Origin of the sequence: Chryseobacterium sp. WLY505, assembly GCF_030846215.1 — a bacterium.
GTDB lineage: Bacteria > Bacteroidota > Bacteroidia > Flavobacteriales > Weeksellaceae > Chryseobacterium.
Genome location: NZ_JAVCWI010000005.1, coordinates 230687 through 341841, shown reverse-complemented (window position 1 = coordinate 341841; position 111155 = coordinate 230687). Strand labels below are relative to the sequence as shown.

Sequence of the window (111155 nt, the reverse complement as noted above, 5' to 3'; positions counted from 1 at the left end):
CTTTCTTTGCGATGGTAGCGTTAAAAATCTCACTCATTTCAGCGTACACAGATTGTACCTATTGTTTTAACGCAATGTTCGCAAAGTTATTTATAAATAACTTTTATTTCCGATCGCAAGGACACTTCGCTCAGCAAAGGCTGATTGCGTGTACTTTGCTTAGTGAAACGCCCTTGCGAACCAAAATGTTTTCAGGATGGTAATATTTCTTTGCGATCGTAGCGTTTAAAAAAATGATCTCACCAATATTTATATCTTATAGATGCTGTATATGAGATATTTCGATAAAATATCATACATCAATCCAACATTAATTTTAAAATGAGTAATTTTGTAAAACTTTTTTTCAATGTACAAATCGCTCATTCGTCCAATCCTTTTCAAATTTGATCCTGAAGAAGTTCATCATTTTACATTTTCAATGCTTAAAAATTTTGGATTTCTTACCAAACTGTTTTTACCAAAACCTATTGAAGACAAACGTCTGGAAAGAGAAGTCTTTGGATTGAAATTTAAAAATCCTGTAGGACTGGCTGCCGGTTTCGATAAAAATGCAGTGTTATTTAACGAATTGGGAGATCTTGGTTTCGGATTTGTAGAAATCGGAACGGTAACGCCAAGAGCTCAGGCTGGAAATCCTAAGAAAAGATTATTTCGTCTTATTGAAGATGGCGGAATCATCAACAGAATGGGATTCAACAATGACGGTCTTCAAGCGGCTATTGAAAAACTGAAATCCAACAAAGGAAAAATAATTATCGGTGGAAACATCGGAAAAAATACAGATACAAGCCCGGAAAATTATACTCAGGATTACTTAGACTGCTTTGAAGGTCTTCATCCTCATGTAGATTACTTTGTTCTGAATGTAAGCTGCCCGAATGTTGGAAGCCACGCCAAGCTGGAAGACGTAGACTATCTGAGAGAGCTGATTACAGAAGTGAAAAAAATAAACCAGTCAAAATCTGTACAGAAGCCTATATTACTGAAAATTGCACCGGATCTGAATAACAATCAATTGGATGAAATCATTGAACTGATTGCAGAAACAAAGATTGATGGTATTGTAGTGTCCAATACTTCTGTGAACAGAGAAGGTTTGAAAACCTCTCCGGAAGTTTTAGAACAGATCGGAAATGGTGGATTAAGCGGAAAACCTATCCGTGAGAGAAGTACCAAAATGATCAAATACCTTGCTGATAAAAGCAACAGAGCATTTCCAATTATTGGAGTAGGAGGAATCCACTCTGCTAAAGATGCGATGGAGAAGCTGGATGCAGGAGCTACGCTGGTTCAGCTGTATACAGGATTTATTTATGAAGGTCCGGAACTGATCAACGAAATCAACAAGGAACTTCTGAAAAGAGCAAGCAGATTACCGAGATAAAAATAGAAAGAGAGTTTTGATGACTCTCTTTTTTATTTTGACTTTACTACAGATGCATTTTTTAAATCTACGGTAACTGTATGGGCGGGAGTGCTTTCGGATTTGGCTATTTTATATTGAATCGTTTGCCTGTCTTTGGATCTTGTTTTGGAGACATCGTAGATATTTTCCCAGCAGCTTTCAATCAGGAATTCCTCATAGTTTTTATAGTTCCAGTCTTTGGTGAAATAAAGGACTCTGTAGCCTTTTTCTCCGTCGCTTGCGCCACATTGCCCACAGGCATTAAAATTTGATATTTGCTCAAAATAAAGCAGAACCCTGTTTCCATTTTCTCCTGAAGAATAGGAAATCAGTTCATTTCCACCTGCTTTATTAATGAAATCGTAGGTGTTGATCTTTTTATTATTCGGTAAAAACAGATAATTGTTGAGACGGTAGATCATCGCATTGCCAGTAAATAACTTTGCAGGCTGCATTTTTTTATCCAGATAAAAATGTCCGGGAATTGGATTATTTTTAAGAGTTGATTGATCAAATATAATAGTCTCCTTTGGTGTTAATTTTTGAGCTATTTCATCAGTCTTTTCTACTTTCTGAAGAGAAGTGATCTGTTCTTTCAAAAGTTTCGAATTCTGCTTTTGTTTCGCTCCAAAGTTATACAGCGACAGACTTCCATAATAGTCATATATTCCGGTAAGCGGGATTTTCTTTTTGTATTTGTCATAATAGTACCATCCATCCACATAATGCTGATACTGATCACAGTCTACAATACCTGAATAGTTGAGTTCCATGGTAATAGGTACTCCGTTGATCTCTCCGGTAAAAGTCTGGGAAGAATCAGTTACTTTCTTTAATTCAACTTTCTGACTGAGAAAAAATGTGAGGAAAAAGAAAAAGAAGACACTGAAAATTTTTTTCATGGTTGAGTTATCGTGGATTTTAGTTTTTTTAAATGAAGAAGTGTGCGATGGTGTAGATGATCAGACCTACCAGCCCGCCGACCAGCGTTCCGTTCACCCGGATAAACTGCAGGTCTTTTCCTACTTCCAGTTCCAGCTTTTCACTGAGTTCTTTTCCCTGCCAGTTTCCAACGGTAGTACTGATGAGGTTTCCGAATTGATGAGTGTTTTTCAGGATGTACTTATAAGCCGTCACCCGAACCCAATGATCAATTTTATTCTGAAGGTTTTCATCGGTTTTTAAATTCTGGGCAAACTCATTCAGATTTTTAGTAAGATAGTTTTTCAACGCTGAATTTTCCTCCTGAAGTTCCTTCATCAGCGTTTTTTTGATGGAAACCCAGATGTCATTGGAATATTCGTCCAGTTTGTCATTTTTCAGAAGCCCGTTTTTAATGGTTATAAACTCTTCATCCCACTTTGGATCTTCTTTCAGGTCAACAGAGAATTCATGAATTTTCTGGGTAATTAATCCTCTTACTTCGTGTTGGGGATCTTCTTCTATTTCCTTGAAAAAATCAGAAAGTCCGTCAGCAATTTTATCAGCAATTTTAGTATCTACAAAAGATGGAATGAATGAATAACTGCCTTTTTTTACCCGTTCCTGAATCATTTCATCGTTTTCAATGATGTATTCTTTGATCTGTTTTGAAAGATTGGTGATAATTCTCTGATGGTCATTTTTTTCCAGAATATAACCGATTCCGTTTCCCACCACTTTATTAAGCTTAATATCATCTGTCATTTCAGAAACCTTTTTGCTGATAAACTGGCTTACCGTAGAATCATCAAGCTTATTAAGAATATCAAGAACAATATCGGAAAGATTTTTAATCAAAATCTCCTGGCTTTTTTCCTTTCCCAGCCATTCTCCGACAAAATTGGAAACTTTAAGCTTTTGGATGTAAGGACGTATATTCTGAGGAGAAAGGAAGTTACCCACTACAAAATTTCCAAGGTTATCTCCAAGTCTCTGTTTACTGTTCTCAATCAGGTTGGTATGGGGAATAGGAAGCCCGAGAGGATGACGGAACAATGCCGTTACCGCAAACCAGTCCGCAAGCGCACCCACCATTGCCGCTTCAGCAAAAGCCCGTACATAGCCAATCCAATGAGAGTGATTAGACTTCTGTAAAATAGTGGTAACAATGAAAATAACTGCCATCAGGACAAATAATCCGGTGGCAAATGCTTTATATTTTCTGAGTTGTTTTCTTTTTGCTTCGTCATTCATATTCTCAAATTTACTAAATTTGGTTATGAAACCATTCGTGGTTAAAGAATTAAAATTTACGATGAAATTTTTAATTTCAGTAGCCTTATTAATTATTCTGCAGGCATGTACGCAGAAATACGAACCTATTAAAACCCTTCCTATGGAAAATACAGAAGCAAAAAACAATCCATACTATTCCAGAACAGATACTACAAAACTCAATGTTTCCAATGAAGAATGGAAAAAATTCCTTGCTCCGGACCTCTACGCCATTGCCAGAGAAGCAGCTACAGAAAGAGCTTTTACAGGAAAATATAATGAATTTGATGAGGTAGGTGAGTATTACTGTGCCGTGTGTGGAAATCATCTGTTCCGTTCCACCTCAAAATTTTCCAGCAGCTGTGGATGGCCAAGTTTTTTTGAAGCAGATAAAGAAGGCGTGTACTATGTAAGAGATCAGTCGTATGGAATGGATAGAGTAGAAGTACTGTGCAAAAGATGCGATTCCCATCTGGGACACGTTTTTGATGATGGTCCAAAGCCTACAGGATTGAGATATTGTATGAATTCTGTAAGCCTGGAATTTGTTCCGGATTCTCAAAAATAAATGCTTTAATTCACAAAATCAGGACGTTAAAGTTTCTTAAATAGCGTTAAACTTTTTAGAGTTATAACCCTTTGGTAATTATGTTTTTATAATTTTGCCCCACTAATTTGGATTTATATAGTATTGAATGAAAGGAATTTATAGTGTATTAGGCCTTGTTTACATGGTAACGACTTCATTCTACATTTCCCCAAAAGTAGCGGCGAAAAGTGAGAATGTAACAACAAAGAAAACTGAAAAAGTAGCTGAAACGAAATCTGAGAAAAGCACAACAGCTGTGTCTGCATCAGAAGCACTGTACCAATCTATTGCCTTTGACCCGGAACATGAACTGAACTATGAAGTGTTCTCAAAAGCATTAACTGGTTATGAAAATTTAAAAAAAGCAGGATTGCTTACCCAAGACTCGCATTTATTGACTATCTGCGATTTTTCTATGTCTTCTAACACCAAAAGACTTTGGATCATTGACCTTGAAGACAAAAAAGTTCTGTTCAACTCATTAGTAGCACACGGAAAAAATACAGGTGAAGAATTTGCGACGAATTTTTCTAATAAGGAAAGTTCGCTGCAGAGCAGCCTTGGATTTTATATCACGGATGCAACCTATCAGGGTGATAACGGATACTCTCTGAAATTATTGGGAATGGATAAGGGCTTTAATGATGCTGCATACAGAAGAGCAATTGTAATGCATGGTGCGGATTATGTAAGTGATGCATTTGCTGCGATGCACAAAAGAATTGGAAGAAGCTGGGGATGCCCTGCCGTCCCAAGAGAACTGACGCAGTCTATAATCAATACGATTAAAGGGAAAAACTGTCTGTTCATTTATTATCCCGATCAGAATTATCTTTCTTCCTCAGAATGGTTGAAAGCATAAAATTAAAGCAGTCATTTTTTGACTGCTTTTTAATTTTTGGAGGGGAATTCTACAATAAATACACTTCCTTTTGACACTTCAGAATCTATGGTCAGTTTTCCTTCGTGTATTTCTACAATTCTTTTTACAATGGAAAGACCTATTCCGTTTCCTTTTTCGAAACTTTTATTGGAACCGCGGTAAAAAAGATCAAAAATTCTTGAAAGATCTTTCTCTGAAATACCGATGCCATGATCAACAAAACGGATTTTTATATGTTCTGTTTTAGTTTCTATCTCAATATGACAGCTTTTGTCTGCCGAATATTTACAGGCATTCTCTATTAAGTTCGAAAAAGCAACCTGCAGCAGGTAAGGATTACCATAAAAATCATAATTGTTTTCATCATCATCTGAGGCATTGCTCATATAATTGATCCCGATTTTGAAGCCGGCATTTTTCTGCAGCAATGCAAGCTTGGCTTCTGCTAAAATCTCATCCAGACGTAGATTGGTAAAACTGATCTGTGATACATCATAGCTGGCTCTGGCAAAATCTAACAAGGCAGATGACAACTCCGAAGCGTCATTGGCATCCTGCAGAGCATTGTCAATAGAAAGCTTATAGTCCTCCAAGGTAACGTTAAGTTCCTTGGCAAGCTCAAGTTCTGCAATTAAGGTAGAAAGAGGAGTCCGGAATTCATGAGAAATAGTGGTCACGAATTGCTTATGATTGTTGAAGGATTTTTCAAGCCTGTTGAAGGTAGAATTAAAAGTTTCCGTGAGTTCATAAATCTCATCTTTTGCCTTGGGAATATCCAGCCGTTTATTAAGGTTGTGCTCTGAAATATCACGGATCTGGAGAATGATATCCTTTAAAGGCTTAAGCGTATAATAGGAAAAAAGAAATCCTATAATAAAAATGATAACAATGGAGCTGATGTAGATGATGATAATATCTTTTTTAAACTCAGAAATATGGGCTTTTCCCGTAACATCAACTGCGCTTCCGATGATATAATATTTTTCTCCGTTGGAGGAGAGTTGAATGGCAATATACTGACGATCACCCCGCTGCCAGAATATTCTGTTTTTATCGGATCTGATCATTTTATCCAGATATTTTTCATTGCTTTTGAGAGGAGGAAGATCTGTGAAGGTAAGCTCTTTTTTGCTGTTATAAACGCTGATGTCTGCTTCATTCAGAAGTTTTTGGTTACGCTGGTGGAGTTCACGGATTTTTTCATCACTGATTCTGGCATCAAATATAAATTCTGAACGCCAGATCACTTTGTATCCCAGCCGGTCATTGAATTCATCTTCTCTGTTTTTTTCAGAAACAAAATAAAGAACGTAAGCAAACAAAAATAAGATGCCTGCCGTAAGGATGGAATAAATGAGTGCTGTTCGGGTTGCTATTTTCATAATTGTGAAGCAAAAATAAATCCTACTCCGGGTTTGGTGTGAATCAGTTTATGATCAAAATTTTTATCAATCTTTTTCCGTAAATAAGCAATATAGACATCAATATAATTGGTTCCGGTGTCGAAATGATTCCCCCATACATTTTCGGCAATTTCTTCACGGGTAAGAATTCTTTCGGCATTGCTTACCAGAAATACCAGGAGTTTAAATTCTTTGGGAGTAAGTTCTATTTCCGCTCCGTTTCTGAAAACTCTGTTGAATTTCTTATCGATCTTCAGGTCATGATATTCGAGTTCGGTCAGATAAGCTTCTTTATTTTTATTTGATCTCCTCTGCAGAATAGCTTTGATTCTCACATAGAGCTCCCTAATCTCAAAAGGTTTCACCATATAGTCATCTGCTCCGGCGTCAAATCCTTCAATTTTTTCATCAATCGTTCCAAGAGCGGTAAGCATGATGATGGGAAGGTCAGGATATTGCTGTTTGATCAGTTTGCACAGATCAATACCGCTCATTTTCGGGAGCATAATATCCGTAATGGCCAGATCAAATGTTATTTTATTCAGCAGGACAATCGCATCTTCTGCATCTTCCGAAATATAAACCTGATATTGCTGGCTCTCCAGCCCCCTTTTCAAAAGGCTTGAAACGCGTGAATTATCTTCTACAATTAAAATTTTCATAAAGAAATACGATGAATAGGGGTGTTGGTTTTCAAACGTTTTTTTGATTTTAAAAGCCTGACTTTCATTTATTCCCAAAGCACTGTACAAAGGTATTTTATATTTTTCTTTTATCAGAAAACATTCCCCCTTTTAATAGTTTTCTATAAGGTTTCTAATAGATTTCTAATACCTGTCGGCCTTTTAGCAATCTAATTTTGTCCCGTTGAAATCAACAAAAGATAAGAATAGAAAAATATGAAGACTACCTCTTTCAAAACAGCAATTGCGTTGTTTTCCTTATTAGGACTTATGGGGAAATTAGAAGCCCAGAAAAAAAATGATTTTAATAATCCCGGATTGACTCATTATTTCAATGAAGATCACTCAAGATATATTTCCTTTAGCGGATATGCAGAATTGTGGGCCAGATATACCCAGCTTAACCCTGGAAGCCTTGTCAATAACGAAGCAAAATCGGATCTGTCTGACCTTTCACTTCGAAGAGTTCGTGTAAAAATGACTTATAAGCCTACAGAAAAGCTGATGTTTGTATTGCAGGGAGGAACTACCAACGTGAATGTCAATGCAAAAGGAAGTAATTATTTTGACCTTCTGGATGCCTACGCTGAATATGCTTTTAATGATAAAATTGCTTTTGGTGCAGGACGTTCTACATGGCGCGGACTCTCAAGATTTACTACAGGACCTTTGAATACGCTGTTATACGACCTTCCAGCTTACGCAACCTCCAATGCGGGAACAACAGATTATACCGTAAGGGAATTGAGTGCCTATATTAAAGGACAGCTCGGAAGATTTGATTACCGTCTGGTAGTGGCTGATCCTTATACCATGGCAACTTCTGATCCGAAACTGAATGTCGCTTCCTTTAGTAAAAACTCCCCCGGAAAAGACTTCTCAGGATATTTCAGATATGCTTTTTTGGACAAGGAAAATATTTCCACTCCCTTTAATGCAGGAACTTATGTAGGGAAGAAGAATGTACTGAGTCTGGGAGCGGGGTTTGATTATATTCACAATGCATTATGGCATCTGGATTCCGGTAAGAATACAGTGAATGATGATATGAAAAGCTTTGCAGTAGATTTATTTTATGATGCACCACTGAATAAAGAAAAAGGAACGTCAATAAGCGCTTATGGGATGGCGATGCATAACGACTACGGACCCAATTATATCCGGTATGTAGGTACCAATAATCCTGCAACTTCTGTAGATGTTACACAAGCGAGTCTGAATGGAGCAGGAAATGCAATGCCTGTTATCGGAACCGGAAATACCTATTATGTACAACTGGGAGGAACCCTGCCTTATCTGGACAAAGAAAAGAAAAGTCTTCAGCTTCAGCCTGCCGTAGGAATGCAGTTGTCAGATCTGAAAGGACTTCATGATAATGCTGTGATCTATGATGCAGGAATATCTCTGCTGATGAACGGAATGTCTTCCCGTTTAACCTTTGACGCTCAGAACAGACCTGTTTATACCAATGACCCTTCAAACAATGCCGTAGTTTCAGACCGGAAATGGCAGTTTGTCCTTAAATACAGAATAGATTTTAATTAAAATAAATAACAATGGAAAGAAGAAAATTTTTATTCCGCTCAGTCCAGGCTTCTGCTTTGCTGCTGATCTCAGGAAATATGTTTGCGTCTGCTTTACCCATGTTTAATCCTAAAAAAAAGAAAAAAGTGTACTTCCATTATTTGTTGTTCTGGCTTAGAAAAGACCTTTCCGGGCCTGAGGTAAAAGAATTTGAAAATTTTTTTGAAGGCCTTAAAAAGCTTCCTTATCAGAAGAATCTCCGTTACGGAAAACCGGCAGCTTCCAGCCCGAGAAGTGTTTTAGATAGCACATTTACTTATAATGCTTGTATGGAGTTCGATAGCCTGGAAGAACTTGAAGCCTATGGAAAACTTCCTGAGCATCTTGCTTTGGTTCAGAAATATAAACCATTCTTTGAAAGAATGCTGGTTTATGATACTGTTTATAATTAAAAATAAAAAATTAAATTTATAATGAAAAATATCATTAAGGGCTTAAGCCTTGTTTTAGTAGTAAGTACTGTAGGATTTATGAATGCACAACACAAAAACCATAAAAATGTAAGTGTCACTTCGGAGACCTCCACTGAGTTTATTCCTGCTATAAGACTAATCAACAATCCTGACGGATCATGTACTTTTGAGAAAGGGAAAATCCCCACTCTTAAACATATGAATACCACAACATTCTGGATGAGCAATAAAACGGAGGAATGGGAAAAAAATGCACATCCGGCTCCCAGAAGACAATATGTGATTACCATCAAGGGCAATATAAGATTTAAAGTAACAGATGGTTCTACTTTTATGATTAAACCGGGAGTGGTTCTTCTTGCAGAAGACCTTAAAGGAACTGGTCATAGCTGGGATATGGTGAAAAGCAAAGAATGGGAGAGACTCTATATTCCGATTGCTGAAAATGCCGAGGATTTTTTTATTCCTGATGCTCAATAGTTACAAGTCAATCTCTTTATAAGGAGTATATAATTCGTTATGTTTGAAGCAGTCAGTTTTGACTGCTTTTTTCTTTTGAAGAATTATTGTAGAAATTCTTTAATAATAGTTCTTGCTTCTTCAATGCTATTGCTGATTCGGGCAATTATTTTTCCGTTTTCATCGATGATGAAATGAAGAGGATAGCTTGTAGCATTCACTTTTTTTTGGAAGTCTTTGTTTACATCAAAAAAGTTCATCCAATCCGCATTATTTTTCTTTAAAATATTCCTGGCAACCTCCATTCTATTGGGTTTTTGCTCGTCTGTAATTGTAATGAAGTTTACATTTTGACCTTTATATTCATGATACAGATTCACAATTTCAGGCATACCTTTTATGCAAGGGGCACAAGTTGTTGACCAATAATCAATAAAGGTTAATTTATATTTCTTAAAGTCTTCGGAAGTCAGTTTATTCTGCTTGTCAAAATAGATATCAGGTATTTTCTGTCCAATGGAGGTAGATTGTTCTGCTTTTAAACGAGATTCAACACCTTTGTATAATTTGTTTTGCTTAAATTTTGCAGAAAATAAATTCAGGTTTTCCAAATAAGCAGGATGGTAATCGTTAAGAGTATAATCATTCACAATTTCCCATAATGCAACATACGAATTGGGATTTTTCCTGATGTATTCTCCTAAAAATTCCTGTTTTTTGTCTATATTGATCAAGCTATCACCTTGATAGGGATTTTTTGATTTTATATAAAACGGTTCCAATGATTTTTGTAAAATCTTATATTCTCTGTTGGTAGGGGAGTCTATATTAAGTTCTACATTATTAAAGTCTTTGGGTAAATCAATTTTATATTTTCCTCCTTCTAAGAAAAATACTTTTGTACTATAACCCGCTTTACCGTTCTTTCCCATATAACCAAAAGCTACTGGTTGGGGGTATTCTATAAAACCATGGACAATATTTTTCTTTTGAATTTTAAAATAATAAATGGAATGAGCCATCCTGAGCTTTTTTCCAAAATCAGAAATATTGTTGTTCGTCTGTATTTTAAAAGTATAAAGGTCTCCAAATCCTTTTCTCGTCGAAGGAGCTCCCAGCATAAGGCTGTCATTAATGTATGAATCTGAACGGAGGTCAATTTCAAAATTATTCTGAGAATAAATACAATTTGAAATGAGCATCAATAGTGCATAGAAAAGTTTCTTCATAAAATATTTTGTAGGGGAACTAACTTACAAAAACTTTCATACATAAAAAATCCCTGTGCTTTAAAAACACAGGGACTGTCAATATTTTTATTAAAGATCTTCCGGTATTTCTCCTCTTGGTTAAGGAAGAATCTGTTTTAAAGATTAAGAAAATTTCTTAAAAACAACAGTTGCATTATGTCCTCCGAATCCAAAGGCATTACTCAACGCAAAATTGATGTTTTTTTCTTTCGCCTCTCCGAAAACAATATTGATATCCTGAGGAATATTTGCATCAATAGAATGAAGATTGATGGTCGGAGGAATAATTCCGTTTTGAATAGCCTTGATTGAAAGAATGGCTTCCACCGCTCCGGCAGCCCCCAATAAGTGCCCGGTCATGGATTTTGTGGCACTGATATCAAGATTTTTGCTTCCTTTGAATGCTTTATTAATGGCTGTTAATTCAACCATATCTCCTAATGGCGTTGAAGTAGCATGAGGGTTAATATAATCAATATCTTCCATATTGGCTCCTGCTTCTTTCACGGCAAGTTGCATTGCTTTGATGGCTCCAGCTCCTTCAGGATGTGGTGCTGTCATGTGGTATGCATCTGCCGTCATGGCAGCTCCTGCCAATTCTGCATAGATTTTTGCTCCTCTGGCAACAGCGTGTTCATATTCTTCAAGTACCAGAGCTCCTGCGCCTTCTCCCATTACAAATCCGTCTCTGTCTGCATCATAAGGACGACTGGCAGTCGCAAAATCATCATTTCTTGTAGACATGGCTTTCATAATAGAGAATCCTCCGATGGAAGCCGGAGTAATAGCTGCTTCGGAACCACCGCTGATGATTACTTTGGCTTTTCCAAGGCGGATATAGTTGAAGGCATCCATCAATGCTGTATTTCCTGTAGCACACGCAGAAACCGTTGTATAATTGATTCCCTGAAGCCCATATTTCATGGAAATCATTCCCGAAGCCATATTGGCAATAAACTTCGGTACAAAGAACGGATTGAAACGGGGCGTTCCGTCTCCGGCAGCGAAATCCATTACTTCTTTTTCAAAAGTCCACATTCCGCCCTGTCCGGTTCCCCAGATCACTCCTGTATCAAAAGGATCCATTTTTTCAAGTTCCAGGCCGGAATCCTGAATGGCTTCTGATGAGGCATACATGGCATATTGTGTAAACAAATCACTTCTCTTGATTTCGTTATGATTCAGATATACTTTAGGATCAAAGCCTTTTACCTCACAGGCAAAATGAACTTTAAACTTTTCCGTATCGAAATGGGTAATGAGTCCAGCTCCGCTAACTCCTTTAATACTGTTTTGCCAAAAATCTTCAACATTATTTCCTAAAGGTGTCACAGCACCTAATCCTGTAATGACAACTCTCTTCATATGTAGTTACTATTTTTAAATAGATTAGACTTTCATGAGATAAACCTTGTTTATCCATGTTTCATTTTAATTACTTCTTTTATCAGCTAATTTTTCCACTGCAATATTATCAATTTTCTTTCTCTGCAGACGAATATTCCATCATATTATTTATTGCATAATAAAAGAATCTGCTCTTTTGAATGTATTTTAAGCTATGATATTATCTTTCTAAAATCATGGTTACTCCTTGTCCACGGGCTGCGCAAATGGATATAAATCCTTTTCCACTTCCTTTTTCATGGAGAAGTTTTGCCAGGGTTGCGATAATTCTTCCGCCTGTTGCTGCAAAAGGATGGGCGGCGGCAAGGCTTCCTCCTTTTACATTCAGTTTACTTCTGTCTATTTTTCCGAGAGCTTTTTCCAATCCGAATTTTTGCGCGAGTTCTTCATTTTCCCAGATTTTTATGGTTGCTAAAACTTGTGCGGCAAATGCTTCGTGAATTTCGTAATAATCAAAATCAGATAAATTCATGCCTGCTTTTTTAAGCATTCTCTCTGCTGCAAAAACAGGGGCAAGAAGTAAATCCTGTCTATTTTCCACATATTCTATTCCCGCGAGTTCAGAAAAACTGATATAGGCTAAAACAGGAAGGTTATTGGCTTTTGCCCATTCTTCACTGGCCAGCAAAACTGAGGAAGCACCATCCGTAAAAGGAGTTGAATTTCCTGCCGTTAAAGTTCCGTTCTGTTTATCAAAAGCGGGTTTCAGTTGTGAGAGTTTTTCAATACTGCTATCGCGTCTTAAGTTATTATCTTTATCTAAACCAAAGGCCGGAGTAATCATATCATCAAAAAATCCTTCATCATAAGCTTTTGCCATATTCTGGTGGCTTTTTAAAGCGAGTTCATCCTGTTCTTCTCTGGAAATCTTGTAATATTTGGCGGTAATTTCTGTATGTTCACCCATAACCAGACCGGTTTTAGGTTCCTGTCCTTTATATGGAATCGGCATCCAGTCTTTCAGTTTCGGGCTTAGCAGTTGTTTTATTTTTCCAAACGCTGATTTTTCTTTATTCGCTTGTAGAAGTGCTTTTCTTAATCTTGGCGAAGATTCAAATGGAATGTTGCTCATCGCTTCCACACCGCAGGCAATGCCGCAATCTATCTGGCCCAGGGCAATTTTATTTCCGATATAAATCGCAGCTTCAATTCCTGTATCACATGCCTGTTGAAGATCACAAGCAGGTGTTGCAGGGTCAAGAGTGGTATTCATCACGGTTTCCCTGATGAGGTTGCTTTCAGAAATGTGTTTTATGACTGCACCTCCGGCAACTTCTCCGAGTCGTTTTCCTTTCAAATGATAACGATCTATTAATCCGTTGAGAGAAGCAAGAAGAAGATCCTGATTACCCTGCTCTGAATAAGCAGTATTCATTCTGGCAAAAGGAATTCTGTTGTATCCTACAATAGCCACTTTTTTTGTTTCCATATGGTATTATTTATGATGGAAGAATATTGAGTTCATGATCAATCATATGACTGACTTTATCTAAAGCGTGGTTTAGAAAACTTTGGTCACCCATTGTTTTTGAGAGCAGAATTCCGCCCTCAATAAGCATAATGAATAGGGAAGCATATTGCCCGGCATTGACTTTTTTATCAATTTTCCCTTTACTTTGTCCTTCTGCAATGACATTTGATATTTTGGTCATCCATTGTTCAAAAGATCTTTTAACCTGAGTTTTTAAAGCCGGAAAAGAGTCATCAGCTTCTGTTGCAGCATTCATCAATGGACAGCCGCCGTTTGCAAAAACAAACTTCCAGTTTTTTCGGTAAAAATCTACAAAAGCATGAAGCTTATCCACCGAAGTTGGATACTCATCACCAAAAGAGCGGCTAAGTGTCTTGCTCAATAATCCGGAATTGTATTTGTAAACTTCAATTGCTACTTCATCTTTGTTTTCAAAATTTCCATAGATGCTGCCTTTTGTAAGACCAGTTGCCAGGGTAATGTCGGACAGCGATGTGGAGATATAACCCTTGGTATTAAAAAGGGTTGCTGTTTTCTCGATAATATGCTGTTTCGTTTTTTCTGCCTTCGACATTATAAATGTTTAAATATGATGCAAATATACAAAAATATACCATTCGGTATATTTATTTGAAAGATTAACTTTTTCAGATATTAGGGTTTTAAGTTTTGGCTAAAGCCAATGGAATTATTTTTAAACAAGAAAACGGGCTAAAGCCCGTTCCTATTGATGTTGATATGCATGCTTTGATTCTTAGCTTTCCAAAGTAGCATTCAATGTAATTTCAAAGTTGAATGCTGCGCTTACAGGGCATCCTTCTTCTGCAATTTTCGCAAATTTCTGGAACTCTTCTTCTGAGATTCCCGGAACTTTAGCGGTAAGAGTCAGTTCAGATTTTGTAATCTTTCCGATATTGGGATCAAGGGTAATTACAGAAGTTGTTTTTAATTCTTCAGGGTTGTAACCTGCCTGAGATAATTCTGCATCCAGTTTCATCGTGAAGCATCCTGCATGGGCTGCTGCCAGTAATTCTTCAGGGTTGGTACCTACACCATCCGCAAAACGGCTGTTGAAAGAATATTGAGTCTGGTTTAGCGTTGTACTCTGTGTTGTTAAATGTCCTTTTCCTTCTTTAATAGTACCGTTCCAAACGGCTGTTGCGTTACGTCTCATAATGTTTGTTTTTGTATTTAGTAATGTTGTTTGATTTTGATGTTACAAAGGTATGTCTGCGGTGGGGAGTATTCAATAGATAAAATGACTTAAATATTGTACTTTTTTCCCGTAGAGTAATTTTTTTTGAAATTAGCAGGTGTACTGCCAGTTTTGTTGGTGAAAAGTCGGTTAAAATAAGCCGGATCTTCATAGCCGAGATCGTAGGCAATTTCTTTCACAGGCTTATCTGTATAAAAAAGTAACCTTTTTGCTTCTAATAAGATTCTGTTGATGATAAACTGATTGGGAGAGTCCAGATTTAAGTTTTTAAATTTATGAGTTAAAGTTTTCGGAGCTATATGAAGCAGCTCAGCATATTCTGCTACATTATGCTTCTCTCTGAAATGAATTTCCAGATGTCTGCTGAAATCCCGGAAAATATCAAGTTCACTGCCTGGTATTCTGAGTGTATCATTATCCAGATTTTGCTTCTTCCACTTGCGGGTAGCCCGGATAATGATCTGTTTTACATAGGTTCTGATCATTTCCTCTGCAGAAGAATCTTTCCATTCAAGCTCATCCTGAATATTCCGGAACAAACTTTTTATAAGAGAGGTTTCTGAATTATCAAGCTCTACAAAAGGAATCTCAAATACATTATGAAAAAGGAGACCGTCACAAGCCACTTCCTTATCATGGATCTGAATACAGTAAAAATCCCGGTTGTAGAAAAGAAGAATAGATTCATCTTTGCCTTTTTGGAGGGTCAAATGTTGGTTGGTGAGGAAGAAAAGTGAAGGTTTTTTGGTTTTGTAATGAGTAAAGTCTACCGTAAGTTCGTATCCTGAAGGAATAAAAAATACTTTAATGTCTGTACTGAACCGATTTCCATTGAAATTCTCCAGATTTTCTTCTGAAAATACTTCCAGTCCGAGTCTTTTATAGTGATCTTCAAAAATAAGCTGTTGCGGCATCCTTTAACTTTAGTTTAAAGATACAAAAAAGCATGATTTGAGCTGTATTAAATTATTGAACCTATGATTTCTTATGTTTGATATATAAAATTGAAATAAAATAAATTCAAAATATGTTTTTACATTGATATTATTTTATCATTTTTACAAAGATTTGTATTGTGACCTAATAGTATTAACCTTTTTTCATAACAGCCTGTATGAGCGAATTAGAAAATATTCTGAGAGAAATAACTCCACTATCTCCTGAGGATAGTTTTCTCGTGTTTGACAGGATTAAAGCTTCATTCGACTTTCCGTACCACTATCATCCTGAAATTGAAATCAATTTTATTTATAAAGGGAAAGGCTACCGAAGAATGATCGGAGACCATACCGGAGAGATCGGAAATATAGAACTGGTGCTGGTAGGACCCAATTTACCACATTGCTGGGCGAATTACAGATGTAAGAACAGAAAGACCCATGAAATCACTATACAATTCAATCAGGATTTCTTTCAACAGTCACTGATGGAGAAAAATATTCTTAAACCTATCAATAATCTGATGAAAGACTCCATCAGAGGAATTCTTTTTTCTACAGAAACGGCCGAGAAACTAAAAGATTCGTTTCTCAATCTTTCCAAGATGAACAGTTTTGAATCTTTTATAGAAATTATGAAAATTCTGAATGAACTGGCTGTTGCAGAAAATAAAATACTTTTGTCATCTTATAGTATTGAGCTTGAATCTTTTGCTGACAATGATAAAATGAAGGTTGTTCATGATTTTGTTCATAAAAATTTTGAGAACAAAATAACGCTGGATAATGTAGCATCATTGGTGAATATGAGCAATGTGACGTTTAACAGGTTTATCAAAAAAAGAACGGGGAAAACTTTTGTTAATTATCTTAATGAGATCAGAATCAGTTATGCTGCGCGCTGGTTGATGGAAAAGAATCTTACGGTCTTTGAAATTGCTTTTGAAGCCGGATTTAATAATATTGCCAATTTCAACAAGGTATTTAAGTCTATCAAAAAGACAACTCCAACCGAATTTAAAGAGCAGTTTAAAGGTGTTAAAAAGATTGAATAATACGTATTAAAAATTTACATTTTTCTGTTTTATATCTTATCTGGCGTCCTGTAATTCCGTCCGGAAATCTACTTTTATTTTGTCAAAATACCTGAATAAATCCCCTTTTTTTAATTGTTTGGGAAGTGTTGTATTTTGTTGATATTTAAGGTGTTAATTGCTTTTAAATTTGATTGCTGAAAAAATAATATCGTTTTATGATAAAATAGTATTATATCAGACTGGCAACAAAATTTAGATTTGTGAATGTGAATTAAATCTTAACAAAACTTTAAATTATTTAATACATAAACGGCAAAATTTTGCTGAAAAAACAATAATTTTTTTTGTATTAAAAAATAAAGTAATGTCACTGATTCTCAATTAAATCTAACGAATCTATACCTTATGAGAAAAGCAGTTATACCCGTTCTGTTCGTTTTTTCACTTACTGCGAATGCACAGGAGAAAAAAGCGGCCGACACTACGAAGACAACCAGTATTGAGGAGGTCGTGGTCACCTCTTTGGGGATAAAAAGGCAGGCCCGCTCTTTGACGTATTCCAGTCAGCAGATTGGTGGAGATGAGCTTACAGAAGTGAAAACTCCCAATCTATTAAATTCGATCAATGGAAAAGTTTCCAACGTACAGATCAACAGAACCAATGGTGTAGGTAGCTCCGTAAGGGTGGTCATGAGAGGAGATAAGTCTGTCAACAGTGCACAGCCACTGTATGTGATTGATGGTATTCCTATTATCAACGGAACAGGAAAATCTGCAGATATCGGACAGTATTCCAATATGCCGGATCCGGGAGATGTACTGAGCTCCATCAATCCTGATGATATTGAAAGCATCAACTTCCTGAAAGGAGCTTCTGCTTCTGCATTGTATGGTTCTGCCGGAGGTAACGGGGCTATCCTGATTACGACTAAAAAAGGACGTGCAGGGAAAAGCTCAATTACTTACAGCTCCAGTCTTACAGTTGACAGAGCATACAGTCTTCCCAAACTGCAGCACAGTTATCTGTCTTATGACCCTTCTGTATCGGGATCACAGCCGGGACAGTCAACAGAAAGCTGGGGAGCAAAAGGAGCTTCCAAGGATTACCTTAAAGATTTTCTGCAGACAGGAACTACATGGGTAAACAGTCTTTCATTCCAGTCAGGAAATGAAAAATCAACAAGCTATTTCTCTATCGGGAACACCACCAACAAAGGAGTGGTTCCTATGTCATATTTTGATCAGTACAATGTATCTTTCAGAAATTCAAGTAAGTTTCTGGATGATAAATTAACACTAGATGCCAATTTCATCGGATCATTACAGGAAAGTAAGAACAGACAGACTCCCGGAGCGTCTTTTTCTCCCTTGACAAGTTTGTATTGGCTGCCAAGAGGAGTAGATTTTGATCAGTATGGTCCTGATAATTACACTTATTTAAATAAAGAAAGGTTTTTACCCGCTCAAAACTGGTGGGAAGTAAATCCGGATGGAAGTTTTAAAGGAAACCCGCCAACACAGAACCCTTATTGGATTTTAAACCGTAATCCTGTTACTGTAAGCAATAAAAATACCTATGGAGCACTTTCATTGTCTTACCAGATCAATCCCTGGTTAACGGCAAGAGTGAGAGGGAATTATAGCTGGAATATTTCAGACAGTCAGCGTGATATTGCTGCTTTTTCAGCACCTACTTTGCTGGCTGTTAATGAAGGGATTAATGGAAGAATCCTTAAAAATACATATGAAAACTCTTCTACATACGGGGACGTATTGCTTATCGGTAGTCCTAAAATAAGTGAATCTTTCTCTTTAGATTTTACGTTAGGAGGAAGTATCAATACCACCAGAAATAAAATAGGACAGATTGATAATGCTTATCTGACAAACCCCAACCTTTTCACTGTGAGTAATCTTGAATGGGGTAAAAAAAGATCCCCTGGTGATGGATATCACAATATTTATACCAATATGAAGAAGCAGGTGCAATCTGTCTTTGCCAGTGCTACAGTAGGTTATAAAAACATGTTTTATGTAGACATGACTTTTAGAAATGACTGGGATTCCAGTTTGGCCTTAACCGGAAGAACAGGATTTGACTATGAATCTGTTGGAGCCAATGCTGTATTATCTTCTGTTTTCAAACTGCCGGAAGCCATTAGTTTCTGGAAAGTAAGAGGATCGTATGCAACGGTAGGATTAGGGTTGCCTACCAATATTTCCAATGCAATGATTGAATATAATAAAGGATATACCTTTGGGGTAGACGCCGGAACACTTGTGTTTCCAAAGAGTTCATTCATTACTGATCCTAAGTATAAAGACCTGTTTCCGAAACCTGAATTTAATAAAACTTTTGAAGTTGGAACAGAGCTAAGGATGTTTAGTAACAAATTAAGTTTTGATATTACTTACTACAACTCCAATACGAGTAATCAATTGTTAGAAACAAAAATAGATTCTTATTTCGGAGGGATAGCTCCCGGATCATATTATATTAATGCAGGGAAAATCCGAAATACAGGTTTTGAATCTTCATTATCCTATAAGGTATTCAGTTCAGAAAAATTTGGATGGACAACTACATTAAATGCTTCTGCCAACAAAAACAAAATTGTTGAATTGTTTCCACCAAGTTTACCTATATCAGAAAACCAACTTTTCTCATTAACAGGAGGAGGTGAATATACAAAACTGAAATTAGGAGGATCTTTTGGTGATCTTTACGGAATCAAGTTCAAAAGAGATGATCAGGGACGTATTTTAGTGAATGAGAAAGGAATCCCATTAGCAGAAGGTACTCCTTCTTATCTGGGTAATCCGAACCCTAAGTTTATCATGGGATTCAATAACTCCTTTAATATTGGTAAGCTGGGAATCTCTTTCCTTATTGATGGTAAATTCGGAGGTAAAGTATTGTCTCTTACTGAAAAAGCAAACGATATCTATGGAGTTAGTCAGTCTACAGCGGATGCAAGAGATGCAGGAGGGGTATCTATTCCAAATGCAGTATATGCACCGGGAACACCAAATGCGGGACAGGCTTATACTGGTTTAACCAATGCAAAAGATTATTATAAAGCAGTAGGAACAACAGAAGGGTTTGGAAAAGGTATTGATGAAGCTTATCTGTACAGTGCTACAACAATACGTTTACGCCAGGCTTCCATTTCATATACTTTCGATATTCAATCTAAATATATGAGAAATGCAACGGTAAGCTTAGTAGGAACCAACTTATTTTTCTTTTATAAAAAAGCACCGTTTGATCCTGAACAGGTATCAGGAAATACACCTGGTGGAGTTGGGGTAGATTCATTCGGATTACCGGTTACCCGATCTATTGGATTATCATTAAAAGCTAACTTCTAACTTTTACAATTAAGAAAATGAAAATCAATCATATTAAAATATTGGCATTCGGAGCTGTACTATTGTTCTCAGCTTCAGGATGTACTAATGACTTTGAACAGTATAATCAGGAAAAGGCAGGAGGTCCTGAAAATTTTTACGCTGATTTTATTGCGGTTGTTGATCCGATGAAATCTATGCAAAGAGGATTACAGTCTGATTATCAGCTATATCCTAACCTTAGTGCAGATATGTACAGTGGAATGTTCAGTACAGCAACACCATTTAATGGAGGAGTAAATAATCTTACCTATTCAATGATGGATGGATGGAATAATAGAATTATTGCCAGACAGCAGGATATTTTCAATTACTCCCTTATCATTGATAATACGGCTAAGGAAATCTATAAAGGAGTAGATTTTACAGGAACATTTGCTGTTAAAAAAATTCTGAAAGTCATTACAGCCGCAAGAGTTTCAGACAACCACGGTCCTGTAGTTTACAGCAAATATGAAAAGCCAAACCCTAACGGAGTTACGGATTTTGATTCTCAACAGGAAGCCTACAACTATTTTATTGCTGATCTTACTGCAGCCATTACAGATCTACAGAAAGTAATTGCCATGTCAGCGACACAGAATGTAGAAGATAAATCGGCATTGAAGAAAGCAGATTTAGTATATGGCGGAAATATGGCGCAATGGGCAAAATTTGCCAATTCACTAAAGCTGAGACTGGCTATGAGAATGAGCTACGCTGATCCTGCAAAATCTAAGCAATATGCAGAAGAAGCATTGGCTTCACCTGCAGGATTGATTACTGACAATGCAGATAATGCATTGATCAGTGTAGGACAGTCAGAATTGAGTTTCATCATTTACTCATGGGGAGACTGTTTAATTGGAGCACCTTTGATGGCTTATATGAACGGATATAATGACCCAAGACTTCCGGCATATGCTATTCCGGCATCTGATCCGGGTTTACAAGGAAAATATATAGGAATACGCCAGGGAATTGATTTATTAAACGGTAAGTCAACGTATGGAGGATTTTCGCAGCCACAGGCAAAATCTGCCAGCGGAGATTATTTTTCTGGTACAGATGGTAAAATGAAATTATTCACTGCTGCAGAAACATGGTTCCTTAGAGCTGAAGCTGCTTTGAGAGGCTATGCAGGAGCGGGTGATATTCAAACCAATTATACAACCGGAGTTCAGCAGTCTTTCGGAGAATGGGGGAAAAGTGCGAATGTTGCTGCTTATCTTGCCGATAATACTTCTACTGAAGCACCTTATCTTGATCCGAAAAATGCAGACAATAACGTACTTGTTGGAAACCCTCAGTTAAGTACTATCACGATTGCATGGAATAACGGGGATACCAACGAAAGAAAATTAGAAAGAATTATTACCCAAAAATGGCTTTCTCTTTATCCAAACGGACCAGAAGCATGGGCTGAGCAGAGAAGAACAGGATATCCGGTTCTTTTCAAGGTAAGAAAAAATGATAGTGGCGGAGCCATCAGTACAGAAGCAATGATCAGAAGAATTCCTTTCACTATTGATACTAAAACGTCATTATATAATTACCAGCAGGCTGCACAGATGCTTAACGGTCCAGATACCGGAGGTACTAAGCTATGGTGGGATAAGAAATAAAAAATATTCAGAATCACTCATTAATAAAGAGACATCTCAAGATCAGATTTTATTTGATACATTCATTAAGGCAGGAGAATAGAATAGAATCTCCAAAAAATTTATAGTTTCGTTTTTAGCCTGAATGAATGTTTGAGATGTTCTCTTTTATTTAGAATCTTATTTTTAAATATGGGAAAAAACAACTCCGGAACCCGTCGGATTCAGCCAATTCTCTGGATTTCCACATTATATTTTGCAATGGGAGTACCCTTTGTAACCATTAATGCGGTTTCAGGAATCATGTATAAAGATATGGGGGTTTCGGACTCGCAGATCACTTTCTGGACTGCCCTTATCATGTTCTCCTGGACATTAAAACCTCTTTGGAGCCCGTTTCTGGAGATTTATAAAACCAAAAAATTCTTCGTTGTTTTTACTCAGTTTGCCATAGGAATTCTGTTTGCATTAGTAGCCTTAAGTCTGCCAATGCATGATTTTTTCAAATACAGTATTGCCCTTTTTGCCGTAGTGGCATTTTGTGGAGCTACTCATGATGTGGTAGCAGACGGAACGTATATTGGCTTTTTAACCAATAAAGAGCAGGCAAAATATATTGGTTGGCAGGGCGCTTTTTACAATCTTGCCAAGATCATCAGCAGTGGAGCACTTGTTTATTTTGCAGGTGTTTTAGAAAAGACAAAAGGCGTTACGCATGCCTGGATGATCATTATGGTGATCTATGCATTACTGTTTTTTGCCCTCGCAATTTATCATTATTTCATTCTGCCGAAAGAAAATAAAGAAGAACAGAAAGATGAAAAGACTGCCGGAAATGTTCGTCAGGAACTATGGGAAGTCATTACCTCTTTCTTCACCAAAAAGAAAATTCTGTGGTGTATTCTCTTCATTATTCTGTACCGTTTTGCAGAAGGATTTGCCATCAAAATTGCGCCTTTATTTTTTAAAGCTCCAAGAACATCAGGAGGATTAGGATTATCTACATCAGATATCGGACTTATTTACGGAACATACGGTTCTGCAGCATTCATCTTAGGATCCGTACTGGCAGGGTACTTTATCTCAGCCCGTGGACTGAAAAAATCTTTGATATGGCTGTGTTGTGCATTTAATATTCCATTTGTGGTCTATGCATTACTGGCTTATTATCAGCCTGCAGATCTTTTGCCTGTAGGAATTGCCGTAGTAGTGGAATATTTCGGCTACGGATTTGGCTTTGTAGGGTTAATGCTCTACATGATGCAGCAGATTGCACCTGGAAAACACAAAACGGCCCATTACGCATTTGCAACAGGAATCATGAATCTTGGCGTAATGATACCCGGAATGTTCAGTGGAATGATCAGTGACTGGATCGGGTACAAACTGTTCTTTATCTGGGTATTGATCGCTACCGTTCCTGCATTCCTTGTTACCCTGTTTGTTCCTTTCCCTTATTCAGAAAATCAGAGAGAAGAATCTATAAATAAATAATGGTACTAAACCTAACAGGTTTTTAAAACCTGTTAGGTTTAAAATAACATTAAGAATGTTTACCAAATACTAAAACAATTAAAATAAAAAGTAAAAAATACTTTATGACAACTCAATCAGTAATGATCCCTTGGCAGGATCGCCCGGAAGGTTGCAATGATATCATGTGGAGGTTTTCCGAGAACCCGATCATTAACAGATACGCGATACCAACATCCAACAGTATATTCAACAGTGCCGTGATTCCTTTTGAGGATGGATTTGCCGGAGTCTTCCGTTGCGACAACAAGGCCGTACAGATGAATATTTTTGCTGGTTTCAGTAAAGATGGAATCAATTGGGACATCAATCATGACCCTATTGAAATGCAGGCAGGAAATACGGATATGATTGAATCCGATTATAAATATGATCCACGCGTAACCTTCATAGAAGACCGCTATTGGATCACTTGGTGCAACGGATACAATGGTCCTACCATCGGAATTGGATATACTTTTGATTTTAAAGAATTTTTTCAGTGTGAAAATGCCTTTCTTCCATTCAACAGAAACGGAGTTTTGTTTCCTGAAAAAATCAATGGTAAATATGCGATGCTGAGCCGTCCAAGTGATAACGGACATACGCCTTTCGGTGATATTTATATCAGTTACAGCCCTGATATGAAATACTGGGGGGAACACCGTTGTGTGATGAAAGTGACACCTTTCGAAGACAGTGCATGGCAGTGCACAAAAATCGGAGGTGGGCCGGTTCCTATCAAAACAGAAGAAGGATGGCTGCTTTTCTATCATGGAGTAATCAATACCTGCAGAGGATTCAGATATTCAATGGGAGCAGCTTTGCTTGATCTTGAAGATCCCACAAAAGTATTGTACAGAACGAAACCTTATCTGCTGGCACCGGCAGAATTGTATGAACTGACAGGAGATGTACCGAATGTGGTTTTCCCTTGTGCAGCATTGACTGAAGGAGACAAAGTAACAGTATATTACGGTGCTGCTGATACCGTAGTTGCAATTGCCTTTGGATATATTTCAGAAATCATTGATTTTATGAAAAAGAATTCAATTTAATACAGTAATATAAAGTTTAGGAAAATAGGTTAATCATCTTAATTTTCCCTTTTACTGGGAATTTTATAATGGTTTTCCTATTTTTAAACCAACTTTTAAACAAAAAAATCTCCGATACCTCTCTTATCATGAAAAAAGAACTGTTAATCTGCTTTTTTACCACCCTGATTTCTGTAGCCAATGCCCAGCAAAATAAAAACGATATATTATCCTGGGTAGATCCTTTTATAGGAACTGGAGGACATGGACATACCTTTCCGGGGGCAACCACGCCATTCGGGATGATACAGCTGAGCCCGGATCAGAATACGAAAAGCGGCGACTGGGACTGGTGTTCCGGATACCACTACAGCAGTAAAACGATCATGGGATTCAGTCATAACCACCTGAGTGGAACAGGATGGGCAGATCTTGGAGATATTCTGGTAATGCCTACTGTAGGGCAGGTGAAAATGGTTCCGGGATCTGAAGAAAATCCTGAGACAGGCTACCGTTCAAAATTTACACATGATAAAGAAGTTGCGTCTCCGGGATATTATTCCGTAATGCTGGACAGCTATGGAATTAAAGCAGAACTTACTGCTTCCCCAAGAGTCGGATTTCATAAATATACTTTCCCGAAAAGTAGTGAAGCCAATATCATTATTGATCCTACTAATAAAATCTTCGGAAACATCTACCATACTTTAGTAAGTGTGGAAGGCAATAATAAAATCAAAGGGTACTGCTACAGCAATGGCTGGGGAGGTAAACGATTTGCTTATTTCGTAATGGAATTTTCCAAACCGTTTAAGTCTTACGGCGTTTATGCTGACGGAAAAATCAAAAATGATGAAAAAATTGCCCTTGCCAAAGATGCTAAAGCTTTTGTAAGATTTTCAACAGAAGATCAGGAAAGCATTGAAGTAAAAGTTTCTTTATCTCCGGTAAGTACAGAAAATGCACTGGAAAATTTTGATACAGAAGCAACAAATGTTGACTTTGCCAAAGCAAAAGAAACTGCTCAAAAGACCTGGAGAGATCTGATCGGAAGATTCCAGGTAACAGGAGGAACCGATAGCCAGAGAAAAATTTTCTATACCGGAGTTTACCATACATTCATTGCACCCAATTTATACATGGACGTGAATGGAGACTATGTTGCAGCACAGGAAAACATGAATACCAAATGGTTTACCAACTACAGTACTTATTCTTACTGGGACGGATTCAGAGCGACACATCCATTACTGACTATTATGGATCAGAAACATACAAAAGAATTTGCCAATTCTCTGATCAGCAGATATACGGATCGTAAAGATCACATGCCAATCTGGGAGCTTTGCGGATATGATAATTTTTGTATGCTGGGTTATCACAGTGCTTCGGTAATCTGGGATGCCATTTCAAAAGGAGTTCCGGGTATTGATGCCGAAAAAGCATTTGCTGCTATGAAAGATGCTTCTTTAACGGACAAAATGAGCAGCAGCGATGGTGGCGGAGGTCTTAATGATTATATCAAATTAGGCTACACTCCATCAGAAAACGGAGCTTCTGTTTCTGCAACACTGGAATATTCATACGATGACTGGTGTATTCAACAGCTTGCTGAAAAATTAGGCAAAAAAGAAGAATCAGAAGTGTATAAAAAACGTTCTATGAACTTCCTGAATACCTTCAATAAAGAAAATAACCACTTCTGGCCAAGACAAAAAGATGGAAAATTCTTAGCAGATTTCACCCTTAACGACTGGAAAAAGCTACAGCCACACTGGGTTTCTGGAAATATCTGGGCGTATGATTTCTTTGTTCCGCATCAGATTGATGAAATGATGAATCTGTATGGCGGCAAAAAAGGATTTGAAGAAAAATTGGATAAAACCTTTACAGAAGCACTTCATATGGAAGGGGAGCAGCATGTGGATATCTCAGGATTCATCGGATCTTTAGGATTCGGGGATGAGCCGGGGCATCATGTTCCATACCTGTACAATTACGCAGGAAGTCCTTATAAGACTCAGAAAATGGTAAAATATATCCGTGACAATATGTATGCGGCAAAACCTGATGGAATTGTTAACAATGAAGACTGCGGTCAAATGTCAGCATGGTATATCTTCTCATCATTAGGATTCTATCCTGTAACACCGGGGAAACCTGTTTATGCCATCGGAGCACCACAATTCCCGAAAGCTTCTTTAAAGCTTGAGAATGGGAAAACATTCACCGTGATTGCAGACAAAATATCTGACAAGAATATCTATGTACAGAAAATGTTCCTGAACGGAAAAGAATACAAAAGCTGGGAACTGAACCACAACGATATCATGAACGGTGGCGAATTGAGATTCGTAATGGGAAGTAAACCTGTAAAATAAGACTCATAAAAATAAACGAAACAAAGTATCAATGGAAAGGAGAAATTTTATTAAAACAAGTGCACTGGCAGGAGCCGGATTGCTGTTTACTCAAAATGTTTTTGCTAAGAATTTAGTACTGGATGACTTTCCTGTTGTCCGTGTTCCTAAAGATAAAAGACATTTTACCAGCGAATCCGTAGAAAGTGCTATTGCAGTGTTTAAAAAGAAAGTAAAAAACAAAGAGCTGAGCTGGCTTTTTGAAAATTGTTTCCCGAATACATTAGATACTACTGTTTACTATACGGAAACCGGCGGAACACCGGATACCTATGTGATCACTGGGGATATTGATGCCATGTGGCTTCGTGACAGTTCCGCACAGGTTTTCCCTTATCTGCAGTTCTCTAAAAAAGATGAAAAACTGCATAAGCTGATCTCAGGAGTAATCCACAAACAGACTACTTTCATCCTTAAAGATCCTTATGCGAATGCTTTCTACAATGATGATCAGAAGATCAGTAAATGGAAAGAGTATGACCACACCGATATGAAGCCGGGAACGCATGAAAGAAAATGGGAAATCGACTCGCTTTGCTATCCTATCCGTCTGGCCTATCACTTCTGGAAAACAACAGGAGATACAAAACCTTTTGATGCCAACTGGCTGAAGGGAATTAAACTTACCCTGCAGACTTTCACAGAACAACAGAGAAAACATGATCTTGGACCTTACAAATTTGAACGTACCACAGCTTGGGCTACAGATGGAGTTCCTATGGGAGGATATGGTTATCCAACGAAACCTGTGGGATTGATCAGCTCTATGTTCCGTCCAAGTGATGATGCTACGATTTACGGATTCCTCATCCCTTCCAACTTATTTGCGGTGGTAAGCTTACGTCAGGCTGCAGAAATGGTTTCCCAAATTAAAAATGAAAAAACGTTGGCTCAACAACTGAACAGCCTTGCTGATGAGGTAGATGCAGCCATCAAAAAATACGGAATTTACAATCATCCTGAATTTGGAAAAATCTATGCTTTTGAAGTAAATGGCTTCGGAAGCTACAACCTGATGGATGATGCGAACTGTCCAAGCTTGCTAGGATTGCCTTATCTGGATGCGGTGAAAGCTGATGACCCTGTATATTTGAATACAAGAAAATTTGTGTGGTCTGAAAACAACCCATTCTTCTTCAAAGGTAAGCTGGCAGAAGGAATAGGAGGTCCGCATATCGGACTTGACATGATCTGGCCAATGAGTATCATAATGAAGGCACTCACTACCAAAGAAAAAAGTGAGATCAGATGGTGTATAGATACCTTACAGAAAACGCACGGAGGAACAGGCTTTATGCATGAATCCTTCCATAAAGACGACTCCAAAAAGTTCACCAGAGAATGGTTTGCATGGGCCAATACCCTGTTTGGCGAATTGTTATGGAAAACCTTTAATGAAAACCCTGAGCTACTGACATAGCCCACCCTTTTATATCGCTTATTCATCTGAGATTCCTTCCCGAAAAAGAAGGTGTCAGGGGAATGCTATATAAAATTCACACACCAAAAACACCTTAAAAAAATTATACAATGAAAAAAAAATCCATCTTTACCGCACTGATTGGCATGATGCTTCAGTCTGGTTCTCTGATTAACGCGCAGCAGCTTAGTCCTACCGGAATTTGCTATGTGGAAGTGAATAACAACAACCTCCTGAATGCAGGAGCGTACAAACTGCAGACATCAAACAGCTACCTGTTTAATGTGGTGAATATTTTTGCGGCTAATATTAATTATGATACCAGCCGTGGAAGAGCTTATCTGTATTCCAATAACAATGTTACCAAGGTTCTTACCAATGCAGATACTTACATAAAGCCACTTCAGCAAAAAGGAATGAAAGTAGTGCTGACTATTTTGGGAAATCACCAGGGAGCTGGAATCTGTAATTTTCCTACCCGTGAAGCTGCAAAAGACTTTGCATTACAGTTGGCCAATACAGTGAATACCTACGGTCTTGATGGAATTGATTTTGATGATGAATACTCAGAATACGGAAACAACGGAACAGGGCAGCCCAATGACAGTTCCTTTGTAATGCTTGTTCAGGAGCTCAGAGCCTTATTACCGAATAAAATTATTTCGTTCTATTATTATGGCCCTGCCGCTTCAAGACTTTCCTGGAATGGCGCCAGAGTAGGAGATAACGTCAACTACAGCTGGAATGCCATGTACGGAACATTCTCTGCTCCCAATGTACCACCTCTTACCAAAGCACAAATTTCTCCTGCAGCCGTTTGGATGGGAAATACGTCTAACTCTACAACCACCAGTCTGGCCACCCAAACTAAAAATGGAGGTTACGGAGTATTCATGTGGTATGATTTACATGGAACGAATGAAACGGCACAGCTTTCAGCGGGAACTCAGACCTTATACGGGGAACCAACAGTTTTAAGCGGTACTTTACAATCCTGGACACAGGGAACCAATTGTGATGCCCCTATCGGATTATACACAAGTAACCTTACAGGAACAAGCGCAAAACTGAACTGGTCAGCCGTTGGAACCAATACCTACGATGTTGATTATAAGCCAGCTTCTTCAACAACATGGACGAGTGCAGTATCTGCAACAAGTTCTACTTCTGTAACTATTTCCGGATTAACAGCCAATACTGAATACGATTGGAGAATCAGAACCAACTGCAGCGTGAAAAGTGCCTATATGTTTGCACCAAGATTTACAAGTACTTCAGGAACAACGCCTACGGGTTCTTATGCATTGTCTTTAGATGGAAGCACTGAATCAGGAGCAGCTGGAAGTATGAATCTAAGCGGTTCCGCACTATCTTTTGAAGGATGGATCAAACCTTCGTCATTCAAATCAGCGTCTCCATATATTTCTTCTATCATGGGAACAGAGGTAAGTGACAGCAATTCTGCATTCTTAAGATTAGGAGATGCCGGTCTGGCGAATAATAAACTTCAGTTTGTAGTAAGCATTAATAACGTACAGCAAAAACTGGCTTCTGCAACGGCGTTGAATGCCAATACATGGTATCACGTGGCAGCTACTTACGATGGATCCAATATGAAAATTTACATCAACGGTACTCTGGATGCAACGAAAGCACAAACCGGAAGTGTGAATTCAACAGGTGCATTCAACGTGGGATATTTATACAACACATCAAGAAACTTCAATGGGAAAATAGATGAGGTAAGAGTATGGAAGCGTGCATTGAGTCAGACAGAAATCAGTCAGAATATGTGTAATGTATCTGTTCCGGCAACTTCACTGGCTGCTTATTGGAAGTTTAACGAAGGAAGTGGTTCTACAGTTCAGGATACTTCCGGAAACGGAGTGAGTTTAACGTTGACAGGCGTAGACTCTTCTAATTGGGGAACAGATCTGCCATGTGCAACGGGAAGTTCACTATTGGCAAGAAATGCTTCGAGCCAAAAGGCAATAAGTGAAGGACAGGTAAATATTAAAACTCAAATAAAACTATATCCTAATCCGGTAAGCAAATCTTCATCATTGACAGTTTCTGTTCCCGATGAATACAGCAAAGGGAAATTGACGGTTTATGATTTTAACGGAAGAATCGTAGACACAAAATCACTGAACTCAGGGGATAATCAATATGAATTGAGCAGAATTCAAGCAGGAAATTATATCGTTCAGTTTGAATCTCATGATGGAAGCTTAAAACAATCTGAAAAACTAATTGTAAAATAACAAACCCAGTCATTGGGCTTCGGCCCAATGATTTTTTCTACTACAAAATTGATATACTATGAGAAAAAAATCCTTTTTTATTCCCTTAATGGCTCTGATGCTTCAGTCAGCTCCGTTGCTCAAAGCACAGCAGCTTGATCCTTTGGGAGTCTGCTATGTGGAAGTGAACAACAACAATATGCTGAATGCAGGTTCCTATACTTTGCAGAATACCAACAGACAGCTTTTTGATGTAGCCATTATTTTTGCAGCGAATATCAACTATGATGTTTCCAAAAACCGTGCTTATATCTCAAACAATAACAACGTTACTAAAGTTCTGAACGATGTTAATACCTACGTGAAACCTTTACAGCAAAAGGGAATAAAAGTATTGCTTGACCTTTTAGGAAATCATCAGGGAGCAGGAATTTCTAATTTTCCTAACCGTGAGGCAGCTAAAGATTTTGCTCTACAGGTTGCTCATACCGTTTACACTTACGGTCTGGATGGAGTAGACCTTGATGACGAATATGCAGGATACGGAAATAACGGAACGGGACAGCCTAATAACAGTTCTTTTGTAATGCTTTTACAGGAGCTGAAAGCGGCAATGCCGGATAAACTGATTACATTTTACTACTATGGTCCGGCTACAAGCAGACAAACGTATAATGGAGATTTAGCAGGAAATTATATCAATTATACATGGAATGCTATGTACAGTACTTACAATGCACCTGTTGTTCCTCCTCTTGATAAATCCAAAATCTCTGCAGCGGCAACCTGGATACAAAACTCGAATCCAAGCTCAACTTCTGCCACTACACTGGCAAGCTTAGCGACCAGCACAAAAAATGATCAATATGGCGTGTTTATGTGGTACGATCTGCCGGGAACCAATGTTGCCAGCTATCTGAGTACTGGATCCAATATTCTTTATAATGAAAATACACTTTTAAGCGGTCAACTATATTCATGGTCGCAGGGACAGGCCTGTGATCCGCCATTGGGACTTGATATTTCCAATGTGACAGGAACTTCAGCGCAACTGAACTGGACTTCCAATGCGTCCCAGTCTTATAATATTGATTACAAACCCGCTAATTCAACGGTATGGACGAACGTTGCCAACAATTATTCAGGAAATAATATTGTCATCAACAACCTTACCCTGAACACCAATTATGATTGGAGAATCCAGTCTAACTGCTCACCGACATTAACAAGTACTTATATTTTTGCACCAAGGTTTAACTCCGGAAGTGGCTGCACTACGCCATCAGGATTGACTTCCGGAAGTTTCCTTGGTAATACGGCCCAGCTATCATGGGATGCCGGAAATGCAACTTCATATACCCTGCAGTATAAAACTGCTGCTGCTACAACCTGGACTGAAATCCAGAATGTTAGCACCAATTCTTATTCATTACAAAATCTTAGCCCTAATACCGCCTATGTATGGAAGGTACAAGCCTCATGTGCAGGAGGAACTACAAGTACCTATTCAGGAGAAGGGTCATTCAACAGTGGTTTCGCTCCGGTTACAAGCCCGGGTGCAAGATCTCTTGCTTTCAACGGAAGCACGCATTATCTTAATGCAGGACAATTTAACCTGAGTGGAAACGCGGTGACCTTTGAAGGCTGGGTAAAAGTAAATGCTTTCAAAACAGCTTTCCCTTACATTTCATCAGTGTTAGGAGTGGAAGTAGGGGATAATAATTCGGCGATGCTTCGTTTCGGAGACGGAAACCTCGCGAATAATAAGCTTCAATTCATTTTGAGCTTTGGTTCATCACAGGTGAAATTGAATACCAATACAGCATTCAACACCAATACATGGTATCATATAGCAGCTACTTATGATGGAACAGCCATGAAAATTTATGTGAATGGTAACCTTGATGCTACTTTTGCAGTAACGGGTAACTTTACAGCAAACGGAATTCTTTATCTGGGAAGAAATTATGACAATTCCCGTACAATCAATGGTTTCCTTGATGAATTCAGAGTTTGGAAAAAAGCGTTAACACCACAGGAAATTTTAAGTAACAGCTGTAATGTTCCTGCCAATTCCACAGGTCTTGAAGCCAACTGGAAAATGGATGAAGGGAGTGGAATGGGAGCTTTGGATGCTACAGCCAACACTCATTTTGCAACCCTGATCAATATGACAGATGCGAACTGGAGAACAGATGTTGCCTGTGCTTCATCTCTTGCCGTGAAAGATATAGAATCCGTAAAAGAGAACAGTGCAGTCTATCCAAATCCTGTGAAACGAGGAAATGACATTCATTTTGCCATTAGCGACAATTCGGCAACTGAAGTGGCATTGTATGATGTTTCAGGAAAATTGTTCAAAAAACAGAATATTAATCAAAATAATAACGCAGTCAATACGCAGGATTTAATCAGTGGTACTTATATTTACAAAATTACATCTGCGAACAGTAAAGTACTATCAACCGGTAAAATTATTGTGAAGTAAAAGTAAGATAATGAAATAGTTATCATAACGAATAAAAATAGAGTCTGAAATACAAAGCAGACAGACAGAGGTGTACTTCTGTTTGTCTGTTTTTTCAGTCGCAGGGATGTCTTGAATTTAAAATAAAAAATAATGCAGAATATAGTAGGAATCGATATTGGAGGGTCGCATATCACGCTGGCTCAGGTAGATCCGGAAAAACGTGAAATCATTTCATCAACCTATGTAAGAGAACATGTAGATGCTTTCGAAAACAAAGAAGTTATTTTCAGTGCATGGGTTTCCGCCATTGAAAAAGCGGCTCATGATCTGGTAAAAGAAGATCTTTTAATTGGTGTTGCAATGCCGGGACCTTTCGATTATGACAACGGAATATCACTGATGCAGCAGGGAAAATTTATTGATATCTATCAGGTCAATATTAAAGAAGAGCTGGCAAAAAGGCTGGACATTTCTCAGGAGCAGATTCATTTTGTAAATGATGCGGCTGCATTTATGGAAGGTGAAGTATATGGAGGCTGTGCCCAGGGATTCAACAGAATATTTGGGGTCACTCTTGGCACAGGATTGGGAACTACTTTCTTCAATGGAGAATTTGCTAGTGATGAAGACTTATGGGATTCGCCCTTCAGAGATTCCATCAGTGAAGACTATCTGGCGACTCGCTGGTTTGTAAATCGCTATAAAGAACTTACAGGGGAAGAAATTTCAGGAACTAAAGATCTTCTGGACAAACCTGCAGAAATACAGACCCGAATGTTTGATGAGTATGCAGACTCTTTTTCTGAGTTTATTGTCAGATATGTAGATTCTTACAAACCGGAAGTTTTAGTTATAGGAGGAAATATTGCCAAAGCTTATCCTCATTTTGAACAAAGATTTATTCAGAATTTAACAAAGAATAATATTAACTTGCAGGTTAAAATTTCTGCTATATTTGAAGATGCGGCCATTCTTGGAGCTGCCAGCTATGCATTAAAAAAGCGTATATAAATTAACAAACGAAAAGATACAATGAAGTTTATATTTTCTACTTGCTTACTGTTATTACAGGCCTGGGCTTTAGGTCAGAACGTATCTCCCGTAGATTATGTGAATCCTTTGATGGGAACACAATCCAAACCATCATTATCCAATGGAAATACCTATCCGGCAGTCGGACTTCCTTGGGGAATGAATATCTGGACACCGCAGACCGGTAAAATGGGCGATGGATGGGCATATACCTACGATGCAGATAAAATAAAAGGATTTAAACAAACCCACCAACCTTCTCCATGGATGAACGATTATGGCGCTTTTGCCGTCATGCCGGGAGTTGGAAAAGTGAAATTTAAAGAAGACGAAAGAGCAAGCTGGTTCAGCCATAAAGCTGAGGTGACCACGCCTTACTTTTATAGTGTTTATCTGGCGGATATCAATGTTACTACAGAGTTCACTCCTACAGAAAGAGCTTCTTATTTTAAATTTGATTTTCCAAAGACAGACAGCGCTTATGTCGTTGTTGATGCATTAAACAAAGGTTCTTATATCAAGATTTTACCAAAAGAAAGAAAAATCCTGGGATATACAACGAGATATTCTACCGGGAAATATGAGAATTTTAAAAACTACTTTGTCATTCAGTTTGATAAAGATTTTGAACTGACAAAAACCTGGAAAGACGATAAACTGGTAAATGATCAGTTAGAAATTACCAGTGATCACACCGGAGCTGTAGTAGGATTTAAGCTTAAAAATAAAGAAACGGTTTACGCAAAAGTAGCTTCTTCATTCATCAGCTTTGAACAGGCAGAACTGAATCTGAAAAGAGAAATCGGAAACAGAAATTTTGAACAGGTAAAAACCGATGCTAAAAATATCTGGAACAAAACTTTAGGAAAGATTGACGTAAAAGGAGGGACTGATCAACAGATGAGAACCTTTTATTCTTCTCTATACAGAACTTTATTCTTCCCACAAAAGTTATATGAAATAGATGCCCAGAACAAAATAAAACACTGGAGTCCTTACAATGGAAAAATTGTTGACGGAAGAATGTTTGCAGGAACAGGTTTCTGGGATACTTTCCGAGCTCTATATCCTTTCCTGAATCTTGTGTATCCAAGCATTAATGTGGAAATGCAGGAAGGACTGGCCAATGCTTACAAAGAAGGAGGTTTCTTACCAGAGTGGAGCAGTCCGGGATATTCTGATATTATGATTGGAAATAATTCTGCATCCGTAGTGGCAGATGCTTACATCAAAGGACTTCGCGGATATGATACAGAAGCGCTGTGGCAGGCTGTAAAGCACGGAGCAAACAATGAAGGTCCTATAGAAGCTGTGGGCCGCGCGGGAGTAAAGTATTATAATGAATTAGGCTATGTTCCTTACGATGTAAAGATCAATGAAAATGCAGCAAGAACATTAGAATACGCTTACGATGATTTTTCAATCTATCAGTTAGGAAAAGCATTAGGGAAACCAGCTTCAGAAATTGATATCTATAAGAAAAGAGCTTATAATTACAAAAATGTATTTGATAAGGAAACGGGCTTAATGCGTGGTAAAAATAAAGATGGTAACTTCCAGAAACCTTTCAATCCTTTCAAATGGGGAGATGCTTTCACGGAAGGAAACAGCTGGCATTATACATGGTCGGTTTTCCAGGATATTGACGGTCTGGCAGAATTGATGGGTGGGAAAAAGAAATTTGAAGCTAAATTAGATGAAGTATTCTCATTGCCACCAGTTTTTGATGACAGTTATTACGGAGGCGTGATCCACGAAATCAGAGAAATGCAGATCATGAACATGGGACAGTACGCCCACGGAAACCAGCCTATCCAGCACATGATTTATCTGTACAACTATGCAGGAGCTCCTTACAAAACTCAATATTGGGCGAGACAGGTGATGAATAAATTGTATCATGCAACGCCAGACGGATATTGTGGTGATGAAGATAACGGGCAGACTTCTGCGTGGTATATTTTCTCAGCTCTAGGTTTTTATCCGGTAACACCAGCAACGGATCAATACGTGTTGGGGGCACCATTATTTAAAGAAGCTACCATTCATTTGGAGAATGGTAAGAAAATTGAAATAAAAGCTCCGGAAAACAACGCAGAAAATCTATATGTAAAATCATTGAATGTAAACCAACAGTCTTATTCCAAAAACTGGCTGAGCCATAAAGAACTGATGAAGGGAGCTGTTTTAGACTTTAAAATGGACAGCAAGCCCAATAAAGAAAGAGGGGCACAGGAAAAAGATTTCCCTTATTCAATGTCAAAAGAAGAATCAAATAAATAAATTTTAAATTAAAAATATAGCTGTATGAGTACAGAAAAAAAAGAAATATTCGATAGAGTAGAGAGCATGCTGCAGACACAAGGTTTTAATATCGCAGCAAAAGATGATACAAGACCGTGGGGAGGTTTCTTTGTGATTGATGAAACACAGGCACAGGATTTTGCTAACCAATATTTCGATGGAATTGATGTAGACAACCTTAGAATAGGAGGAAAACTGAGCCCGAAAATCCTTATCGTAGCTCCTGAAGCAAGATTAAGCTGGCAGTACCACCACAGAAGAGCTGAAATCTGGCAGGTTGTAGAAGGAACGGTAGGAATCAAAAGAAGCAATACCGATGAAGAAGGAGAGTTGGGAGAATACGGCCCGAAAGATCAGGTGAAACTTCAGCAGGGCGAAAGACACAGATTAATTGGTCTTGCAGGCTGGGGAATTGTAGCTGAAATCTGGCAGCATACCGATGCATCCAATCCGTCAGATGAAGATGATATCGTAAGAGTACAGGACGACTTTGGAAGATAAATAAAAATTCCGCTTCATTGAAGCGGAATTTTTATTGGTAAGGAAGCTTGAGGCTGGAAGAGGGGAGTTACTGGTGGTTTTCAAAACTTTTATATTTTCCCCGCTGTGAGTGGCGAATTTTACTTGATTGTGGTAAAAATCAAACCTTATAGGTTTCTGAAACCTATAAGGTTTTTATGTATTCAGCTATTATCCTCAATAAGATAAAACTTTACTTGGTTGTAGGTACACTCAGCATCATTCTTCCAGCCTCCAGCCTTTAAAACGTCACGTCCAGTCCTACATAGAAGTTCGCCTTCATAATCGGAGCATATACCATTCCTCCGTCAAAATAGCTTCCGAAAGGATTTTTAAAATCCACAATCGCATTTTTCTGATAATAAGAAGTAAGGTTTTCTCCTCCTACATAAGCTCTGATTTTTTTATTGAAATTTCTTGAGATTTGAGCATTAAGAACTGCATACGATTCCGAATACGTTGGCAGTTGAAACTCTGCTGGATTCGTTGAAGTATCAGGAAGTCTTTGTTTTCCAACCCAGTTTAAAGTCGTATCAAAACTCCAGAATCCGCCATTATCATTTTTATTGGTCGAATAGGCCAGATTCACAAAACCTCTGTGCTTCGCCATAAAAGGAACTTCTCTTCTTCCGCCGATATAATCAGCCTGCACATCATAATATTTATAAGCCAGTCTTACTTCAAGATTTTTGACAGGCATGAAATCCCATTGAGTCTGGAATGAATTCGCAAAAGACTTTCCATCCAGATTATAGAAGGTCAGCTGTTGAGGAGATTGATCCAGATCTACCAATACCTGATCCTGGAAATCTGTTCTGAAGAAGTCTGCAACAATGCTTGATTTTCTTCCGAACAACTTGAACTCCTGTTGTAAACTCGCTCCATAATTCCATGCGATTTCAGGTCTTAATCCATAAATATTTCCTCCATTAGGTAGAATATTAATCGCTCTGTTTGATGCAAAATACTGCTGGCTTTCCGCAAATACATTTGCTGTTCTGAATCCTCTTCCCGCAGAAAGTCTTAAAATAGTCTGAGGCGTGAAATCATATTTAAAGTTCAATCTTGGTGTAAACTGAGTTCCTGCAAGATTGTGAAAATCTATTCTTGAACCCGCTACTAAAGTATATTTTAAACCTGTTAAAGTATATTCAGCAAAAATTCCGGGTACAATTTCATTTCTTCTCATATCATCCAGCAAATACGTTTCTTTATAACCGTCATATAAGAAACTTGCTCCAGCCTTATACTTGTGGTTGGTATTTCCGATGATGCTTTCAAAAATTAAATTGGAATAATAAGTATGCTGTTGTCCCGCATAATTTCTCAATCCGAAAAAGCTGTCCTGTTGGTGATACACATACTGGTTCATCCATCCGATACTCTGGTAAGGTTTTCCTTTAAAAACATACCCAGTTTTATTCCAGACCTGAAATCTTGAAATATCGATTCCTACCCCATAAAAAGGTTGCTTGTCCTGACCCAGTTTTTTATCAAAACCAATCTGTCCTGCCGTTCTTTCATCTCTGATAAAATTAATTCCAAAGTGAGACCCGAATCCCGACTTTTCAAGATCATTATAATTCAGTAAATATGTTGCATTGATCTGTGTCCCTTTTGGTCTGTCCAGAAAACCGTCATGGTTCATATCCGTATTTCCAAACGTTCCGTTTCCATGCAGAAGGAAGGTTTGTGACCATTTATCGTTGATCGGAGAAACATTGGTGATATTGATTTCTGCTCTGCCGTTGAAGTCAGAAAAAAGGTTCAGCGACGTTTCAGGCGTCTTGGCATTCTTTAAAAGCTCAGTATTGATCTGCCCTGTGATACTCTCATAACCGTTCGTTACGGTACTTCCTCCTTTGGTAAGCTGGATGCTTTCAATCCATCTTCCCGGGATAAAATTTAATCCATAGGCAGAAGCCAATCCTCTGATTTCAGGGAGCTGTTCCTTCGTTAAGCTGGTATATTTCTGATCCAATCCAAGCATTTTCAGCTGTTTTGTCCCTGTAACCGCATTACTGAAAGAAACATCTACCGTTGCATTGGTTTCGAAACTTTCAGATAGATTACAACAAGCTGCCTTTAACAGCTCTTTTTTATCAATATTAAAGACAAGTCCTGCTTCTTTTTTGCTTAAAGCTGTTGCTGCTTTAGAACCTGTTACAACAACACCATCAATACTTTTTTCGTGCTGAGAATGATCTTCTTTAGTTGCAGAGGTTTCATTATCTTTATGATCTTCATGCTTTGTTGCTTCTTCATAATGAACTTTTGGATTGGGCTCACCAAAAGTAAAGTCTCTGTCATATAAGCAACATCCCGGAAGACCATTGTAAACAGCATCTGAAGCTTTATATTTTTCATTATCATGACCGGCATCAGCAATTGCTTTTAAAATCTTATCCGATGAGGTTTTTGAAGGATCAAAATTTAAAGTAACCGTTTGTTTCTCTGCATTCCATTCCGCAGTATTGGCTCCGGCATCTTTGGATGCTTTTTCAATTCTGGCTTTGCAAGAAGCACAGTTTCCCCTTACATAGAATTCATTCTCTTTTTTAGCGGAAATAGTAGCCTCTGCATGGTGCTCATGGTTGGTTTCTGACTGTGAAGGCTGGAGATCTCTGTCGTAATGACAACATCCCGGAAGTCCTTCATAGGTTGTATCAGGCGCTTTGAATTTCTCATTATCATGACCTGCTTCAGCTACCTTCTTCAGAATATCATCAGCTGATGCTTTGTCTGTTTCAAAGGTTAACGTTTGAAGATCAATGGAGTAAACTGCCGTTTTTGCACCCGCTTTTTTTGCAGCACTTTCAATTCTTGTTTTGCACATTTCACAGTTCCCCTTTACCTTGAACTGATTTTTTGAAAGTGTCTGAGCAGATATATATTGTGTAAATAGGAATAATGCACCAAGTATCAACCTGGAAATATATAATTTCATTTTGTTTAAAAGTTTAAATTAATTAAAAAACAGTTCACTATAGAACATAATGAACCCTGGATATTTTAATTAACCTATCTTGGGCGGCTGCCAGATTTCTTTTAAACGGTCAGAAAGATAAGGATCTGAATATTGGAACTGAGGATTCTTATTCGCTTTGTAATAAGACAGTTCCAAACGTAGATTTTTTGAGAAAGGGGTTTCAATAAAAGTATAACAGGCAACACATGATGAGCAGCAGTCATCTTTACATGATTTTGTTTTATCATGGTTGCTGTCCTTTTTTGAAGAATGATTTTTACAGCAGTCCATTTTTTTGGAAGACTCTGCTTTACAGCATGTTTCCTGCATTCCCTGCGCATAGAAATCGTCCTTAGGAATCAGAAAGACTCCCAGGCAAAACACTATGGCAAGTATGTGAAACAGCTTCATTTCTGCAAAAATACAAAATTTATGGCAAAGGATCACCAACTTTTAGAGAGCAGCTGTGCCAAGGTTCCCCGTGTGCCGGATTCAGTTTGGGTTTTTCGCCCATCGCCAGATTCTGTGCAGCAGGTGCAGGAGCCGGACTTTGGGAAGGCTGAACTACATTTTGTGCTGATTGTGGTGCAGGAGCGGGTTTACTGTTTAAAGGCTGGCCTACCGCAATATCACAACGATGTCCGGGCTGTCCGTGCGGAGGGTTCATTCCCGGAGCGGTTTTTACCTGTTTCCCGTTATTATCAAGGGCAATTTTCCCTGGCGATACGGCATTCGGATCAATCTGGATGGTATTGCCTCCGCTCACGTTTACATTTTGTGTAGCGGGAGTAGCTGCAGCAGGTTGACCATTTAAAGGTTGTCCTACCGGAATATCGCATCGGTGTCCCGGTTGCCCGTGTGGAGGATTCATTCCCGGAGCGGTAGCCATAGGAGCAGGAGCTGCGTTGGACTGGATGCCTGCCTGTTCCATCAGAGCGGTTTTTGAGGTGGTATTTAGAGCTACGTTGGGCTGGCCAGCGTTGGCTTCTTCTTTTAAGTAAGTAGCTCTTTCATCCTTTTTGCAGGATGTAGCTAAGAGTGATATGGTGATCAAACCTATAAATGTATTCTTCATATCCATGGGTATGAAACAAAATTAGCAAAACATTTCAATTGTTTTGCTAATTTTATACTTATAATTTGATTTTTAGATTAATTTTTTACCAAAAGTCTAAATCCTTCTCCATGAACGTTGATAATTTCCAATCCTTCGTCGTCTTTTAATAACTTACGAAGCTTAGCAATATAAACGTCCATACTTCTTGCGGTAAAATAATTTTCCTTTTTCCAGATCTTTCTTAAAGCAAGATCTCTCGGCATGAAATCATTTCTGTGGATGCAAAGAAGTTTTAATAATTCATTTTCTTTAGGAGAAAGTTTATATTCTTTATCACCAACTTTCAGCTGTCTCAGCATAGAGTCGAAGAAAATATTGCTGATTTTAAACTGCTCCTGTTCTTCATTTTCCAAAGTAGAACTTCTCTGAAGAATTGCTTTTATTTTGTATAAAAGTAGCTCAGTATCAAATGGCTTTGTAATATAATCATCTGCACCCAACTGATATCCTTTCAAAATATCTTCTCTCATATTTCTTGCAGTAAGGAAAATGATAGGTGTATTTTTATCAATCTTTTTTACGTCTTCCGCTAATGAAAATCCGTCTTTTTTAGGCATCATTACGTCAAATATGCAGATATCGAATTCATTTTCTGTAAATTCTTTTAGTCCCTGCTCCCCGTCAGTGGCAAGAGTCACTTCAAAATTATTGATGGTTAAATAATCTTTAAGCACCGCCCCGAAACTCTGATCGTCCTCTACTAATAATATTCTGTTGCTCATAATTTTAATAATTAAAAATTAACAATTAAGAATGAACTTCCTCACTCTATCTTCTATATTTTGATATTTGGTTTAACTTTATAATTGATGAATGATCATTGATAATTGATGTGAAGCAGAAGTTTTTTCATTCATCGATTATCATCTATCATTTATTTTCTAGCTCATTGGCAGCTTTATCGTGAACGTACTTCCTTTTCCTTTATGAGAGTCCACAATAATCTGTCCTTTGTGCAGTTCTACAATTTTCTTCACGTAAGAAAGACCTAATCCCTGTCCTTTTACGTTGTGAATATTTCCGGTTTCTTCCCTGAAGAATTTTTCGAAAATTTTGGTTTTATTCTGGGTATCCATTCCCATTCCTTTATCGGAAATTTCAATCACATACCATTGTCCCTCATTTCTTGTTTCCACATGTATTTCCGGTGCTTCCGGAGAATATTTATTGGCATTGTCCAGTAAGTTCACCAACATATTGGAGATGTGGAATTCATCTATTTTAAAATTATACTGAGTGGCAGTAAACTTCTGCGTAAGCGTTCCGTTTCTTTGCTGTACAATCAGATTGAAAGATTCTGTTGTCTTTTTGATGAGCTCCCTTACGTTGGTCTCTTTCAAAAATAATTCTACTTCATTTCTTTCAAGCTTGGACATGTTTAGTACATTTTCAACCTGCTTTTTCATCCTTAAGTTCTCCTGCTTGATCAGTTCGGAATAGTATTTTACCTTATCCGGATTGGTGGCAATTTTATCATTAGCCAAAGAGTCTGTGGCTACAGAAATGGTTGCCAGTGGTGTTTTAAACTCGTGGGACATGTTGTTGATGAAGTCTGTTTTCACTTCAGCAAGCTTTTTCTGCCTCATCATATAATTGATGGAAATAATGTAAATTCCAAGAATGGTAAGGAGGGAAAGAAATGTTCCTAACAACATCGGCCAGTTGTTCATCGCCAGAGAATATTCTTTTTTAGGAAATACCAGGGCAAGGCTGTATAACGTATTCTTCTTATCGGCAAAAAGAGGAAAGCTGTAAGTATTGCTGTCTTTCTTTTCTTTGTAAGCTTTATTGGCAATACTGGTAAGTTTATTATTACGATCCAGAACCCCATAGCCGAACTTGGCCGTAATGCCTCGTATTTTAAGTTCTTTGGCAATAACAGAGTCCAATGTTTTCGGATCCACTCTTTTAGTAATAGGAAGGTTATTTCCATATACTTTCACAAACTCTTTCATGGAGTAATCTCCTGTTTCAATCTCCTGATTGATATCTTGCGTTAAAAGTTCGCGATTGGTGGTGTCTCTTTTTATTTTGTAAGCCGCTTCATCCGTATACAAAGTCGTCAGCTTAATAGAATCTCCTTTTTGGGAAATCGGAAGCTGCGTTTTTTCAATAATATTTTTGGAGTAAATAATCTGTCTTTGAGTACCAGAGTCTTCCACTTGTTGGATTGTAGTTAAAGACGGTTGTTTGCTGTTTGCCAGAATATTTTTTCTGAAATCTTTATAATCCTGGTTCAGATATTTGTCAGCTTCTATCTCTTCAATACTTTTTGAAGTACTTTCCAAAACCGCATACACTTTATTTGAAAAATCCTGTTCCAGTACGCCGTAATAGCCTTTCAACCAATAAAATTGGAGCGTTACGAAGACAATCAGTGAGATTGTCATAAACACTGAAATTATTGGGATGAATTTGTTATTCATTATTTAATTATATAGGTTTTGGAAAAATGAATGTTAAAATTAATTGTTTTAAGAGTACCTAAACAAAAAACGAGCCAAAAAATTGTTTTTTTTTTCTTAAAAGAGTGTTTTTTAACAATTATTTATGAATTTTATTTTAGTTGTCATATGAAAACTCCCTTTCAATAAATAAAGTGCTAACTTTATTAAAAATAAATATTTATGGAATCTAATATCATTTTCAACAAAGATTTTGATGCGTCCAGCGCTTATGTCATGAAGATTTATAAGGCTGATGTTTCAACAGTGTGGAAGCATTTTACAGAAGCCGAATTATTGGATCAATGGTGGGGACCTAAACCGTGGAAATGTGAAACGGTAACTCAGGATTTCAAGGAAGGAGGCATCTGGATGTATACCATGGTAGGACCAAACGGAGAAAAAGGACCTATGTATTCTCAAACTCAATACGGAGAAATTACAGAACACAGAAGCCTGGACTGGATGAGTGCCTTTTCCGATGAAAAAGGGAATGTCAATGAAGATTTTCCAAGGTCAAAATGGCTGATCGGCTTTACCGGAGTGGAAGAAGGAACTAAAGTAACCATCAATATCCATTACCATTCTCCTGAAATTATGAAAAAGCTTATGGATATGGGATTTGAAGAAGGATTTAAAATGGGACTGAATCAACTGGAAGAATTGATTGGATAAATGTGAATATAAAAATTATAAAAAAGAGGATTTTCCATTGGAAAACCCTCTTTTTATTTATCAACAGGAATTAACTTCCTGCTTTATTCTTCAAAACTCCAGGCTTTATAAAAGCTCTTCTTCCTGAAAGTATTGGATAATTGCCTTTTTCATAAGCAAAGTCTGCTCATTAGGTTTGAGTTCCGGAAGCTCTTCCACAGTTTCAAAGTGGGGCCATCCGTCTTCATAATGGGTAAATTTATAATATCCAAAAGGTTCAAGCAATCTGCAGACTGCAATATGAATCAGATTTACTTTGTCTTCTTTCGTATATTTTTGCTGGCCGCTTCCCAATTCCTGTAACCCTATCAGAAATAAAAGGGTTTCAATGGGTGGGTTCTTCTCCGTCTGGAAATTGTCTTCAAAGAATTGTTCTATTTTTTTCCAGTATTCAGCTTCGTTCATAATATATTTAAATGATAAATGATAGTTGATCAATGATAAAGTTAGTTCTTTAGCATTTTTCTATAGGAAGAAGTTACTTTCAGTATTTCTTCAGTCTTTATTTTTATATCTGCTATAATTTCTTTTTGAACATATTCCAGTTCCTCTAACATTTCAAGCCAAAACAAAGTTTCATCAGTTTCTTCAATCACGATAGATATTTTAGAAAACCGCTCAGCTTTTGATCTTGCTCTGCACATAGCTCTATAATTAGCAGCCATAGAAGTAGAAGACCGAAATATTTGTTTTCTGATCACAGAAAAGGCTTCATTATGTGGAAGTTTAGAAAATTCTTTAATAATCATGATGGCTAGCTGCTTTGTTTTAAAAGCAAAAATTGTGTTATAATCTGGACTATCCATCATTTATCATTTATGAATTATCATTTATTTTCAACAGGAATGCATATTCTAATGCGTCCTCTTTCAGAGATTCAAATCTTCCGCTTGCTCCTCCATGACCTGAGCTCATGTCCGTTTTGAAGACTAAAATATTATCATCTGTTTTTAATTCTCTCAGTTTTGCTGTCCATTTTGCAGGCTCCCAATACTGTACCTGAGAATCATGGAATCCTGTAGTGATCAGCATGTGAGGGTAATCCTTAGCTTCTACATTATCATAAGGAGAATAGTCTTTCATATAATGATAATATTCCTCGTCATTTGGATTTCCCCATTCATCATATTCTCCGGTTGTCAAAGGGATTGTATCATCAAGCATCGTCGAAACAACATCTACAAATGGTACCTGTGCCACAATTCCGTTGAATAACTGAGGTTCATAATTCACCACAGCACCTACCAATAGACCTCCGGCACTTCCTCCCATCGCATACATGTGTTTTGATGAAGTATAATTTTCCTTAATTAAGTATTTTCCGGCGTCAATAAAATCAAAGAATGTATTTTTCTTAAACAGCATTTTGCCGTCTTCATACCATTCTCTTCCCAAATATTCTCCACCACGGATATGGGCAATAGCATAAATAAAACCTCTGTCCAGTAAAGATAATCTTACATTCGAGAAGCTGGCATCAACAGTGTGTCCGTAACTTCCATATCCATACAGAAGAAGCGGAGTGTCAGCAGACTTTTTGGTATCTTTATGATACACTAAAGAAATAGGAACTTTTGTCTTTCCATCTCTGGAGTCTGCCCAGATTCTTTCTGAAATATAATTTTCAGGAACAAACTTTCCACCCAAAACTTCCTGTTGTTTCAACAGCTTTGTAGTCTTGTCCTTCATGTTATACTCATAAGTGGAGCTTGGCTGTGTAAGAGAGGTGTAACCGTAACGTAAAATTTCTGTATCAAATTCCAGATTGATCCCGATATAAGCTGTATAAGTAGGATCCGAGAAAGGTAAGTAATAAGACTCCTGCGTTTTCTCATCAATGATTTTGATCTGAAGTAATCCTCTTTCTCTTTCTTCAAGAACCAGATAATCTTTAAAGATTTCAAAACCTTCCAATAAAACTTCTGCACGGTGTGGAATAACATCAATCCAGTTTTCCATACCGCAGTTATCAATCTTTGTCTTTACAATCTTGAAATTGATCGCATCATCGGCATTGGTAATGATATAAAACTCATCCTCATAATGTTCTACCGAGTATTCGAGGTCATCTATTCTTGGCTGGATCACTGTCCATTCTGCAAATACATTATCAGAAGGGATAAAACGATGTTCATCAGAAATAGTGCTTGAGCTTGCAATGAAAATATATTGTAACGATTTTGTCTTAAATACATTAACATCAAAAGTATCATCTTCTTCGTGGAAGATCAGTACATCTTCTGCAGAATCTGTTCCCAGCTTATGTCTGTATACCTGAAATGCACGAAGGCTTTTGTCTTTTCTGATGTAAAAAATATGCTGGTTATCATTCGCCCAAACAGCTTTTCCTGTCGTATTAGGAATAGTATCTGGCAAAATCTCACCGGTCTTTAAGTTTTTAAAATTAAGCGTGTAAATTCTTCTTCCTACATCATCAGAAGAAAAAGAGGCCAGTTCGTTATTGGGACTTACTGCTACACTTCCTACTTCAAAAAACTCCTTGCCTTCTGCCAGAATATTAACGTCAAGTACAATTTCCTCATCATTCTCAAGGCTTTTGTACTTTCTGCAGAAGATAGGATATTCTTTGCCCTCTTCATAACGCACAATATACCAGTACTCATTAAAGAAATAAGGCAGAGACTCATCGTCCTTTTTATAACGGGCTTTCATCTCTTCGAAAAGCTCTTCCTGAAGGGCTTCCGTATCTTTCATGATGAATTCTTCGTAGGCATTTTCTTCCTCAATATATTGGATCACTTCAGGGTTTTCCCTTTCATTCAGCCAAAAGTAATTATCGGTTCTTATATCGCCGTGGATTTCTAGTATTTTTTCTATTTTTTTTGCCTGTGGAGCTTTCATCCGGGGTATTTTATTTTTTTACTGAATAGAATGTTCTTATGCTTTTTCTTCTGAAAGTAAGTAATTTAAGCAGAAATCCTTTCAATATTAATTTTTGTTCAAATTTAGGTAAAAAAAAACCATCTTTCCTTTATTGAAAAGATGGTTGGTAGTATTTTTATAATTAAAGCCTATTTATGAAGGGCTTTAATATACTTTTCAAGGGCCATTGTCATAGAAGGAGTTTCCTTCGTAGGTGCCATTAAATCTACTTTTAAACCCGCTTCTTCTGCAGCTGCCAGAGTCGTGTTTCCAAAAACTCCGATCTTTGTTTCATCCTGCTTGAAGTCAGGGAAATTTTGTTGTAGCGATTTGATTCCCTGCGGACTGAAGAAAATCAGCATGTCATAATCTTTGACATTGATATCTGTAAGGTCGCTGCATACGGTGCGGTACATAATTGCTCTTGTCCAGTCTACATTAGATGCATCCATGGTTTTTACAATATCCGGACTCAAAACATCTGAAGATGGCAACAGATATTTTTCAGTTGGGAATTTTTTGAAAAGAGGAAGCAGGTCTGAGAAGTTTTTCTCCCCAAAGCTGATTTTTCTTTTTCTGTACACAATATGCTTTTGAAGGTAGTTGGCAATTGCTTCCGACTGGCAGATATATCTCATGGTATCCGGAACAGCAAAACGCAATTCCTCCGCGAGTCTGAAGTAATGGTCAATCGCATTTTTACTGGTAAAAATAATACCGGTATACTGCGTCAGATCTATTTTCTGTGTTCTGAGCTCTTTATTGTCAACCCCTTCGACGTGGATAAATGGACGGAAATCAATCTTTATTTTTTCCTTCTTCGCTATATCCAGATATGGAGAAGACTCACTAGGCGCTGGTTGAGAAACCAATATAGACTTTATTCTCATCATTGACTTTTATTAAAAAAATAACAACTTCCAAAGCAATAATAATGGTGCGATTTGGAGGGTGCAAATATACAAAAATTTATAATACCATTTCTCGGGAAGAATCTTGTTCTTGTGAAATAAATAGAAAAAGACTTTGAAAATGAATACAAAAGCGAAGAAGCAGAAATAATATAAAAACATTTTATTTCTGTCTATCGGGAAGTAATAGTGGGCTACACAAAGAATTATTAGCAAAAATGAAAGAATGAAATAAAATTTTGTGGAGGTAAAATAAAAAATAGTCCATTTTTTTCCATCCCCTATACTTTGGTAAAATAGAAATCCTAATGTTGATTTTGTTAAATAAAAAAGCAGCACTGCCAGAAAAGTATACCCGAATTTATTAAGCTGATACCCCAGAAGCTGAAGATCTGCAATATATTTCGGTACTATTGGAACATACTGTGAAATTAATACAGACAGAGTAAGTGTCGTTACACAGGACGTGATGATCCAGCTGGGAAGGTTGTTGCTTGCATCAAAATATTTCTGAAGCAGAAAATCCTTAAGGCTGGCATCCCTTTCTATGACGTTCATCATAAAAACATATAAAAATATACAGCCCACAAGGATAAAGATTACCCAATCATTGTTCTCAGGTATTCTTACGTGATTGATGAAGTGTTGTGATGATGGCAAAATTTAAGTTTTTTTTATTTATTATTTAACTTCAGATAACACAGCCCGGCACAGATTTTCCTGTCACAAGATCCGTGATTCTGCAGTTAAAATATTTGCTCTCATCGATTTTACGTATTGTTCAGATCTGTTGAATAAAAGTTTCTGTTTCATCCGCTTAATCCCCGAGAAATATTTTTGCAAAATTATAGATTATTTTGTATAAAATAAAAAGGTTAAATAAACTATCTTTGCAAACTGAAATGAAAAAACTCGTCATCATCCCGACATATAACGAAAAGGAAAATATTGAAAATATTATTTCCGCGGTTTTTGCATTGGAGGATGACTTTCATATCTTGGTAGTAGATGATTCTTCTCCTGACGGAACTGCAGAAATTGTAAAAGAATTGCAGAAGAAACATCCGCATTATCTGCACTTGTCAATAAGACACGTGAAAGACGGATTGGGAAAGGCATATATTCATGGGTTTAAATGGGCCATCGAAAATAAATACGATTATATTTTTGAAATGGATGCTGATTTTTCACACAATCCTAACGATCTGCCGAAACTTTTTGAAGCATGCAGAAATGCAGATATGGCCATCGGTTCCCGTTACTCAAAAGGAGTGAATGTAGTGAACTGGCCAATGGGAAGAGTTCTGCTTTCTTATTTTGCATCCAAATATGTAAGGTTTGTATTAGGACTTCCAATTCATGATACGACAGCAGGATTTGTATGCTTTTCAAGAAAAGTACTGGAAGAAATAGGATTGGATAACGTGAAACTGAAAGGATACGGATTTCAGATTGAAATGAAATTCAGAGCATTTAAAAAAGGTTTCAGAATTGTAGAAGTTCCTATTATATTTACCAACAGAATTCTGGGAGAAAGCAAAATGAATGGTGGAATTATCCATGAAGCTGTTTTTGGAGTGCTGAACTTAAAATGGAAATCAATCATCAACAGATTATGAAACTGATGAAAAAGCTACTCTTTATTTTCGTTTTGCTGGGCCTGTTTTCGTGCGATGGTTATATTGATAAGCCTAAAAATCTGATCGATAAAGGGATGATGGCAGAAATCATTGCCGATCTTGCGATCAACGATCAGGCTATTTTTGTATATCCTGACAAAAATATGGAAGCAGGGACAAGGGCTGTTTTGAAATCACATAAGGTAAAACCGGATGATTTTGTAGACAGTTTCAAATATTATGTGATTAAAGAAGAAATGGATGGGATTGCCAATGATGCGCAGGAAATACTGCTGAAAAAAGATCCCAAAGCAGATAAATATGTAAAGGATAAGCTGAAACAGAATGGTGCTGTAATGCCTATAGTAAGGTAAAATAGACACAAAAGTTTCTGCGATACAAAAAATCACTGGTAAAACAGTGTATAAACAAGTATAGAGATGAAATTTTTTAATATAGAAAAAACCTCTGAAGGAAAAGCAAGAGCAGGGGAAATTACCACAGATCACGGGAAGATTCAAACTCCTATTTTTATGCCTGTGGGAACTGTAGCAAGTGTGAAAACAGTTCATCAGAGAGAATTAAAAGAAGACATTAAAGCTCAGATTATTCTGGGAAATACTTATCACTTATACCTTCGTCCTGGCATGGAAACAATGCAGGATGCAGGTGGTTTACACAAATTCATGAACTGGGACCTTCCAATTCTTACCGATTCAGGAGGTTTTCAGGTGTTTTCATTGGCAAGCAACAGAAAGATGACCGAAGAAGGTGCGAGATTCAAATCTCACATCGACGGAAGCTATCACATGTTCTCTCCGGAAAGATCAATGGAAATCCAAAGACAGATCGGAGCCGATATTTTCATGGCTTTTGACGAATGTACTCCTTATCCTTGTGACTACAACCAGGCGAAATCATCGATGGAGCTTACCCACCGTTGGCTGAAAAGATGTATTGAATGGACGAATGATAATCCTGAATTATACGGACATAAACAAAGGCTTTTCCCTATTGTTCAGGGATCTACCTATTCCGATCTTAGAAAAATTTCTGCAGAAGTGATTTCTGAAGCAGGAGCAGAAGGAAATGCGATCGGAGGACTTTCGGTAGGAGAGCCTGAAGAAGAAATGTACAGAATCACTGATGAAGTGACAGACATCCTTCCAAAAGAAAAACCAAGATACCTGATGGGAGTAGGAACTCCGTGGAATATCCTGGAATCTATCGGGTTGGGAATTGACATGATGGATTGCGTAATGCCAACAAGAAATGCAAGAAATGCAATGCTTTTCACATGGCAAGGGGTGATGAACCTTAAAAATGAAAAATGGAAACGCGATTTTTCGCCTCTGGATGAATTCGGGACCAGTTTTGTAGATCGTGAATATTCAAAAGCGTATCTTCGACACCTGTTTGTATCTAAAGAATATCTGGCAAAACAGATTGCTTCGATTCATAACCTGGCATTCTACCTTGATTTAGTAAAGGTAGCCAGAGAACATATTATGGCAGGAGATTTCTACGAATGGAAAAACTCTGTAGTACCGGTTCTCAGACAAAGACTGTAAGAAAAATATGCTTAAAATTGTAGACAGATATATCATTAAAAAATACCTTGGAACTTTTAGTTTCATGTTGGTGCTATTGTCTATAGTCGTATTGGTAATCGATGTTCAGCAGAAGATTCCAAGGATAGAAAATGCCAAGGCCATTGACCCGAAACTGGATCTGACCTATTTTCTTATCCATTTTTATCCTTTCTGGATTATCAATCTTGTGGTGACCTTCCTTTCCATTCTGGTATTTATTTCGGTGATTTATTTTACCTCCAGAATGGCAAATAATACAGAAATTGTTGCTATTATCAGTAGTGGAGCCAGTTTTCACAGGTTTTCCAAGCCCTATCTGGTAACCTCTATTTTTATCGGATTGATTGCTCTTGTGGTATATCATATGGTGCTGCCGTGGGCCAATATCAAGAAAAATGAACTGGAAGCCTATACGTATAACGCGGCCAATAAAGAAAAGATTTTAGGAACAGCTCCTGCTTCTTCACAGCTGAGTAAAACGGAATATATTTTCGTTGACTCATGGAATAAAAGAGAAAAAAGAGGTTCTAGTTTTGTCTATCAGAAGTATGACAAAGACAGAAAAATGATCTATGAGCTAAAGGCAAGTGAAGTATACTGGGATAAAACCAAAAAACAGTTTGTCTTAAATAACTATCTGGAAAAAACAATCAATAAAGATAATACTGAAAAACTCGGTAACGGAATAGAATTAAGAAAAAACTACGGCCATTCGCCGGAAGAACTTTTCCCTAACGAACTTTTGGGACAAAATAAAACCACTCCCGAACTTTTAAAATTTATCGAAAGAGAAAAAGAAAGAGGAAACAGCAACCTGAATTCTTACCTGAATGAGCTTCACCAAAGAACTTCCATGCCTGTTTCAATCATTATTCTGACATTCCTGGCACTCTCCCTGTCATCACAAAAGAAAAGGGGAGGATTGGGAGTTAACCTCGCCATAGGGATCTCATTGGCCTTTATTTTCGTGTTTTCATTCGAAGCATTAAAAGTGGTTTCGGAAAATAAAAGTTTGTCTCCGGCTGTAGCCATGTGGCTGCCTAATATGGTGTTTTTACCGCTTACTCTTTATTTGTATATCAAGAGAGCCAATCAGTAAAGGAGTTTTACTTCTTTGTGGTAAAAAGAACGCATTCCGTCTTCCAGTTCGATCCAGAGTTCACCCTTTTCGTCTGCATGTCGGATGATGCCATTTTGTCGCGCTTTTTCAATTTCAAATACTGAGATCTGATCCTTTCTGAAAAGGTTTTTATTAAATCCATCCAGAATTTCCTGATCTGAAGGTATGTTTTTAAGCCTTTCAGACAAATATTCATGAAGGTTGAATGCAAGATCTTCCAGGTCAAACTGTATTCCTGTCTGTGTCAGAAGTGAACCTGCATTGGATATTTCATCAAAATCTTCCTGAAGAATATTGATCCCGGCTCCGATGATGAAATAATTATTTTGATTAATTTTTTTCTTTTCTATTAAAATTCCAACGATTTTTTTACCTTTAAGGATAATATCATTCGGCCATTTGATTTTCACCTCAGAGTCAGACAATTTGGCAAGGAAATCCCGGATCACCATTGCGGTATAATAATTGAACATAAAGTCGGAGCACAGGATGTTCTGAATATTCACTGCCAGCGTATAAGCCAGATTTTTTCCGGCAGTCTGAGTCCAGATATTTCCATACTGACCACGGCCTTTAGTTTGATTAAAAGTATGAAGTCCTATAAAATTTGAATCTCCGTAAAGTAAAAACTTTGATATTTCGTCATTAGTAGAAGAACATTCTTTCAGGTAGAAGAGTTGGCTCATTTAAGAAAACTTTAAGAGATTAAGAGGGTAAAAGTAAGGTTAAAGTAAAGAAAAAACAATAAATTTGCAGATTATAGTATTTTTTTAATGAATAAAACAGCAGAAAAACAAGCGTTAATAGATAAAATCGTTGAAGCTATCCAGGATGTAAAAGGAGAAGACATTATGATCTTTGATCTTTCCAACATCGAAAACTCAGTAGCAGAAACGTTCGTGATATGTAGCGGAAACTCAAATACACAGGTAGCTGCATTGGCAGGAAGTGTAGAGAAGAAAGTAAGAAACGAACTACAGGACAGACCTTGGCACGTAGAAGGTACTGAAAATGCAATGTGGGTTTTGGTGGATTATGTTTCAGTGGTGGTTCATATATTCCAGAAACAGGTACGTGAGTACTACGACATAGAAGAACTTTGGGGTGACGCAGTCATTACCAGAATTGAAAATGAATAATAAAAATTTTAAAAAGTCTAAATGAATAATAAAGGATTCAACTGGTTCTTTCCTATTGCAATCGTAGCTCTTTTGCTATTCTTTGGCTCCAATTTCCTTGGAGGTGATGCAGCAAAATCTATTGATGAAGATGGTTTCTTTAGAGAAATGCAGGCGGGTAAAGTCCAGAATATAATTATATACAAAGACATAGAGAAAGCTGATGTTTTCCTAACAAAAGAAGCAAAATCGGCAATGGTTTCCAAAGCCGGAAAAGAAAACAACCCTCTTTCTGCCTTCGAAATGGCTCCTAAAGCAGATTTTTCTGTGAAATACGGAGATCTTCAACTTTTCCTTCAGAAATTTGAACAGGTCAAAGCCAGCAATCCGGTTATTAAAACAACTAAAGATTACGGTACAGGTAAGAGTGCATTAATGGACATCTTAGTTCCTGCATTGGTTTGGATTTCTATTCTGGGATTATTCTACTTCCTTCTTTTCAGAAAGATGGGCGGTGGCGGAGGCCCTGGCGGACAGATCTTTTCAATCGGAAAATCTAAGGCAAAGCTTTTTGACGAAAAAGAAAGAATTCAGGTAACATTTAAAGATGTTGCAGGATTGGAAGGAGCAAAAGAAGAAGTTCAGGAAGTTGTGGATTTCTTGAAAAACTCTGAAAAATATACAAAACTGGGAGGTAAAATTCCTAAAGGAGTTCTTTTAGTAGGGCCTCCGGGAACTGGTAAAACCTTATTGGCGAAAGCTGTTGCAGGGGAAGCTAAAGTTCCGTTTTTCTCACTTTCAGGTTCTGATTTCGTTGAAATGTTTGTTGGGGTAGGAGCTTCCAGAGTAAGAGACCTTTTTGCTCAGGCTAAAGCGAAATCTCCGGCCATTATCTTCATTGATGAGATTGATGCTATCGGACGTGCGAGAGGGAAAAATAATTTCTCCGGCGGAAACGACGAAAGAGAAAATACATTAAACCAGCTTCTTACTGAAATGGATGGTTTCGGAACAGATACCAACGTTATCGTAATGGCAGCAACCAACAGAGCGGATATCCTTGATAAAGCTTTGATGAGAGCAGGACGTTTTGACAGATCTATTTATGTAGACCTTCCGGAGCTTCACGAAAGAAGACAGATCTTTGATGTTCACTTGAAAAAGATCAAACTTGATGATAATGTAGACAGAGAGTTTCTTGCCAAACAGACTCCCGGATTCAGTGGAGCAGATATTGCCAACGTTTGTAACGAAGCAGCACTTATCGCAGCAAGAAATAACCATACTTCAGTAACAAAACAGGATTTCCTTGATGCTGTGGACAGAATCATCGGTGGTCTTGAAAAGAAAAATAAGGCAATCAAACCTTCTGAAAAAAGAAGAGTGGCTTACCACGAAGCAGGGCACGCTACGATCTCCTGGTTGGTAGAACACGCATCTCCACTTTTAAAAGTGACGATCGTTCCTAGAGGACGTTCACTGGGAGCAGCATGGTACCTTCCTGAAGAAAGACAGCTTACCACTACGGAACAGATGTTGGACGAAATGTGTGCAACATTAGGAGGTAGAGCAGCAGAACAGGTAATCTTTAACAATATCTCTACAGGAGCACTTTCTGACCTGGAAACAGTAACGAAGAGAGCTCAGGCTATGGTAACGATCTACGGATTAAGCCCGAATATCGGTAATATTTCTTACTATGACAGTTCAGGCCAGTCTGAGTACAATTTCGGAAAACCATATTCTGAAGAAACGGCAACCAAGATTGATGCAGAGATCAAATCCATCATCGAAAACCAGTATGAGAGAGCAGTAAGAATTCTTGCTGATAATAAAGACAAGCTGGATGCTTTAGCCAGCAAACTGCTGGAAAAAGAAGTGATCTTCCGTGAAGACTTAGAAGAAATATTCGGAAAGAGAGCATGGGATCCTGAATTGACAGAGAAGCCTGTAACCAATACTATTCCTGAAAAAGATCAGCCGGTAGTAGTGGAAACACCTCAGATCAAAGAAAAAGAAGAAGAAAGCGAAATACAGGCTCCGGAAAGCCCAACACAGCTTTAGAATTCTTAAAAAATAAAATTCATAAAAACCTGACAACTGTAAAATTGTCAGGTTTTTTCATATTTAAGGAGATATTTTGGACACTATTGTAATTTATTTTCTATTTTTGTATAAAGTTGACTAAAAATAGATTAAGTTGAATTTATTCAAGAGGATTGTAAGCAAACTTACCAACCAGCCTGAAGAAGAGGACAAACAGAGCCTGGAGAAGCTTGGGGATTCGCTGAAAAATGCGGATCTTGACTATAAGTTTGCGCAATTATTTACGCATTCAGGGGGATTTTTTAATTATTGTGCAGATGAAGCGGAGGCTCTACAAACTTTAAATCAAATTATCAAAATAGAAGGTATCCACAATCTTTTTTGCTGGGATAAAGAACTTCAGAACTTTTTGAACGTTGTGAAGTCTACCTATACTTCAGAACTACAGCCGTCTAATGACGCCGCATTCATCACCTGTGAATATCTGATCGCTTATGACGGCAGAATCATGCTTTCACATAATAATATTCTTCATTATCATTCTTCAAGGCTTCCCGATAGAATTATCATCATCGCCAATGTTTCTCAGATTGTAAACAATCTGAATGACGCTATGGGGAAAATAAAAAGGAACGGAAATATCAAGAACCTTACTTCCATAAGCGGAAGCCAGTCAAAAATGGACAGTTCTTCCAATTCCAATACAAAACTGTTTTTATTGCTGCTTGAAGATTAAGCAACCACTTCTAAATTTTAAATTTTGGACAAAAATCTCATTCAAAGAACCCTGTCAGGTATCGTTTATGTAGCTATCATTATTCTTTGTTCTACTCCGTTGGGAGCACAGCTGCTGAACAGTATTGCACCTGGTCTTATCAAGCAACAGTATCTTTATCATGGATTAATGAGCCTGCTGCTGATTGTAGGAACATGGGAATGTGTCAAAATCATGAAGTTTGGAAACGGCTATGAAAAATGGGTCGTATATCCATTGGTTATTTTTATATTCTACATGTTTTCCAAAAGATATTTTAATCACGATTTCTTTTTTGATTTCAGGCTTAGTGAAATACTGGCACTGGCACTTATCGGGATTGCTGTGGTTACTCTATTCAAATATCCCAACGAATTATACTTCGACAGTGGGAAACTTATTTTTACTGTTATTTATGTGGCTCTTCCGTTCAGTTTTGCATTAGGACTGCCCAAGTTCTCCACTTATAATGGAACCTTTTCTCTGGAAGTTCTGTTCCTGTTTATCCTGATCTGGAGTAGTGATACCTTTGCGTATCTGGTAGGAAAATTCTTCGGTAAACATAAAATGGCTCCTAAAATATCCCCTAAAAAAACATGGGAAGGGTATGCCGGAGGTGTTGTTTTAACATTGGTTTTATCCTACTTTATCGAACAGTATCAGCCTGAGCTGAGAGGAAACTGGATGGTAGTAGGATTTTTGATTGCTGCCTTTGCTCCTTTAGGAGATCTGGTGGAGAGTCAATTGAAGAGAAACTTCGGTGTAAAGGACAGTGGAAACATTATTCCCGGGCATGGAGGAGTTTTAGACAGACTGGATAGTTTTATTATCTGCGTTCCTGTCGTATATTTGTACTTTATTTTAGAAAAATTTATTTAGTCTCATGAAATTACATAGAGAATCCAAAGGAACAATTACCGTTGCAACCCTGCTTTTTATTATTCTGGGTGCTTTAGCAATTTATTTCCTTGAAATATGGTCACTGGTGATCATTATGCCTTTGCTGGTTATTTACGCTTTAGTCTTCTGGTTCTTCAGAGTTCCGGATCGTAATATTCTTGATCACAGAGAAAATGTTATTGCTCCGGTGGACGGAAAAGTAGTAATGATTAAAGAAGTGGAAGAGGATGAATTCATAAAAGGAAAAGCTATCCAGGTTTCTATTTTTATGTCTCCTCTCAATGTTCACATCTGCAGATATCCGGTTTCGGGAGAAGTGATTTACAAAAAATATCATCCCGGCAAATATCTGGTAGCATGGCATGAAAAGTCTTCTACAGAGAACGAAAGAACTACGGTAGCTGTGCAGACGATGACTAATCATAAAGTAGTTTTCAGACAGATCGCCGGATATGTTGCAAGAAGAATTGTTTTCTATTGTAATGAAGGCGATAAAGCAAAAGCCGGACATGAGTTCGGATTTATTAAATTCGGTTCCAGAATGGATGTATTCCTGCCTTTGGATACCGAGATTATCTGTAAAATCGGAGATATTACAAAAGGAGGTGAGGATGTAATCGCCAAATTGAAAGAAAATTAATATTCTTATCGTATATAAAATCAAAAGAGGGCTATAAAAGCTCTCTTTTTTATTTGGCAGAGTACCTCGATTGAGTGTTTTAAGTTTAAATTACGCATGAGTAATATTGCGTATCGGATGATGAATGCTTTTACGTTGAGATCAATAATTTTGCATGCTTAAAAACACAAGCTCATGCTTTTAAGTGATCTGAGGTAAATGCTTCTTAATTTATTGTCAAAAATGGTATTTCATTTGATAATTTTAATAAATTGTAACGAGAAACACCTTAATCATATCCTTTTTAATGCTGAAGAAGACTATACATTTCGTTTTGTAGATTTTTTATTTTGCATGAAAGGCTGTTAATATTGGGAAATTTATACTTTCAGGAGTACGAATGCCAACTTAAGCTTGTGAGAGCATAAAAAAACAACAAGATGATTTATAAGTTTTTCTTTAAGGTGATCAACGACGAAGCTGAGAATATGGATGATGATTTTGAAAGCAGTTATCTTCATCTTATTAACCGGTATTTGCTTTTATTGTTTTTCATATTCCTGTTTTATTCTATTTTTATTATTACTTTTTTCGGGGATATGCTGATCTCCATATTTCTTACTATTATTACATTTTTCTGGCTGTTTCTCATGGCTATCAAAGGAAAGACCAAACGGTTCAGAAAGGTTTTAAAACCTTCCATTATCGGAATATTTGTTTTACTCACATTTATCGTAAATTTTTTTAATATTTATACTTACAAAAACGCTGGAGTAGAGTACTTTTACTTTTGTCTTCTGTTTGCTGTTCCATTCTTTCTGAACTATAAAAAAGATTCTTTCGCCATCTTTTTCATTACTTTTATTATAAGTGTTAATTTTATTGCATGTCTGTATTTTGATTTTTCTTTTCTTCCAAAAAGCAGATTCATAGAAAAAGAAGATTTTAAAACAATAAAGCTGTTGAATATTTTATTTTCCGTGGCCTCTTTCCTTATGGATATTGTGTTTATTACCCAGAAAGATGCATTGATTCATGGATTGATTTCTGATAAAAAAGAAAAAGATTCTACGATCAAGGATCTGGTAAAAACCAACGCAGAACTCATGAAGCATCAGATGCTGATCAATCACCTGTCAGAAGAAAACATTCAGGAAATTTTAAATTTAGCGGAAAACAATTCGCCTATATTTTTTGAAAAATTCCAGGTGTTTTTCCCCCACTTTATTCCTGATATTTTAAAAATAAATCCTAACCTTATCCATTCTGAACTCTATTTCTGTGCGTTGATGAAGCTTGATTTTGATACCAAAAAAATCGCACAGTGTACCAATAACAGTATTCGGGCTGTAGAAAGTAAAAAGTACAGAATCCGGAAAAAGCTCAATATTTCCTCAGACATCAATATCAACAGCTTTCTGATTAAAATTTAAATAAAATTCCGGTTTTTATTACTCATACGTAGTGTTGAGTAGTGTCAGATGATATTTATTGAGTTTCTTGTCGATATTTTTACTTAAAAATACTGTGATGAATATTAAGAGCATTCATATTGGAAGTCTGATCAGGTCCAAAGTAGAAGAACATCAGATTTCAACAGAAAGGATTTCCCGATTTTTAAACAGGCCGGAAGACGAAGTAGAGAGGATGTATCATGCTAAAAGTATGGATACCGATGTTCTGTTGAAATGGTGTAAGCTTTTAAAATTCGATTTCTTTCGGTTCTATACAGGACATCTGATTTTGTATGCGCCGCAGTCAAGAATTGATCATGAATTCTGTCAAAACAAAAATACGCTTGTTTTCAGAAAAAGCATTTATACACAAGAGGTTAAAAATTTTATTCTTGATAAAATAGAAACCGGGACAATGACGGCCAAGGATGTTATGGAACGGTATAAAATACCCAAGACCACTTTATATAAATGGATGAAAAAAATATAAGATGATTCCTGATTACAAGCAGATTTATACCGATATTCTTGAAGAAAAGTTTCCTGAAAAATTACGGGATGCAGTCATAAGGCTTAAGCTGGAAACATTGCATTCAGCTTATGATATTCTGAAATTTAATCAGCTGATTTTTGGAGAGGCTGAATATGAAGTTGGCCTTAATAATCAGAAGCTCCGGTCCTATGATCGGGAATCTATTCTTCGAATTCTCAGTTATCAAAAAAGAAATGGACTGACCAATGTTCAGGTGAGTCATCATTTTAAGATAAGCCGAAATACCATTGCCAAATGGAAAACCATTTTTAAATCATAAAAAGTGTTGTATTCTGTTTAATCTAATTGTTTTATTTTTTTCTATTACATAAGAAAGAATTGATTTTATCCTGTTTTGATTTTATTTTTGAATATATGGTTGGGTTTTGTGTAATAACTCAACTTTTTTATTTGTGTCTGATGTTATGATAAGTTACTGGTGTTTTGTGAGTTTTACTACGCATGAGTAGTATTGCGTAGCGGAAATTAATCTGTAATCGTCTGTCGTTGATAATTTTGTGGAAGCTAAATGTCGTGGTTAAAATTTTTAATTATCAAACAATTATAACTTATACAATGATGGAAACAAAATTTACAATGCCTCCAATCAAATTGCTGCTCATAGCAATGCTCTTTGTTTTTGGAAAATCTTTTTCTCAGACCAATAATGGTGCAGTAGGGATTAATACTACAACGCCGAACTCCAATTCCGTTTTGGATGTTGTTTCAGGAAATAATAACAAAGGTGTACTTATTCCCCGATTAACTGAAGCGCAGCGAAATGCCATTACAATTAATCAGTCCAAAGATGACGGCCTGACTATTTACAACACCACAGAAGACTGTTTCAATTACTGGAGCCTTGCGGATAACGAATGGAAAAGTGTCTGCGGACAATTGGGTAAATCTGTTTTTACTATAGACTGTTCCACTTCAAAAGCAATGGGAAGCTATGTAAAAGGAAAAGAGCTTGCCAACTCCAATTATCTGAGCATTGCCGTGAATGTGACAAAACCCGGTAATTATATCATTTCCGGAACCACCGCAAACGGATACAACTTCTATGGAAGCGGAGTGTTTCTGAATACCGGAACACAAACGATACAGATTCCGGGACAGGGAACTCCCCAGAATATTCAGACAGATAATGTTGCTCTTGAAGCCAACGGAACTGAAGTAACTTGTACTCCAGCTATATCTATTACGGTGCTGAGCCCTGCAGGTACCTATACCATGAGCTGTGGAACTGCAACAGTAAATGGAGTATACAAAGTGGGGACAGCTCTAACAGCTTCGAATACAATTACCTTACCTGTGAACGTTTCGGCATTGGGAAGTTACACGATTACTACCAATACCGTTGACGGAATTTCCTTCAGTGGATCAGGTACATTTACGTCTACAGGAAATCAGAATATTACATTAGGAGGAACAGGAACACCAACCTCTACATCGGTGAAAACAATTACAATTACTTCCGACAGCCAGGGAGGAGTATCTACAACATGTTCTGTAAATGTAGTGGTTGTTATTCCTAAAAAAACGGTTCTCCATATCGGATTAGAAACAGCGTACGGTTATAGCGCCTATACCGGTCCCTCCAGAAGTCTGATGGATTCTCCCACAAATTTCGGTACCGCTGCTTCCAGTATTGTTAAATATGAAGGGTTTACCCATACTTCTTTAGGAAATTCCCCATCATCAACAGCCCTTCAGACAGCGCTTAATAATAAGCCGGATATTGTTGTCATTGGCTACAACTATACACCTAATGCTACAGATGCAGGGTATATTGCTTCCTACCTTAATAAAAAAGGAGTTGTCATTGCGATGACAGATGATACGGGTACTGCACAGAACCTGTTCAGAGGGATATTCTCTGATCCTACCATTTCAGCATCTTATGGAGGCGGTGCAGGTTCTGTGTATGCGCTTACCAATTCTGATGATCCTATCCTTAACGGACCATTTGGAGATGTAAGAGGGAAAAACTGGGGTGAAGATGCTTCTACCACAGTAAATATTTCAGGACTGACAAGTGGATTTGTTCCATACAGTTATGCACAGCCTATCAACAGTACAACTACCAGAACAGGAATTTCAGGACTAAGAAATACAAGTCTAAATTTTGTATGGTTTGGTGATGGCGGCTTTCTAAGTAATGAAAATGCTAATGGGAATCAGTATTCAAGTAATACCATTGAGCCTTTTGTAGCACCAAGCTCAGGAGGATATTTCCCGGTTCAGAAGTCTTCTTATGGCTATGCAGGAAATGGCTATACAACAGGAGGAATGCAGGTTCAGAATTCAATCCTCTTTGCGAATATGATTGCCTGGGCAATTAAGCAGGCAGAATTTAACGGAATAAACACACAATGATAAAAGGTTTTTAAAGATGACTGCGGCACGATTATTCGTGCCGCAGTTTTTTATTTTATATGTCTTTTAACTTCCTGTACAAGGTTTAATATGAATTCTACAGGAATATCCTCTTCCATATCAATAAGAAGGATTTTAAACTTCTTTCTGCCGTCCTGGATCAATTCAGGATAATCAAGCCGGTCACCATGATAAAAACTTAGGTAATGTTTTTTATATTTTTTGCTGTAATAGAAATAGCACAGCATTTTCTTTTTGTATTTGATAAACGGAAGCCCGAAACTGAATGTTTCTGTAATATTTTCCGGATCTGAAGCTAAGATCGTATCACGCAAAAATAAAAGAGTACTTCTTTCAGGCTCTTCGATTCTGTAGAAATACTCTTGTATAGGGTTCATTTTAATTCAGTTAAAGATTAGTCGAAGTTTTGAAGTTCGACAAGCTTGTGATACATTCCTCTTTTTGCGATCAGATCGTGGTGAGTTCCCTGTTCCACGATATCACCTTTTTCCATTACTACAATCCAGTCTGCTTTCTGAATGGTTGAAAGACGGTGGGCAATCACTAAAGAAGTTCTGTTTTCCATCATTTTCTCCAGCGCATCCTGTACAAATCTTTCAGATTCCGTATCCAGTGCCGAGGTTGCTTCATCCAGAATCATGATAGGTGGGTTTTTCAATACCGCTCTGGCAATAGAAACCCTTTGTTTCTGACCTCCGGAAAGTTTACCTCCGTCATCTCCGATATTGGAATCATATCCTTCAGGGAGTGTGGTGATAAATGCGTCTGCATTGGCAATTTTAGCGGCTGCAATCACTTCTTCTCTGGTGGCATCAGGTTTACCCATCAGAATATTATTGTAAACGGAATCATTGAATAATACTGATTCCTGGGTTACCATGCCCAATAGCTTACGGTATTCCTGTAATTTTAAATGTTTGATATCTGTTCCGTCAATCAGAATTTCTCCTTCCGAAACATCATAAAATCTTGCTAAAAGATTGGCAATCGTTGTTTTACCACTTCCACTTTGCCCAACAAGAGCAACCGTTTTCCCTTTTGGAATAGAAAGGGAGAAGTTTTTAAGAATCGTATGATCTTTATCGTAATAAAAACCAATATTATTAAATTCGATAGAATGATTTAATGTGGAAATAGAAACAGGATTGGGTACTTCATCAATTTTCACATCGGCATCCAGAATGGCTAAAACTCTTTCAAGAGAAGCTTCACCCTTCTGTACATTCGAAATAGATTGAGATAAACTTTTCACAGGAGGTAAAATCTGGAAGAAAATACCCAGGAAAACCAAGAAATCAGCAGGTGAAATACTTTGCTCTACAATAATTTGTTTTCCACCGTACCAGGCGATAATTAAGAACGTCACCGATCCTAAAAATTCGCTCATAGGCGATGCCAGTTCCTTTTTTCTACCTAAATTTATTGAACTGTTGATCCATTTCTGCATAGACTGCATAAAACGGTTGTCCATTATTTTTTCTGCACTGAAAATCTTAATCACCTTTGTAGATTTTAGTGTTTCATCTACAATCGAGAAAATATTTCCCATCTCATTTTGAGCCTGGTGAGAATCTTTTTTCAGGCTTTTTCCTATTAAAGCAATCATGGTTCCCATGACAGGCAATACTAAAAGAGAAAAAAGCGTCATTTCTGTACTTAAAAAGAAAAGCGTAACCAATGTACTGATCAGCATGAAAGGTGCATTGATTAATTCAACTAAACTTCCTAAAATATTACCTTCAACTTCACCCACGTCATTGGACATACGGGACATCAGATCTCCCTTTCTGCTTTCTGTAAAAAAGGAAACAGGTAAAGCAAGAATCTTTCTGTACATTGCTCCACGAAGGTCTTTGGTAACCCCTACACGATAATTGATCAGTAAAAATGAACCTAAATATCTGAAAAGGTTTCTCAGCAAAAACATAAAAGCTGTTACTACACACAACCACGCCAAAACGTTAAGTGCTCCATATTGGGTTACTAAACTCTGAACATAATAATTGGCATATTCTTTTGCGTAGGAGAAAAAATCTAAAATTTCTCCCGAATACACCGGGGGATGGCTGTATTTTTTAGCCTCAATGGTTCCGAAAAGCATTCCCAGAACAGGTAGAATAGTCCCTAACGAAGCAATCTGAAATACAGAATACATAAGATTGAAAAACAAACTTCCGTAGATGTATTTTTGGTGAGGTCTTGCGAACTTTAGTATTTTAATATATTGGTTCATTCAATGAAAAAATTGGATAGCAAAATTACGTAAAATTAAAAGATAAGACGTTCTTAATCCTGTTTTACTTTACCGGATAAGTTTCAAAAAGAGTCTTTTTGTTACAACTCAGCGCTATGAAGCTTTATTTTTTTGAATAAAATAAACCTGAATAGGGCTTAAGAAGGGAGGTCGTAAGGTATTGCTGTTTAATAAAAAAAACCGCTGAAACAGCAGTTTTTTATTATTTCACTTAAAATTTCACCTGGTCATTATACTTAGGAGCAAAATTTTTAGGACTCAGTTTATCCAGTGTTTTACCCAAATTATTGATGATCTGCGTCATATTATCAAAATCTACAACGTTGATGTCATCATTTTCATGGTGATAATGAGACGCTTTGGTCATATCCACCGTAGAAAATGAATGGGCAATGATTTTCTTTTTGACAAAGCTTACATTGTCTGAACGGTAGAATAGCTGCTGTTTTGCATAGGGATCCGCATTGATTTTTAATCCGTTTACTGCATTTTGATTGAAAAGCTCATCAAGATCAGAGAATCCGTCTCCTGTCATATATAATGCATTTTTTCCCCATTGAGATTCTGTAGCAACCATTTCAAAATTGAAAAGGGCTGTCATTTTATTATAAATGTGATCCAGATTTTTATCGGTGGAAATCGCTCTTGAACCCAGCATTCCTTTTTCTTCTCCATTGAATGCCATGAACACCATAGAGAATTCAGGTTTTTTGTTTTTAAAATAATCGGCGATACCTACCAGAGTTGTGATTCCGCTCGCGTCATCATCTGCTCCGTTATAAATATTGTCTCCGCTTTTATCACTGGTCCCGATATGGTCAAAATGTCCTGAGAAGCCCAGATACTGATCGGATTTTCCTTTTTTGATTCCGCAAACATTGTATACGGTCTTTCCGTTGTAGTCAAAAGGAACCATATAAGATTTTCCGGTACAGTATTCCAGATTATTTTCTTTGAAAAGTTTAGCAATATAATTGGCCGCATTTTCATTTTCCTGAGTTCCGATTTCACGGCCTTTCATTTCATCTGAAGCGAGAGTGGAAAGAACTGTTTTTACTCTTTCCTTGGAAACTTCCTGTGCAAAAGTAAATATGGAGAATAGTGATAAAGTAAGATACGTTAGCTTTTTCATTGTCTTTTGTTAAAATTATATGATCTGTCGTGTTTTTAATCAAAAAGTTGCAATGAATTTACATAATTTAATTTAAGAATGAATGACAAATAAAAAAAACAGCTCCTGAAAAGAAGCTGTTCTCACTCAAAAAATCGTTGTAAGGCTATCGAAGTCTGTCTACAGATTTTACGAGCCTCTCATCTTTACGGATGTAAATGTTTGCTATAAGCAGACAGATCACCGCAATCAATGGGAAAATCGGCTCAATACCCTTCTCAGGAAAATGAATTCCTCCGGATAAGTTTAGTAACCAGTACGCCAATACACCAATCAACAAAGCGTTTATAATGATGCTGATGGTATTCAGCAAAATTTGTCTTTTTCTGTTTTTGAAACTAAAAATACTTAATGCTCCGATAATAACAAGTACTATACAGCCTATATTAAGTAAAGGAATACTGTCTGAAATGACAACATCCTGTCCTGTTATAAAAAGGAAAACAGCAGCTAAAACTGCTAATAAAGTCCATATTGTTTGTATTCTCTGTAGCATTGAATATTAAATTCTTGGCAAAAATAATATAAATTTTGCACAATTCAAAAATAAGTGTAGATTTGCATTATACAATGTACTTGAAAACAAAAGTCACCGGACTTACTTTTCTTACTCACAATTAATTACATTTTTACATTAAATATGTTTAACATAGAAACGTTAAGGTCAAAATCCGTAACGGAACTGACTAAAATCTTAAAAGATTTGGGCGTTAAAGTTGCAAGAAACAGCAATGAAAATGACAAGATCTTTGCTATTCTTGACTTTCAGGCTTCTAACCCTAAAGTTGCAAAAGATTATTTCAACGCCACAGAAACCGCCAGTGTAAATACTGAAGAGGCTCCAGCAGAAAAACCTGCCAAAGCCCCGGCAAAAAAAGCTGCCCCGAAAAAAACAGCAGCCAAGCCAAAAGCACCAGCAAAAGCTCCGGTAGAACCTAAAACAGAGGAAATAGTAGAAGAAAAGGTAGCTGCATCTGAAGAAGTAAAACCGGAAGAACCAAAAGCTGAAACCGCTGCAGCAACAGTAACAGAAGAATCAGCAGCAACTGCCCAGGCAAAAAAGAAAAGAAAAAGAGTTTCTACCAATGCAGCTAACGCAGAAGTATCTCAGGAAAGAACTGAAACTCCAAAAAACACAGAACCTCAAGAGCCTGTTCAGGCTGAAGAAAAGCCTAACAATCCTCAACAACCACAGGCTAACAGACCCCAAAAAGGACACAACCATCCACAGAACAGTGGAAACCAACATAAAAATCAAAACCAACAACATCAACAGCACCAAAACCAAAATCAGAATCAAAACAGACATTCTGAAAAGGCAGAGGAGCAGAACGACCATAAAAAAGAATTTAATTTCGATGGATTGGTAAGTATTGAAGGTGTTTTGGAAATCTTACCGGATAACTACGGATTTCTACGTTCTTCAGATTTCAGCTATATCTCTTCTCCTGATGATGTGTATGTTTCTACAGCTCAAATCAGAAATTTTGGTTTAAAAACAGGAGATACAGTAAAAGGAATTGTAAGACTTCCGAAAGAAGGTGAGAAATACTTTTCATTATTAAGACCTACAGAAGTTAACGGACGTGATCTTGCATTTATTAAAGACCGTGTTGCTTTTGAATATCTTACTCCGCTTTTTCCTGAAGAGAAATTCAACCTTGCAGGAAGCGGTTCTACAGTATCCACAAGAATTGTAGATTTATTCGCACCTATCGGAAAGGGGCAGAGAGCAATGATCGTTGCACAGCCTAAAACCGGTAAGACGATGTTGCTTAAAGATATTGCTAATTCTATTGCAGCCAACCACCCGGAAGTATATATGATGGTTCTTCTGATTGACGAACGTCCGGAGGAAGTTACTGATATGGAAAGAAGCGTAAATGCAGAAGTAATTGCTTCTACATTTGATGAAGCTGCTGAAAAACATGTAAAAGTTGCCAATCTTGTTCTTGCAAAAGCACAAAGAATGGTAGAGTGCGGACATGATGTAGTCATCTTGCTGGATTCTATCACCAGATTGGCAAGAGCATATAACACGGTAACTCCGGCATCTGGAAAAGTACTTTCCGGTGGGGTAGATGCCAATGCACTTCACAAGCCGAAAAGATTCTTCGGAGCTGCAAGAAAGATTGAAGGTGGAGGATCTCTTACAATCATTGCAACAGCATTGATTGATACAGGATCCAAGATGGATGAAGTAATCTTTGAAGAATTCAAAGGTACAGGTAACATGGAACTTCAGCTAGACAGAAAAATTGCCAACAGAAGAATTTATCCTGCTATTGATCTTGTAGCATCAAGTACCCGTAGAGATGATCTTCTTCTTGATGAAGTAACTTCACAGAGAATGTGGATTCTTAGAAAATATCTTTCCGAGATGAACCCTGTAGAAGCGATGGAATTTGTAGATAAAAACATCAAAGGAACCCTGAATAATGAAGAGTTCCTGATGTCTATGAATAAATAATAAGTTAAATTGTTAATAGGCCGGGCTTCTATACTTTGAAATAAGGATGTAATAAATCCTCAAATTTATAGAAGCCTGGTTTTTTATTGATCAGATGTTCGGCAGCGAATAAAGCTCCGTTACCAAAGGCATCTCTTGAAATAGACTCGTGAATAAGCCTTACCGTCTGGAATGGAAAACCGAAAATAACCTCATGTTTTCCTACAATTCCACCGGCTCGGATCGTATTTATCTTCTCATCTTTCAAATCCAGAACATCTGCAATACGGATAGCTGTTCCTGAAATTCCCTGTTTATCTTTAAAATGCTCTTCCACTATTTCAATATCTACAGAAGGAGCAATCTTTTTTAAGAACTGAGCGGCATAAAGCAGATAATTAATACCCAAAGTAATATTAGGTGACCAGAATACAATGGCTTTCTGAGCCAGTTTATTCAGGAAACGCACTTCCTTATCTGAATAATGTGAAATAGCGGATATGATTCTTACTTTCTTCTGTGCGGCAGATTCTCCGTAAGTATAAATTCCATCTTGTGATGAAAAGTCGATAATGGCATCTACGGGATGCTCTTCTAGTAATTCTTCCACACTCATTTTTTTCTCTGAATAAAAATGACCGGGATCATCACTTTCCACCCCAAGAAAATCTGCGGCATCTCTGGCAGACGATCTGCTTGATTTTCTGTAGATCCATTGCAGAGAATGATCTTTGTTTTGAAGAATAACTGAGGCTACAGCTTTTCCTGCTTTTCCGAATCCAAAAAGTCCAATTTTCATAATAATAAGTATATAAGGTTAAATATTCAGTGATAAAAGTGTTTTTGTATAAAAATTTACTTCATATTGTGGAAGTTACGAAATTGAAAATAAACGATGCTTTGAATAGGATATAAGGCTTCACAATGAAGAGTTTTTTTGATGAGATTAAAAATATTTAAAATTTAATTCATTCTAAATCAATATATCAATGTTAAAGATTTATTAAAGTAATCCGCAATCCTTGATAATACCTTAAATATTGGCTAATTTTGAAATATAACATTAAAAATAAAGATTATGTCATTTGAATTACCAAAACTAGGATATGCATACGATGCATTAGAGCCAACGATCGATGCAAGAACTATGGAGATCCACCATACAAAACACCACCAGGCATATATTGACAATTTAAATAAAGCCATTGAAGGAACTGAACTAGCAGGAAAAACTATTGAAGAGATCTGCCAGACAGGAACTGATAAGCCAGCAGTAAGAAATAACGGAGGAGGTCATTTCAACCACTCTTTATTCTGGGAAATTTTAACACCTGGAGGAAGCAAAGAGCCTGTAGGAAATGTAAAAGCTGCTATTGAAAACTACGGAGGTCTTGATAAATTCAAAACTGATTTTTCTGAGGCTGCTAAAACAAGATTTGGTTCAGGATGGGCTTGGTTGGTAAAAAATGCTGACGGTTCTGTATCTGTTTCTTCTACACCCAACCAGGATAACCCATTAATGCCTGTAGCAGACGTTAAAGGAACTCCGGTTTTAGGATTAGATGTTTGGGAGCACGCTTATTATTTAAACTACCAAAACAGAAGACCTGACTATGTTTCTGCATTCTTTGATGTAGTAAACTGGGATAAAGTAGAGGAATTATTCAATAAATAATTTTCAGTTATTATAAAAATTAAAAGGAGACTGTCTCAAAAGGTAGACCAATACTCTGAGAATTTCTTAAATGACAAAATTTGTCAGACAAGAAGTTTTAGAGAAAGGTGCTTTTTAGACAGTCTCCTTTATCCTTTAATTTAAGAATAGATTGTCTTTTTTAAATTTTTCGTTAATAACCTTTGGGTCTGCTAATTGGACACTATTCCCCATATACATTTTAGCTTTTCCGGCAGGATCTGCATAAAAATCGGTTCTTTCTTTAATGAAATTTGCTTTTGTTGTTTCAATAAAGTTTTTTGGTAAAGTTATAATCAAGTTTTGTTTCTTAATACCAATCAAACTAAATGTAAAATACGAGTTTAAATCATATACTTCAACAATCAGCCCTGGAAGGCCTTTAAATCGGAATGGACCATCATTCGATGGAATATCAGACGTAAACCAAGCAATAAACTTTCTGTTGTCTAATGTACAAACTGCTTTTTGGCAATTAAATTCACCTATTTTCTTTTTCTCGTTTTCTATTGTCCAGTTTATTGTTTCGGCGGGATATCCGTAAAACTTATTGACAATTTTATCAAGTATTTTGATTTTTTTATCTACACTATAAAATACTTCATGATTTACCCTTGCTTGTGGCATGGCGGCAAAGTTTATAGAGTAATTCCCTTTCGCAAAATTGCTTTGTACGATTGAATCTCTACGCATTTTTGAGAAGCTTTTATAGATAGATTCTTTACCATCTGAAAGTAGTACCATCGTTTCGTCAAATTTTCGGCCTTTATCTAAGGAATCACGCATGAATGTATATTTATAATAAAATGCAGTATGTGATTTCACTTCTTGTGCCTGAATGAAACTTGTAATACTAATAATAAGCATTAATACTATTTTTTTCATTTTTTACTTAATTATAAACTCAGATAGTTTATTTACTATCTGAGTTATTTTTTTTATTACTGATGGCAGTTAATTTGTTCAACGGCTTCTGCATCGCTCATTAAACACTCGGTCCCCCATTCGCTACACCATGTTGTGTATGAATTAAGCCCGCAAGATGTTTGAACAAAAACCTGTATACACCCAAATGCTTTTACTTTGTTTTCCTTTTCTCTGATTTCTGTAACCTTGAAATTACTATTTAACATTAACATGCTTTTAGCATTTATTAATCCTGCAGCTCCGAAAGCTGCTAATAAAATAATTTTTTTCATAATGAGTTTTTTAATTCGGTACTAAAATATAAAATAAATCAAATTGTTTGTGAATTATTTTTTTATTTTAAGTGTCTGTTTTTTAGTTGTTTTCGCATCGTTTAAAAAGGATTGTATTTTTACTACGAAAATTCGGAATACTATTAAGAAATACTTTCTGTTGAGTATTTCAATGGAATTTTAACAGCATTCCTATAAAAAAGGTTCAGCATTACGCTGAACCTTTTTTATTAAGGATTATTTAAAATCTATCTTATCGCATCGCTTCCGGATAACCCGTTCAGTCTTAGCTTATACTTCCAGTTTACATACACGAAAACCTGATACAATTTATACTCAAACTTGATTCCGTAATTTTCCTTAGGATCATAATCGATTCCGGATTCAATAATATTTCTGTATCTGCCGGAATGATAATAGCTGTTCCACTCATTGACCAAAAATGTGTTTTTTGTCTTCAGATAAGATTCTGTATACTGGCTGATAGGTTTGGCGACAGCACTCAGGAAATAATCAAATTGGGTGTCAATGACCGTAAGTTCCCATTCTCCGTCTTCATTTTTTGAAGGCTTCATTTCATGTTGCTCTTGATCTTTCTTTGGTGTTTCCTGAGAAAAACAGCTGAAGGGTACCCATGCAATTATTACTAATAAAATAATATTTTTCATGATATAGGTATTTATATAAAAAAAGCACTCCAATAAGAGTGCCTAACTGTTTTATGGTTCTTTCTGAAGAACTACAAATGCCGGGAAGTGGTCACTGTAGCCTCCTGTAAACTGGTCTCCATTCCATGATCTGAAGGGGTATCCTTTGTAATTTCCTTCTTTATTGACAAGGTAAGCAGGAGCGAAAATTTCTGTTTTGTAAACGGAATATTCTTTAGTTACCTGATCTGAAACCACATTTTTAGAAACGATAATCTGATCAAATAAGTTGGGAGCATCCTGATAAGCTAAAGAAGCAACACCTTTCTTATATAAAGGATACATCAGATTTAGATAAGGAGTTTCCCCGCTTAAATCTTTTGGATTGGCCTGAGCCTTTAAATGGTTTTTTAAACTTGGACTTACAGGATCATCGTTAAAGTCACCCATAGCAAAAAGCTTTGTTGTCGGATCTGCGGTTCTTACGCTGTCCATCTGTTGTTTTAACAATGCAGCAGCTGCATTTCTTTTAGGCAGAGAAATGGCTTCACCTCCTCTTCTTGAAGGCCAGTGGTTCATAAAAAATGCTACTTTTTCATTATCTAAAAAACCTGTTACGACAAGGATGTCCCTTGTATATTCTCTTTTTCCGTTGTCACCGTAAATGACCAGTTCTTTTTTTAATGAATTGGTAGGAGTGAACCTTCTTTTCTGATAGATCAATGCAACGTCAATTCCTCTGTAGTCATAAGAGTTGTAATGAATAATTCCGTAGTCATATTTCTTTAAGGCAGGTTCGTTCACAAGATCCTGAATGACCTGTCTGTTTTCAACCTCGATTAAGCCTACTACTGCCGGAGCTGTTTTGGTATATTGTGCTCCCATTTCAGAAATTACCTTAGCTTCGTTGGCCAGTTTTGCCTTATAAATTTTAGTTCCGTAGTTCTTTGCACTTTTCGGGGTAAATTCTTCAGAGCCACTTTGTATTCTTACTGCTTTTTTACCTTTTAATGCACCATCGCTCCATGGCCCGTCATATTTTTCAGCTTCCAGAAACTGGATTGAATCCATAGGAATACTTCTGTGGAAAGCAGGATTCTTAATGTCTTTGGTTCCATCTATATAATCTGCTGAACGAATAGTATCCCAAAGGTTTTCTACATTTAAAAACCCTACGGTTGCTACTTTTCTCAGTTTTCCTTGTTGTTGGGAGAATGCCACGATCGAAATAAACAGGGCAAACAGACTCGAAAATCTCTTCATCTCTTTGGAGTTTTATTATACTATTAATTACAAATTTACTTTTTTTTAACTCGCTGCGTTTTAAATATTTGTAAATTTAAAAGCAGTAATTTGAGTCTCTCTTTTATAATGATTCTTAAAAGATTGCAATGTTAAGGAAAAAATACGTTAAAAAAGTTCTGAATTGCAAAATTTGATTAAATTTGTGCCCCCAACTTTTAAACTGTTGAAAATTAACAATAAAAGTATTAAAAAAATAAATATACTCATGATTAAAAAATTATCATTGATCTCTTTATTTACTTTGCTGCCTGCGTCCTATTATTATGCGCAGACCACTGTGTTTGCGTATCTTAAGGATGCAGACGGCAAGCCAGTTGAGCAGGCAAATGTAGATCTAAAAGGAGCAGGAAATGATGCAAAGGCAGACAAAATCGGATATTTCCAATTTAAAGATTTGATGCCCGGACATTATCAGATTATGGTTACAAAACCCAACTTTGAAACTAAAATTTTTGAATTTGACGTAACCAGTGATGAGAAAAGAAAAGATCTTGGAGTAATTACTCTTTATTCTGCATTGAATGGTGCAGATCAAGGGTTGGCTATTATAGAAGATTCCGGAGAAAGTGATGGTGGTGGTGCACAGCAAACAGCAACAGTAGGATTATTACAGTCATCTCAGGATGTTTTCAGCAGAATTGCAAGTTTTGATTTAGGACCTTACTGGTTCCGTCCAAGAGGAATTGATAGCAGAACAGGTGAGAATATGATCAATGGGGTTTCTATGGCCGCAGCAGATAATGGAGATGTAGACTTCAGTACCTGGGGAGGATTGAACGAAATTACCCGTTATCCGGAAATTTCAGCTAACCATGCACCTTCAGAATATGCTTTCGGAGGAACTACCGGAGTATTTTATAAGAATACAAAAGCCAGCGAGTACAGAAAAGGAAGTCAGCTGACTTACTCTCTGACGAACAGAAATTATACCAACAGATTATCCTACAGATTTTCATCCGGAATGAATAAGAACGGATGGGCATTTACAGGAATGATCGCGAGAAGGTGGGCACAGGAAGGGATCCAGGATGGTACTGCTTATGATGCATACAGTGGATATATTGGTATTGAGAAGAAATTCAGCGATAGTCATACGATGACTTTAAATGCCATTGGATCTAAATATGCAAGAAGCTCTTCAAGTCCAAGTACTCAGGAAGTATATGACTTCAGAGGTGTTCATTATAACTCTTACTGGGGATGGCAAAACGGAGATAAAAGAAATGAAAGAGTAAAAAGAGGTTTCCAGCCTATGATCCAATTGCAGGATTTCTGGAAAATTAATAAAAACTCTCAGCTTTGGACGTCTGTTTCTTACCAGTTTGGGAAAGAGTATAGCTCAAGATTGGATTGGTACAGAGCTAATAACCCGTCTCCAACCTATTACCGTAATCTGCCAAGCTATTGGTTAAACTATAAAAATCCGTCTCCTGAGCAGGCTGCCAACATCGGAATTACAAGAGACTGGTGGACCAATGATGATGAATCGCACACACAGATCAACTGGGATAATCTTTATAATGCGAACAGAAACGTAGAATACAATGCGTTACTAGGCGGCAGAAGAGCGGCTTATTATCTTGTGGATGACGTAAAAGATGATAAAGTATGGAATGTGTCTACCCACTATACGTATAATTTCACTGATACTTCCCGTTTTATTTTAAATTTATCTTATCAGAACTACAGATCTGAACAATATAGAGAGGTGAATGATCTATTAGGAGCTGATTTTGCCCTGAATATGGATCCATTTGCATCCAATACCAATGCAGGAAGTGTCTGGGGAAAATTTAATACAAGAGAAAGCGATACGGATGTTGCCAAAAAAGAAGGTGACAAAATCGGATACAGCTATATTTTCAGAAGGCAGGAATTCAAAATAAACCCCGCTTTCAAATTCTCAACAGGAAAATTTGATGTTTTTATTTCCGGATTGTTCGGTTATACTACGAACAGCAGAGAAGGATTGTTCCAACATTATCTTTATGAGTCTTCTTACGGAAAAGGAGCAGGCCAAAACTTCTGGAATGCTGGTGTTAAAGGACAGGTTACCTATAAAATCAACGGGAGAAACTTCCTGGTTTATAACGGAGCTTACTTTTCACAATCTCCTTTCTTAAATGATATTTACTTTAATACAAGAGTAAGTGGTGTTACCACTCCCGGAATCAAAAATGTTGTTGTTGATGCCAACGATCTGAGCTATGTAATCTCTACTCCGATTCTTAAACTTAGACTGACAGGTTACCTTGTTAATACACAAAATGAAACAAGCGTACAAAGATATTTCGCACAGGGTGTTAAATTAACGACTTTAACTGAAAGTGGAGAACAGGCTCCAATTCAGGATGGTGCTTTCATTACACAGGTATTGGCAGGAGCCAATAAGAGAAATATGGGTATTGAGCTTGGGGCGCAGGTAAAGGTAACTCCTACTTTAACAGCTAGTGGATTATTAAGCGTAGGACAATATACTTATACGAACAACCCTACCGTTTATTTTGCCTCTGATGCCGTTGGAACTTTCAGAGAGCTTGACGGAAACGGAAATATCGTATCAAGATCTTATACCAATATGGGGGAAGCAACCCTTAAAAACTACAGACAGGGTGGAACTCCTCAGGAGGCATATACACTAGGTCTTCGTTACAGCAGCCCTAAATACTGGTGGCTTGGAGCAACATGGAACTACTTCGGACATTCATTCCTGGATCCATCTCCGGTAACCAGAACAGAAAGATTCTATACCAACCCAAATACACCTGGTGTACCTTCAGATAATGTCACTGAAGAGGAGCTGGCAAGAGTCCTTACGCCTACAAAATTACCTTCAGCATTCTTCTTCAATGTGAATGCAGGGAAGTCCTGGATGATTGGTAAGTATTATGTATTGGTGTCTGCATCGGTCAATAACATCCTTAACAACAGAAACTTTATTACCGGTGGATTTGAGCAGACGAGAAACGTTAATTATACTGACTATGCTAATGATTATGACAGCGGAAATATGGTATTCGCTCCTAAATATTGGTATAATCAGGGTAGATCTTATTTTGTTAACCTTCAATTCAGATTCTAAACAACTAAAATTAAAAATCGAAAACAATGAAAAATATATATTTTAAAGCGGCGATTTTCAGTGCCATTTCAATGCTGTCCTTCTCGTCTTGTGTAAAAACTGATGATTATGAGGTGCCGGAAATCAAATGTACCAACAGATTTGCAGCTGCAAATCACCCACTTACTGACCTTGCTACCATTGCAAAAGCAAAACCGGGTGAAGCTGATATTATCAAAGAAGACTACATTGTTGAAGCTTATGTTTCTTCAAGCGATGAGTCAGGAAATATTTACAAAATGATGTTCCTTCAGGATAAACCTGAAAACCCGACTCAAGGGATCGAGATTGATATCGATGGCGGAAACCAATATCTTGATTATCCTACAGGAGCTTTAGTAAGAATTAACCTGAAAGGATTGATCGTTCAGGGTGTTAACGGAAATATTAAAGTAGGTACTTATGATCCAAACTATCCTATCGGTAGAATTAACCCGAATAAAGTATCCAATTACCTGGCAAGAGTTTGCGATGGACAAAAGCCTGTAGTAGCTGCAATGAAGCCATTGGAGTTCAATTCTATCTCTGATGCTTTGAAAAACGGTGCTCACATCAACCAGCTTGTAAAAATTAAAAACGTTCAGTTTGAAGAGCCTGAACTGACAAAAACTTTTGCTGATGAATCAGCTACAGGTGACCGTTATATTACGGATAAAAAAGCAGGAAGATTAGACCTTCGTTTCAGCAACTATGCAACGTTTGCGAAATCTCCGATTTCTCCTAAATATGAAAAAAGCGGTGATATCGTTCTTCTTCTAAGCCGTTTTACCAGTTCAAGTAATGCAACGATTTTCACAGATCAGGCGTATATCAGAAATCTGGATGATATTAACTTCCCGAATGCCAGATTCACTCCGGGTGAGCCTGAACTTCCATCTGCTAATGCCGTTAATCTTTTCCCGAGCTCTGATTTTGAGAACTGGCCATCTTTCCTGTCAAGTTTAAATAGCTTTGGACTTATGTCTTATGCCTCTCAGGGTCTTGGTTTGGGATATAATGATACAAACTCCCTTCAGATTAAAGGTACACCTGGTACCAATGACTATGTATTTACAGCGAATGCGGCATCAGGAATACCAGCAGCTCCGAAGAGAATTACAATGTATATCAAAGGGACTGCATCAGGAAAATCACTTTCTTTCAATGTATACAGAGCAACACCGTTAGCTCCTAATACCTCTGCTTTCTATACATTCAATTTAGCAACATTCTCTACAGGTGCTACTTTAAGCCCGGAAAGTACGAATTCATATAACGGATCTATCAATACGAACGGACAATGGAGACTGATTGAGCTTACGCTTACAGGTCTTACCGATCTTAATACTACTGCTGGAAAAACAATGTTTGCCCTTAAAACAGGAAAAGATGGAGTGTATGATCTTCAGATTGATAACATCAAAATTGAGTAATTCATTAGGATAAAATATATTCTAATATATAAATAAAAATTGGGCAGCTTGAAAGCTGCCCAATTTTTATTTATACGAGATTTTACTTGCGTTTATTTAACCGTAATTGTTGGATCCCAGTAAAAGTAACCGTACAGAATCTGTTTGTTACTGTCATTCGGATCTAGAATATAAAGTCCAAACTGTACATAGAAATTCTCTGTACCTGTAGCTTTTACTTTAGAATCGATACTTGCAAAAGTAATATCAGCGCTGGCAGCAGGAAGACCGTTTTGAGAATTCAGATTAGGTACCGCAGCCTGTCTTCTTTCAACAGAATTGTACATAAAGCTGTTAAAAACCTGATCACCGGACCAGTATTTAATATTGTAGATGATCACAGCATCATCAGAATTTTGATAGATTGATGTTCCTCTGAAAGAAACTATATCTCCGGCTCTTGCACTGAAGTTCAGATCAGCTGTTCCCTGTCCGGAAATAGCGTTGGCATTTGAAACGATCATATGCTGGCTGTTGTGATCAATTCCTGTAGGATTATTAGGATCCTTACTTGGATTTGGATAAGTGGATCTTACATAATCTGTGTCAATAACGATCAGGACATCAATTTCCTGACTGGATGATTTTAGTTCTATATCTTCCATGATATTTAGTTTTTGTCTGGTGTTTCTTACTCATTTGGCTTTTCAGATTCCGCCCCGTTATTTAAGTGATTCCGGCTTCACCTCTTGGGTTGTAATTACATTACAAATGTACATTGCTGGAAATGAAAATATTAGAGTGAAAATGCTGAAATTTATGATTAGGTATTTGTACTTAATTAATCTCTTTTATGTGATTTGTTTTCCCAGACAAAAAAATACCCTGAAAATTTAATTTTTCAGGGTACCCATTTTATAATGGTTAAATCTAATTTTTGTTTAAAAAGAAACCTCATTCACTTCTTTTCCTCTTTGGAAGTTCATCGTTTTCTGGCTGCCTTTATAGGCAATGTTTACCAGATTGATCTGCTTAGGAAAAGCGCTTAAAAGGATCGTATTTTTAATCTTTAAGGTATTAATATCCGAAACACCTCCGGTTTCAAAATATACCCATACTGTTTCTCCACTGACCTGACTTCCCGTAAAGGTAATCGTTTTGGGTGACCCATTGACAAATACATCAAAATTATTGTTCACATATTTTTTTACCTCTGCCTCAAATCCTGCCGTGTTAGGGTTAATTTTAATAGCGTCAGAGATATGGCTTGTATTCATTTTTGTGGTAAACTTCAATGTCTTGCTTCCATCAATATAGTCAACTTTGGTCATTGAAGAGAAAAAGTCTACATACATAAAACTCATTAACACAAAAAATGTTAAAATTCCTGATATATATAAAAGTTTTTTCATCTTAATTAATAGATTTACAATCATACTTGTTCGTTATAAGTCACAAATAATATGCCAATTAAAAATTTACATTCACAGAATATTTATCATAAAAGGCCTTAATATGCGCTACAGCTTCGTCAGCCGTATCTACCACACGATAAAGATCAAGATCATCTTCAGCAATCATTCCCCCTTTTAACAGAGTTGCTTTAAACCAATCCAGTAGTCCTCCCCAGAATTCACTTCCTACTAAAACAATTGGGAATTTTCCTATTTTATTGGTCTGAATCAGGGTCATCGCTTCAGTAAGTTCATCCAGCGTTCCGAATCCTCCGGGCATTACTACGAAACCTTGAGAGTATTTTACAAACATTACTTTTCTCACGAAAAAGTAATCAAAATTCATAGAATAGGATTTATTGATGTAAGGATTGAAATGTTGTTCAAATGGAAGGTCAATATTAAGTCCTATCGATTTCCCTTTGGCATTAAAAGCCCCTTTATTTCCTGCTTCCATGATCCCCGGGCCGCCTCCGGTAATAATTCCGAAACCTAGTTTGGTGATCTTTTCAGCGATATCTACTGCCATTTCATAGTATTTGTTCTCCGGCTTCAGTCGGGCAGAGCCAAATATAGAAACGCATGGGCCAATTTTAGCCAGTTTCTCATAGCCGTCTACAAATTCAGCCATGACCTTGAAGACCATCCAGCTGTCTTTGGTGATTGTTTCGTCCCAGGTTTTCTGTCTGAAACTGTTATGCAGTTTTGTTTCGTTACTATCAAGTTCTGGATTTACTAAACTTTCATCCCTGGTTCCATCAATTTCCATTGCAAAAATTTATTTAAAATGTTTTTCGGCTTCTATTACGGATGAAGGTCTTCCGACGTCAATAAGAATACTGTCATGTACAAAACCATGTATGTGCTCGGTCTGCATAAGATCCAGATATTCTTCCATAACAGAGAATTTGCCTGTTCTTTTTATTTTTTCAAAGATGACAGGATTGATACAATGGATTCCACTGAATGCAAGAGCTTTAAAGCCTTTATTGAATTCTGCCAGCCTCTGTTCTCCGGTTTGCACATTCAGCCAGCCTCTCAAAACCATATCATCATTGAAAAGGAGTTTTCTCGAACTTTCTCTGTCCGAAACCGCTAAAGTAGCAAAATCTTTTATCTTTTTGTGATATTCTACCAATGCATTGATGTTCAGATCGGTCAGAATATCAGCGTTCATGATTAAAAAATCTTCTCCGTGATCTAAAAATTTTCTTGCAAATATCAAGCCGCCGCCTGTTTCCAGAAGTTCATTGGTTTCATCAGAGATTTCAATCTTGCATCCGAAATTATTGTTTTTATTGAGAAAATCAACAATCTGTTCTCCAAAATGATGAATGTTGATAACAAAATCAGTGATTCCGAAGCTTTTCAGGTATTTTATATTTCTTTCCAGAAGCGGAATTTCATTGACTTTTGCCAAAGCTTTCGGGTGGTGATCTGTAAAAGGTTTCAATCTGGTACCTTTCCCTGCTGCGAAAATTAAAGCTTTCATAATAGTATAAGTAATGAATGATAGGTAATGAGTAATATAAGTGTAATGAGAGAATTACTTATTGCTCATTACTGATTACTAATGTTCAGTTGCGGTTGTTCATCGTGTTGAAGGGTTACCTGAGTTCCTTCGGGATATTTTTCTTTGATAAATTCTGCAATTTTTATGGCACAATATACTGATCTGTGCTGTCCGCCTGTACATCCGAAATTAATCTGAAGATGTTCAAAGCCTCTTTCTAGATAATTATCAATATTGATAGAAACAAGGGATTTTACCAGTTCCAGAAACTTTGGCATTTCCGTTTTTGTTTCCAGATATTCCTGAACGCCAATGTCATTCCCGGTCTGGATTTTATATTCTTCAATCCTTCCCGGATTTAAAATTCCACGGCAGTCAAAAGCGAAACCTCCGCCATTTCCTGTATTGTCTTTAGGGATTCCTCCTTTCTTATAAGAAAAACTGTGTATTTCGATGTGTAGCATATTTTTTTATTTTTAAACCATTAAGGTTTATTTAGTTATCTTAAAATTGCTTCGTATTTGCTCAGATATTTTGATCTGTCAGTCTGAGCGGAGCCGAAGACTTACTTATTTATTATTTCCTCAATTTTTTGCTTTGCCTTCTCTGATGTCAGTTGCTGAATTACTTTTTGCAATTCCGGATAATTATTCATTTGTTCCCATGAGTCTGCAAATTGGGTAATATTCTGTATCCCTTTTTCAAGGCTAGCCATGAAATGGTGTTTCCTCTGTATCAGCCCCCGGAATCCGTATGCTCCCAAAACCTGTAAAAATCTCATCATCTGAATAGGTTTTACAGCATTTTTCAATTGTATTCTTGTTTCAGGGTTTTCGAACATCTGAATATAATATTCCAGCATTTCCTGTTTGAAATCTTCCGGGAAATTGGCTTTAGCCTGAAAAAGAAACGAGATTACATCATAGATTAACGGTCCTTTCATTGCCGATTGGTAATCGATAAAAGAGACTTTATTCTTTTCATTCACCATGATATTTCTTGCCTGAAAATCACGGATCATAATTCCTTTAGGTTCAAGGTTCTCAATAAGTGCTGCAATTCTTTTAAATTCTTTGAGAAGTGTTGATTTGTTGTATTCAAGCTCCAGAAAATCGGCCACAAAGTTTTTGAAATAATAAAGATCATGAATCACAGGGAGTTCATCATAACTTTCATATTCAAAGGTTTTTGAAAAATCAATTTTTCCCTGTGTCTGCATCTGCAGTTGGTAAAGCTTTTCCAGAGTCTGTTGTACCAAAGCTTTTACGGTGGGTGACAAGTATTCTTTTGTAATCACATCAGAAAGGGTCTGTTGTCCCAAAAATTCCTGGATATACATCTTTCTGGCCTGTGAAACAGCAAGAATGGTAGGAGTATTAAGGTTCAGCTCTGAGAATACCTGGGAATAATAAAGAAAACTTTCATTTTCCGGGATATTTTCATTGTACGTGATGATGTATTTTTCGGTACCGGCAGTGGCCAGAAAATTGACCCTCGCGGAGCCGCTTTGAGCTAATGTGACGAATTCGGAAGATTTTTTACCTAAATGGTTTTCAAAAAATCGTTTTGCGTTTTCAGAAGTCATAATATGGAAACAAATATACTAAATTAACATGAGTTGGAAATTATAGTGTAAAGAAGTGATTAGTAATACGAAAGAGCATCAAGACAGAAATGTATAATTTTACCTATATTGAATGTTTTTATGAAAAATTTTAAGGCTTAGATCCGGAATGAGTTGGGTTTTACTCCTGATTTTTAACTTTCTTTATTCAAATTCAGGATATTACACGCTAATTTTTATCTTTGTAGTATGCTGAAAGACTTTAAACCTGTTTTAGGTATTTTATTGCGTTTTATTGTTATCTACCTGGTGCTGCTTTTTGCCTATCAGTTTTATCTGAATAGTGGGAAAGACTCCGGATTGGATTCTTTTTCAAGAATGATTGCCAATCAGGTAACTTCTCTGCAGAACGCGATAGGTTATCCTACAGAACTTTATGACGATGTAAAGAACGAGCAGGTTTGGTTTTATGTTAAACAGAATTATGTGACGAGAATGGTGGAAGGGTGCAATGCCATTTCTGTCATTATTTTATTTGTATCTTTTGTTTTTGCCTTTTATAAGGGAATGAAAACCTTTGTTTTTGTGGGAGCAGGATTGGTATTATTGTATATTATCAATCTTTTAAGGATTGTAGGATTGAATATCGTTATGTCTGACTATAAGGAATACGGAAAGATGTTTCACGATTTCATTTTTCCTGCCATTATTTACGGAAGTGTGGTTTTACTTTGGTTAATCTGGATTAAATTTTTTGCTTTAAAACATGAAAATTCTTAGCTGGTTTCTGGTTATCGCAGGAATCTGCGGATTGATAAGTGTAAGAGCCGTGGAAGGAATTATTTTTTATGATCCTTTTTTAGACTACTTTCACGAAGCCAATAAACACATTGAGTTCCCTGCCTTTGAGTGGGGAAAATTGATTGCCGGACATGTTTTCAGATTTATTTTAAATCTTTTTTTTTCCTGCCTGATTATCTACGGTTTATTCAAAAATAAAGACTGGACTATACAGGGAGCGGTGATGATGATTGTTGTCTTTGCCATTACATTACCGATTTACCTTTACTGTATTCACAGCAAGTTTGAAATAGGATATCTTTTTTCTTTTTATATGAGAAGATTTGTGATTCAGCCGTTGATTATCCTTTTGATTGTTCCTGTATTTTATTATAGAAAGCAGATGATTGATAAAGAAAAATAGGAATGAAACGGGTTTTTTATTCACCTTCATGAATTGTGTGTTTATCCACACTGGTCACATTCTCCGGCGTCCATTCTACACGCTTGACGAAATCTTTTTCACGGACAGGGCAGTCCTTGATTTGGCAGACCGGGCATGAAATCGGTTTACAGTCATCCATATGAAAATTGAACTCAATAGTACGTTTAATATTTTTAGCAAGAAGGATAATTACCTTTTCCATTTCTCCATGAGCATCACGAAGGTCATAATACCATGGAAGAGTAATATGGGCATCAATGTGTAATGAGGAACCGAATTGCTGGATTTTCATATTGTGCACGTCAATCCATTCTGTTTGTCTGTTTTCTTCAAGGATTTTAATCACCTGATTTAGTATTTCAGGATCTTGCTCATCCATAATACCACTCAGAGATTTTCGAACGATTTTATAGCCTACAAATATGATGTAAAGTCCAAAACTTAAAGCTACTACTGAATCCAGCCAATAGATTCTTGTGAAGTAAACAATGATTAAACTGGCCACTACGCCGAGGGTTGTAATGGTATCCGACTGAAGATGTTTACCGGAAGAGATAAGAACCAGAGAATTTTCCCGTTTCCCTTTCTTGATGGAAATATACCCCAGCAGGTAGTTAATAACTGCAGTGGCTGCGATAATCCATATCCCAAGATCAATTTTGCTCAGCGTTTTTCCTACAATGAGACTGTGAACTCCTTCATAGATGATCATAACACCGGCTATGGCAATTAAGGCTCCTTCAATTCCGGAAGTTACGAATTCTACTTTCCCATGGCCATACGGATGGTCATCATCTTTAGGTTTGGCTGCAAGATGGAGAGAATAGAGCCCCATGAATGCACTGATGACATTGACGATGCTTTCCATAGCATCAGAAAACACAGCATCAGAATTGGTAAGCTTCCATGCAATAATTTTTCCGACAAAAAGGATGATTCCGAATGTGGCAATGAGCTTCTGAAATCCTATTTTTTCTTTATGGGCATTTTTCTGGGTGTTCATAATTGTGTTTGATAAAAAAAAGAATCTCAATTCTGAGACTCTTTTTATTTTGTTAGTTTATACTAAGTTGTTTGCTACAAGGTATTCTGCAATTTGTACAGCGTTGGTTGCTGCTCCTTTCCTCAGATTGTCTGCAACGATCCAGAGGTTGAGCGTTTTAGGCTGTGACAGATCCCTTCTGATCCTTCCAACGAAAACTTCATCTTTTCCTTCTGAATAAAGAGGCATCGGGTAGTGGTTGTTTTTTACATCATCCATTACGATTACTCCAGGAGTTTCAGATAAGATTTTTCTTACTTCGTTCAGTTCAAATTCATTTTCGAATTCAATGTTTACACTTTCAGAATGTCCTCCCTGAACAGGAACTCTTACCGCAGTTGCTGTTAAGTTAAAGGTATCGTCTCCTAAAATTTTCTTAGGTTCCTTCATCAGCTTAATCTCTTCTTTTGTGTAATCATCATCAGCAAATACATCACAGTGTGGCAATGCGTTTTTGAAAATCTGATAAGGATATACTTTTTCAGTAGAATCATCTCCGCTGATTTCACCGTTTAACTGGTCTACAGCAGCTTTACCAGTTCCTGTTACAGACTGATAGGTAGAAACAATTACTCTTTTTAAATCATATTTTTTGTTCAAAGGTCCAAGAACCATCACCAATTGAATGGTAGAACAATTCGGATTTGCAATGATTTTATCTTCTTTTGTTAAAACATCAGCATTGATTTCAGGAACGACTAATTTTTTGTCAGGGTCCATTCTCCATGCAGAAGAATTATCAATGACTGTTGTTCCTGCTTCTGCAAACAGAGGAGCGAATTCAAGAGAAGTAGAACCACCTGCAGAGAAGATAGCAATATCCGGTTTGGCAGCTATAGCGTCCTTCATGCTTACGATGGTAAATTCCTTCTGTTTATACTTCACCTTCTTGCCTACAGATCTTTCGGATGCTACCGGGATTAATTCTGTTACAGGGAAGTTTCTCTCCTCCAAAACTTTAAGCATAACTTGTCCAACCATTCCTGTTGAACCTACTACAGCTACTTTCATTGATTTAATTAAAAATTTAAGATTAAACTATTTATAAATTATAACGCATATAATTTCTTTGTCTGTTTTAAGCCCCGAAGACTCTTGTCCAAGGGAATGCAAATGCAAATAAACCTACTGCAATCAATCCCATAATTACTACTCCTAAAGAAATAGTATCATTGGATTTTACTTTTTTGTTGACAATGGTCATCAAAACTGCTGCAATAAGCATAGAGAATGGATGTTCAACATATTGGAATCTTAATGCTGCATTTTTCATTACTTCTCCCATGTTTAAACCTTTGCTGAAAGTGGTAATCAGCATAATGATTCCCAATAAAAACTGAACGTGGAAGAAAATCATTGTGAAAAGTGTTGTTTTCTTCAAAAATTTGTTCACTTTTCCACTGAAACCGAACATGGTAGCTAAAAGTGCAATAACAAATAATGTTACCAAAAGAATTTCAAGATACCCGAAACCTTTGTGGGCATTAAGTAAAATGTTGTAAAAATCCATAATCCTATTTTTTTTGTACACAAAGATAACAAAAATCCCGGCTCAAAGCCGGGATTGATATTGAGAAAATCTAATATTATGATATTATTAGAAGTTGAATGATAATGTTGCTGCCCAGGTAGTTCCGAAACCGAAATAAGCACGGTTACCAGTTGCTAGACCTTTGTACATCATACCAAGTTGTTCGTAAGTCTGATTTTGAGAATTAAGTGTTTTTCCATCAGCCAGATATTTTGGTTTATCGTCAGCAAATACACTTGTAGCAGAATCAGAGATGTAAACTTTATCAAATAAATTGTAAACGTTAGCTCCGATTGTGAAGTACTGAGCTTCGTTTTGTAATCTGATTTTGTAAGAGAAACCTACATCAAACAGGTTGAAATCTGGTAATTTCAATACTCCTCTTTCCTGTGCGGAAACGTTAGTGAATGTTCCTGCATCAATTGTAGAATAAAGTTTACCTACATATCTCCATGTTCCAAAGATATTAAGATCTTTTACCGGTTTAACAGTAAGTCCTAATGATGCAGTCATCTGAGGGATACTGTTGTTGCTTGAACCACCTACCTTAACTTTATCCAGGTATAGTTCGTTACCTGCTGAACCAGCTAAAGTAACAGGGTTGTTATTGTCATCAAAAGAAGCTACACTAGCATTTCCTTTATAGTAGTAGTCTCCCCAAGAGAACATCCCTTGAAATTCAAGGAAACGGTTTGGTCTGTATACTCCATCAAATTCTACTCCCTGGTGAACCTCAGTAATACCGTTGATTTCAGAGTAACCTGTAGTCGTTGAACCGTCTGCTAAAGTGAAAGTCTGACCTGTTTTTCTTAACCATCTGTCTTTCCACTGTGTTCTGTATACGTTAACGTTTGCAGTGAATTTTGCAGATCTGAATCCATAACCGATTTCAGCAGAAGAAATTTTCTCGTTAGACAGGTAAGGATTAATAAACTGCTGGTTACTTGGATAAACAGTGTTTAGGAAAGGTTGCTTGCTGTAATATCCTAAGTTAGCAAAAACGTTATGTTGCTCATTGATGTTATAGTTAGCTCCCCCTTTAATGTTATATCCAAAAAGGTTTTTAAATCCTGTTTTCGTGTTTACAGTCTGGCCTTTTACTGTACTTCCGTCTACTACAAAGTTGTCAATTCTCTGGTAACCTTGATTAGATACGGATCCTTGTAAGAATGCAGATAGATTGTCTTTAGTATATTCTACCTGTGCAAATCCACTGTACCAAAGAACTTCTCCGTCATTGCTATATCCAATCTGATCTTCAGATGGAGCTAGTTTACCTCCAAAAGGATTCCAGCTAAGCTTTTTGTAATCATAAGCATTGCTTACGATTCTTGGAGCAAAATTTTGGTTTGCTTTGTCTTTATATCCTGCTGCTCCATAAAGATCACTAACAACCTGATAGTGGTAACCATAGTAATATCTGTCATCTGTTCCTATTGAGAAATTCCAGTTATCATTGATTTTATGTTGGAAGTTTGCTAAGATACCATACCAGTTGTGAGAGTTGATACTTGATCTACGAATTAGAGTACTTCCGGCACCCGCAGTATTTAAGTTAACTGCTGCGTTAGCTGCGAAGATAGCATCATAGTTAAAGTGACCTGCTGCATCATAGAAATCAGTCATTCCTTTTCCTCCTACTTTTCCTAAGTCACCTGTTCCACCACCTCTACCATTAGACATATATAGAACAGTACTTAATTTAGACTTTTCACTCATTGTCCAGTCCCAGTTCAACATCATTACCGGTTTAGAGTAATAGTTTGATCTGTTTGCTAAAGCAACTTTGTTTCCTGAAGCATCCGTGTAGTATCCGAAGTCAGAATTGTATCTTCTGTAAGGACTTTTTCCATCGTATTCAGGATTATAGTTGATATAATTTTGAATTGTTGGCGCAAAAGTTCGCTGATCGTGCCACTGAGGAGCAGAAGTTATAGTAAACTGTAAGTTATGTTTTTTGTTGATTTCATAACCTAATGCAAAGAAGTATGCATAAGATTCATAATCAGTGTTTTCAATATAAGTACCTCCGGCTTGTCTGCTCATTAAGAATGAAGCAGAAACTCCATCTTTAGATTTACCAGTGTTGTAAGAAAATGAAGTTTTTAAATAATCATTGTTACCAACACCTAATCTGATAACCCCTCCTTTTTTCATATCAGCAGAACGGGTAAGGAAGTTTACTGTTCCTCCTACAGAAGCAATAGCCAATTTAGAAGAACCTAAACCTCTCTGAACTTGTAATGTACTTGTTACATCGGATAATCCGGTCCAGTTTGAGAAATAAACAGTACCACCTTCCATATCGTTAACAGGCATACCGTTTACCATTACAGCGATGTTTCTTGATTCGAAACCTCTGATTGTAAGACCTCCATCACCAAAACCACCTCCGGATTTTGTAGCGTAAACAGATGGAGTAGTGTTCAAAATCTCAGGTAATTCCTGGTTACCTAATCTTTCTGCAAGTTGTGCCGCTTTAATGGTAGAAGCAGCAACAGGTGTTTTTCTATCTTTAGCGATATCCGTTACACCTCTTAAGATTACCTCTTCAATATCTTTGGACTTTTGTACTGTGTCCTGAACTTGTTGAGCGTAATAAACACTAGCTGTAGATAAAGTAATTACTGCAGTTAGTATCGATTTGTTGATTAATTTCATAATCGTTAGTAATAATTAGATTTAATTTTCTGCAAAATTCGCAAAATTAAATTTAACTATTATTAACTCAATGTTAATTTTTAATAAGTCTTAATAATGTTAAAGTGTTAAAAATCAATATTATGGCTAAAAATCGAATTTTTGTATGAAAAAAGTCATGTTATTGAATTTTTAACAAAGCGGTGGTGTTTTTGTTAAAAATTCAAAGCTATTTCACTGCTTTGAGACTCAAATCTATATTCTCAGCAGAGTGGGTAAGGGCTCCCACAGAGATATAGGTAACGCCTGTAGAGGCAATTTCTTTCAGCATATCGCGGGTAATTCCTCCTGATGCTTCAGATTCACAAGAGCCGTTGATCATTTTTACAGCCTCCTTCATGGTTTTGACATCCATATTATCTAACATGATTCTGTCAACTTTCGCATTGATAGCTTCCTGTACCTCTTCAAGATTTCTTGTTTCAACCTCTATTTTTAACTTTTTCTTATTCTTTTTAACGTAATCCTTTGCCATTGCTACTGCATTGGTAATGCTTCCATTGTAATCAATATGATTGTCCTTCAGCATAATCATGTCATAAAGACCATATCTGTGATTGGTTCCGCCTCCGATCGCCACTGCCCATTTCTCACACATTCTGAAGTTGGGAGTTGTTTTTCTTGTATCTAAAAGTTTAGTTTTGGTTCCTACTAATCTGGAATCCCATTCATGGGTAAGGGTGGCAATACCGCTCATTCTCTGCATGCAGTTCAGTACAAATCTTTCTGTAGAAAGGATTGACCTTGCACTTCCTGTAACCGTAAGTGCTACATCCCCGAATTTACAAGGCGTTCCATCTTTAATAAAAACTTCAACTTTCAGATTTTTGTCAAATGTGTTGAAAATGATTTCTGCCAGCTCAACGCCTGCAAGAATACAGTCCTGTTTTACCAAAAGCCTGGCACTTTGTACAAGATCCTGTGGAATAGTAGATAGGGTAGAGTGGTCTCCATCCTGAATATCTTCCTCAAGTGCACTTTTTATAAATGTCTTTAATGCTTTATCTGTTACGTATGCTGGTCTTTTCATTATATTATGCTTTTAAGCTAAATCTTTATTATAAAACGCTCCCTTATTCTCTGTCATCTCCATAGATTGGGTAATGATGAGGTGGGCAACAGTTGTCAGGTTTCTTAATTCCGATAATTGCGGGGAAAGAATAGAGTAGTGGTATATTTCATCAACTGCGGCGGCAATTTCCTGGTGTTTTTGCAGAGCCATGTTCAGACGTTTATTGCTTCTTACGATACCTACAAGATCGCTCATCATTTCCTGAAGTTGTTTTCTCAGATAGCTTACGATAACCATTTCGTCCATGATTTTCATACCTTCTTCATTCCATTCCGGAACGGCTTTCAGATCATCAAAATTGAAATTGTTTTCATTAAGAAGGTCTACTGTTTTAATCGCTGCATTGTGCCCGAAAACTAAACCTTCAAGAAGTGAGTTGGAAGCAAGCCTGTTGGCGCCGTGAAGTCCTGAGTTGGTACATTCTCCTACAGCAAAAAGATTTCTGATGGAAGACTGTCCGTCTCTGTCTACTTCAATTCCTCCCATCAGATAATGGCAGGCAGGTACAACAGGAATCAACTGAGTGAAAGGATCAATTCCTTCGTCTTTGCATTTTTTATAAATATTCGGGAAATGTTCTAAGAATTTTTCATGGTTCATTTCCTTGCAATCCAAGCCAACAAATTCGTCTCCGGTAATTTTCATTTCGGCGTCGATGGCTCTTGCAACAATATCTCTTGAGGCTAATTCTTCACGTTCATCATATTTATGCATGAATTTTTCACCTCTTTTGGTCCTTAATTTTGCTCCATCTCCACGAACGGCTTCTGAAATTAAAAACAACATTCCATCCATTTTGCTGTACAAAGCGGTCGGGTGGAACTGGTAATATTGCATATTGGAAACCTTTCCTTTGGCACGGGCAACGAAAGCAATTCCGTCTCCTGTTGCAATCGTAGGATTGGTGGTGTTTTTATAAACGTGTCCGGCACCTCCTGTGGCAACCAGTGTTATTTTAGAAGTAATTTTTTTGATGGTTTTGGATTTTTCATCCAGAATATAAGCCCCATAGCAATGGATGTCACCTTCATTAAGTTCTTTTCCCGGAACGTGGTGCTGAGTAATGATGTCAATGACATAATGATGGTCAAGAATTTCAATATTCGGGCTGCTATTGGCTGTTTCCAGTAAAGCTCTTTCGATTTCAAAACCTGTGATATCTTTATGATGGACGATTCTGTTTTCGGTGTGGCCTCCTTCTCTTCCTAAAGCGAATTTGCCGTTCTTCATATCGAACTGTGCTCCCCATTCAACAATTTCATTGAATCTCGCAGGAGCTTCTCTTACCACCATCTCTACGACATCACGTTTGTTTTCTCCGTCACCGGCACGCATCGTGTCATCAATATGTTTTTGAAAATTGTCATTCTGAAAATCTGTAACGACAGCGAGACCGCCTTGTGCATATTTGGTGTTGCTCTCGTCTTCATCAGACTTGGTTACAATAATGATTTTGGCATCAGGGTGCTGTTCAGAAACTTTAATGGCATAGGAAAGTCCGGAAATGCCGGAACCAATTACTAATACATCCGCTTTTATCATATGCTGGCTTTAGGTACAATCGTTTAAAAGATTAAATAAATTTAAACAATTTTTCGTTTGGTTTTCTTACTTTTTTCATGTGCTGGAAGTGATCTTCTTCAGAACGGTAACCTAAAGCGAGGGTAACAGTTACTTTTTCTGTTTCAGGATCGATATTCAGAATTTCTTCTATAAGATCCTGGCGGAAGCCTTCCATCGGGCAGGAATCTATATTTTCAATAGCGGCGGCATATATAAGATTGGCCAATACTATATAAGACTGTTTTTCTGCCCAGTTGAAAATTTCATCATGTGTTTTCTGGTTAATATGCTGATTAATACTGTTTCTGAAAGGATCCAGTGTTTCCAGGGGAGTATCTCTTACTTCAGAAATATGATTAAAATAACCTCGGATATAGTTCTCCTCTATTACCTTTTTTGAAATAATAACAATAAGATGAGAACAGGTGGAAATCTGAGATGGATTATAAAAAGCAGGAATTAATTTCTGTTTCATCTCCTCACTTTCAACAACCACAATTTTGTAAGGCTGAAGTCCCAGCGAACTGGCAGACAGCTTTCCTGACTCAAGAATGTTGTGAAGAGTTTCCTGAGGAATAATCTGATGATTGAATTTTTTTACAGAATATCTTCTGCTTAAAGCTTCCAAATAATTCATACGACAAATTTAAGAATTGAATACGAATAAAGAGTCTTTAAAATGAAATATCTCCTACCTGTTCATACAAAAAAATCACCCCGACCGGCGGGGTGATTCTTTTGATGTGGTGGAAAGTGTAATTATTCTCTGTTTTTTACAACAATCCAGCCTGAGAATTTTATCGGAGTACTGTTTTTATTATTTTCATTCCATGAAACAGAATACCAATAGTTTCCTGTAGGGACTTTTTTATGTCCATTGGTAGTTCCTGCCCATTTGTAGCCATTGGTTTTATCGGCCTGGAACATTTTATAACCATATCTGTCGAAGATGGCAATTTCCAGATTTTGTTTATTGGCTAATGCGGAGTAATCAACAAAATCATTGATCCCATCATCATTAGGTGTAATTATATTAATAAGATTCGGTACTGTAATATTAACTTCAACAGGAACGCAATTATAACCATCTCTTACATATACTTTAGCTTCTCCTCTTGCAATATTGGTGAACACATTGGAGTCCTGCCAGTTGATATTATCCATAGAGTATTGATAAGGAGGAGTTCCACCGTTAGCATATACTGTTACTGTACTTCCTGAAATGTCAACCGTGGTAATAACAGGATTGTCAGAAGGATATACTGTTACTTTTTGTGTTGCAATACAATCTCCGGTTTTCAGTTTTACCCAGTAAGTACCTACTCCTACATTCTTGATGGATTGTGTGGTGGCTCCTGTGCTCCATTCATAGCTTTTGAATCCGGCTCCTGCGTCTAATGTTGTGGTGTTTTCAATACATATGGTCTTGTCAAGTAAAGTTCTTGAATAAACAGGAGGTATTACTGTTAATGTAACTTTAGCAATAGAATAGCATCCATTTCCATTAAAAACTTTAATATAAACAACGCCATTAGGAGCAATGTATGCTGCCGGAGTGGAGATGGCATTGGTTCCACTGACAGCATCTGCCAGCGATGGGTAATATTCTTTTGTAAGGCCGCCCTGGGAAACAATAGCTCCTGTAAGGTTAAAAGAAGCCATAGATGGATTGGTTTCAATGAAACAAGATTTGAGTTCAACGTCATTAACAACTACCACAGGGTAAATATTCAGTGTAATTTTAGAAGTACTTACACAACCCTGAGGTGTGGTTACTTTTACATATATTGTTGCCGCTGCTGAAGCATAAGCAGAAGGATTTGTTATCTGGTTCGTACCGTTATTCAGGTCATATAAAGTAGGGTAGAATTCTTTGGTAACTCCGGCAACAGTTGTTACATTAGCCGTGTTGAGATCAAAGGTTGCTGTTCCGGCGTTGTTATTATTACATCCGCTAAGAGTAGCATCTGTTGCTGCAAATGGAGTAGGATTAAGCTGAATAACACCATCACCATTATCACAAAGAGTAGACGTAGGATCTTTTACCACCACTTTAATCGTTGTATTTCCGGAATACTGGAAACTTGTAGGGTTGGCGATAGGAGTAGAGCTTCCCAATACATAATAAGTGAAAATATAATTTCCGGGATTATTTACAAATTGAGAATTATAAGAAGTAAGGTCTACTGTACCATTTCCGGTAGCTGGATTTGTACAAACGAATGGAGTTATGGTATTGCTTAAAATAGGAACTTTATCTACGTATACTTTAACGTCTTTGATAGAATGTCTTGCACTGGCACCTCCGGTTGCTGCAGAGAAACCAAAATATCCCTGTGACATCCCTACTGCACCTCCGGAAGGAGCAAAAGACTGATCTACTATAAGAACACCATTTATTCTTACTTTGATGATCCAGTTTGTAGGGTTGGTAAGGTCTGTTTCTCCGTTTACTTCAACGTGTCTGTATGTGTCTCCTACAAACGGCTGAGTAGCAATAAGGTCCGGAGAGTGAAATGTGCTTCCCGGAGTAGTGTTGAATTCGATGTTGTTACCTGCTGTATTATTGGTACCATAAAGAATGTGAACTTTACTCATCTGGCCTTCAGTGGTATTGTTGAAGATATCAAAACCTACCATGAGCCCGGAAGCATTGGCTGGAATACCCAGTCCTCCTCCTGATACAAATCCTGTTGGCGGATTGGCAAGATACCAGAAGGTAAAGCCGTCTCCTTTTCCAAACTGTGTGGTTCCGTTTCCGTCTATTCTGAAATCGAATTCCACTTTCCATTTATCACAGTAGCTCAAAGTAATGGGTGTGGATAATTTTACAGCCCCGTATCTGCTGGTCTGGTCTGTGGTAAGCCTTACAAAGTCTCCGCTTACTATAGCGTCAGAGACCAGATCCCAGCCTGTTGTATTTACAGGGTTTCCGGTAAGTTGATACGTTTGTGAAAATAATCTTCCCGGCATGCATAGTAAGATAGTCAGTACAAAAATGAGTATATCTTTTTTCATAGTGGATGGATTGTGATGTTATACTTAATCTTAGAAATAAAATTGTTTAATTGGTGATAAAAAAGCAATATCTGGTCTCAATCTCTGATTGGGCAAATTCTGTTTTTAATACCGAAACTACCCCAAATGAGGTAGTTTCTGATACTAAAATTTATTCTCTGTTCTTCACCAATACCCAGCCTGAGTATTTGGTTTCAGTATTGTCTTTGTTGTTTTCGTTCCATGAAATGGTGTACCAGTAAGTTCCTGTAAGAACTTTTTTACCGGAAGCTGTACCGTCCCATGTAAAGTTTCTCATTTTTCCGGCTTCGTACAGTTTGTTGCCATATCTGTCGTAGACAATGAATATCAGATTTTTCTTGTAAGCCAGTGCTGAATAATCAATGAAATCATTTACATTGTCGCCGTTTGGAGTAATAGCGTTAATGAGGTTAGGAACAGTAATCTGAACTTCAACAGGTGTACAATCGTAAAAATCTTTTACATACACTCTTACTTCGCCTCTTGCTAACCCTGTGAATATATTTCCAGGCTGCCAGTTCACTCCATCCAGAGAAAACTGATATGGAGGTGTTCCACCTGCTACATTTACTGTGATGGTGTTGTTGTCGATATCAATGCTGGAAATCACAGGATTTGCAGATGCTTTTACATTGACAGTCTGTGTAGTGATGCAGTTACCGGTCTTCAGTTTTACCCAATAAGGACCTACTCCTACATCTTTAATCGATGAAGTTGTTGCTCCTGTGCTCCATTCGTATCCGTCAAATCCAGGTCCTGCATCCAGATCTGTTTTTTCTCCGATACAGATGATTTTGTCTTTCAGGACAGAAGAGGTTACCGGTGGTAATACGATAAGGTTGATTTTAGCAATATTAAAGCATCCGTTGGCATCTGTTACTTTTGCATACACTGCAGTACTTGTAGATAAATACTGAAGCGGATTCATGATTTCATTGGTGCCGTCTAAGGCATTAGCGATGGATGTGTAGTATTTTTTGGCAGCGCCTGCTCCTAAAGTGGTAACATCTGCAGCTGTCAGATTAAAGATAGCACTCGTAATATTATTTTCAATGAAACATGATCTTAGTATAGCTTCTTTCACAGGAGTGTCCGGATAGAATGCAAGGGTGATTTTTGCTGAACCTGTACATCCCTGAGGAGTGGTTACTTTTACATAAACGGCTCCTGGAGCAGATAGGTAATTGTCAGGATTTTGGATCTCATTTGTATCAGCGTTGAGGTCTGCCAGCGTTTTATAATATTTTTTTGTAACTCCCGGAACATTGGTGACAGCTGCTGTATTCAGATTGAAAGCTGCTGTTCCTGCTTTGTTATTATTACATACCGTAATCGTTTTGTCTTCTGCTTTGAAAGGGGCCAGAACCAATAAAATTTTACCATCCGGGTTATCACACAGTAGTCCTGCATTATCTTTAATAACAACTGTTACTGTTGAGTTAGCATTGAACTGATAACTGTTCGGATTAGCAATAGGTGTAGAACTTCCAAACGGATAATAGGTAAATGTATAATTGGAAGGGTTGCTGACAAATTGTGAATTGAAAGTAGTCAGGTTTACTGATCCGTATCCGGTGGTAGGATTAGGACAGAACGACTGTGTTGCTGAATCCTGTAAAATAGGAACTTTATCCGTATAAATTTTTACATTTTTAATGGAATGTCTGGATCTTGCACCTCCTGTAGAAGCTGAAAAACCAAAATATCCTACAGTCATTGCTGCGGCAGCACCTGAAGGCGCAAAAGACTGATTGCAAATTACATTACCGTCTATTGTTATTTTTATAATCCAGCTTGTAGGAGCTGCAGGATCTACCTGCGCCGTTACTTCAACGTGTTTAAAGGTTGTTCCCTGAAAAGGTTGTGTAGTATTCAGATCTGGTGAGTGGAAAGAACTTCCGGGAACATTAAAAAATTCGACATTATTGCTGTCAGTAGTATTTTGAACCAGTCCATAACCAACGTGCACCTTACTCATGGTAGCGGTTGTGGTATTGTTGTAAGTGTCAAGTCCTACTACAAGTCCTACAGCATTTTGAGATACTCCAAGGCCTGAGCCTAATACGCTGGCTACCGGAGGATTGGCAAGGTACCAGAAGGCAATTCCATCTCCGTTGGAGGTTTGATTGGAATCCATCCTGAAATCAAATTCCACTCTCCATTTGTCGCAATATTTTAAATTGATGGGATCGTTCAGTCTGATGGAACCGGATTGGTTGTTGGTATCCGGGGTCAGCTGAATAAAATCTGTGTTTACCTGAGTAGGGGAGACCATCGTCCATCCGGTAGTGTTCACCGGGTTTCCGATAAGCTGATAAGTCTGAGCGAAGGACTTCCCAGCTATACAGAGTAAGAAAACAGATAAATACAATAATAGATTTTTATTCATTTATAATGGGACTTAGATTAATATGTAAAGATATTAAATCCCAATTAAATAATATGTATTTAATGTTAATCTTGCTTAAATTTTAATAATATTTTAAAAAAATCCTGCTTATTATGATATAATGGTGAATATTGTTGAGGTGATTCCTTATTTGTATTAATTAAATTAAAATAAGGAATTATTATCCAAACTCTCAAAATAGGTATCAATTTCGAGATCTGAGGAACTGGCTGCTGCTACGGCTAATTTATCGCAAAGTTCGTTTTCAAAATGTCCGGCATGACCTTTTACCCAATGCATTTTTGGGGTATGTTTATTGTAAAGTTCAACGAATTTTTTCCAGAGATCAGGGTTTTTTACATTTTTCCATCCTCTCTTGATCCATCCTGCAATCCAGTTTTGGTTAATCGCATCCGATACGTACTTGCTGTCGGTGTACACATGGATGTCATTTTCTGTAGATTTCAGTTTTTCCAATGCAGTGATGACCGCCAGAAGTTCCATTCTGTTATTGGTGGTTTTTCGAAATCCTTTTGAAAATGTTTTCTGGTAATTTTTTTCAGGAACGCGCATAAGAATTCCATATCCGCCTTTTCCCGGGTTTCCGCTGCAAGCTCCGTCCGTATAAATTTCGATTCTCAAATCTGCTTTTTAATAATTGATATATTGACCGTAAAATTGAACTGAATTTTAGTCTTTGCTTAAAAAGGGAAGTCGTCATCGTCATCAAAGTCATTCATTGAAGACCCTGAAAGTTTTGAACTATCCGGAAGATCAAATGCTGCTCCTGGCTGAATCGTTGTTTTGATCTTGTCGAATCCACTCGGCTCTCCGAAGTTGGAAGGATATCCTCCTCCGGCACCACCGTCAAGCGCCGCCTCAATATCACCGAATTTTGCAAAATGTTTCAGGAATGATAATCTTACATCTGCTGTAGCACCATTTCTATGTTTTGCAATAATCAGTTCGGCCTGGTTTTCGGTAGAAGTTTCCTGTCCTTCCTCGTCATTATCCCAAACTGTAATTTTATAATACTCCGGTCTGAAGATGAAAGATACGATATCCGCATCCTGCTCGATTGCTCCGGATTCCCTCAGGTCTGAAAGCTGAGGTCTTTTTCCAGGGCGGGCTTCCACACTTCTTGAAAGCTGGGACAGGGCAATTACCGGTACGTTAAGTTCTTTTGCAATCGCTTTTAATGAACGTGAAATCATGGAAATCTCCTGTTCACGGTTTCCAACTCCTTTTCCGCTGCTGCTCCCTGCGGTCATCAGCTGAAGGTAGTCGACCATGATAAGTCTTACTCCATGCTGCATTACCAATCTTCGGCATTTTGCACGGAAGTCGAATATGGAGAGGGAAGGGGTTTCGTCAATATATAAAGGAGCATTTTCCAATTCGGATACATTGGAGAATAATCTTTGCCATTCTTCATCATCCAGGGTTCCTTTTCTTAATTTTTCTGAAGAGATTCTTGTTTCGGAAGCAATCATTCTGGTGATAAGCTGTACGGAAGCCATCTCGAGAGAGAACAGTGCCATAGGGATTTTGTGCCCTACTGCAATATTTCTTGCCATGGAAAGCAGGAATGCTGTTTTTCCCATTGCCGGACGGGCTGCAATAATGATAAGGTCAGAGTTCTGCCATCCACCGGTTTCCTTATCCACATCTCTGAATCCTGAAGGAACTCCGGAAAGACCTTGTTTATCTTTTAAAGATTTAATGGTATCAATGGCTTGTTTTACCAATGAGTTGGCAGTATCGAATCCTTTCTTAATCGTTCCGTTGGTAATCTCAAAGAAAGATTGTTCTGCTTTATCCAGAAGTTCAAAAACATCTGTTGATTCTTTGTAGGAAGAATCAATAACATTGGCAGAAACATTAATAAGGCTTCTTAAAATATACTTTTCAAGAATAACACGTACGTGATATTCGATATGGGCAGATGAACTTACTCCCATTGTAAGATCAATGATGTAATGATCACCTCCTGCCTGACTCAGTTTGTCTTCTTTTTTTAGATCCTGAATAATTGTCATTAAGTCTACCGGGTGGTTGCCTTCATACAATTTCAGGATAGTAGAAAAGATGACCTGATGTCTGGGATCATAAAATACCTCCGGAGTAAGAAGGTCAATGGAATGGTCAAGACCTTTTTTGTCAATCAAAAAAGTTCCGATAACCAATCTTTCAAAATCCACTGCATTGGGAGGCATTTTTCCATCCGCAATAGACAATTCTTTTGCAAAGTTTCCGTGTGTCAGGGATGATAATGTTTCTTTCTGCGCCATGGTGCAAAGATAGTTTATTTAAAAAATAATAAAAAAATAGTATTCAACAAATTATTAGCAGTCTTTCGTAAAATGCTGTAAACAGGAGATTGCTCTTGTTGATAAAAAAAAATCACCTCTGTCTGAGGTGATTTTTCAAAAAGATGAAGTAAAAACTTATTCTTTATTTTTTACCAATACCCATCCTGAATATTTGGTTTCGGTATTGTCTTTATTGTTTTCATTCCATGAGATCGTATACCAGTAAGTTCCGGTTAGAATTTTTTTACCAAAGGCGGTTCCGTCCCAGGTGAAGTTATTCATTTTGTTAGCTTCATGAAGTTTGTTTCCATATCTGTCATACACAATGAAGATCAGGTTTTTCTTGTAAGCTAATGCTGAGTAATCAATAACATCATTTACGTTATCTCCGTTTGGAGTAATCGCGTTGATAAGGTTAGGAACTGTTACGGTTACCTGAATTGGAGTACAGTTGTAAGTATCTTTTACATATACTGTATTCTCTCCTCTAGGAAGTCCTGTGAATATATTAGAATCCTGCCAGTTAACACCATCAATAGAATATTTGTAAGGAGGAACTCCTCCTGAAGCTGTTACCGTAATGTTGTTGTTGGTAATTTCGATTCCTGAAACCACTGGCTGAAGGCTTGCGTGTACACGTACTTCCTGAAGTGTGAAACATTTTCCGGTCTGAAGTTTTACCCAATAAACCCCAACTCCTACGTTGTTGATAGATTGTGTAGTTTCGCCCGTGCTCCATTCGTAGCTTACAAATCCAGGTCCTGCATCCAAAGAGGTTTTGGCTTCAGCACAGATCGTTTTATCTTTTAATACTGCTGATTTTACAGGTGGTAACACAATCAGTTCTATCTTGGCAATTGAATAGCATTGTTTATCATTATCTACTCTTGCGTATACTGTCTTGCTTTCTGAAAGATAGTTTAACGCTGCTATAATAGGATTTGTCTGTGCTTTCGCATCGGCTACTGTGGTGTAATACTTAATGATGGTTCCCGTAGGTGTTGGAACAGGTACGCCAATATCTGCTTTTGAAAGATCAAAAGTTGAACGGGTCACATCATTATCGATGTAACAGTTTTGGAGTACAGCATCTTTCAGTACAACTGATGGGTAGAATAATAATCTGATTGTAGTAGTTGCAATACATCCGAAAGAAGATACTACTTTTGCATAGATTGTAGATTCAGCAGAAACATAGTTGGTAGGATCTGTAATTTCATTAACGTCTGCATTCATGTCTGCTGCCGTTTCGTAATACTTAATGGTTGCTCCAGTTCCTCCAAATACATTAGCTGTTGTTAAATTATATTTTGCAGTACCGGCTCCGTTGTTATTACAGGAGTACAAAGTGGCTGTATTGGCTGAGATTCCCACATTGACAAATTTGAATTTCCCGGTTATGAAACATCCGTTGATAGGGTTGCCTGGATTGGTGGGATCCTGGTATACAATTCTGTAATAATAGATGGTGGTTCCGTCTACAGTAGTTACTGTAAGAGGATTCTGTCCTGTAAGGGCATCGTTGGTTGTTTTGTGATAAGTAACTTTGAAATTCGGGCTGTTACCATTAATAATCGCTGCAGATAGCGTTGTAAAATCAAACTGGGTAGGCAGCGCACAAACCATCACCTGATTAGGATCAGTAGGAGTAGCTCCCGGAATACCCGGCGCAATAAATGGATTAGGAGAAAGAACAGGATCATTAAATGCAGAGCTTAAGCTTGCAGTTCCTGACCATTCTAAAGAGAAACCATTAACGGATCTACTGAAGTTGTCAATAACCAGATAATAGGTTTGTCCTACCAATACATCCATATAAGGACTCCATTTGCCATTGTTCATACTGGATGTGACACCTGGCGGATTGGTGGGGAATACAGCAGGGGGAGCAAGAGTAAGATCAAGTCCGGTGTCTCCCGGAGTACCACTATAGTTACATCTTATGGGCTGTATGAATACGTGATCAGCATTCTGCAATGAAGCACAGCCATTAGTTGTTGGCCCGTAAACTGCAAAATCATAATCATCACCCTGATCATTAGGTTTTATTTTAAATGCCAGCGTTCCTGGTGTGGATACAGTGAAAGTATACCAAACTGTATATCTTTCATTGGTGCTGAGGCATCCTCCGTTTTGGTTAAGAATTTCTATAATATTCCCCGGGCCTGAAGGGGTGTATGAAATGTCAGAATTACCACAGATGGGAATTGCTGTGACACAGTCTGACTGTGAATAGGCCATTTGGGCTATCAATAAAATAAAAAGAAGTAATATTTTTTTCATTGTTAAAACTTTTTTGTTAAACAAACTTGAAATCAATAAATTTTTATCATTATTTGTAAAAGAAAAAGCCGCCAAAGCGGCTTTTTTTATTGTGGAGTTTTTATTCTCTGTTTTTTACAACAATCCAACCTGAAAACTTGAAAGGAGTGTTCTTCTTGTCATTCTCATTCCATGTTACAGAATACCAGTAGGTACCTGTTGGAATATTCTTGCCACCAATTTTGCCATCCCATTTGTAACCGTTGGATTTGTCTCCCTGGTGGATTTTTGTTCCATATCTGTCAAAGATACTCAAAATAAGATTCTGTTTGTCTGCCATAGCAGAATAATCTACTACATCATTCACACCATCTCCGTTTGGAGTAATCATATTGATAAGGTTAGGAACTACTACGTTCACTTCAATAGGCTCGCAGTCGTAAGCATCTTTTACATACACTTTATAAGTTCCTCTTGCTACATTGGAGAATACATTAGACGGCTGCCATAAAATTTTATCCATTGAATACTGATAATCAGGAGTTCCTCCAATAACATTGATTGTCAATGTAGTATTGTTAATATCGATATTGGTTACAACTGGCTGCTCAGAAGGATAAACGGTTACTTTTTGAGTGGCAACACATTCTCCCGTTTTTAATTTTACCCAGTAAACGCCTACTCCTACGTCTTTGATAGACTGTGTTGTAGCTCCGGTACTCCATTCATAGCTTTTGAATCCTGGTCCGGCATCTAAAGTAGTAGTGTCTTCCATACAGATGATTTTGTCTTTCAGAACATTGGATGTTACCGGAGCAATTACTGTTAAGCCGATTTTTACCACAACATAACATCCTCTAGTGTCTGATACTCTTACATATACCAAACCGCTTGGTGCAATATAATTAGCATTTAGGATCTCGTTGGTTCCATCCACTGCGTCAGTCAATGAAGGGAAGTATTTTTTTGTAATACCTGCCTGCGGAGTTATTACAGCAGCATTATCAAGGTTGAATAAAGCTGTGGAAGGATTCGCTTCAATAAAGCATGATCTTAATTCTGCATCTTTTGCAATGATCTGTGGATAGAATTTAAGCGTAATTTCTGCAATATCACTACATCCGAACACAGAAGTTACCTTTACATATATTTTACCTTCAGCAGAAACAAACTGATAGATGTTGGTAATCTCATTAATTGAGTTATTCAGATCATATAAAGTATAATAGTATTTTTTAGTTGCCGTAGGGTCAGCAAAAACCGCTGCAGTGGTAAGGTCGTATGTTGCTGTACCTGCATTGTTATTATTACAGCTTGTTAGTGTAACGTTGGTAGCTTTGATGGTACCATCTTTAAACTTAAATTTACCTGTCTGTCTGCATTTGTTAATCGGGCTGTCAGGATTAGTAGGATCAGTATAGTTGATACTGTAGAAATAAACACCAACAGGAGTAACTGTTTGAGGGCCAACAAGAGGGTTGTTACCGGTTAAAGCATCATTCTGACTTGTGTGGTAGCTAATGTTGAAGTTAGGGTTCCCATTAAGAATTCCTGCAGATAATGATGCAAAATCAAAAGTTGCAGGATTTGAACAGATCACAACTTCTCTCGGGTCAGCAGGGTTAGCGCCCGGAATTCCCGGAGGGATAAATGGATGAGGCTGTATATTCGGATCGGTAAACGGGGATGACAGCGTAGCCGTTCCGCCCCAGGACAATTTAAATCCATTCGCTGTTTCTCTGTGGTTGTTTACGATGATATAGTAAGTCTGGCCAGGCAGTACATCCATGTATTTTACCCATTTGTCTCCTGTAGCGTCTTCACTAAGATCTGTAGCGGTCATATTAAGACCTGTGTTTCCACTTTGTCCTGAGTAAGAACAACGAATCGGAGTTCCCAGGTTTCCACAAGATTTGTTCGGACCATAAACCCCAAAGTCATAATCGTCAGTCTGGTCATTGGGAATAATCTCAAAAGTAAGGGTTCCACCTGTGGCAATGGTAAAAGAATACCATACAGAGTATTTCTCGTCCGAAGTTAAACATCCGCCCAGATCTTCTGCAATGTCTCCATGCCCACCTGGTGTATATGAAATATCAGAGTTACCGCAAACTGCCATTGCAGTACCGCAATCTGATTGTGCAAATAAAATATGTGAAAATATGATTAAGAAAACAAGTAATGTTTTTTTCATGAGAATTAATTTTAAAGACAAATAGTAAAAGTTTTTTTATTACTAAAAAATGCTGCTTGTTATCGATACAAAATAATGTTGCTCTCAACATCAATGAATTTTTGTTTCATATCAAAAAAAAACTGATCGCCCCAATATACTGGGAGATCATGCATTTTCTTACTGTTAATTTGTTCCGATCAGCTGTTTCCCCCAATGAGGTGAAGTGGATGAAGCGTCTGATGTTTCAAATTCTTTGGCTGCTTTTTGATAGAACTTTATAGCTTCTGTCTTGTTTCCTTGCTTTTCAGCTATTTCAGCTTTTAAAAAAGAAAGTCTTGGATTGTTCTTTAAAGTTGTTTCTGCTTTTGCCATAAAACCCGTAGCTGTTTTTAACTCTTTTTGAGGGTCTGCAGCTGTTTTTATCCTTATTTTTTGAAAATGAATAAGAGCAAGAAGAACATTTACTTCTCCGTTATTCTTTTCTGAAGCAAGGGCCTGCATTGCCAGTTTTCTTGCAGACTCATTAGATTCTCCAAGGGGACTGTTCGGGCTGTTCTTTAAAAGAAAATTGGTTTTAAGGTATAAGGCAGCTGCGGCATAATAATTAGCCTGCCATTTTTCTGAAGTTTTAGCTTCTGAAAACTTAGAAAAAAGCATATCATAGTCATTTTCTGTTTGAGCATTATTGAGCTGCAAAACAGTTTGTTGTAGGGTTTGATCTGAAAAAAATTGAGCATTCATCAGAGAACCTGTCATGAGAAAGCTCAAAATTAGTAAAAGTTTAGTCATAGGGGGATATTTTATGAAGCAAATATAAAAAATTATTAACGTTAAATTAAAGATTTTGAGATATATTTAATGAAAGTAATGTATTGGTTTTAAATATTGTATTTTCTTATTTTGGTTGTATTATGTGGAGATCGTAAAGATATTGGTGCTTTTGATGAATATTTAAGGTTTAATTCTTTTATAAATTTTTAAAAAACAGTTATAAAACAAAAATCAGAATAGAAAACGTTCTATTCTGATTTTAAGTATTTCGAATTCTGATTTTTTTTGTGTCAGATTTTAAATAGACTGATAAGCAGTGAGTTAATATTGCATCTTTCTCAGTTTAGGATTGGTGCTTCCAACAACAAGGGCCACTAAAACGGTCATACAGCCTCCAAATACTACAGAGCGTACAACTCCCAGTAGTTTAGCCATCAGCCCACTTTCGAATTGTCCCATTTCATTGCTGGACATGATGAAAATTGAATTTACACTCAGAACACGCCCTCTGATGTGGTCAGGGGTTTTTAACTGTACAATGGTGCCCCGGATAACTACGGAAATTCCATCCAGCATTCCGCTCATCACCAGGAACATGAAAGACAGCCAGTATAATTTTGAGAGTCCGAATCCAATAATGCATAGACCGAATCCGGTAACAACAACAAGAAGAATTTTTCCCTGATTTTTGCGAAGCGGAACAATGGATAAAATAGTGATGATACACATGGAACCGATGTCCGAAGCAGCATTCAGTAAACCGAAACCTTCAGCTCCTGAATTCAGGATGTCTGTTGCAAATACAGGGATCATAGCTACTGCTCCGCCAAAAAGTACTGCAAACATATCAAGGCATAATGCTCCCAGAATTTCTTTAGTTTTAAAAATATAAGAAATTCCTTCGCGCATACTTTCTACTACGTTTACCGTTTCCTTTTTGTATTCTGAATGCTGTTTGTGCAGCTGCCAGAAAAATAATGAAGCAACAAATATTAATGTTAAGATAGCAACCAGAGTCCATTTTACACCGATAAATCCAATAAGAACCCCTCCAATGGCATGTCCGCAAACAGAAGAGATCAGGAAAGTAGCCTGGTTCAGTGTTACGGCATTCGGAAGGTTTTCCTTCTTTACAATTTTAGGAATCATGGAAGGAACAATAGGACCGATAAAGGCTCTTGCTATCCCTGTGAAAAAAATAACTCCATAAATATAATAGGTAATCTGATGACCTGTAAAATGCATTTCCACATTAAAGAATGCGGGAATCAGCAGAAGCCCGATCAGAAAAATATACGCATAATTACAGATAAGGAGCAGTCTCTTTTTTTCATTCATATCAATAACATGCCCGGCATACAGCGCACAGCTTACCGCAGGAATTACCTCTGAAAGTCCGATAAGGCCTATGGAAAAAGGATCTTTTGTTAATTGATATACCCACCATCCAAGTAAAGTGGCAAGCATTCTGAAAGCTAAAACAATAAAAAATCTCCCGGTAAGAAGATTTCTGAACTCAATATTTTGTAATGTTTGTAACGGGGTAAAGGAAATCATGAACAAAAATAGCCCTAAAAATTTATTTAGGGCTATTCATATGACAATTTCTGAAAGATATATTAAATATATTTCAAAAGATAAAATCTATTTTAGTCAGCTCTTGAAGAACTCAACACGATAGCTGCAACACCTGCTGCTCCGATAATCGTAGCTCCTGCTGCAATTCTTGCTTTTCTTCTGTCTTTTACAGCAGCTACATTGGCTTTAGGAATAATTACTTCTGTACTGTCTTTTTTACCGGCTGTGCCTACAATATTTTCACCAACGACGTTTCTGAATAAGATGGTCTGCTTCGGAGACCCGTCTCTCATAGTTACTTTATATATTTTTCCGGCTTCAAGATTAGAGTAGTTGTTTTTTGAAATATCTTCGCTGTATTTTGTAGTAGCACAAGATGTAATAACAAATAAAGATGTTAGTAAAGACGATTTCAACAGTACAGATGCTTTCATTATTTTCTTTTAGTTTTTCAAATTTATAATTTTTTTCGAATATACGTTTTCGGAATTGAAAAAATATGATTAAAGTTTGTAAATTTCTAAGAGATTTGCAATCTTTCTGTCGTTAGCCAATCTGGGAGTCTTGTTTTGACCGCCTAATTTTCCCTGGGACCTGGCATATTCATGAAAAGCATTTTTTGCAAGTCTGGTGATCTGTAGCTTTTGTAAAATATTTCCCGAAATCAGATCATCGTAGTACGTATTTCTTGCCCGAAGCTGTTGATCCAGTTCATCTCTGAATGTTTCCAGATGCTCGGGTTCTTTTTCAAATTCAACCAGCCATTCATGGTAAGGGAGTCCTTCAGCCGGATTTACCTGCGGAGCCAGATGGAATTCTGTGATCTGAGCGGGGTATTTTTCAAGAGTCGCTTTCATAGCTTCCTCTACTTCAAAAGCAATCACGTGTTCTCCAAATGCAGAGGTGAAATGTTTGGTTCTCCCGCTTACCAAAACCCTGTACGGATCTTTACTGATAAATCTTACAACATCTCCAATAGAATAAGCCCATAACCCGGAATTGGTGGTAAGAATCAATGCGTAATCTTTATGAAGCTCTATTTCTCGTAACGTTAATCTTTTTGCATGAGGCTTACCATATTCTTCCAAAGGAATGAATTCGTAGAAAATTCCATGATTGGTCAATAACAGTAATCCTTCTTGAGTATAATCATCCTGGAAAGCAAAAAAACCTTCAGAAGCAGGGAAAGTCTGAACAATATCTACTTTACCTCCCAATAGCTCCTCCATTTTATCACGGTAAGGTTCGTAATTGACACCTCCGGTAACAATAAGCTGAAGATTGGGAAATAGCTGCTTGATCTTTTTACCGTGCTTTTCTGTCAATTTCTCAAAATACATGATCAGCCATGGGGGAATTCCTGAGATCAGCGTCATGTTTTCATGTTCCGTTTCTTCAATAATTTTATCTACTTTGGCTTCCCAGTCTTCCATAATATTGGTTTCCCAGCTTGGCAGACGGTTTTTCTGAAGATAATTAGGAATATGATGGGCTACAATACCGGAAAGTCTTCCGGTTTTTATCCCAAATACTTCTTCCAGTTCCGGACTGCCCTGAAGGAAAATCATTTTTCCATTCACAAAATCTGCGTTATTCTTTTTACTGATATAATGAAATAAAGCACTTTGAGCTCCGGCAATCTGAAAAGGCATTCCCTCCTTGGAAATCGGAATATATTTAGATCCTGAAGTGGTTCCCGAAGTTTTGGCAAAATACTCCGGAGTTTCCGTCCATAGAATATTGGCCTGTCCTTTTTTTACTCTTTCAATATAAGGTTTCAGATCTTCATAGTCTGCTACGGGAACTTTGTCCTGAAATTCCTTTACAGAATGAATGTTTTCAAAATCATGTTCCCGCCCAAAAAGTGTTTTTTGAGCTGTATTCACCAGAGAGAGTAGTAAGTCCTCCTGGTTTTTCTCCGCATTTTTTTTGAAATCCTCTGCTTTTTGAACATGTTTTTTTGCCCAGATCAGCGCTGCATTTTTCTTGAAGAAGTTTAACATGGGTCAAATTTATAAATAAGTAAAGAATCTGGAATCATTTTTTACGAAGCTTCACATAAAAAAACCGATGGAACAGGTTCCACCGGCTTTTCGAAATTTGATTATGAAAATAACAACTATATGTTAATGTTATGCTTATTTGTTGGCTTTGTACCTTTTATCAGGAGTACCGTCTTTTTTCAGATGTTTGTTTTCTTTATATCTCTTATCCGGAGTGCCGTCTTTTTTCATTTTGGCAGCCGGTTGTGCAGGTTTTGCTGCTTTAGCATCCATTGCCGGTTTTGCAGCTTTCACTTCAGCTGGTTTAGCAGCTTTTGCTGTAGTTGCTTTTACAGGCGGGTGTGCAGTAGCACCTGTAGCGGGAGCAGTCTGCTGAGCAGTGGCAAGTCCTAATCCAAGAATCAGAGACATTGCAGATAAGAATTTTTTCATAAGAAGTATTGTTTGTTTTTTGTTGAATAAAGATATACAAAAAGCAGGCTAAAAAAATGGGATTTTCAAACTTAACTAAAGTTTATTACAGCTTAAAAAAAAATTAAAACCGCTTCAGTGCCAATGAAAAAGCCTGTCTCCGGAAAAGGAAACAGGCTTGCATAATATATAAATAGACATGGCTAGCGCGTACAATTGGCTGTCCACGTTTTGCCATCCTTGACGTATAGAATTTTTAAGACATTATTGTCAATTCTGATATAAGAGGTTGCTGTAGAACCAATCATCACCAGCGTATGATCTCCTTCCTGATTAAACTCTATTCCGTTGAGATCCGGGATACTGTTGGAGAACGCGAAATTGTATTTGGTGCCGCTCGCAATCTTTGTTACAAACACACTTCCGTCATCTGTGCTGATGTTGGTGGAACCACCATCATTATAAGAAACCTTTCCTTTGTAGGTTCCGGCAAAAAATTCATTGTTTACAGGGTCGTCATCTTTGCTGCATGACGAAAAAGATAATGCTGTGAATACTAACAGCATCATAACTCCTAAGATTCTAATTGCTTTTTTCATAATACTATTCTTAAATGTTTGGTTATGGGTAAATGCCAAACATTATGCCATGGGGAAATAGTTGATTTTTTTTAACAAGTTATTAGATAAAATTGTAAAAAATTAAGAATTATAGTGCTAAGTGCTTCATTTTAAACCTTCAGTCTTTCCCTTTTTCTGAGGAAGAGAAAAATATCCGTACCTTTGTATATCATCAACGGTTTCGGAAAACTCCCGAAATCGCTTTTGTCGTTTATACCTTTACTATTTATGCAGTTAAAATCCATCAATGAAAAGTTCCTTCCAGACCTTATGCAGAAAGAGTTTGGGAAAGAGATTTTTACCCGTTTAGAAAACAATCAGCATATTGCTGTGAAAGGAAGTGCCGGATCCTCAGTTTCTATTTTTGTGGCTGAGCTTTTTTTGGTTCAGAAGAAGAATATTCTTTATCTGGTAGATGATAAGGAAGACGCATTGTATGCCAATACAGAGATGGAAGACCTTTTGGGTAAGGAGAAGGTGCTGTATTTTCCGGCCACCCATCTTGAACCCTATCAGGTGGAGAAGACTCAAAATGCCAATCTGGTTTTAAGGACGGAGGTTCTTAATAAAATCAATTCCGGAAGATCACCGAAAGTCATTGTGGCTTATGCCGGTGCTTTATCTGAAAAGGTTTTGAAAAAAGAAGATTTTAAAGCAATTTCCCATCATATTAAAGTGGGAGATCAGCTGGATTTTGATTTTGTGGATGAACTGCTTAATCATTATCATTTCCAGCAGGCTGATTTCGTTTCCGAACCGGGAGAGTTTTCTGTGAGAGGGGGAATTGTAGACGTGTTTTCCTATTCCCACGAAAAGCCATACAGAATTACCTTCTTCGGTAATGAAGTGGAAAGTATTAAAACTTTTGATATCGAAACACAGCTTTCGGTAGATAAAGTAAAAGATTTCCAGCTGGTTTCCAACATGAATTTTTCAGTAACAGGAACAAGGGTTTCTCTGTTGCAGCTATTGCCAGCGGAAAGTTTTGTAGTCTCTAAAAACGGAATGGTCGGAATGCAGAAGATCAGAACATTCTACGAAAAGGCTTTGGAAAAATATGATACATTAAGTAAAGATATTGCCCACAGGACTCCGCAGGAACTTTTTATTTCTGATCAGGAGTTTTTGTTTGATTATAAAAAATTCAAAACAGTTGATTTTGGAGGAGTGATCATTGAAGGGTTGAAAGAAGTAACTGAAGTAAAAATGGAACAGCTTCCGCAACCTTCTTTTCATAAAAACTTTGAACTGCTGATTGAAGATATTGAAGAAAAGCAGAATGGAGGATTTGATACCTGGATTTCTTTTTCAACAGAAAAACAGAAAGAAAGGCTGGAATCTATCTTTGAAGAGCTTGAACATGAGCTTCCATTTAAGAGCTTTAAATCTGAACTTCATGAAGGATTTGTAGATAATGGTCACAAACTGCTGGTTTATACAGATCATCAGATCTTTGACCGCTACCAAAGATATAAAGCGAAAAATACTTTTGCAAAATCTGAACAGCTTACCCTGAAAGACCTGATGTCTCTGAAAATAGGAGACTATATTGCCCACATCGATCATGGAATAGGGAAGTTTATGGGGCTGGTGAAAGTGAATAATGATGGAAAGATTCAGGAATGTTTCAAACTGACCTATAAAAACGGAGACTTATTATATGTAAGTATTCACTCTTTACATAAGATTTCGAAATACAACGGCCCGGATGGAAGAGAGATTGTTCTGAGTAAACTCGGATCACCAACATGGAAATCTTTAAAACAGAAAACCAAAGCGAAGGTTAAACAGATTGCTTTTGACCTTATTCAATTATATGCTCAGAGGAAAACGGCAAAAGGGTTTGCCTATACTCCGGATTCCTACCTGCAGAACGAATTGGAAGCCAGTTTTATTTATGAAGATACTCCGGATCAGGAAAAGGCTACCGTAGATGTAAAGAGAGATATGGAGGCGGATACGGTAATGGACAGGCTTGTTTGCGGTGACGTAGGTTTCGGTAAAACGGAAGTTGCGATCAGAGCGGCATTTAAAGCTGCTACAGATGGAAAGCAGGTCGCCGTATTAGTTCCTACTACTATTCTTGCTTTTCAGCATTACAGAAGTTTTAAAGAAAGACTTAAAGATTTTCCTGTCAATGTTGCTTATGTCAATAGATTCAGAACGGCTAAGCAGAAATCAGAAACTTTAGAGGCTTTAAAGAACGGAAAAGTAGATATTATCATTGGAACGCATCAACTGGTAAGCAGTTCTGTTAAATTTAAAGATCTTGGTTTATTGATTATTGATGAAGAGCATAAGTTCGGGGTTTCAGTAAAAGATAAGTTGAAAACCTTGAAAAATAATGTGGATACTCTTACGCTGACAGCAACTCCTATTCCGAGGACTTTACAGTTCTCGTTAATGGCTGCAAGGGATTTGTCCGTTATCAAAACACCACCGCCAAACAGACAGCCTGTAGATACACAGTTAATAGGATTCAATGAAGAAACTCTTCGTGATGCAGTTTCTTACGAACTTCAGAGAGACGGGCAGGTATATTTTATCAATAACAGAATTGAAAACCTGAAAGATATTGCAGGACTTATCCAGCGATTAGTGCCCGATGCAAGAGTGATTAC

At 37.3% G+C, this 111155-nt stretch carries 94 protein-coding genes (1 of these 94 cut by a window edge); 39 read left to right on the top strand and 55 right to left on the bottom strand.

Features of this window, described 5'->3' with window-relative positions:
• Positions 1-349 precede the first annotated feature (349 nt).
• Positions 350-1387 carry a quinone-dependent dihydroorotate dehydrogenase gene (locus RAH34_RS13535; protein WP_114822286.1) on the top strand — a complete coding sequence of 346 codons (1038 nt, stop codon included), beginning with the start codon at positions 350-352 and terminating at the stop codon, positions 1385-1387.
• A 32-nt stretch (positions 1388-1419) separates the two neighbouring features.
• On the opposite strand, the gene RAH34_RS13530 is transcribed toward RAH34_RS13535, so the two are convergent.
• Positions 1420-2310 carry a hypothetical protein gene (locus tag RAH34_RS13530; RefSeq protein ID WP_306596479.1) on the bottom strand — a complete coding sequence of 297 codons (891 nt, stop codon included), beginning with the start codon at positions 2308-2310 and terminating at the stop codon, positions 1420-1422.
• A 28-nt stretch (positions 2311-2338) separates the two neighbouring features.
• Positions 2339-3583 carry a DUF445 domain-containing protein gene (locus RAH34_RS13525; RefSeq protein ID WP_306596478.1) on the bottom strand — a complete coding sequence of 415 codons (1245 nt, stop codon included), beginning with the start codon at positions 3581-3583 and terminating at the stop codon, positions 2339-2341.
• 142 nt (positions 3584-3725) lie between these two features.
• Between RAH34_RS13525 and msrB the strand changes: the two genes are divergently transcribed.
• Both msrB and RAH34_RS13515 read left to right on the top strand, forming a co-directional pair.
• On the top strand, positions 3726-4172 hold the full coding sequence (gene msrB / locus RAH34_RS13520) for a peptide-methionine (R)-S-oxide reductase MsrB (protein ID WP_228412056.1): 447 nt from the start codon (positions 3726-3728) through the stop codon (positions 4170-4172).
• Positions 4173-4299: 127 nt separating this feature from the next.
• Positions 4300-5055 carry a murein L,D-transpeptidase catalytic domain family protein gene (locus RAH34_RS13515; protein ID WP_114822289.1) on the top strand — a complete coding sequence of 252 codons (756 nt, stop codon included), beginning with the start codon at positions 4300-4302 and terminating at the stop codon, positions 5053-5055.
• 29 nt (positions 5056-5084) lie between these two features.
• Here RAH34_RS13515 and RAH34_RS13510 read toward each other — a convergent pair whose 3' ends face one another.
• Together RAH34_RS13510 and RAH34_RS13505 are read right to left on the bottom strand one after the other, a co-directional pair.
• A complete protein-coding gene (locus RAH34_RS13510) occupies positions 5085-6458 on the bottom strand; it encodes a HAMP domain-containing sensor histidine kinase (RefSeq protein WP_306596477.1) in 1374 nt (457 codons plus the stop codon).
• On the bottom strand, positions 6455-7141 hold the full coding sequence (locus RAH34_RS13505) for a response regulator transcription factor (RefSeq protein WP_306596476.1): 687 nt from the start codon (positions 7139-7141) through the stop codon (positions 6455-6457). Before RAH34_RS13505 ends, RAH34_RS13510 begins: the two co-directional genes overlap by 4 nt.
• A 237-nt stretch (positions 7142-7378) precedes the next feature.
• On the opposite strand from RAH34_RS13505, the gene RAH34_RS13500 reads away from it, so the two are divergent.
• Genes RAH34_RS13500 through RAH34_RS13490 form a run of 3 tightly spaced genes read left to right on the top strand, consistent with a single transcriptional unit; the run spans position 7379 to position 9639 of the window.
• The gene (locus tag RAH34_RS13500) at positions 7379-8707 is read left to right on the top strand and encodes a porin (RefSeq protein ID WP_306596475.1); all 1329 of its coding nucleotides are present in this window, start codon (positions 7379-7381) and stop codon (positions 8705-8707) included.
• Positions 8708-8718: 11 nt separating this feature from the next.
• On the top strand, positions 8719-9138 hold the full coding sequence (locus RAH34_RS13495; RefSeq protein WP_114822293.1) for a Dabb family protein: 420 nt from the start codon (positions 8719-8721) through the stop codon (positions 9136-9138).
• 21 nt (positions 9139-9159) lie between these two features.
• The gene (locus RAH34_RS13490) at positions 9160-9639 is read left to right on the top strand and encodes a hypothetical protein (protein ID WP_288444171.1); all 480 of its coding nucleotides are present in this window, start codon (positions 9160-9162) and stop codon (positions 9637-9639) included.
• 83 nt (positions 9640-9722) lie between these two features.
• On the opposite strand, the gene RAH34_RS13485 is transcribed toward RAH34_RS13490, so the two are convergent.
• The 6 genes from RAH34_RS13485 to RAH34_RS13460 all read right to left on the bottom strand — a co-directional run bounded on the left by RAH34_RS13485 (position 9723) and on the right by RAH34_RS13460 (position 15876).
• Complete coding sequence (locus tag RAH34_RS13485) at positions 9723-10847, bottom strand: TlpA disulfide reductase family protein (protein WP_306596474.1); 1125 nt, start codon at positions 10845-10847, stop codon at positions 9723-9725.
• 144 nt (positions 10848-10991) lie between these two features.
• Complete coding sequence (gene fabF, locus RAH34_RS13480; protein WP_306596473.1) at positions 10992-12233, bottom strand: beta-ketoacyl-ACP synthase II; 1242 nt, start codon at positions 12231-12233, stop codon at positions 10992-10994.
• Positions 12234-12435: 202 nt separating this feature from the next.
• Complete coding sequence (locus tag RAH34_RS13475; protein ID WP_306596472.1) at positions 12436-13704, bottom strand: acetyl-CoA C-acetyltransferase; 1269 nt, start codon at positions 13702-13704, stop codon at positions 12436-12438.
• 10 nt (positions 13705-13714) lie between these two features.
• Entirely contained in the window at positions 13715-14320 is a 606-nt protein-coding gene (locus RAH34_RS13470) for a TetR/AcrR family transcriptional regulator (protein WP_306596471.1), read from the bottom strand.
• Positions 14321-14500: 180 nt separating this feature from the next.
• Entirely contained in the window at positions 14501-14920 is a 420-nt protein-coding gene (locus RAH34_RS13465) for an OsmC family protein (protein WP_114822298.1), read from the bottom strand.
• A gap of 89 nt (positions 14921-15009) precedes the next feature.
• Positions 15010-15876 (bottom strand): AraC family transcriptional regulator, encoded by an 867-nt coding sequence (locus RAH34_RS13460; protein WP_306596470.1) that lies wholly within the window; start codon positions 15874-15876, stop codon positions 15010-15012.
• A gap of 200 nt (positions 15877-16076) precedes the next feature.
• Between RAH34_RS13460 and RAH34_RS13455 the strand changes: the two genes are divergently transcribed.
• The 12 genes from RAH34_RS13455 (at position 16077) to RAH34_RS13400 (ending at position 36870) form a co-directional block, all read left to right on the top strand.
• Complete coding sequence (locus RAH34_RS13455; protein WP_306596469.1) at positions 16077-16955, top strand: AraC family transcriptional regulator; 879 nt, start codon at positions 16077-16079, stop codon at positions 16953-16955.
• A gap of 387 nt (positions 16956-17342) precedes the next feature.
• Entirely contained in the window at positions 17343-20309 is a 2967-nt protein-coding gene (locus RAH34_RS13450; RefSeq protein WP_306596468.1) for a SusC/RagA family TonB-linked outer membrane protein, read from the top strand.
• 17 nt (positions 20310-20326) lie between these two features.
• The gene (locus RAH34_RS13445) at positions 20327-21952 is read left to right on the top strand and encodes a SusD/RagB family nutrient-binding outer membrane lipoprotein (protein WP_306596467.1); all 1626 of its coding nucleotides are present in this window, start codon (positions 20327-20329) and stop codon (positions 21950-21952) included.
• Positions 21953-22123: 171 nt separating this feature from the next.
• Positions 22124-23425, top strand: coding sequence for an MFS transporter (locus RAH34_RS13440; protein ID WP_306596466.1), 1302 nt, complete (start codon positions 22124-22126; stop codon positions 23423-23425).
• A gap of 104 nt (positions 23426-23529) precedes the next feature.
• The gene (locus tag RAH34_RS13435; RefSeq protein WP_114822304.1) at positions 23530-24501 is read left to right on the top strand and encodes a glycoside hydrolase family 130 protein; all 972 of its coding nucleotides are present in this window, start codon (positions 23530-23532) and stop codon (positions 24499-24501) included.
• Between the two features lie 128 nt (positions 24502-24629).
• A complete protein-coding gene (locus RAH34_RS13430) occupies positions 24630-26861 on the top strand; it encodes a GH92 family glycosyl hydrolase (protein ID WP_306596465.1) in 2232 nt (743 codons plus the stop codon).
• Between the two features lie 31 nt (positions 26862-26892).
• Positions 26893-28320 carry a glycoside hydrolase family 125 protein gene (locus RAH34_RS13425; RefSeq protein ID WP_114822306.1) on the top strand — a complete coding sequence of 476 codons (1428 nt, stop codon included), beginning with the start codon at positions 26893-26895 and terminating at the stop codon, positions 28318-28320.
• 110 nt (positions 28321-28430) lie between these two features.
• On the top strand, positions 28431-30584 hold the full coding sequence (locus RAH34_RS13420; RefSeq protein ID WP_306596464.1) for an endo-beta-N-acetylglucosaminidase H: 2154 nt from the start codon (positions 28431-28433) through the stop codon (positions 30582-30584).
• Positions 30585-30642: 58 nt separating this feature from the next.
• The gene (locus RAH34_RS13415; RefSeq protein ID WP_306596463.1) at positions 30643-33051 is read left to right on the top strand and encodes an endo-beta-N-acetylglucosaminidase H; all 2409 of its coding nucleotides are present in this window, start codon (positions 30643-30645) and stop codon (positions 33049-33051) included.
• Positions 33052-33183: 132 nt separating this feature from the next.
• Positions 33184-34044, top strand: a complete 861-nt coding sequence (locus tag RAH34_RS13410; RefSeq protein ID WP_306596462.1) for an ROK family protein — start codon at positions 33184-33186, stop codon at positions 34042-34044.
• 21 nt (positions 34045-34065) lie between these two features.
• Positions 34066-36348 (top strand): GH92 family glycosyl hydrolase, encoded by a 2283-nt coding sequence (locus RAH34_RS13405; protein WP_306596461.1) that lies wholly within the window; start codon positions 34066-34068, stop codon positions 36346-36348.
• Positions 36349-36372: 24 nt separating this feature from the next.
• Positions 36373-36870 carry a phosphoheptose isomerase gene (locus RAH34_RS13400; RefSeq protein ID WP_047380263.1) on the top strand — a complete coding sequence of 166 codons (498 nt, stop codon included), beginning with the start codon at positions 36373-36375 and terminating at the stop codon, positions 36868-36870.
• A 259-nt stretch (positions 36871-37129) separates the two neighbouring features.
• Here the strand turns inward: RAH34_RS13400 and RAH34_RS13395 are convergent, their stop codons facing one another.
• From RAH34_RS13395 to RAH34_RS13375, 5 genes are all read right to left on the bottom strand, one after another.
• On the bottom strand, positions 37130-39835 hold the full coding sequence (locus tag RAH34_RS13395; protein WP_306596460.1) for a TonB-dependent receptor domain-containing protein: 2706 nt from the start codon (positions 39833-39835) through the stop codon (positions 37130-37132).
• A gap of 69 nt (positions 39836-39904) precedes the next feature.
• Positions 39905-40267, bottom strand: a complete 363-nt coding sequence (locus tag RAH34_RS13390; protein WP_185144376.1) for a hypothetical protein — start codon at positions 40265-40267, stop codon at positions 39905-39907.
• A gap of 19 nt (positions 40268-40286) precedes the next feature.
• Complete coding sequence (locus tag RAH34_RS13385; RefSeq protein ID WP_306596459.1) at positions 40287-40931, bottom strand: hypothetical protein; 645 nt, start codon at positions 40929-40931, stop codon at positions 40287-40289.
• Positions 40932-41008: 77 nt separating this feature from the next.
• Entirely contained in the window at positions 41009-41695 is a 687-nt protein-coding gene (locus RAH34_RS13380; protein ID WP_002982671.1) for a response regulator transcription factor, read from the bottom strand.
• A 159-nt stretch (positions 41696-41854) separates the two neighbouring features.
• Positions 41855-43399 carry a sensor histidine kinase KdpD gene (locus RAH34_RS13375; protein ID WP_306596458.1) on the bottom strand — a complete coding sequence of 515 codons (1545 nt, stop codon included), beginning with the start codon at positions 43397-43399 and terminating at the stop codon, positions 41855-41857.
• 201 nt (positions 43400-43600) lie between these two features.
• Here RAH34_RS13375 and RAH34_RS13370 point away from each other — a divergent pair, with 201 nt between their 5' ends.
• The gene (locus RAH34_RS13370) at positions 43601-44092 is read left to right on the top strand and encodes an SRPBCC domain-containing protein (protein WP_306596457.1); all 492 of its coding nucleotides are present in this window, start codon (positions 43601-43603) and stop codon (positions 44090-44092) included.
• Between the two features lie 105 nt (positions 44093-44197).
• Here RAH34_RS13370 and RAH34_RS13365 read toward each other — a convergent pair whose 3' ends face one another.
• From RAH34_RS13365 to RAH34_RS13345, 5 genes are all read right to left on the bottom strand, one after another.
• Entirely contained in the window at positions 44198-44536 is a 339-nt protein-coding gene (locus RAH34_RS13365) for a hypothetical protein (RefSeq protein WP_120232485.1), read from the bottom strand.
• Between the two features lie 41 nt (positions 44537-44577).
• Positions 44578-44937 carry a four helix bundle protein gene (locus RAH34_RS13360; protein ID WP_156106353.1) on the bottom strand — a complete coding sequence of 120 codons (360 nt, stop codon included), beginning with the start codon at positions 44935-44937 and terminating at the stop codon, positions 44578-44580.
• Between the two features lie 10 nt (positions 44938-44947).
• A complete protein-coding gene (locus RAH34_RS13355; RefSeq protein ID WP_306596456.1) occupies positions 44948-46993 on the bottom strand; it encodes a S9 family peptidase in 2046 nt (681 codons plus the stop codon).
• A gap of 170 nt (positions 46994-47163) precedes the next feature.
• A complete protein-coding gene (locus RAH34_RS13350) occupies positions 47164-47904 on the bottom strand; it encodes a uroporphyrinogen-III synthase (protein WP_034691594.1) in 741 nt (246 codons plus the stop codon).
• 12 nt (positions 47905-47916) lie between these two features.
• Complete coding sequence (locus RAH34_RS13345; RefSeq protein WP_114819797.1) at positions 47917-48585, bottom strand: DUF4271 domain-containing protein; 669 nt, start codon at positions 48583-48585, stop codon at positions 47917-47919.
• A gap of 242 nt (positions 48586-48827) precedes the next feature.
• Between RAH34_RS13345 and RAH34_RS13340 the strand changes: the two genes are divergently transcribed.
• From RAH34_RS13340 to RAH34_RS13325, 4 genes are all read left to right on the top strand, one after another.
• The gene (locus RAH34_RS13340) at positions 48828-49544 is read left to right on the top strand and encodes a polyprenol monophosphomannose synthase (RefSeq protein WP_306596455.1); all 717 of its coding nucleotides are present in this window, start codon (positions 48828-48830) and stop codon (positions 49542-49544) included.
• Positions 49517-49918 (top strand): DUF4296 domain-containing protein, encoded by a 402-nt coding sequence (locus RAH34_RS13335; protein ID WP_114819798.1) that lies wholly within the window; start codon positions 49517-49519, stop codon positions 49916-49918. Before RAH34_RS13340 ends, RAH34_RS13335 begins: the two co-directional genes overlap by 28 nt.
• A gap of 66 nt (positions 49919-49984) precedes the next feature.
• Complete coding sequence (gene tgt / locus RAH34_RS13330; RefSeq protein ID WP_306596454.1) at positions 49985-51115, top strand: tRNA guanosine(34) transglycosylase Tgt; 1131 nt, start codon at positions 49985-49987, stop codon at positions 51113-51115.
• Between the two features lie 7 nt (positions 51116-51122).
• A complete protein-coding gene (locus tag RAH34_RS13325; RefSeq protein WP_114819799.1) occupies positions 51123-52235 on the top strand; it encodes an LptF/LptG family permease in 1113 nt (370 codons plus the stop codon).
• Here RAH34_RS13325 and RAH34_RS13320 read toward each other — a convergent pair.
• Positions 52229-52942, bottom strand: a complete 714-nt coding sequence (locus tag RAH34_RS13320; RefSeq protein ID WP_306596453.1) for a biotin--[acetyl-CoA-carboxylase] ligase — start codon at positions 52940-52942, stop codon at positions 52229-52231. The two genes, RAH34_RS13325 and RAH34_RS13320, sit on opposite strands and share 7 nt — an antisense overlap.
• An 87-nt stretch (positions 52943-53029) precedes the next feature.
• Here RAH34_RS13320 and rsfS point away from each other — a divergent pair, with 87 nt between their 5' ends.
• From rsfS to RAH34_RS13275, 9 genes are all read left to right on the top strand, one after another.
• Positions 53030-53395, top strand: coding sequence for a ribosome silencing factor (rsfS, locus tag RAH34_RS13315; protein WP_047097448.1), 366 nt, complete (start codon positions 53030-53032; stop codon positions 53393-53395).
• Between the two features lie 21 nt (positions 53396-53416).
• Positions 53417-55438, top strand: a complete 2022-nt coding sequence (ftsH, locus tag RAH34_RS13310; RefSeq protein ID WP_114819801.1) for an ATP-dependent zinc metalloprotease FtsH — start codon at positions 53417-53419, stop codon at positions 55436-55438.
• A gap of 136 nt (positions 55439-55574) precedes the next feature.
• A complete protein-coding gene (locus tag RAH34_RS13305) occupies positions 55575-56156 on the top strand; it encodes an LUD domain-containing protein (RefSeq protein WP_165790439.1) in 582 nt (193 codons plus the stop codon).
• A 24-nt stretch (positions 56157-56180) separates the two neighbouring features.
• Positions 56181-57053: a phosphatidate cytidylyltransferase gene (locus RAH34_RS13300; RefSeq protein WP_114819802.1), complete on the top strand. Its 873-nt coding sequence runs from the start codon at positions 56181-56183 to the stop codon at positions 57051-57053.
• Between the two features lie 4 nt (positions 57054-57057).
• On the top strand, positions 57058-57714 hold the full coding sequence (locus RAH34_RS13295; RefSeq protein ID WP_306596452.1) for a phosphatidylserine decarboxylase family protein: 657 nt from the start codon (positions 57058-57060) through the stop codon (positions 57712-57714).
• Between the two features lie 419 nt (positions 57715-58133).
• Entirely contained in the window at positions 58134-59126 is a 993-nt protein-coding gene (locus RAH34_RS13290) for a Two component regulator three Y domain-containing protein (protein WP_306596451.1), read from the top strand.
• Positions 59127-59223: 97 nt separating this feature from the next.
• Positions 59224-59637 carry a transposase gene (locus RAH34_RS13285; protein WP_306596450.1) on the top strand — a complete coding sequence of 138 codons (414 nt, stop codon included), beginning with the start codon at positions 59224-59226 and terminating at the stop codon, positions 59635-59637.
• Between the two features lies 1 nt (position 59638).
• Positions 59639-59959 carry a helix-turn-helix domain-containing protein gene (locus RAH34_RS13280; RefSeq protein ID WP_306596449.1) on the top strand — a complete coding sequence of 107 codons (321 nt, stop codon included), beginning with the start codon at positions 59639-59641 and terminating at the stop codon, positions 59957-59959.
• 296 nt (positions 59960-60255) lie between these two features.
• Positions 60256-62058 carry a hypothetical protein gene (locus tag RAH34_RS13275; RefSeq protein WP_306596448.1) on the top strand — a complete coding sequence of 601 codons (1803 nt, stop codon included), beginning with the start codon at positions 60256-60258 and terminating at the stop codon, positions 62056-62058.
• A gap of 50 nt (positions 62059-62108) precedes the next feature.
• On the opposite strand, the gene RAH34_RS13270 is transcribed toward RAH34_RS13275, so the two are convergent.
• The 4 genes from RAH34_RS13270 to RAH34_RS13255 all read right to left on the bottom strand — a co-directional run bounded on the left by RAH34_RS13270 (position 62109) and on the right by RAH34_RS13255 (position 66000).
• A complete protein-coding gene (locus tag RAH34_RS13270) occupies positions 62109-62456 on the bottom strand; it encodes a DUF1801 domain-containing protein (protein WP_110008386.1) in 348 nt (115 codons plus the stop codon).
• A gap of 17 nt (positions 62457-62473) precedes the next feature.
• The gene (locus RAH34_RS13265; protein ID WP_114819809.1) at positions 62474-64312 is read right to left on the bottom strand and encodes an ABC transporter ATP-binding protein; all 1839 of its coding nucleotides are present in this window, start codon (positions 64310-64312) and stop codon (positions 62474-62476) included.
• Positions 64313-64544: 232 nt separating this feature from the next.
• A complete protein-coding gene (locus RAH34_RS13260) occupies positions 64545-65465 on the bottom strand; it encodes a M28 family peptidase (RefSeq protein WP_306596447.1) in 921 nt (306 codons plus the stop codon).
• A gap of 145 nt (positions 65466-65610) precedes the next feature.
• Positions 65611-66000, bottom strand: coding sequence for a DUF4293 family protein (locus tag RAH34_RS13255; RefSeq protein ID WP_114819810.1), 390 nt, complete (start codon positions 65998-66000; stop codon positions 65611-65613).
• A 144-nt stretch (positions 66001-66144) separates the two neighbouring features.
• On the opposite strand from RAH34_RS13255, the gene rho reads away from it, so the two are divergent.
• A complete protein-coding gene (rho, locus tag RAH34_RS13250; protein ID WP_306596446.1) occupies positions 66145-67974 on the top strand; it encodes a transcription termination factor Rho in 1830 nt (609 codons plus the stop codon).
• Positions 67975-68002: 28 nt separating this feature from the next.
• Here rho and RAH34_RS13245 read toward each other — a convergent pair whose 3' ends face one another.
• On the bottom strand, positions 68003-68752 hold the full coding sequence (locus RAH34_RS13245) for a 4-hydroxy-tetrahydrodipicolinate reductase (RefSeq protein WP_306596445.1): 750 nt from the start codon (positions 68750-68752) through the stop codon (positions 68003-68005).
• 279 nt (positions 68753-69031) lie between these two features.
• On the opposite strand from RAH34_RS13245, the gene RAH34_RS13240 reads away from it, so the two are divergent.
• Complete coding sequence (locus RAH34_RS13240) at positions 69032-69628, top strand: superoxide dismutase (RefSeq protein ID WP_047427203.1); 597 nt, start codon at positions 69032-69034, stop codon at positions 69626-69628.
• 135 nt (positions 69629-69763) lie between these two features.
• Here RAH34_RS13240 and RAH34_RS13235 read toward each other — a convergent pair whose 3' ends face one another.
• The 4 genes from RAH34_RS13235 to RAH34_RS13220 form a co-directional block, all read right to left on the bottom strand.
• Positions 69764-70531 carry a GLPGLI family protein gene (locus RAH34_RS13235; protein ID WP_306596444.1) on the bottom strand — a complete coding sequence of 256 codons (768 nt, stop codon included), beginning with the start codon at positions 70529-70531 and terminating at the stop codon, positions 69764-69766.
• Positions 70532-70587: 56 nt separating this feature from the next.
• Positions 70588-70845, bottom strand: a complete 258-nt coding sequence (locus tag RAH34_RS13230) for a hypothetical protein (protein ID WP_306596443.1) — start codon at positions 70843-70845, stop codon at positions 70588-70590.
• Between the two features lie 248 nt (positions 70846-71093).
• Positions 71094-71513: a DUF6146 family protein gene (locus RAH34_RS13225; protein WP_306596442.1), complete on the bottom strand. Its 420-nt coding sequence runs from the start codon at positions 71511-71513 to the stop codon at positions 71094-71096.
• A 51-nt stretch (positions 71514-71564) separates the two neighbouring features.
• Positions 71565-72755, bottom strand: a complete 1191-nt coding sequence (locus tag RAH34_RS13220; RefSeq protein ID WP_306596441.1) for an endonuclease — start codon at positions 72753-72755, stop codon at positions 71565-71567.
• 247 nt (positions 72756-73002) lie between these two features.
• Here RAH34_RS13220 and RAH34_RS13215 point away from each other — a divergent pair, with 247 nt between their 5' ends.
• Entirely contained in the window at positions 73003-75879 is a 2877-nt protein-coding gene (locus RAH34_RS13215; RefSeq protein WP_306596440.1) for a carboxypeptidase-like regulatory domain-containing protein, read from the top strand.
• Between the two features lie 26 nt (positions 75880-75905).
• Entirely contained in the window at positions 75906-77330 is a 1425-nt protein-coding gene (locus tag RAH34_RS13210; protein WP_306596439.1) for a DUF5689 domain-containing protein, read from the top strand.
• 92 nt (positions 77331-77422) lie between these two features.
• Here the strand turns inward: RAH34_RS13210 and RAH34_RS13205 are convergent, their stop codons facing one another.
• The 6 genes from RAH34_RS13205 to RAH34_RS13180 form a co-directional block, all read right to left on the bottom strand.
• Positions 77423-77974: an inclusion body family protein gene (locus RAH34_RS13205; protein WP_110008398.1), complete on the bottom strand. Its 552-nt coding sequence runs from the start codon at positions 77972-77974 to the stop codon at positions 77423-77425.
• A gap of 276 nt (positions 77975-78250) precedes the next feature.
• On the bottom strand, positions 78251-78721 hold the full coding sequence (locus RAH34_RS13200; RefSeq protein WP_226798727.1) for a DUF6702 family protein: 471 nt from the start codon (positions 78719-78721) through the stop codon (positions 78251-78253).
• A 58-nt stretch (positions 78722-78779) separates the two neighbouring features.
• Positions 78780-79532, bottom strand: coding sequence for a TIGR00730 family Rossman fold protein (locus RAH34_RS13195; RefSeq protein WP_306596438.1), 753 nt, complete (start codon positions 79530-79532; stop codon positions 78780-78782).
• A gap of 9 nt (positions 79533-79541) precedes the next feature.
• Positions 79542-80255 carry a nucleotidyltransferase family protein gene (locus tag RAH34_RS13190; RefSeq protein WP_114819821.1) on the bottom strand — a complete coding sequence of 238 codons (714 nt, stop codon included), beginning with the start codon at positions 80253-80255 and terminating at the stop codon, positions 79542-79544.
• 68 nt (positions 80256-80323) lie between these two features.
• Positions 80324-80740 (bottom strand): RNase adapter RapZ, encoded by a 417-nt coding sequence (locus tag RAH34_RS13185; protein WP_114819822.1) that lies wholly within the window; start codon positions 80738-80740, stop codon positions 80324-80326.
• Between the two features lie 101 nt (positions 80741-80841).
• Positions 80842-81861, bottom strand: coding sequence for an aminoglycoside phosphotransferase family protein (locus RAH34_RS13180; RefSeq protein WP_306596437.1), 1020 nt, complete (start codon positions 81859-81861; stop codon positions 80842-80844).
• A gap of 228 nt (positions 81862-82089) precedes the next feature.
• Between RAH34_RS13180 and xrtF the strand changes: the two genes are divergently transcribed.
• Together xrtF and RAH34_RS13170 are read left to right on the top strand one after the other, a co-directional pair.
• Positions 82090-82620: an exosortase family protein XrtF gene (gene xrtF / locus RAH34_RS13175; protein WP_114819824.1), complete on the top strand. Its 531-nt coding sequence runs from the start codon at positions 82090-82092 to the stop codon at positions 82618-82620.
• The gene (locus RAH34_RS13170; RefSeq protein WP_114819825.1) at positions 82607-83044 is read left to right on the top strand and encodes an exosortase F system-associated protein; all 438 of its coding nucleotides are present in this window, start codon (positions 82607-82609) and stop codon (positions 83042-83044) included. Before xrtF ends, RAH34_RS13170 begins: the two co-directional genes overlap by 14 nt.
• A gap of 16 nt (positions 83045-83060) precedes the next feature.
• Here RAH34_RS13170 and RAH34_RS13165 read toward each other — a convergent pair whose 3' ends face one another.
• The 19 genes from RAH34_RS13165 to RAH34_RS13075 all read right to left on the bottom strand — a co-directional run bounded on the left by RAH34_RS13165 (position 83061) and on the right by RAH34_RS13075 (position 108513).
• Positions 83061-84068, bottom strand: coding sequence for a cation diffusion facilitator family transporter (locus RAH34_RS13165; RefSeq protein ID WP_114819826.1), 1008 nt, complete (start codon positions 84066-84068; stop codon positions 83061-83063).
• A 57-nt stretch (positions 84069-84125) separates the two neighbouring features.
• Positions 84126-85118, bottom strand: coding sequence for an aspartate-semialdehyde dehydrogenase (locus RAH34_RS13160; RefSeq protein WP_306596436.1), 993 nt, complete (start codon positions 85116-85118; stop codon positions 84126-84128).
• A 67-nt stretch (positions 85119-85185) separates the two neighbouring features.
• The gene (locus RAH34_RS13155) at positions 85186-85617 is read right to left on the bottom strand and encodes a hypothetical protein (RefSeq protein WP_034691532.1); all 432 of its coding nucleotides are present in this window, start codon (positions 85615-85617) and stop codon (positions 85186-85188) included.
• Between the two features lie 87 nt (positions 85618-85704).
• Positions 85705-88299 carry a TonB-dependent receptor gene (locus RAH34_RS13150; RefSeq protein WP_306596435.1) on the bottom strand — a complete coding sequence of 865 codons (2595 nt, stop codon included), beginning with the start codon at positions 88297-88299 and terminating at the stop codon, positions 85705-85707.
• Positions 88300-88507: 208 nt separating this feature from the next.
• Positions 88508-89368 (bottom strand): carboxylating nicotinate-nucleotide diphosphorylase, encoded by an 861-nt coding sequence (gene nadC, locus RAH34_RS13145; protein ID WP_114819828.1) that lies wholly within the window; start codon positions 89366-89368, stop codon positions 88508-88510.
• Between the two features lie 12 nt (positions 89369-89380).
• Positions 89381-90952 carry an L-aspartate oxidase gene (gene nadB / locus RAH34_RS13140; RefSeq protein ID WP_114819829.1) on the bottom strand — a complete coding sequence of 524 codons (1572 nt, stop codon included), beginning with the start codon at positions 90950-90952 and terminating at the stop codon, positions 89381-89383.
• A gap of 31 nt (positions 90953-90983) precedes the next feature.
• On the bottom strand, positions 90984-91610 hold the full coding sequence (locus tag RAH34_RS13135) for an NAD(P)H-dependent oxidoreductase (RefSeq protein ID WP_306596434.1): 627 nt from the start codon (positions 91608-91610) through the stop codon (positions 90984-90986).
• A gap of 122 nt (positions 91611-91732) precedes the next feature.
• The gene (locus RAH34_RS13130) at positions 91733-93991 is read right to left on the bottom strand and encodes a T9SS type B sorting domain-containing protein (RefSeq protein WP_306596433.1); all 2259 of its coding nucleotides are present in this window, start codon (positions 93989-93991) and stop codon (positions 91733-91735) included.
• 151 nt (positions 93992-94142) lie between these two features.
• On the bottom strand, positions 94143-96401 hold the full coding sequence (locus tag RAH34_RS13125) for a T9SS type B sorting domain-containing protein (protein WP_306596432.1): 2259 nt from the start codon (positions 96399-96401) through the stop codon (positions 94143-94145).
• 165 nt (positions 96402-96566) lie between these two features.
• Entirely contained in the window at positions 96567-97043 is a 477-nt protein-coding gene (gene rnhA, locus RAH34_RS13120; RefSeq protein WP_114819833.1) for a ribonuclease HI, read from the bottom strand.
• 59 nt (positions 97044-97102) lie between these two features.
• The gene (gene dnaB, locus RAH34_RS13115; protein ID WP_114819834.1) at positions 97103-98692 is read right to left on the bottom strand and encodes a replicative DNA helicase; all 1590 of its coding nucleotides are present in this window, start codon (positions 98690-98692) and stop codon (positions 97103-97105) included.
• Between the two features lie 156 nt (positions 98693-98848).
• Positions 98849-100996, bottom strand: coding sequence for a T9SS type B sorting domain-containing protein (locus tag RAH34_RS13110; protein ID WP_228411925.1), 2148 nt, complete (start codon positions 100994-100996; stop codon positions 98849-98851).
• 100 nt (positions 100997-101096) lie between these two features.
• Positions 101097-103169, bottom strand: a complete 2073-nt coding sequence (locus tag RAH34_RS13105; protein ID WP_114819836.1) for a T9SS type B sorting domain-containing protein — start codon at positions 103167-103169, stop codon at positions 101097-101099.
• 165 nt (positions 103170-103334) lie between these two features.
• Positions 103335-103940 (bottom strand): M48 family metallopeptidase, encoded by a 606-nt coding sequence (locus RAH34_RS13100; RefSeq protein ID WP_162800875.1) that lies wholly within the window; start codon positions 103938-103940, stop codon positions 103335-103337.
• A 303-nt stretch (positions 103941-104243) separates the two neighbouring features.
• A complete protein-coding gene (locus RAH34_RS13095) occupies positions 104244-105479 on the bottom strand; it encodes an MFS transporter (RefSeq protein WP_306596431.1) in 1236 nt (411 codons plus the stop codon).
• Between the two features lie 92 nt (positions 105480-105571).
• Positions 105572-105934, bottom strand: coding sequence for a hypothetical protein (locus RAH34_RS13090; RefSeq protein WP_114819839.1), 363 nt, complete (start codon positions 105932-105934; stop codon positions 105572-105574).
• Between the two features lie 69 nt (positions 105935-106003).
• Positions 106004-107503: a GH3 auxin-responsive promoter family protein gene (locus RAH34_RS13085; RefSeq protein ID WP_306596430.1), complete on the bottom strand. Its 1500-nt coding sequence runs from the start codon at positions 107501-107503 to the stop codon at positions 106004-106006.
• A gap of 135 nt (positions 107504-107638) precedes the next feature.
• The gene (locus RAH34_RS13080; protein WP_114819841.1) at positions 107639-107935 is read right to left on the bottom strand and encodes a hypothetical protein; all 297 of its coding nucleotides are present in this window, start codon (positions 107933-107935) and stop codon (positions 107639-107641) included.
• A 182-nt stretch (positions 107936-108117) separates the two neighbouring features.
• Positions 108118-108513 (bottom strand): hypothetical protein, encoded by a 396-nt coding sequence (locus tag RAH34_RS13075; RefSeq protein ID WP_306596429.1) that lies wholly within the window; start codon positions 108511-108513, stop codon positions 108118-108120.
• A 249-nt stretch (positions 108514-108762) separates the two neighbouring features.
• On the opposite strand from RAH34_RS13075, the gene mfd reads away from it, so the two are divergent.
• Positions 108763-111155 carry the 5' portion of a transcription-repair coupling factor gene (gene mfd, locus RAH34_RS13070; RefSeq protein ID WP_306596428.1) on the top strand. 973 nt of this gene lie beyond the right edge of the window, so 2393 of the gene's 3366 nt are visible here — the first part of the coding sequence; its start codon is at positions 108763-108765; its stop codon lies off the right edge, out of view.

Bases quoted from the DNA above. Each gene is read 5' to 3' on its own strand.
- RAH34_RS13535 (WP_114822286.1), top strand. From the start codon at position 350: ATGTACAAATCGCTCATTCGTCCAATCCTTTTCAAATTTGATCCTGAA.
- RAH34_RS13530 (WP_306596479.1), bottom strand. From the start codon at position 2,310: ATGAAAAAAATTTTCAGTGTCTTCTTTTTCTTTTTCCTCACATTTTTT.
- RAH34_RS13525 (WP_306596478.1), bottom strand. From the start codon at position 3,583: ATGAATGACGAAGCAAAAAGAAAACAACTCAGAAAATATAAAGCATTT.
- msrB (WP_228412056.1), top strand. From the start codon at position 3,726: ATGGAAAATACAGAAGCAAAAAACAATCCATACTATTCCAGAACAGAT.
- RAH34_RS13515 (WP_114822289.1), top strand. From the start codon at position 4,300: ATGAAAGGAATTTATAGTGTATTAGGCCTTGTTTACATGGTAACGACT.
- RAH34_RS13510 (WP_306596477.1), bottom strand. From the start codon at position 6,458: ATGAAAATAGCAACCCGAACAGCACTCATTTATTCCATCCTTACGGCA.
- RAH34_RS13505 (WP_306596476.1), bottom strand. From the start codon at position 7,141: ATGAAAATTTTAATTGTAGAAGATAATTCACGCGTTTCAAGCCTTTTG.
- RAH34_RS13500 (WP_306596475.1), top strand. From the start codon at position 7,379: ATGAAGACTACCTCTTTCAAAACAGCAATTGCGTTGTTTTCCTTATTA.
- RAH34_RS13495 (WP_114822293.1), top strand. From the start codon at position 8,719: ATGGAAAGAAGAAAATTTTTATTCCGCTCAGTCCAGGCTTCTGCTTTG.
- RAH34_RS13490 (WP_288444171.1), top strand. From the start codon at position 9,160: ATGAAAAATATCATTAAGGGCTTAAGCCTTGTTTTAGTAGTAAGTACT.
- RAH34_RS13485 (WP_306596474.1), bottom strand. From the start codon at position 10,847: ATGAAGAAACTTTTCTATGCACTATTGATGCTCATTTCAAATTGTATT.
- fabF (WP_306596473.1), bottom strand. From the start codon at position 12,233: ATGAAGAGAGTTGTCATTACAGGATTAGGTGCTGTGACACCTTTAGGA.
- RAH34_RS13475 (WP_306596472.1), bottom strand. From the start codon at position 13,704: ATGGAAACAAAAAAAGTGGCTATTGTAGGATACAACAGAATTCCTTTT.
- RAH34_RS13470 (WP_306596471.1), bottom strand. From the start codon at position 14,320: ATGTCGAAGGCAGAAAAAACGAAACAGCATATTATCGAGAAAACAGCA.
- RAH34_RS13465 (WP_114822298.1), bottom strand. From the start codon at position 14,920: ATGAGACGTAACGCAACAGCCGTTTGGAACGGTACTATTAAAGAAGGA.
- RAH34_RS13460 (WP_306596470.1), bottom strand. From the start codon at position 15,876: ATGCCGCAACAGCTTATTTTTGAAGATCACTATAAAAGACTCGGACTG.
- RAH34_RS13455 (WP_306596469.1), top strand. From the start codon at position 16,077: ATGAGCGAATTAGAAAATATTCTGAGAGAAATAACTCCACTATCTCCT.
- RAH34_RS13450 (WP_306596468.1), top strand. From the start codon at position 17,343: ATGAGAAAAGCAGTTATACCCGTTCTGTTCGTTTTTTCACTTACTGCG.
- RAH34_RS13445 (WP_306596467.1), top strand. From the start codon at position 20,327: ATGAAAATCAATCATATTAAAATATTGGCATTCGGAGCTGTACTATTG.
- RAH34_RS13440 (WP_306596466.1), top strand. From the start codon at position 22,124: ATGGGAAAAAACAACTCCGGAACCCGTCGGATTCAGCCAATTCTCTGG.
- RAH34_RS13435 (WP_114822304.1), top strand. From the start codon at position 23,530: ATGACAACTCAATCAGTAATGATCCCTTGGCAGGATCGCCCGGAAGGT.
- RAH34_RS13430 (WP_306596465.1), top strand. From the start codon at position 24,630: ATGAAAAAAGAACTGTTAATCTGCTTTTTTACCACCCTGATTTCTGTA.
- RAH34_RS13425 (WP_114822306.1), top strand. From the start codon at position 26,893: ATGGAAAGGAGAAATTTTATTAAAACAAGTGCACTGGCAGGAGCCGGA.
- RAH34_RS13420 (WP_306596464.1), top strand. From the start codon at position 28,431: ATGAAAAAAAAATCCATCTTTACCGCACTGATTGGCATGATGCTTCAG.
- RAH34_RS13415 (WP_306596463.1), top strand. From the start codon at position 30,643: ATGAGAAAAAAATCCTTTTTTATTCCCTTAATGGCTCTGATGCTTCAG.
- RAH34_RS13410 (WP_306596462.1), top strand. From the start codon at position 33,184: ATGCAGAATATAGTAGGAATCGATATTGGAGGGTCGCATATCACGCTG.
- RAH34_RS13405 (WP_306596461.1), top strand. From the start codon at position 34,066: ATGAAGTTTATATTTTCTACTTGCTTACTGTTATTACAGGCCTGGGCT.
- RAH34_RS13400 (WP_047380263.1), top strand. From the start codon at position 36,373: ATGAGTACAGAAAAAAAAGAAATATTCGATAGAGTAGAGAGCATGCTG.
- RAH34_RS13395 (WP_306596460.1), bottom strand. From the start codon at position 39,835: ATGAAATTATATATTTCCAGGTTGATACTTGGTGCATTATTCCTATTT.
- RAH34_RS13390 (WP_185144376.1), bottom strand. From the start codon at position 40,267: ATGAAGCTGTTTCACATACTTGCCATAGTGTTTTGCCTGGGAGTCTTT.
- RAH34_RS13385 (WP_306596459.1), bottom strand. From the start codon at position 40,931: ATGAAGAATACATTTATAGGTTTGATCACCATATCACTCTTAGCTACA.
- RAH34_RS13380 (WP_002982671.1), bottom strand. From the start codon at position 41,695: ATGAGCAACAGAATATTATTAGTAGAGGACGATCAGAGTTTCGGGGCG.
- RAH34_RS13375 (WP_306596458.1), bottom strand. From the start codon at position 43,399: ATGAATAACAAATTCATCCCAATAATTTCAGTGTTTATGACAATCTCA.
- RAH34_RS13370 (WP_306596457.1), top strand. From the start codon at position 43,601: ATGGAATCTAATATCATTTTCAACAAAGATTTTGATGCGTCCAGCGCT.
- RAH34_RS13365 (WP_120232485.1), bottom strand. From the start codon at position 44,536: ATGAACGAAGCTGAATACTGGAAAAAAATAGAACAATTCTTTGAAGAC.
- RAH34_RS13360 (WP_156106353.1), bottom strand. From the start codon at position 44,937: ATGGATAGTCCAGATTATAACACAATTTTTGCTTTTAAAACAAAGCAG.
- RAH34_RS13355 (WP_306596456.1), bottom strand. From the start codon at position 46,993: ATGAAAGCTCCACAGGCAAAAAAAATAGAAAAAATACTAGAAATCCAC.
- RAH34_RS13350 (WP_034691594.1), bottom strand. From the start codon at position 47,904: ATGAGAATAAAGTCTATATTGGTTTCTCAACCAGCGCCTAGTGAGTCT.
- RAH34_RS13340 (WP_306596455.1), top strand. From the start codon at position 48,828: ATGAAAAAACTCGTCATCATCCCGACATATAACGAAAAGGAAAATATT.
- RAH34_RS13335 (WP_114819798.1), top strand. From the start codon at position 49,517: ATGGAAATCAATCATCAACAGATTATGAAACTGATGAAAAAGCTACTC.
- tgt (WP_306596454.1), top strand. From the start codon at position 49,985: ATGAAATTTTTTAATATAGAAAAAACCTCTGAAGGAAAAGCAAGAGCA.
- RAH34_RS13325 (WP_114819799.1), top strand. From the start codon at position 51,123: ATGCTTAAAATTGTAGACAGATATATCATTAAAAAATACCTTGGAACT.
- RAH34_RS13320 (WP_306596453.1), bottom strand. From the start codon at position 52,942: ATGAGCCAACTCTTCTACCTGAAAGAATGTTCTTCTACTAATGACGAA.
- rsfS (WP_047097448.1), top strand. From the start codon at position 53,030: ATGAATAAAACAGCAGAAAAACAAGCGTTAATAGATAAAATCGTTGAA.
- ftsH (WP_114819801.1), top strand. From the start codon at position 53,417: ATGAATAATAAAGGATTCAACTGGTTCTTTCCTATTGCAATCGTAGCT.
- RAH34_RS13295 (WP_306596452.1), top strand. From the start codon at position 57,058: ATGAAATTACATAGAGAATCCAAAGGAACAATTACCGTTGCAACCCTG.
- RAH34_RS13290 (WP_306596451.1), top strand. From the start codon at position 58,134: ATGATTTATAAGTTTTTCTTTAAGGTGATCAACGACGAAGCTGAGAAT.
- RAH34_RS13285 (WP_306596450.1), top strand. From the start codon at position 59,224: ATGAATATTAAGAGCATTCATATTGGAAGTCTGATCAGGTCCAAAGTA.
- RAH34_RS13280 (WP_306596449.1), top strand. From the start codon at position 59,639: ATGATTCCTGATTACAAGCAGATTTATACCGATATTCTTGAAGAAAAG.
- RAH34_RS13275 (WP_306596448.1), top strand. From the start codon at position 60,256: ATGATGGAAACAAAATTTACAATGCCTCCAATCAAATTGCTGCTCATA.
- RAH34_RS13270 (WP_110008386.1), bottom strand. From the start codon at position 62,456: ATGAACCCTATACAAGAGTATTTCTACAGAATCGAAGAGCCTGAAAGA.
- RAH34_RS13265 (WP_114819809.1), bottom strand. From the start codon at position 64,312: ATGAACCAATATATTAAAATACTAAAGTTCGCAAGACCTCACCAAAAA.
- RAH34_RS13260 (WP_306596447.1), bottom strand. From the start codon at position 65,465: ATGAAAAAGCTAACGTATCTTACTTTATCACTATTCTCCATATTTACT.
- RAH34_RS13255 (WP_114819810.1), bottom strand. From the start codon at position 66,000: ATGCTACAGAGAATACAAACAATATGGACTTTATTAGCAGTTTTAGCT.
- rho (WP_306596446.1), top strand. From the start codon at position 66,145: ATGTTTAACATAGAAACGTTAAGGTCAAAATCCGTAACGGAACTGACT.
- RAH34_RS13245 (WP_306596445.1), bottom strand. From the start codon at position 68,752: ATGAAAATTGGACTTTTTGGATTCGGAAAAGCAGGAAAAGCTGTAGCC.
- RAH34_RS13240 (WP_047427203.1), top strand. From the start codon at position 69,032: ATGTCATTTGAATTACCAAAACTAGGATATGCATACGATGCATTAGAG.
- RAH34_RS13235 (WP_306596444.1), bottom strand. From the start codon at position 70,531: ATGAAAAAAATAGTATTAATGCTTATTATTAGTATTACAAGTTTCATT.
- RAH34_RS13230 (WP_306596443.1), bottom strand. From the start codon at position 70,845: ATGAAAAAAATTATTTTATTAGCAGCTTTCGGAGCTGCAGGATTAATA.
- RAH34_RS13225 (WP_306596442.1), bottom strand. From the start codon at position 71,513: ATGAAAAATATTATTTTATTAGTAATAATTGCATGGGTACCCTTCAGC.
- RAH34_RS13220 (WP_306596441.1), bottom strand. From the start codon at position 72,755: ATGAAGAGATTTTCGAGTCTGTTTGCCCTGTTTATTTCGATCGTGGCA.
- RAH34_RS13215 (WP_306596440.1), top strand. From the start codon at position 73,003: ATGATTAAAAAATTATCATTGATCTCTTTATTTACTTTGCTGCCTGCG.
- RAH34_RS13210 (WP_306596439.1), top strand. From the start codon at position 75,906: ATGAAAAATATATATTTTAAAGCGGCGATTTTCAGTGCCATTTCAATG.
- RAH34_RS13205 (WP_110008398.1), bottom strand. From the start codon at position 77,974: ATGGAAGATATAGAACTAAAATCATCCAGTCAGGAAATTGATGTCCTG.
- RAH34_RS13200 (WP_226798727.1), bottom strand. From the start codon at position 78,721: ATGAAAAAACTTTTATATATATCAGGAATTTTAACATTTTTTGTGTTA.
- RAH34_RS13195 (WP_306596438.1), bottom strand. From the start codon at position 79,532: ATGGAAATTGATGGAACCAGGGATGAAAGTTTAGTAAATCCAGAACTT.
- RAH34_RS13190 (WP_114819821.1), bottom strand. From the start codon at position 80,255: ATGAAAGCTTTAATTTTCGCAGCAGGGAAAGGTACCAGATTGAAACCT.
- RAH34_RS13185 (WP_114819822.1), bottom strand. From the start codon at position 80,740: ATGCTACACATCGAAATACACAGTTTTTCTTATAAGAAAGGAGGAATC.
- RAH34_RS13180 (WP_306596437.1), bottom strand. From the start codon at position 81,861: ATGACTTCTGAAAACGCAAAACGATTTTTTGAAAACCATTTAGGTAAA.
- xrtF (WP_114819824.1), top strand. From the start codon at position 82,090: ATGCTGAAAGACTTTAAACCTGTTTTAGGTATTTTATTGCGTTTTATT.
- RAH34_RS13170 (WP_114819825.1), top strand. From the start codon at position 82,607: ATGAAAATTCTTAGCTGGTTTCTGGTTATCGCAGGAATCTGCGGATTG.
- RAH34_RS13165 (WP_114819826.1), bottom strand. From the start codon at position 84,068: ATGAACACCCAGAAAAATGCCCATAAAGAAAAAATAGGATTTCAGAAG.
- RAH34_RS13160 (WP_306596436.1), bottom strand. From the start codon at position 85,118: ATGAAAGTAGCTGTAGTAGGTTCAACAGGAATGGTTGGACAAGTTATG.
- RAH34_RS13155 (WP_034691532.1), bottom strand. From the start codon at position 85,617: ATGGATTTTTACAACATTTTACTTAATGCCCACAAAGGTTTCGGGTAT.
- RAH34_RS13150 (WP_306596435.1), bottom strand. From the start codon at position 88,299: ATGAAATTAATCAACAAATCGATACTAACTGCAGTAATTACTTTATCT.
- nadC (WP_114819828.1), bottom strand. From the start codon at position 89,368: ATGAAAAGACCAGCATACGTAACAGATAAAGCATTAAAGACATTTATA.
- nadB (WP_114819829.1), bottom strand. From the start codon at position 90,952: ATGATAAAAGCGGATGTATTAGTAATTGGTTCCGGCATTTCCGGACTT.
- RAH34_RS13135 (WP_306596434.1), bottom strand. From the start codon at position 91,610: ATGAATTATTTGGAAGCTTTAAGCAGAAGATATTCTGTAAAAAAATTC.
- RAH34_RS13130 (WP_306596433.1), bottom strand. From the start codon at position 93,991: ATGAAAAAAGATATACTCATTTTTGTACTGACTATCTTACTATGCATG.
- RAH34_RS13125 (WP_306596432.1), bottom strand. From the start codon at position 96,401: ATGAATAAAAATCTATTATTGTATTTATCTGTTTTCTTACTCTGTATA.
- dnaB (WP_114819834.1), bottom strand. From the start codon at position 98,692: ATGGCGCAGAAAGAAACATTATCATCCCTGACACACGGAAACTTTGCA.
- RAH34_RS13110 (WP_228411925.1), bottom strand. From the start codon at position 100,996: ATGAAAAAAATATTACTTCTTTTTATTTTATTGATAGCCCAAATGGCC.
- RAH34_RS13105 (WP_114819836.1), bottom strand. From the start codon at position 103,169: ATGAAAAAAACATTACTTGTTTTCTTAATCATATTTTCACATATTTTA.
- RAH34_RS13100 (WP_162800875.1), bottom strand. From the start codon at position 103,940: ATGACTAAACTTTTACTAATTTTGAGCTTTCTCATGACAGGTTCTCTG.
- RAH34_RS13095 (WP_306596431.1), bottom strand. From the start codon at position 105,479: ATGATTTCCTTTACCCCGTTACAAACATTACAAAATATTGAGTTCAGA.
- RAH34_RS13090 (WP_114819839.1), bottom strand. From the start codon at position 105,934: ATGAAAGCATCTGTACTGTTGAAATCGTCTTTACTAACATCTTTATTT.
- RAH34_RS13085 (WP_306596430.1), bottom strand. From the start codon at position 107,503: ATGTTAAACTTCTTCAAGAAAAATGCAGCGCTGATCTGGGCAAAAAAA.
- RAH34_RS13080 (WP_114819841.1), bottom strand. From the start codon at position 107,935: ATGAAAAAATTCTTATCTGCAATGTCTCTGATTCTTGGATTAGGACTT.
- RAH34_RS13075 (WP_306596429.1), bottom strand. From the start codon at position 108,513: ATGAAAAAAGCAATTAGAATCTTAGGAGTTATGATGCTGTTAGTATTC.